Genomic DNA, 115,343 nt, shown 5'->3' with positions numbered 1-115,343 from the left:
GATCAAGCCGGCAACGTTTGCTGATCTTGCTTGCCGACTCGACTCGGTGATTCGCGCTCACTTTGCGCGTTCGCTTTCGTCCGTGCTGCCGCCACGCGCGCCGTCGTCGGCGATTGGCATGTGCATGCGCACTTCCGTGCCCCAGCCCGGCCGCGACACGATGTCCACCGTACCACCGCGCCGCCGCACGCGGCCGATGATCGACTCGCGGATGCCGAGCCGGCCTTCAGGGATCGCGTCGACGTCGAATCCGTCGCCGTGGTCGCGCACGAACACGTCGACCGTGCCGCCGCCGGCCTCGCAGTAGACGGATACCGGCTCGCCGCCGTGCGTGACCGCGTTGACGAGCGCCTGCTGCGCGGCGTCGAGCAGCGCGTCGGTCTGCGCGCTGGGCCGTGCGTCGCCGACGGTCACGACCTCGATCGGCTTGCCGTGCGTGTCCTCGACCTGCGCGGCCACGGCCTTGATGCCGGCGCTGACGGACCGGTCAGACGTGGTGCGCTCCTGATACAGCCATTCGCGCAGTTCGCGCTCCTGCTGGCGGGCCAGCGTGAATACGGTCGCAGGCTCGTTGCTGTGCAGTTGGATGAGCGCGAGCGTTTGCAACACGCCGTCGTGCAGATGCGCGGTCATGTCGGCGCGCTCCTCCTCGCGCTCCTTGAGCGCGCGTTCGGTGCCGAGTTCGCGGATCAGCGAGCTGATCCACGGCACGATAGACACGCACACGCCCGCTAGCAGTATGAATCCGGCCATAATGATGCGCCGCGGCGACGCGCCCCAGCCGGGAATCGCCGATTCGAACACGAACACCGCGTACGCGACGAACAGCAGCGTCACGCCGCCGAGCATCGACCACAACTGGCCGTCCTTCGCCCCGTAGCGCAGCCACGCCATGCCGACGCCGGTCACGGCCAGCAGGATCGGCAGAATCAGCTCGCCGGCCACGCCGCCGTACAGCATGACGACGGTGATCGCCAGCAACGCAAGGCCCGCGAGCGCGACCAGTGCGGGCTTCGGCGCGCGTTTGAGCGCGTCCAGTAGCGTTTCCGACTGGCCGGCGACGGCGAGGGCGGGGTCTGCAGGACTGTCCGATGTTGCGCCGTCGCCGTTCGCCGCGCCGGTGCGTTCGCCGTCGGTCCATCCGCCCATCCGACGATTGCCGCGGGACAGCGGCGAGGATGCGGCCGGACGTGCCGCGGCGCGTGCCTGCGCGGCGGCGACGGGATCGCCGACCGGCATGAACAGCCACAGGAATACGTATGCAACGATGCCCGCCCCGAACATGCACGTCGCGGCCACGAACAGCAGGCGCACCCAGCCGACGCCAACGCCCGTATGCATCGCGACGCCGCGGCACACGCCGCACAGCATGCGTCCGCGCTTCGGGCGCATGAGCGGCAGCCGTTCGGGCGGCGCGTACGGGACGACGGACGGGGTCGGCGAAGCCGATGAGGCCGAAGCTGCTCCATACGTTCCGTATGCGGACCCCGACGCGCCGCCGGGTCGCGCGCCGATCCACGCGCCCGACTCCGGATCGGACTGCGAGGACGGCGCATAGGGATGCTGCTGGAAAATCATGATTCCATTGTGCCGCCGTGCCGGGCCAATCGGAGACCGACCGAGGGGACGTTCGGGGAAACGACATGCGCGGTTCAGGGAACAATCAGGGTGTTCCCGGACAGCTCCGGCGCGCGGGGGCTGCTGTAATGGAACCATGAGCAATGCGAATGACTTTTCAGGATCCTCCTTCCGCGGCGACGCCTCCGGCAGTGCCGGCGGCGATCCGTCCGCCAACCCCGTCGGAGATCCGGCGGGCGGTCAGACGGGCCGTGCGTTCGGCGGGCCGCAATACGGCGATCCGCAGTATGGAAGCCAGCAATCCGGCGGTCCTGCAGGCGGTCCCGCGGGCAACCCGTACGTCGGTCCCGCGGGCAACCCGGCGGGCAATCCATCGGGCAACCCGTACGCCGGTTCCTTCGGCAATCCCGCGTTCGGGCCGAATCCATACGCCAATCCCGCGCCGCCGGTGAGCGGAGACGGCACCGGCTGGGGGAGCGGCGGTGCGGCCGGTGCGTCCGGCGTGATGCAGCGCTTCTTCCGCTGGGTGCGCAGCAGCGGCATCGGACGGTCCGACGACCGCTGGGTGGGCGGCGTGTGCGGTGGGCTCGCGCGATATTTTCGCATCAGTCCGGTGCTGATGCGCGCGATCATGCTCGCCGCGGTGCTGGTGTGCGGATTCGGCGCGGCGTTCTACGCGCTCGCATGGTTCGTGCTGCCCGACGATCGCGACGGGACCATTCTCAGTGAACGGCTGGTCGCCGGCGACTGGGATTGGGCGTGTCTCGGCGTGTTCCTGTGCTTTGCGATCGGCGTGATGTTCCCCGGCGCGGGATTCGTGCTGACGCTGATTGCGGCGTTCGTGCTGTGGCTGCTGCTGGAACGCGAGATGCGTCGCCAGCGCGGCTACGGCGGCCGGTCAAGCTCCGCACGCGGCGCCAATCCCGGCACTCCGGGCAACCCCGGCGCTCCCGGCACGCCCGGCAACGGCGGCTGGAACGGCGGCTGGAACGGCGGCCCGGCGAACGGCCCGGCGAACGGCCCAGCGAACGGCCCGGTGGGAGGCCCAGCGAACGGTCCGACCGGCAACTCTGCCACCGGCCCGACCGGCTCTTACGAGTATTACGGCGGTTGGAACGGCAATCAGGCCAGCGGTCCTGGCTCGTACGCCGCGGGCGGTCCGACCGGTAACGGCGTCATGGGCGGTCCTGCGGGACGCAACGGTTCCTCCGCACCCCAGTCCGCCACATTCGGCGATCCCACGCATTCCGCCGGCGGCGCAACACAACCGGCAACGTTCGCATCGGTGCCTCCGGCTGCGGCATCGCCGGTATCATCGGGCAACGCACCATACTCCGCAACGGGAACGGCCGGCGCCGCGGGCGCACCGTTCTCAGCCGCTTCCCCCGCGACCGCTTCCGCAGCAACCGCATCATCTGCAGCATCGGCCATGCCGCAAATGACCTCGCCGTATCGTGCGCCGCAGCCCAAACCCAAGCCGAAATACGCGCGGCGCAAGCCGGCCGGACCGTTCGTCGTGGCCGTCGCGCTCGGCATGATCCTCCTGTCGATGGCCGTCGCGTTCGTGCTGAGCGGCACCGATCTCGGCGGCGCGATCCGCGTGTGGACGTTCTGGTCAGCCGGCGTGTGCATCGCGCTCGGCCTGCTCATCGTCATCCTCGGCCTGACCGGCCGACGCTCCGGCGGACTCGTGCCGATCGCGTGGATCGCCGCGATCGTCGCCGTGTGCATGATCGGCGTGAACCTGACGTACTCGTACCTGCTGCAGCAGTATCCGAACTACACGGACCGGCAAGGATACGAACGGATCAGCGTCGACGGCGAAGACACGGTCCAATACTCAGCGGTTCAGCCGCTGCCGCTGGACGACGACGGCGAGCAGGGACTCGCGATAACGGGCTCCGACTACAACCGGGACAGCGTCACGCTCGACCTGACCAGATACGCGTCCTCTGATCCGCACCACGTCCGCCTCGGCGACGGCAGCATGGTCTACTCGCACTGTCCGAACGGCCAGCTCAACCTTGCCGTGAACGACGCGCGCGTCACCATCACGCTGCCGGAAGGGTGCACCTACTGGTTCGTCGGGCAAGGCAGCGAGTTGAGCTATTCTTCCACGATCGGCGGGCAGTGGTCGATGGTGCTGGGCGGAGATCTCATCGGATTCAACGACGGCGGCAACTTCGCGTACAGCAACGGCACCTACTATTCCTGCCCCTCCGGGCAGGTCTCCGAAAACGGCTGCGCATGGGTGACCGATTGGGACAAGCAGCCGGCGGACGGGCCGGAGCTGGTCATCAACCCGATCGCGATGCTCAGCGGCCGGGTGACCGTGCAATACGAGCGCGGCGTCGACGGATACGAGCAATGACCCGTGCGGCAGCGAACGCGGCCCAAACGAGATACGTACAGGAGAACGACCATGAACAATGACGACCAGGACGACAAGACCACGGCGATCGAGACGGCGCCGACCGTTGCGCTCGACACGGACAGCGCAGCGACGACGGCCATGCCGGCGCAGCCGCGCGATATTGCGGACGATATTGCGGACGATGGTACGGACGATGTCGCGGAAACGCGCGCGATCGCCGCACACGACGTGGTTGCCGACGCGGTTGCCGCGCATGACGAAACCGACACGACCGTGATTCCGGCCACGCTGGACACGTCCAACGACACGCCGACCGAAACCATGCCGCCGATTGCGGCCGCAACAGGCGGCACCGGCGCGACGGACGATCAGATCGGCGGCACTTCGATCCTGCCGACGCGCGATCCCGCGCAGACCATTCCGACGGTCACGTATCCGGCGGGACACGATGCCGCACGCACCACGGCCATGCCGCTCACCACGCCGCTGGCCACGCTGGTACACAATACGGAGCAGATCGCCGCAGTGGGCGAGAAACATGCGGCGGACGGCAGCTCGACGGTGCCGCTTTCGACGGTGCCGCTGTACGCGGCGAAAACCGCGGCGTCTGGCGACACGCATGCCGATGCTCCCGCCGATAATCCCTTCGCTGCGCACGCCGACGAATCCTCTGATAAATCCTCTGATAAATCCTCCGATAAATCCTCCGACAGGCGGGGCGTGATCGACGCGAGCCTAGACGATTTCGCCCAAACCGTGCCGATGACGGTGGCGGTGCCGACCGACGAACCGACGGCGGCGATTCCGCAGTCGGATGCGGCGCGGCACGATCCCGACAAGACGGCGGGCGCATCTTCTGGAGACCTTGCCGGCGGTACGGGCACAACCGTCCCGGACACTGCGGCATCGGAGTACGCCGTGCCCGATGCCGGCCTCGGCGATCGTGCGGAGGATCGTGAACATGGCGCGGGTGCGGCTCAGCCGGCAAACGCGGCGGCCTTCGGGGCATCCCGCCAGCCGAATCCCGAACAGGCGCCGGCATGGACGCAGCCGGCCCGCAACACGCAGCCGGTCGTGCAGGTCGAACGCGACATGCCGCCGGAACCGCAGGTGATCCGCAAAACCGGTCCGAACGCGGCGGCCATCGTCTTCGGCGTCATGGGCATCCTGCTCGGCGCGGTCACGCTCCTGCTCGGACTGGACTATCCAACCAACCTGTTCTTCTGGCTGGAAGCGACCCGCGCGTGGTCGCCGCCATCGCCTGCGCCGTCGTCGGCGGGGCGCTCGTGCTCATCGCCATCGTCTGGTCGCTCGCCAAAATGATCGGCTCGCGGCACGACTCTCAGGGCAGTTCACGGCACGACTCGCAGCGCGCACAACGCAACGGCAAGGCGGCGGCATAAGCTGGAATCGGAGAGCCGGGGCATCTGGGCATCGACGAATCCGGGCATGACATTGGCAAACCCGCCCGATCCGCGCCTCCGAACCTCCGCGTCTCCGCACCGACGCTCGGCGGCGATCCGACGATCAGACGGCCAGTCGTCGGCGTCTATTGCGCGGCCTCGGCCTCGTCGAGATCGGCGAACCCGCCCAACCGCACGGTGGCGAGGATCGTCTCCTCGGTCAGATTGCGGCCGTCGGCGGTCTTGTCAGCCACCATCCGCTCATACAGGCCGAGCGTCCGGTCGGAATACGTGCCGAGTTCGCCGCGCAGATACGTTTCGAACGACGTGGCTGCAGGCGTGTCCTCCGCGGTGGTGAGCACGCGCATCGCCTGGCCGAGCTTCGGGTATCGGGCGCGGAACGCCGCCGCCCACGCGACCTGCGTGGCGATGATCCGCTCCTGCCGTGCAATGCGCTCGCCGGACAGCCGCGGAATGTACGGCTCGATGTTCGTCTCGTATTCGGCCGGCGCGGTGGATGCCATCATGCGGCCATATTTCTCGGTGACGAGATTGCGGCCGATGCGGTCCGCTTCGGCCAGGTCGTCCAGATAGCTCTCCAGCAGCGGCGCGGGCCACGTGAGGAACTGGCTGGTGCGCATCTGGTTGAACACCGGCCAGTTGCCCTGACAGGCGGCTCGCCCGCCCTCGTTGTTGGTGCGCTGGAACTGGTCCCATTCGCGGCGGACGATGCGTGCGATCAGTGCATTGTTGTCTGTGGCGTTGTTTTCGCCATTATTTGCGGCATGGTCATTGGTCATGATGGTCTCCGGTGTGGTGAGAGGCATGGATGGGTGAATGCGGACGACATTCCGCAGTTGTAGGTTTCCGATCGGGATTCGAACCATGGGCGTAAGCATTGTGCTGCTGGAATTCCAATGGTTTTGCGAGATTTTCTTGGCGCTCGCTGTCTCAGGTTTCATATGCCTGAACCTACAACTGTGAAATGTCCTCTGAATGGAGCGGCTATGCGAAGGGTTTACGGTCAGATCGACCTCAAACATGCCGCGTCGCCGCGAATGTGTTCTTCGACGTACGGGCGCTGCCATTCGAGGAACGTGTCGTCGCTGCGCGTCAGACCCTCGCGCTTCAGCTCGGCCACGACCTCGCCGCAGATCCGTTCGATGGTTTCGTTGACCTGAGCCACCGCCGGGGCCGCGCCGCGCCCGCCCTCGCCGAATCCGGCCCCGCCGTAGCAGGCCGCCGAGCTCAGGCGCAGCAGCGACTCCAGCTGATCGCACACATTCGCCAGCCGCGTCGCCACGCGGGTGCTCAATCGGCGCAGCGCGGCGAAACGCCACTTGTAGTACGGCAGATAGCCGATCGTCACCGGCTCGTTCATCAGATACACGAGCGACGCGGCCGCATCCGCGAACTCGCCGATCGACAGCCATGCGGCCGCGCCGTCGCCGCGCTCCAACATGCGCGGCACGTTGTACTGTCCCGCCTGCGCCATCATGCCAAGCCGGCGCGAAATCAGCGACAACCGCACGTCGTCGGGCATGAACTTGAACGCCTGACGCGCGGCCGAAAACGCGCCCAACGGGTCAGCGAACACCTCGCCGTTCGTCGCGGCCGCCAGTGTCGGCTCGTCCAGCATCAGCCATTCGTGCGGGCGGTCGGCGGCCGGGGCCTTGCGGTAGCCGGTGATCGACTCGAAGAAATCGCCGATCGTGAACACGCCGTCGCGACGGCCCGCGCCCTGCGCGCGCGGCGTCACCGTGCCGTCGTCGGCTCGCGCATATCCCATGAACTCGTGCGGCAGTGCCTCGTAATCGGCCTGCAAACGCTCGCCGATCGCCGCGTAATCCTCGTCGGTCAGCCACAGGCAGAAGCGCGGGCCGAAGTCGTGGTCCTGCGAGATCGCGTCGTCGAAGCCGTAGCATTCCGACCCGTGGCCGACGAGTCCGGCGGCGATGCGCCCCTGATATTCCGGGTATTTCGCCGCGATCATCGGCTTACCGATCTCGTTCCAGTATGCGCGCGCCAGTTTCAGCCCGGTTATGCGCGGGCGGGAGGAGACGCTCTGACTGGAGTGTGGTGCTGTTTCACGGTCATTTCGATCGGAGTGTGGTGCTATTTCACTGTCATTTCGACCGGAGCGCAGCGGAGCGGAGAAATCTTCCCCCGCTGATGCCCCTGCTGTGCCGGAATCATGTGTCTCCCGGGACGATAGATTGCTCGACTCGCTGTGCTCGCTCGAAATGACAGCGGAAGAGGCTGCGCCGCCGACTTCAACCCCCGCCTGCCGCGCCGCGTCCTCGGCCTGCTTGAGGTTCGCCTCGGTGATGCGGTAGTAGTCGGTGTCCGTGCCGTAGCATTCCTCGATTACCGCGAGAGACTGCCGATATAGATCGACCGCGTGCGCGAAATCGCCGGCCACATAGCGCACCTGCGCGTATCCGGCCAGCGCGGACGCGTAGTGCGCGCTGTGCTCGAGATGCCCGTTGCGGTAGATGTCCAATGCCCGGGCTGCATGCGCGTCGGCCTCGTCGAGCTTATGCTCGCCGAGCAGCGTGAGCGCAAGATTGGTGTTCGTGGACGCGACGTCAATGTTCGCGTTCGCGTCCGGACTGGACGATTCGAGGATGCCGAGTGCCTCGCGCAGCTCCGCTTCGGCCTGTGGCAGGCGGTCCGTTTCGCTGTACAGCATGGACAGGTTGTTGTGCAGCGCGGCGAGACGGCGGTCGGTGGGGGAGAGGGTTTGTTTGGCCGAATCGAGCGCCATGTGGTAGAGCTCTTCGGCCTGATCGTAATTATGGGCCGCGCGCTGGCCGGTGGCCGCGTTGATGAGCGTGGTCGTCCACGCCTCCGTGCCTTCGAGGCCCATTTTTGCGGCGAGTTCGAGCGCCCGCTGGATGATCCACTGGTTTTCCTTGTGCAGGCCTTGCGATCGGTAGAAGCCCATCGTCTCGTTGAGCACGGTGAGCAGTCCCGCGTTGTCGCCCGCGTTCTCCGCATCCACGGCTGCCTGTTCGAGATATGGACCGGCCTTGGTGGCGGCCTCGTGCGCGTCGAAGATCGCGTCGAGGCCGGCGAGGAACTCGTTTACGTCGAAATGCGCCGGCTGGTCGGCGTCATCATCGACGCCATCATCCTGCACGTTTCCGTTGTCCGCAACGTCCGCATCGTTCCCGTCATCCGCGTCGCCGAATCCGCCGAACGCCTCCAAACGGCGTAACAGTTCGTCGTCGTTCATGCGCAAAGCCTCCTTGCCGCTCGTGTGATCGGTCTCCAGTGTACGTGCCTGGGGGATGAACGCGATCCACGTTCGGCTGTGAGGTTGATAACAGGGCGTTAGGGGAGCGGAAATGCTGTCATTGGCGCATGTCGAAGAGGTTTTTGCGATCTGTGAGGCGGATATTGCCGTCTGCACAAGTCAATGTGCGATCTGTGAGGCAGCCTACGGTCAAAAACACGCGATCATCACCTGACAATCCGCATCAGCGGGAACAGACGGCCGCAATAGACTGCCTCACAGATCGCACATTGACCCATGCACGCCGTTGAATCTGCCTCACGGATCGCAACAAGCAGCGTAAACAACGTAAACAGCGGAAGCATGCGTGGCGTGGATGAACGAAATCGGTGAAGCCGCCAACCACGCGGAAGAACGGCTCAGACCTCGACCGGGCGCATGCGCTCGAGCGCGTCGGTGTGCGTTTCCCACCGCAGCGAGTAGAACGTGAGCAGCGCGACAGCGAGAATGCCGAGCGGCAGACCGCCGAGGCCCGTGAACCGGTAGTTCATCGAGAACGTGGTCAGCATCGCGCCGCCGACGACCGAACCGACCGCGTTGCCGAAATTGAACGCGACCTGCACGGCCGCGCCCGCGATGAGCTCGCCGCCACCCTGGCCGGCCTCGGTCATGAGCAGCTGCTGCGGCGCGGAGATGAAGAACAGGCCGAACGCGATCCAGAACGTGAGCAGCGCGCTGGTGAACTGGTTGCCGGGCAGGGTGAGCACCATGAGCAGACCGAGGCAGGAGATCGCCTGGCCGAGCGCGGCTGTGCCGGCGTGACGCCAACGATCGGTGATCTGGCCGCCGATCAGGCCGCCGACGACCATGCCGAAGCCGGCAAGCATCATCATCATGGGCACGAGCGCGCTCGGCCAGCCGCCGGTCTTCTGCAGCCACGGGGAGACGTAGCTCCACCAGCAGAACACGCCCGCGTTGCCGGTGAACACGGCCGCGAGGATGATCCACGGGCCCGGCTTGGTGAGAAAACGGAACTGGCCGCGGATGCCCGCGTCCTTGATCGGCGCGACGAACGGGATCCACGCGATCGTGAGCACGATCGTCATCGCGGCCCACGCGGCGAGGATGCCGAACGCGAGACGCCATGAAAGGAATTCGGCCATGAGCGTGCCGGCGGGCACGCCGAGCATGTTGGCGACGGTCTGGCCGGTCACCATCATGGAGACGGCCTGTGCTTCCTTGCCTTTGTCTGCGAGCGTTTTGGCGATGAGCGTCGCCGTGCCGAAGAACGCGCCGTGCGGCAGGCCCGAGATGAAGCGGGCGACGATGAGCATGGTCGCGTTGACGGATAGTGCGGACATCGTGTTGCCGACGAGCGCGATCGCCATGAACAGGATGATGAGGTTCTTCGGCGGCACCTTGCGGCCGAAGACGAGGGTAAGCGTGCCGATGCACACGCCGATCGCGTATGCGGAGATGTAGTGTCCAGCGGTGGGGATGTCGACGTTGGTGGCGGCCGCGGCCTGCGGCAGGATGCCCATCATCACGAATTCGGCGGCGCCGAGGATGAACGCGCCGGCGGCCAGCGCGAGCAGACTCTTCTTCATGTTGCCCTGATTCCCTCTGGTTCCTTCTTGCGTGCATGCGTGTGCGTGCGTACGGATCACGTACTTGCGCACAGATGAAAAAAGGGAACCACCGAATACTCAGTGATTCCCTTATTGCAGTCGGGCTGGCGGGATTTGAACCCGCGGCCTCTTCGTCCCGAACGAAGCGCGCTACCAAGCTGCGCTACAGCCCGTTTGGCAACGTCCGCTATATTACATGCTCCAGGTCGAGAGTCAAACTTCGGCGTGTCGCGCTGTGAATCGTTGATTTTCCGCCGAAAAGCGACATTTGCCGTTCGGTTGCCTGCGGGAGGTTTTTCCAGACGATTTTCGGCTGATTCTTGACTGATTCGCCGACCGACCGCGTTGCAGGCCCGTGCGGAGCCGCGCGGGAGAGCCGAGTATCGGCTCGGGACGGCGTGGAAGGATAGCGAGGACGAAGACCGGCGTGTATCGCCCGCTCGCTACACTGAGGGTTTATGTGCGAAACCCAAGAATCCCAAGCAAATGAGGAAGAAAACGCCGCGCCCGCGATGACCACGGTCGAGCGCGCGGAGATGCTGCTCAAGCAGGACGAGACGATCCGCGAGAAGATCAGGTCCGGTGCCACGCTGGACGAGGCGGTTGATCCGTCCAACAAGGAGTTCGGCCCGCTGGCGCACCCGGAGCAGGTGCAGATGCGCGTCGCCAAGCGTGCGATGATGCTCGAGGCGGGCATTGCCCCGTACCCGGTGCATCTCGACGTGGATCATACGATCGAAGAGGTGCGCGCCAAGTACGACGGCAAGCTCGAGCCCGGCCAGGAGACCGAGGACATGGTCGGCATCGCCGGCCGCGTGCTGTTCCTGCGCAACGCGGGTGGCCTGTGCTTCGTGCAGCTGTCCGCCGGCGACGGCACCAAGATCCAGGGCATGATCTCCAAGAAGGAGATCGGCGCCGATTCCATCAAGCAGTTCAAGCAGCTCGTCGACCTCGGCGACCACCTGTACCTGCGCGGCCGCGTGATCGCCTCCAAGACCGGAGAGCTGTCCGTGTTCGCGACCGAATGGGCGATCGCCTCCAAGGCCCTGCAGCCGCTGCCAGCCCTGCACAAGGACCTCAACGAGGACACCCGCACCCGCAAGCCGTACATCGGCATGATCGCGGACGAGAAGATCCGCAACATGGTGCGCAACCGTTCCAAGGCCGTCGCCTCGCTGCGCCGCACCTTCGACGACCACGATTTCATCGAGGTTGAGACCCCGATGCTGCAGACCGTGCACGGCGGCGCCGCGGCCCGTCCGTTCACCACGCACATGAACGCGTTTGACTTGGACCTCTACCTGCGCATTGCGCCGGAACTGTTCCTCAAGCGCTGCCTGGTCGGTGGCATCGACCGCGTGTTCGAGATCAACCGCGACTTCCGCAACGAGGGTGTCGACGCGACGCACGCGCCGGAGTTCACGATGGTCGAGGCGTATCAGGCGTACGGCACGTATGACACGATCGGCGCGCTCGTCAAGGAGCTCGTGCAGAAGACCGCGATGGACGTGTACGGCTCGCACAAGGTCACGCTGCTCGACGGCACGGAGTACGACTTCGGCGGCGAGTGGAAGCAGATCAGCATGTACGATTCGCTGTCCGAGGCGCTCGGCGAGGAGATCGTGCCGAATGGCGGTCCGGAGCATCCGGGCACATCTGTGGAGCATCTGGGCGAGATCGCCGACAAGCTCGGCGTGGAGCGCGACGACGTGGAGAACCACGGCAAGCTCGTCGAGCACCTGTGGGAGCACTTCTACGAGGACAAGCTGTACGAGCCGACGTTCGTGCGCGACTTCCCGGTCGAGACCAGCCCGCTCGTCAAGGGCCACCGTTCCAAGCCGGGCGTGGTCGAGAAGTGGGATCTGTACGTGCGCGGCTTCGAGCTGGCCACCGGCTACTCCGAGCTCAACGATCCGGTCGTGCAGCGCGAGCGCTTCGTCGCGCAGGCGAAGGACGCGATGGCGGGTGACGAGGAGGCCTGCGACATCGACGAGGACTTCCTTGAGGCGCTGGGCGTCGGCATGCCGCCGGCGGGTGGCATGGGCATGGGCATTGACCGACTGCTCATCGCCCTGACTGGCGCGACGATCCGCGAGACGATCACGTTCCCGCTCGTCAAGCCGATCGCGCTGAACTGATTTGTTCTGTTCGCGGCCGTGCTGATTGCGCTGCACGTCGCTGCGAATGATGAGGCCGCAGGTGCGGCGGGCCATGTCCCGTTGCGCCCGCGGCCTTTTCGTTTCTTGTGATGATCGACGATCGATGATCGATGATCGCAGGATGATCGCGGGACGATAGTCAGATTGCAGCAGACTGTTGCGTTTGATGATCGTGATCGGCGGTTATATGCGGCGTACGTCGGTGGTGACACGGGCGTGTCGTGGCCGGGGTTGGCATTAACATCGTTAATCAATTAAGGGCGTTACTCACGCGTTGCTCGTCGCCGATCGCGCGACTCACTGCGGAGGCGTTACCGGGCGGAACGACGGATCGTTCCGCACCACGGCAATACGAGCAAAGCAGAGAAAGAACAAACGCCATGACCTCCAAGTCTCCCGCGCCCCAGAACGCGGCGGCCCAGAACGCCCAGCCTGACAAGCTCGGCAGCGCGCCCTTCGCCGTCCTCGTGCCCGTCATGATGTCCTTCTTCGTGATGGGCTTCGTCGACCTCGTCGGCACCGCCTCCAACTACGTGCAGTCCGACTTCGGCCTGTCCGACTCGGTGAGCAACATCTTCACCACCATGACCTTCTTCTGGTTCCTGGTGCTCTCCGTGCCGGCCGGCATGCTCATGAACCGCATCGGCCGCCGCATGACCGTGCTCGTCGCCATTGCGATCACCGCGGTCGGCTGCCTGCTGCCGATCATCGGCTACCTCATCCCGGCCGCCACCGCCCAGCTCGTGTTCGTCGTCGCCTCCTTCTGCCTGCTCGGCATCGGCAACACGTTCATGCAGGTCTCGCTCAACCCGCTTGTCGGCAATCTCGCGCACGACGAAAAGCTTGCCGGCATGCTCACCTTCGGCCAGTTCGTCAAGGCCATCGCCTCGTTCATCGCGCCGCTCATCGCCGGCTGGGCCGCTACCACGTTCGGCAAGTGGTGGCTGCTCTACCCGATCTACCTGGTATGTGCGATCCTCGCGTTCGTGATGCTCTCCCTCGACGACATCAAGGAAAACGCGCCCGACTCCGGCAGGACCAGCGTGCTCGGCTGCTTCGCGCTGCTCAAGAACCCGGTGATTCTGCTGTGCTTCCTCGGCATCGTGTGCCACGTGGGCGTGGACGTCGGCATCAACGCCACCGCGCCGAAGATTCTCATGGAGCATTCGAACATGGGCATCGAGGTCGCTGGCGGCGCCACCAGCGTCTACTTCGCGTTCCGCACCCTGAGCTGCCTGTCCGGCTCCGTGCTGCTCCAGAAGTTCACCCGCAAGCAGATCCTGCGCGGTTGCGGCGCGCTCATGGCGCTCTCCTCCGTGTGCTTCATCCTGTTCGCCGCCGTTGACGGCATGCCCGTGTGGCTCGCCTACGCCGGTCTCGCCTTCGTGGGCATGGGCAACGCGAACGTGTTCTCGATCATGCTCACCACCGGCCTGCTGCACCTGCCGGAACGCCAGAACGAGGTTTCCGGTCTGATGATGATCGGTCTGATCGGTGGCGCGATCTTCCCGCCACTCATGGGCCTCGCCTCCGACGCGATGGGCATGCAGCTCGGCGCGATCCTCGTGATGACCGTCGGCGTCGCCTACGTGGCGCTGCTCAGCATCTTCTTCAAGTCCTACGGCTCCACCCGCTGACTCCGGCGTCTCTCCGCGTTCCGCGAACAAACCATAGACGATACGGGGTTCTCCCGCCTGTTGTTCGGCGGGAGAACCCCATATCCATATTCGTGTGGGGAATCTATGCTGGCAGGCATGACAGAACGCGCGAACACACGGCAAACCATGACGGCGGATTGGAAACTGTGGGTAGCCGGGACCAGACCTCGCACGCTGCCCGCCAGCATCGCGCCGGTGATGGTCGGCGCGGCATGCGCATGGATCCATATCCGCGCGCTCGGCGTGTGCACCGAGCAATATCCCGAGCCTGCGGTCTGCACTGCGAACAGAGCCGCTCAAGCCGCGCTGATCGGCCGGTTCTGGCCGGTCGCCGTCCTGTGCGCGATCGTCGCGCTCGCCCTGCAAATCGCCGTCAACTTCGCCAACGACTACTCCGACGGCATCCGCGGCACCGACGACGGCCGCGACGTCCCCGATTCGGACGACGAACCGTTCGATGCATCGCCCGACGAGTCGCGCCCGCGCAAGCCGCAACGACTGGTCGCCTCCGGTGTGCCGGCGCGGCAGGTCCTGCGCGCGGCCGGCATCGCGGCCGGCGTCGCCTGCATCGCCGGACTGACGGCGATCGTCGTCTCGCACGCATGGTGGCTGTTCGCGGTCGGCGCGCTCAGCCTGATTGCCGGCTGGACATACACCGGCGGCAGACACCCATACGGCTACGCTGGATTCGGCGAACTCGGCGTGTTCCTGTTCTTCGGGCTCGCCGCCGTGCTCGGCACGCAGTACGCGCTCGCCGGCACGATCGACCTGACTGGGATCCTCGCGGCCGTCTGCTGCGGACTGAACGCAATGATGCTGCTCATGGTCAACAACCTACGTGATATCGACGAGGACCAGCGGCATGGCAAGCGCACGCTGGCCGTGCGGCTGGGGGAGGGGAACGCCCGCACCGCGCTCGCCGCCTGCGTCGGCGCGGAACTGCTGGTCTCGATCGTGATCGTCAGCGCGCTGTGGCCCGGCTTGGGCGTGCTGCTAATGATCTCCGGCATCGCCGTGCCGTTGCGGATGATGCGTTCCGCCGCACGGCACGAGTTCCGCGGCGCGCTGATGGACGCCGGCTACCAGACGCTGTTCTTCGCGGCGCTGATCGTGCTGTGCGTGATCGTCGGCGGCCTGTGACGGATGACCGGCTGAATCCGATCAGCCAACGCCAACGGGTTGATGGGCGTTGGTCAATGGAGAGAAGCGGTGCGATGGATTGGGGAACAAAAGTAAGACAAACGCTCGTGTCTGGGTCGACAGGGCGGTAGACTGGGCCATATGACTTACAAACTAGTACTGCTCCGTCATGGACAGAGCGCATGGAACAAAACCAATCAGTTCACCGGCTGGGTCGACGTCCCGCTGACCGAGCAGGGTGAGGCCGAAGCCAAGCGCGGCGGCGAGCTGCTCAAGGAGAAGAACGTCCTTCCGGACATCGTCTTCACCTCGCTGCTGCGTCGTGCCATCAACACCGCCAACCTCGCGTTGGATGCCGCGGATCGTCTGTGGATCCCGGTCGAGCGCAGCTGGCGTCTCAACGAGCGCCACTACGGCGCCCTGCAGGGCAAGAACAAGACCGAGATCCGCGAGGAGTACGGCGACGAGAAGTTCATGCTGTGGCGTCGCTCCTACGCGACCCCGCCGCCCGAGATCGATCCGAACGACCAGTACGCGCAGAACCACGACCCGCGCTACACCGGCGATCCGGTTCCGGAAGCCGAGTGCCTGGCGGACGTCGTCAAGCGCGTCGAGCCGTACTTCAAGTCCGACATCGAGCCGCAGCTCAAGGCCGGCAAGACCGTCCTGATCGCCGCCCACGGCAACTCGCTGCGCGCCATCGTCAAGATGCTCGACAACCTGACCGAGGAAGAGATCGCCAAGGTCAACATCCCGACCGCCATCCCGCTGCTGTACGAGCTTGATGAGAACTTCAAGCCGATCAAGCCGCGCGGCGAGTACCTCGACCCGGAGGCCGCGGCCGCCGGTGCCGCTGCCGTCGCCGCCCAGGGTCAGAAGTGAGCCTGAGCCGTCGCTGACATATAACGGTTACAACGGTGGGGAATCGCATTCGTGCGGTTCCCCACCGTTTTGTTATGCGCATGCCGTGTGAGGAACTCGGAACTCCCGGGAACGACTATCTGCCTCACAGATCGCAAAAAGCACGTTTCGCCAGAACTTCGCCGGGCTTGTTGAACCCATCACAAGATCATTCAAGATCACCACGACGCCGCACAAACGAAAAAACCTCCCTCAAAAGGGAGGTTTTTCATCGGATTCCTCAGGGCCGTCCAAGCAGGACGGCCGCGGGAAGATCAATCAGTCGAGCGAGCCTTCCTCGTCGCGAGTCGGCTCCTTGCTCGGGTCGAAGCCGGAGGTGATGAACACCACGCGGCGGGCGGCGGACACGGCGTGGTCGCCGAGACGCTCCATGAAGCGGCCGAGCAGCACCACGTCGATGAGCTGCTGGTTGTTGCCGTTCCAGTTCTCGCCGAGCGCCAGCTCGAAGGTGCGGTGATGCAGGGCGTCGAGCTTGTCGTCGTTGCGGATCACGCGATCGGCGATCTTCGCGTCGCGGTCGGCCAGCATGGCCACCACGTTGTCGGCGGTTTCGTCGAGGAACTCCTGCATCTGGGCAAACAGGTCCTTGGCGTTGTCCGGCAGCGGGGACTCCGGGTAGGAGCGGCGGGCGGTCTCCGCGATGTGACGGGCCAGATCGCCCATGCGCTCGAACGTAGAGGCTAGGCGCAGCGTGGAGACGACCACGCGCAGATCGGTGGCGACCGGGGTCTGCTTGGCCAGCAGCTTGACGCACTGGTCGATGATGCTGGATTCGAGGGCGTCGATTTCGACGTCGCCGTCAATCACGGCCTGGGCCGCTTCGACATCCTGCTTGAGCAGGGCGTCTCCGGCCTGATTGATCGCCTTGCGCACGTCCTGCGCCATGTGGTCGAGATCGTCGGCGACCGCCTTCATCTCCTCGTTAAAGATAACGCGCATTTCTCTGTACCTTCCTTTTCAAGGCTTTCTGCAACCTCTACAAGTGTATTATTCGACGGCGGCGTTTCTCAACAACGTAGCCAAAAGCCACCGGTCGTTCAGGCAAAGTTCACGGTTCCGTTCACCGGCCATTCACCTGCGATTTCTCAACCTTCCCACCGCCCGTCGCGTTCGCGTCAGACAACGTTGCCGGGCGTCCGGCGGGTCGCGCGCGTCGCGGCAAACCATTGCAAACCCGTGGTCGGCTCCCGCGGTGTGAGAAAATGGAGCCTATGCCCGAACAGCTCAAGACGATTATCGTGATCATTCCGTTCCTCATCATGGGACTCGCGCTGGCGACGGCGGTGCTGTTCTGGCTGTACGATCTCGTTCGCCCGTTCATCGACAATTATGAGGCGTGGCGCGCCTCGCGTACCGGCGACGGTGTCGGGAACGGCGGCGCCCGCACGCGCGGCAACAGCCATGCCGACGACGATGACGACGACGCCCCTCGCGACCGTTCGATCGCCGGCCTCGCGCGATCCGTGCGTGCATGGTTCCGCACCCGTTTCGCCGCGCGCGACGATGACGCCGACGAGCATGAGGATTTGGACGACGCGACGACCGCGCTGTTGGCGATGCTGCCGAACGCGACCGTGGTCGTCAACAAGAACGACGAAGTGGTGCGCGCGAATCCGGCAGCGTACATGCTCGGCGTGGTTTCCGACGAGGCGATCGCCGACGACGGCGTGCGCGAGGCTGTGCGCCTGGTGCGCGAATCCGGCGGTCGCCGGCAGTTCGACCTGACCACGCATACCGCGTATTCCGCCGATCAGGCCGCCGCCGAAGAGGCGAACGGCGACGGACGCCGGCCGGGCGACCCGGTGCAGGTGCAGGGCGTGACACGGCCGAACTGGCTGAAGATCACGGTCGGCAAGGTCGGTGATTTCGTCGTTGTGCTCATCGACGACGTGAGCGACGCGATCCGCTTCTCCCAGGTGCGCGATTCGTTCATCACGAACGTATCCGAACAGCTGCTCAAACCGTCACGCGCGCTCGAACAGCTCGCCGATTCGCTGGAAGACGACACGCTGGAACCCGAACAGGTCGTGTGGAACGCGCATCGCGTGCGCACGTCGTGCAACCATCTCAACCGCATGGTCGACGATCTGCTGCTGCTCATCAAATCGCAGGAACCGGTCGTGCCGTCGTCGGCGAACCGGCTCAACGTCAAGGACATGCTGCGTTCGGCGCGCGACCGGCTGCGCGGGCTGGCCGAACGCAGCGACGTGGCCGTGCAGATCGAATGCGACAATCTGCTCACGGTCAACGGCGACGAGGAGCAGGTCACGGCGGCGATCACCAAACTGCTGGAAAACGCGATCGTCTATTCGCCGGCCGGCTCATCGGTGAGCGTGTCGGCCGGGCAGGCCGAGGACGGCCATCATGCGCTGATCCGCGTGATCGACCAGGGCGTCGGCATCGCGAAGGACGAGCAGGCGCGCATCTTTGAACGCTTCTACCGTGGCCGCAACCAGACCGACCGTTCGCGCGACGGCATCGGACTGGGCTTGGCGATCGTCAAGCACGTCGCGCTCGCGCATCACGGTGGCGTGACGGTGTGGAGCCAGCCGGGCAACGGCAGCACGTTCACGCTGTCGTTGCCCGTGGCGCAGTGAGACGAAGCGACGAACCCGAAAGGCGGGTCGTCGTCTGCAGGGCGCGTCAGTCCGCGCCGAGCCGGCGGTAGTCCCACCGGTCGAAATGCTCCCAGATCAGCATCATCACGCCGATGACCGTGCCGGCCGCGCACACGATGAGCACGCGCAGCGCCGGCACGCCCGCGAACAGCAGGATCGCGCTGACCACCAGCGCCACAGCCCACATCGCCGTGCCGAACAGGAACACTTTGCGCAGGTCGACGCGCACCGGCTTGGGAGCCGGGCGGCAGGCATCTGGATTGATGATCGGGGCGAACTTTAGCTTCATCATCACCCCGCGCTCAGTCGGCCAGACGCTCGACGACATAGTCGACGCACGCGGTCAGCGCGGCCACGTCGGCCGGCTCGACCGACGGGAACACGCCGATGCGCAGCTGGTTGCGGCCAAGCTTGCGATAGCCGAACGTGTCCACGATGCCGTTGTCGCGCAGCGCCGCGACGACCTGATTCGCGCTGATCGCGTCATCCAGATCAATGGTGACGACCGAATGTGAACGCGCGTCCGGGTCCGTGACGAACGGATGCGCATAGTCGGAACGCTCCGCCCACGAGTACAGCAGCGACGCCGACTTCGCGCAGCGGGCCGTCGCCCAGTCCATGCCGCCGTTGTCGTTGAGCCAGCGGATCTGGTTCTCCAGCATGATGATCGTCGCCACGGCCGGCGTGTTCACCGTCTGGTCCTTGCGCGAGTTCTCCAGCGCGCTCGTCAGCGACAGGAACGGCGGGACCCAGCGGCGGGCGCCGTCCAGCGTGGCGCTGTGCTCGACGCTTGCGGCGCGTTCGATTGCCTCCGGTGACAGCAGTGCGATCCACAGGCCACCGTCCGAGCCGAACGCCTTCTGCGGGGAGAAGTAATAGGCGTCGGTCTGCGCAACGTCCACGGGCAGCGCGCCCGACGCGCTCGTGCCGTCCACCAGCACCAGCGCATCCTGTTCGCGGCTGCCGGCGATGCGGCGCACCGGCGCGGCCACGCCCGTGGACGTCTCGTTGTGCGCCCAGCAGTACGTGTCGACGCCGTCGGTGAGCTCGGGCAGGCGATACGTGCCCATCTCGCCCTGATAGATCACCGGATCCTCAAGGAACGGGGCGGACGCGGCCGACTTGGCGAACTTCGCGCTGAACGAGCCGTACGTGCCGAATGCGGCACGGCGGGCGATCAACGATGCGCACGCCATGTCCCAGAACGCGCTCGCGCCGCCGTTGCCGAGCGCCACCTCGTAGCCGTCGGGCAGGTGGAAGAACGACGACAGTCCCTCGCGAATCGACGCGACCAACTGTCGGACCGGAGCCTGCCGGTGCGACGTGCCCAGCGGGGAACGCGCGGCTTCGGCCAGCGCATGCACTTGTTCGGGTCGGATTTTGCTTGGGCCGGAACCGAACCGACCGTCTTCGGGCAGCATAGATTGCGGAATGGAAATCGTGTTCGACATGGCTCCCAGACTAACGGCAAGTGGGGATTGACGGAACGTTTCGTCCGAAACCGTGTGACGATCGCGTCCGCCGGCTGTGGAGGTGCGGATCGCGCAGCGGACTGTGCGGCGGACCGTGCGGGGAACGGCAACGAACCGTGGCGGGCAGCATGATGACATATGCGATGACATACGCTCGTTGTACACTCGCTAAGTTAGTGACGGTATTGTGACGTGACGCAGCGGCGTCGTGTCGGTGTCGCGTCAATTACATTCACCAAGGAGCGTACCAGTATGAGGCATGGAGCCCACAAGGCAGCCAAGGAAAACCCGTGCATGCAGGTGGCCCGGCTGCTGTTTTCGCCAACCAAGGGCTCCCACAGCACCCGCGTGGTGCGTGCCGTGCAGTTCGCCGCCAACGACGGCGCAATCCTCGGCATCGACCAGGCGCTCGCCGACAAGCTGAACGAGATCGCCCCGCAGACGCGTCGTGCTATGCGCGAGGCGGCCCGTGCGGCCGAACGCCGTTCCAACATCATCGTTTCCACGTCGCTGGCCGCGCTGGTCGGCACGGCGGCGACGTCGCTCGCGCTCGCTCATCCCGAATCGCCGGTTTCGCTTGCGGCTGATCCGGCGACCACGACGACGCAGCTCAAGCGCGTCACGACGACGTCCACGGTGTCGCGTTCCAACGATCGCACGCCGCTGAGCGAAGTGGCCGACAATGCGACCGCGGCATCGTCTTCGTCTTCAGCTGAATCTTCGGCCGAGTCCGGCACGACCACGTCGGCCGACGGCGAATCGCAGCAGACCAGCAATGACGGCGACTGGCAGCTTGCGGACGACGGCAGCTCGCTCGACGTGAGCAGCATGTCGCGATCTACCGCATCTAACCCGCAGGTCGCCTCGCGCATGGATTCCGACTACGACCTGCTGCCGTCCGGCTTTAACCCGAACCACGCGACCGGCGAGAACGGCGGTAACGCGTACCCGTGGGGCCAGTGCACGTGGTATGCGTTCGAGCGCCGCGTCGAACTCGGCCTGCCGGTCGGCTCGTACTTCGGCAACGGCGCGGACTGGGCCGATTCGGCGTCCACGTTCGGCTATTGGGTGGATTCCACGGCCCGCCATCAGGGCGACGTGGTCGTCTTCCAGCCCGGTCAGATGGGCGCCGACGCGTACTACGGTCACGTTGCGATTGTGGAGAAGATCCACAAGGACGGTTCGATCGAAGTGTCCGAATCGAACGTCAAGGGACTCGGCGTGATTTCGCATCGCACGATTTCCGCGAGCGACGCGGCGCAGCTGCAGTACATTCACTACTGATTACTGATATTCGCCTGATATTTCGTCTGATATTTGCCGCTGGCCGTGCGATCTCGTTCCTAGTTGCTCCGGTTGCGCCGGTCGCGCGCGTTTGGCTTAGGCCGGCGGAGCGTGCCGGCAGGATGTGTGCATAATGTGCGCATGATGCGTGCGCTAGGCGTGTGACCGATATCACCCTGCGCATGATTTGTGTTGAAGTTCCGGGGTTTGCGTTGCCGTCACGGTGCGCGTGCGGCCCGATTCCGCACGTATCGGCCTCATCCTCTGGGATGATGACGTGATAGGCTGTCGTCTCGATGAATATTATGCGCAAAGTTTCGATTATCGCCGTCACGGCCGTCGCCAGCTGCATGCTTGCGGTCGCGGTCGTGCCGAGTGCGGAGGCCGCCGATTCCGGTACGGTCACGTCCTCTCGCTCATTCCCGAAGGTGCAGGTCGTTCGCAAGGACCTGCTTTCCGAATCCGCATCCACGTCCGTCGACAACGACACCAACTGGGGCGGCGTTGAAAGCCTCAACGTTCCGGTGACCAAGTCCAAGGCTGAAAAGGAAGCCGAAGCCGCCAAGAAGAAGGCCGAAGAGGAAGCCAAGGCGCAGGCCGAGGCCGCTGCCAAAGCTGAAGCCGAGGCCCAGTCGCAGGCCGCCAGCCGTTCCGAACAGCGCGATTCGCTGTACGACGCCGTTCCTGACACCAACACGGCCACCACGGACACCACCGGCACGACCGACACTGGCACCTCCGACGGCACGTCCACCGGTACCACCGGCACCGCGACCGTCCCGTCCAGCGCAAGCGGCTCCGCCCTCGCCTCCTACGCCACGCAATTCGTCGGCTCCCCGTACGTGGCCGGCGGCAACACGCCCAGCGGCTGGGACTGCTCCGGCTTCGTCCAGTACGTGTACGCCCAGTTCGGCATCAGTCTGCCGCACTATTCCGGCGCGCAGGCCGCGGTCGGCACCGCGGTCGCATCCATCGCCGACGCGCAGCCGGGCGACATCCTCGCCAACGAAACGCACGCGGCCATCTATATCGGCAACGGACTCGTCGTCAACGCGCTGAACCCGTACCAGGGCACGCAGATCACCGGTCTGAGCGTGTTCACCAGCGGCTACTCCATCCGCCGCGTCCTGTAAACCGTACTTCGCCGGCCGTAACGATCGATCGCAACGGCCGGCATCACGCCAACGGCGAGCGTCTCGCCACTTTGCGCTTCGCACAACAGCGTCCCACATCGGGGCGCTGTTTTCGTATGCGAGCGTACGTGCAGAAGCGCCCGTGCGTTGCCGATTCGGCGTTGATGTTCCGGCGATTTTCCGCGTGGGGTAACACGCGATTCACGCGGTCGGCGAGTATTCTAGGGGTTGTGGGCGGCGCACGGTTGCGCCGAACGACGTAAGGAGGTCGTCATGATCAACGACAAGGCAATTCTCGTGGGAGTCGACGGTTCGCACGCCAGCTACAAGGCCACGTGGTGGGCCGCGAACTACGCCAAGCATGCAGGACTCACGCTGCAGATCGTGTGCGCGTATTCGCTGCCGAGCTACGCAGCGGTGTCCTTCGACGCCACCTATACCGCCATGGGCGACGACAACGCCGCGCACTCCGACGCGCAGGAGATCCTGTCCAAGGCCAAGGCCATCGCCGACGAGCAGGGCGTCGAAGCCGCCACGCTCATCGTCACCGGCGATCCGGCGTCCGTATTCGTCGAACTGTCCCGCAACTACAATCTCATCGTCATCGGCAACCGCGGCAAGGGCGGACTGGCCGAACGCCTGCTCGGCACCACGTCGTCGTCGCTGCCGGCGTACGCGTACTGCCCGATCGTCGTCGTGCCGTACACCGACGACGACGGCAACCTGATGCACCTCAACAACACGATCACCAAGGTCGCGGTCGGCTCCGACGAATCCAAGTGGGGCCTGAAGGCGCTCGAAATCGCCGCCGCGTTCGCCGACAGCTGGGGCGCCGAGCTCGACGTGATCTCCGCAGTGCCGAAGATCCAGGGCATCGACGGCGAGGAAGCTGTGATGGAGTCCTATCTGGACGATCTGAACGTGCGCATCAAGCCGCTGGCCGAAGCGCATCCGAATCTGAAGATCAACAAGCAGGTCGTGCCCGGTTCCGCGGTGAACGCGCTGACCAAGGCCAGCTGGGACCACGACGTCGTGGTCGTCGGCTCGCGCGGCCGCGGCGGATTCACCGGCCTGCTGCTCGGCTCGACCAGCCAGGGACTGCTGCAGCACGCCGTGACGCCCGTGTACGTGGTGCCGCGCAAGTACGTGGAGGCCGCGGAAAGCCGCCTCGACACCGTGCCAAGCTCGCCGGCCGAGGTCACGCCGAAGCCGATCGAGGCGATCAGCGGCGTCGAAGAGGTCGCGGTGCCGACCGCCGAGCCGGAGGTCGCCGCCAAGATCGAGGCGAAGATCGATCCGGATCGGCAGTAAGAGGAATCGGTCTGCGACCGATGCTGATTGTTGCGGCGCGTTCGCGCCGTGAGGCTCCCTCGGTCGCGCTTCGCGTGCTGGGTTCCCCAGCCGAGAGCTGCCGCCAGCATATGAACAAGCTCCCTCGCACGGGTTGTGCGGGGGAGCTTGTTGCGTTTCCGGCGAGACGGCGATCGGTCGGCCGGTCAGTGCCGGTTAGTGGCGATCGGTGACGGCTGGCTAGTGACGAATGGTGACGTCCATGCGCACCGGCGTCTCCTGCACGTAGGTGTGCTTGACCGTGCAGCCCTTGTCGATGTGGCGCGTGATGCGCTCCTTGAGCTTCTCCGCGTCCTCGTCGCTGAGACCCGCGTCCATCGCGTCGACGACGACCTGCTCGTTGAAGTTGATGTACGCGTCGTTATCTGCGTCGTACGTGCCGTCCACGACGATCTTCGCGCCCTTGCCCTCGCCGAGCGTGTGCTCGATCGCGAACTGGCTGGACAGGGCCGCGCAGCCGGCCAGCGCGATCTTCATCAGGTCGCCCGGCGTGAACACGCCCTTGCCGTGGCCGAACTTGAGATGCGCGCCGTCCTCGCTGTACGCATCCCACGAGCCATCCTTGTTACGCTCGACCCACAGTCGCTTGCCCATAGTGTCCTCCTCGTCTTGTTGCGGCGCGACCGTCGCGCCGACGTCAACAACCCCAATGTATCCCACAATCGCGCCGCGACGGTCCGCTCCGCGCATAATGTGAATCGACGTGCCGTTCGCGCGGCTCACGCTATGCTGAAAGGCATGGCATTGACACCGGAACAGCTTGCAGACGTCCGCGCGCGCATCCCGGCGCGCCCCGACACCAACATCCCCACCCCATACGAGGATCTCGTGCGCACGATCCTGACCGAGGGCACGCTTAAGTCCGACCGTACGGGCACCGGCACGATCTCCCTGTTCGGCAGGCAGATCCGCTTCGACCTGTCCGACGGCAGCTTCCCGCTGCTCACCACCAAAACCGTGTTCTTCAAGGGTCTCGCGTACGAGCTGCTGTGGTTCCTCAAGGGTTCGAGCAACGTGCGCTGGCTGCAGGAGCACAACGTGCACATCTGGGACGAGTGGGCCGACGAGAACGGCGACCTCGGCCCGGTGTACGGCGTGCAGTGGCGCAGCTGGCCCGCGCCCACGCCCGAGGATCCGAACCGCACCATCGACCAGATTGCGAACGTGCTCGATTTGATCAAGCATCATCCCGACTCGCGTCGTATGGTCGTGACTGCGTGGAATCCGGCCGAAGTCGACCAGATGGCGCTGCCGCCGTGCCACGCGTTGTTCCAGTTCTACGTGGCTGACGGGCGGCTCTCTTGCCAGCTGTACCAGCGTTCGTGCGACATGTTCCTCGGCGTGCCGTTCAACATCGCCTCGTATTCGCTGCTCACGCTGATGATGGCCCAGCAGGCCGGGCTTGAACCGGGCGAGTTCGTGTGGACCGGCGGCGACTGCCACGTGTACGACAACCACATCGAGCAGGTGCTCGAACAGCTCGGCCGCGAACCGTATCCGTATCCGCATATTCGCATCCGCAAGGCCGATTCGCTGTTCGACTACGACTACAGCGACTTCGAGATCGTCGGTTACCAGCATCATCCGACGATCAAGGCGCCGGTCGCGGTCTGACGACAACGGGCGCGCCCGTATCGCGACCTGCGTCCGGCTGTGCGACAGGCGCGGCCGTCGCGGTCTGACTATAAGATTCTGACCCAGTTCAACCCAAGGAGTGATTGAAATGGAGCATGACAGTAGTCGCAGTGGCTACCACGAACCCGAGCCCGGATCTGCCGGGCTTGACGACACCGAGGACTGGGGCGACGATTTCCCCAAAACGTTCTCGGTGAACCTCATATGGGCGGAGGCTCGCGACAAGGAAGGTCGCGAAGGCGCCATCGGTTTCAACGGCGGCATGCCTTGGCACCTGTCCGAGGATCTGAAGCATTTCAAGGAGCTGACCGTCTCGCATCCGGTGATCATGGGCCGCAGGACCTGGGAGTCGCTGGATCCGAAGTACCGTCCGCTGCCGAACCGCGACAACATCGTCGTCTCGCACGATCCGCAGTATCGTGCGCTCGGCGCGACCGTGGCGGAAAGCCTCGACGACGCGATGGACTATGCGCGTCAGGAGGCGATTCCGGACGACGGCATGGATCGCAGCGAAATCTGGGTGATCGGCGGCGCGCAGCTGTTCCGCGAGGCCCTGCCGCTCGCGTCCAAGGCGTACGTGACGATCCTCGACGCGAAGGTCGACGCCGACGTGTACGCGCCGGACATCCGCGACCTCGTGGACGCGGACCTGTGGCACATCGCCGACGAAGGCCATTGGCTCAAGCCGGAGCGTGCCGAGGCGAAGGCCAGCGGCATCGCGAAGTACCGTTTCGTCACGTTCGAGAAGACCCGCTGACGCAAAGACCCGCTGGGTCCGCCGGGCGCGGCTTGCGCCGGACGCGGCTGGGCCGCACGCACGCCCGCCGGTCGCATAATCGCATCAAACAACGAACCGAAAGCAGTGAAATGACCGCAGATCACCTGTACACCGTCATGACCGTATGCACCGGCAACATCTGCCGTTCGCCGATGGCCGAGATCATCCTGCGCGCCGAATTCGAGTCGCGCGGGCTCGCCGATCGCGTGCGCGTCATGTCCAGCGGCGTGTCGGACGAGGAGTACGGCAATCCGATCGACCGTCGCGCCGTGCGCGTGCTGCGCGCCGACGGCTACGAGATTCCCGCGCATCATTTCGCGCACCGCATCACGCGCGAGGAGATCAACGAAAGCGACCTGTTCCTGCCGATGACCGCGTCGCATATGCGCGCCCTGTTGCGTCAGCTGCCGGCCGAGAAGCGCTCGGAAGTGCACATGTACCGCAGCTTCGACCCGAACCTGCCGGCCGTTGCGCCCGGACGCGAGGACGAGATCGACTTGGTTGATCCGTGGTACGGCGGCCCGCACGAGTTCCAGGTCGCGATCGACCAGATCAAGGAAGTCGCGCCGTATATCGTCGACTGGGTTGAGGCCAAGCTCGGATGAGGATTGATGCCTTGCCGGGCATCGCGTACCGGGGTTGCCGTTGCGTCCTATTTTTCTTGGCTCCCCTTGTCAGGGGAGCTGTCACGCAGTGACTGAGGGGTAGTCGGTGGTTCGTTGCATCAAATCCGATAACAGCGCTTAGCGGCATAGCGGCATTGTGCGACGTTGGGCACCGCAGCGTTCCGCGCGTGCCGGTATCGTATGACGTATGTCTGAAGTCGTGAATCACACTGATATTGCCTCTGACGGGGCTGTTTCGCCGTCTGAGCCGGTCGTGTTCGAGCCGGTTGAGTCCGAACCGGTTGCGTCCGATTCTGTGGCCGCCGATCGTCCGCCGCTGTACGGACGCAAGGTGCTCTCGTTCGTGCGCCGGTCCGCGCGTCTCGACGATCGCCTGCAGCGCGCGTGGGACGCGTATGCCGACCGCTATCTGCTGGACATCGCCGCCGGCGAGGGGTCGCTGAACGTGCGCGACGGGCTGCGGTTCGACGCGGAGTTCGTGCGATCGACGTGGGACAACGATCGGCCGCTGATCGTCGAGATTGGCACGGGTCAGGGCGAGAACGTGGTCGCGGCCGCTGCGGCGCATCCCGAGCTGAATTTCCTTGCGTTGGAAGTGTACGATCCGGGCGTGGCGCATACGCTGCTGCTGGCCGGCAAGCAGGATCTTGCCAACATTCGCATCGCGCAGGTGAACGCGCCGGAGCTGTTCAAGGCGTGCGATGCGGGCGTGCTGGCCGAGGTGTGGACGTTCTTTCCGGATCCGTGGCCGAAGATGAAGCATCATAAGCGGCGCATCGTGCAGCCGGAATTGGCGGGCGACGTGCGTCGCGCGCTGGTCGACGGGGGAGTGTGGCGCATCGCCACCGACATCGAGGACTACGCGCTGCATGTGCACGAAGTGATGGACGATGCGGCCGGGTTTGAGAACGTTGGCTCGCTGACGGTGAGCCTGCCGACCGAGCACGTCGGCAAGGGCAACGCCGATACCGCCGCCGACCTGCCGCACGCCGATTTCCGCGAGTCCGTGCGGTTCGAGGGACGTGTGCTCACCAACTTCGAAAAGAAAGGCCTGGCTGCCGGACGAGTGATCCACGATTTCACGTACCGCGCGGTGTGAGGTCTTTTCTTTTGGAGACGTCTAAAAGCTTGGAATAAAGCCGATCGGCGTGTGCGCGAGCAATGCGGGACGCTCGCGACACGCCGATGTTGCGCGTATGGGTCGACTCGCGTATTATCAATCGAGTTGTTCGCCCCCATCGTCTAACGGTTAGGACACCAGACTTTCAATCTGACAACGAGAGTTCGACTCTCTCTGGGGGTACTCACCGGCTCCGGGTTCCACGAGGTATCGTGGCCCGGAGCCTTTTGTTTCCAACGGTTTCAGGCCGCCAGCTTGGCCTTCAGTTGCTCGCACAGGAAACCCGGCGGTGGCCACTGCCACCAAAGATGCACCTCCATCACTGTTCATTCCGCGCATCATCTGCTCGTACATCGACGCATCCAGCAGGGAGAGCGGGGGGACGTTGAAGAATTCCGCCACTGCGGCGATGTCCTGGATGGTCCAGGAAGTCTTGCCGGTCATCTTCGCGGACACGGCGCCCCTCTTCAGCCCCAGTGCCGCGCAAAGTGACTGCTGGGTCATCCCGCGGCCGGTCAGCTGCATGTTGACGTTCCAGATGAATACCCTCTGCAGGTAGTCGCCGAGTCCATTGGATTCGGTCGACGGTTCGATTTTTGCCATATCAAGTCCTTTCAGATTGGAGTTGTCCAATATCGATGGACATAATCCTACAACAATGATTTGCCGCTGTGCAAGTTTCTTGCTATATTGTCTATTGTGAATGGACTGACGGCAAAAATAATGGATTCTCCGATGCGTCGCTATATGACGGCGGCGGGTCTGAGCTGCCGAGACCTCGCGAGGGAGATGGGTACGTCCAAATCCTCGGTCGCGGGAAAGGTCAACGGCTCGATACCGTGGCAGCAGTCCGACCTGATCTGGCTGGCCATTCACCGAAACCTGTCCCCTGGGTATGTGCTCGGCATCGACGCCTATCTCACGGATGGCGGGTGGAAACCCGAAACGAGAATCCCCGGACCGGCTGGAACCCGGCGCGGGGATTGAACGGCAACAACCATGGAGCCGCGGGCGCGCATATCCGCCAAGATCAGACGCCCGTCGTTCCGATTCCCCGAAGGAGGGTCATCGCCATGACCGATTCTACCAATACCGCCGGCATTCGCCCGGCATCCGTCTTCGAGCCTAATCGCCAGCGCGACGCCGCGCGGCGGACGACGCGGGCCGGCGGCAAAGTCGATCGGCGCATCGCGAAGGCGCACGTGCTGTCCATGCTCGCCCACCCGTCCCGGGGCTCGCGCCGCTGAGGCGCGCGTCCGCGGACCGTTTCCCCGATACCGGCCGAACCATGTGGTGGCTGGTCGTTGCCGCCGTGTGCGTGTCCGGCGGCGTTCTCTCGTATGCGTTGTGCCGCGCCGCCCGTCTGGGCGACGACATCGGCGCGAGGCTGCGCGAACGCCGCGAAGCGGCCCCGGAGCATGACGGCGGGAAGGTCGAACGATGAGCAGCAGAGCCGAGAACTGGGCATGGGAGCGCGACGACGTCAAGGGCATCACCAAGTTCGTGCTGGTGTACCTGGCCCGCCGCGCCTACTACGACGATGGCGCCGCCGCGTGGCCGAGCGTGGAGACCATCGCGTTCAACTGCGGGTGCTGTGAGCGCACCGTGATCCGTTCGTTGCAGGAATTGGAGCGTAAGGGCTACATCAGGCCCGGCGACCAGGAGATGTCGGCGCGCAACCCGCGCACGCGCAAGCCGATCGCCAAGGGACACCGCTCGCGCGTGTGGGACGTCGTCATGGACGGCGACCACGCCGCCGAGAACATCGAGGAGAAGCCCAGGAATCTGGACGCACTGGCGGAAGGCGACGGCAAATCGAATCCAGACAAGGACAATTTGTCACCCGACGGATTGTCACCCGAACCGAAGGGCGTGAAGCCGAGGACAAATTGTCCCGGAATCTTGGACAGAAAGTCACCCAATAGACAAGTGATAAACAATTCTCCCCTCATCCCCTTCGGGGATGCTCCCCTCAACGCCGAACAAGCCGCTACGAAACCGGTCGCCGACCCGAAGCCCGAACCCGTTCCGGCGACCGATTGGGGCAAGGCCCTGCCGCCAAGGGGCTGCAGGAACCCGCTATGGGTGCCCGAACCCGGCAAGCTGCCCGAGCCGGTCACGGAACGCGCAGGCCAGGAGGTGCGCGTGCTCGACGGCATCCGCCGGCGCATGCTCGCCGTGGACCAGAGGTTCGATGTTCCGGCGACCATGGCCGACCGCAAGGCCGTCCACTCGTTGCTGATCGATCGCCCGTACGGCGAGATCGTCGCGACGATGGACTGGGCGTACCGCAACCGCTACTGGCTTCCCCGGCTCACCAGCGGCGCCAGGTTCGCCGCGAACTACGTGCAGCTGCGGCTGGAAATGCTCACCCATCCCGATCCGACGGGCAAGCGGGCGCCGGACGCTCCGCTGCCGGTCGTCAAGGATCCCAACCGGGCGATACCGGTCAGCTCGTCGTCCGCGAGCCGTGTGCCGATCTACGGGGCGGCGCTGCTGCGCACCTCGCTGTGCCAGGAACACATCGAAGGCGTCATCTCTCAGGAGGCGTGCCCAGTGTGCGCGTACGACAAACGCAACCACGCCACCCACGACGTCGCCGGACGACGCAAGGCGAAGACCGACGCGTCGGCGGAGGCGGTGGTGCGACCATGAGCGGGGATGGGCAGCGTCTTGAGGCGTGGAAGAAGGCCGGCGAATGCCGCGACTTCCCGCAACCATGGTCCGACTACCTGTGGTCGCTGGAGTTCGAGCACCGTCCCGGCGACGCGAAGGCGTTCCACTCGGTCGCCAAGGCCGTGTGCGAACGATGCCCGGTACGCGCCGAATGCCTGGCCTACGCGGCCAGCGGCGGACTCGAATGGGGCGTGTACGGCGGCAAGGTGTGCACCGACCGGCGCAGGATCGCGCGCATGGCCGAAGCCGACGGCGTCCCCTGCCGGGACCGCGGCCTGCCGTGGCCGCAACGCTGGCGGCTGCTCACGGACTGGATACGCGCCCACCGGAACGTGTTCGACGAAGCCACCGACGAGGCCAGCGCCGAACGCCAGCAACGACGCCTGCGCGCACGGGTCAGGACGGCCGATCGCCCCGCCCCGCATGAGCCGTCAGACAATCAAACAATCAAGCAAGCAGGAATCCAAGCAATCCAGCAAGCAAACAATCAAGCAATCGACTGACCGGGTTCGCATGATCGCCGACAGTCGCAAAGGAGAAGAACGAATGCGCATCGCCATAGCCAACGCCAAGGGCGGGGTCGCGAAGACCACGTCCAGCATCTACATCGCCTCGGTCATCGTTTCCAGAGGCGGCAGGGCCGTCGTGTACGACGCCGATCCACAGTCCAGCGCGAGCCTGTGGGCCGCTGCCGCGGAACAGACCGCGGACCCGCTGACGTTCGACGTGCTGCCCGCCAACCAGGCCACGCTCCGCCAGCTCGCCGCGGGAGCAGACCCGGACGAATGGGCGATCATCGACGCGCCGCCGCAGGGACCGACCCTGGACATGGCCATCAAGGCGGCCGACTTCGTGATCGTGCCGGCGTCGGACTCGCCCATGGACCTCCAGCAGGCATGGAGCACCCTCGACATGGCCAGGATGAGCACGCCCGCCGCGCTGCTGCTGGTCAAGGCCGAACGCAACACGAAGGCGTTCCGCGACACCATGGACGCCCTCAACGCCATGGACACTCCCCGGTTCGACACGATCGTGCCGAAGGCCCAGTCCTACAAGCGTTCGCTCGGCACCAACCCGCACCAGCTGGGCGAATACCGCGACCTCGTCACCGAACTCCAGCAGATCGCCGGAAAGCAGGAGTGAGACCATGCAGGGCAACTACCAGCCACTGGCACGACCGGTGCCGTTCGACGACGTGCTGCGCCAGCAGAACAAGACATCCAAGGCCACGGGCGAACCGTTGGTCATGCTCTCATTGCGCATACCCGTGTCGCTTAAGACCCGGCTCAAGACCACGGCCGCCGCGCACGACCTGCCCATGCAGCAGCTCCTGCGCGACGCCATCGAACGCGAGCTCGACCGGCTCGACGGCGACGACGAGCCGTGACCCGTCAGACAATCAAACAATCAGACAATCCAGCAAGCAAACAAGCCAACAATCAAACATTCAGGCAGTCAAACATGCAGACGCGATCCGGCAAGCCGGCATGTCTGCGGAAAGGAGACACTATGGACTATTCGATGGAGGTCTCCGTACTCGGCGACCGGATCAGCATCGGCGAGGAGGCGCACGTCATCACCCTCGGCGTGAACACGGGATTTCCCGCAGGCTCCACGGCGGGACTGGCGTACACGCTTTCGCCATTGCAGGCCCGCGTGTTCGGCGCGCAGATGCGTGCGGCCGCGGACGCCGCGGAGGGGCATCCGGGCATGCCGTCCGACGAGGAGGTGAACGCGGCGGCGAAGGTGTTCTGCGGCGGCGTGTGGAACGGGTTCGACCCCGCCAGCATGATGCCGACCGAACAGTTCGACCGGTTCTGGGGCGACGGCGAGGGCCACCAGCTCTATCTGAAGATCGCGCGCCACGCGCTCATCGCCGCCCGCATGTCCATCCTCGCCGGGCAAAACGAAAGCTGACAAGCAAACAAGCCCGCATGCAGACAATCAAACAATCAAACTTGACTGCATGCAGGCAAGCTGACATGCAAGCAATCAAGCAAGCCAACAATCAGGAAAGCAAACAATCCAACAATCAGGAAAGCAAACAATCCAACAATCAGGAACGGAGCAGAACCATGAACGACAACCACAACGAAAACGAGGAGCCCTTCGACGGCACGAGCGAGGATTCCACGCTCGAAGACCAGATGAGCGCGCACATCGCGGCCATCGCCGCCAGCGGCGTCGCCGCCGAAGCCGAGGCCCTGGCCAACCGGCAGGCCGACATGGCGGCCAAGGAACGCCGTGAAACCAGACTGGCGCTCCTTGCCGCCGTCACCGTCATCGCAGGTCTTATGGCCTATGTAATTACTCGCATCGTCAAATAAAGACGATGTTTCTGTCGCTTATCATTTCAGGGACGGGTAATTCCTTGGATCCACGTCCCTGAAAGGCGCGCGTTTCCCCATTTATGCAATTAGGATGCCCCGTCAATGAGCTGAGCCATTGACTCGCCACAGCGGCGACACCCGCCATCCGTCAGGGAATCCCATATCAGACTTCGGAATCTGAGGGTACCTATCCATAAGGGAGATGAATTTCTCCGTCCACGCGGGTCCGTCGATCTGGGATGTCAGGTAGTTCTCCATGGTGAGGAATGCAGCAGGGCCGGAGGACTTACGGAAGATATCCCAATCGTTACCCCACCAACCCTTTGCATGGGATCCGCTGCGATGCTTCGGCAGTTTCGGCGCTATGCGGGTGCTGGTTTCGTTCCAGAAGCGATCATGATGCGCGGTCATGTTCCGGGCCTGCCGGATAGTCTCAAGCCAATTGGAGAGGATTTTGGCGTCGCCGCGTACGGCGGGATTCGGGTTGGGGTTGAAGATATGCAGCTTGGTGGCCAGCTTTCTCTTGATATGGTCTGGCGCACCTTGGTAGAAGTTCTCCTTGAGTGTTCCGTAGCTCAGGCATCCGACGATCATCCAGTACGGAGGCAGCGGATCACTGTAGGTACTCCGGAAATGCCTGAGGTACGGAAGATTTGATTTGGTGAATGTCGAACGCAACGAGGAAAGGCAAGCCAGATGGTCGTCATAGCTCAACCCCGGGAGTCCTTCCCGTGTCATGTAGCCGAATTCGCCGCCGAATACCGATAGCTCATGGGCGAGGAAGCTCTTGAGATAAATCTCGATGGTGACGATGCCGTCGAATACCAGCATCCGCAGTTCCTGATCGAACAGATACCTATCCCAGATATCCTTGAATTGCACATCTTGACGGAAGGGCAATGAGCGCTTCGCCGACTGCTCCGATACCGGGGTGAGGAACGGATACCAGTATCCTTTCAGCCGAAAGTATCCCACTTGCTCGATTCGACGCTCAAGGAGCTCGCGACTTATTCCGGACAAACCGTTGTCAATGAGCTTGGCCGATAAATCATCCAATGATTTCGGCGGATGCTGCGGATAGGGGCGGAGCTGTGGAGTATCATTCTCGTCCATCGTTCCTCCGATAAGAAAAATGCCACCCTAGTGTGCTTCAGTGAGAGGCAATGGTGGCTTTTAACATCGCTAATTGTAGCGAATATATCGCCTTTCGTAAAGATACAGAACACTCCGTACATCTAGTATCCAAAGCAAAGCAATGCACTAAATGTAGTATCCGCGTCATGTTTCATCCATGAACGGGTTGCCAATCTTCGTCACATGTCCGCCGCAGCATCGCTCGATGCGGGGTGATGCTGATGGTGCGTTCGGGGTCCGGCGGCCGGCCGTCGGGCTTGCGGGCGTGCTTTTCTTCCAGGGACCCGGGAGGAGGCGGGTTCTGAAGTCCCTGTCTCCCCCTTTCCCGGAGAGGGGCGCTTCTGTCGTATGTGGGAAAGGATTTCGTATGAGGTTCGGGAAGAAGGGCACCGGTGCGGTGGCGTCGATCACCGCCGCCGCGGCGTTGCTGGCCTGCTTGGTTCCGGTCGCGTTGGCCGATAACGGTGGCGGCGGTTCCGGTGAGGACGGTGGCGGTTCGGGCGGTGGTCCGACGCAGACGGCCGATGTGCATTGGATCTACAAGGATTCGTGGCCGGCCACTCTGGATGGCATGAAGACGGCGTTGAGTGACGCGAAGGTGCGTCTGTCGTCCGATCTGGCGAACGGGCAGAACCAGTTCGTGAACATGAACAAGACTTTGAGCGACGCGATCGATGAGTGCCAACGCTCCTATACGGGTGACGGGAATGCGGACTGCCGTCTGGTGGCGGTGGGCTACGTGCGATTGGCGGATGGTTCGTTCAACGGCAGCTATGTGAGCTCGAACGCGAAGAACCGTTGGGAGGCGCAGTGGAAGGCCGAGGCGAAGGGCGACTACACGTATCAGGGCCAGAAGTACTCGACTTCGACCACGTGGAAGGACAAGCTCGGCACGCGCAGCGTTGACTCTCTGGCGCAGGAGTCGATCAACTCCAACCCGAACGCCTCGTTCCGTGTGATCGTGCTGGCGCAGAACCAGCCGCCGGTCGATTACAAGCTGAACGTGGCCACCAGCCACAAGCAGAAGACCGACATGCAGGTCGGCTCCACCGACCCGATCGGCGACGTCATCCATGCAGACAACGGCGGTTCCGCGATCAAGGAGACATTGAACGGCACCGCGATCATCCATTACGAGAACGGCCCCTATCTGCCCGCGAAGAGCGTGAGCAAGCCGATCAGCTTCTCCAGCAATGGGGATACCCAGCTCGACAATCTCGCCTCGCCGAAGGATTTCGGCATGGAACACTGGGCCGAGGGATCGTACTGGATCGATATCCGGGTGCCCAAGCAGGGCCGCATGCAGGCGGCCGTGGACACCGCGGACCGTGACCCGGCCGAATCCTGGAAGGTGAGCTCGGTGCCGCCCGAACCCCCGGTCAAGAAGATCGAGGACGGCGTGAGTGCCGACCGGATGACGAACCGCACCACCATCACGTACGGCACCGGCCGCGGCGGCTACGAGATGCGTTTCCGCGACGTGATCGAACCCAACGGCGTCGAATACTCCGTGGACAACTACAGGCTCATCGACAGGACCGACGGCAACCGCGACGTTTCCGGCGAGTTCGAGATCACTTGGGACAAGGCGTCGAACACGGTGTCGGCCGCGCGTTCGGCGGACAAGGGTGAGATGCCCATGGACCATGTCTACGAGTTCAGCTTCGACGTGACCGTGTCGAAGCCCTCCGACTTCCAGCAGGTCAAGGACCATGCGTGGGGCCAGTGGAACCACGAGCCCGAGGCCGATGCCGGAACGAAACAGTTCGATACGTGGCGGCCGAATCCCGACAAGAGCTGGATCCGTCTGAACGCGAAGGGCCAGTGGGAGGCGGTCATCGACCCGAAGGAGACCAACCGGACCGGCGCCGACGATATGACGCTTCTGGACGGGGACCGGGTCGCCTCGGTGGTCAACGGCACCATCGCCAAGAACCTCATCCAGGCCCCGGAGACCCTGACGCTCACGGACGACTGGTCGGCCGCCGACTACCTGTTCGACGCCGACGACAAGTCGAAGATCAGGGTGTACGAGGCCGATGCCGGCACCGATCGCGAGTCCAGCGTCACCGACATCGCCAACCACGGCAGGGACGTCACCGACCAGTGGACGATCACGATGGAAGGCACCACGGTGACCGCCACCGCCGGCCGGGCCTATCGCGAGGGATTGAAGGGATTGAAGACCGCGAAGCAGGTCACGCTGCTCATTTCTGGCAAGGCGGCCTACGCCAACGGCAAGGGCGCGGGCCAGGTGCGCGACGACTTCGGCAAGCAGGCGAGCGACGAACTGTCGTTCTGCACCGCGCCGGACGGCAAGGCGCTGACGAACAAGGGCTCCCAGACCGTCAACACGCACACCATCCCCACGAACGAGCCGAAGATCTGCGGCTACATACCGCCCGTCGTCAAGGACGTGGTCGGTGAATCCTCGCAGGGAGGCGACCAGGCGTCCGTGGACGGCAGGGTCGTCTACCCGGGCCAACGCTTGGAATACCGTCTGGAGACCCAGCCCCACCTGCCCGGCAATCTCGCGTACTCGGTCAGCGAGGTGGCGGTCACCGACACCTATGACGAGCATCTTGAAGTGGACAAGCAGACCCTGGAGGTCACCGACCTGTCCACCGGCAGGTTCATCCCGAAAACCGAGTACGAGACCCAGTGGAACGACGCGCAGCACGCGGTGCGCCTCGTGTTCTCCGACGGGTACGTGAAGACCAACTGGCGCAACGGCGCGAACCCGCGCATCATCGTCCGCTTCGAGGGCACGGTCGCCAAGGACGCGCCCACGGACACCAAAATCGGCAACCAGTGGGCCCTGACGCTGAACAACATGATCACCCCGAGCAACAAGGTATGGAACGAGCCGCCCGACTTCACGCCGGTGAAGAAGGACACCCAGGCCGACCCGTCCATCAGCATCGACGGCAAGACCGCGCTGCTGGGCGACCGGATCTACTACCGCGTGACCATCGACGCCAAGCAGACCAACCAGGCCTACAAGGTCTGGAGGCTCGGCATGACCGACGACTGGGACGACGAATACCTCTCCCTCGACGCCAAGCGCATCGAGGTCACCGACACCGCGACCGGCAAGGACGTGACCGCGAAGTTCAACATCGCGGCGATCGACGGCGTCGCCTACGTGTACGCCAAGACCGCGGACACGAAGGTGCCGGCCACCGGCGAGACCATCAAGGGCGACCCCCAGCCCAAGAACCTCAGGGAATACGCCGAAAAGAAGGACCACGACCCGTTGAAGGAGCCGGCCATCGACCAGTCGATGCTGGGCACGAGCTACGAGGTGAGCCTGCCGATGACCGTCATCAAGGTCACCGACGGACATATCGTGAAGAACAAGGCCACGCAGGTCGTCAACGACACCCGCAAGGACACCAACGAGGTCGCCAACCCCCTCAAACCCGTCAACCCCTCCAAGGACGTGGTCGTGAAGGTGGACGGCGAATCCATCGACAAGCGGAGCGTGTACCTCAACAGCCTGTTCCTCTATCGCCTCGACAGCTCCGTGCTGCCCGCGCACCGCGCCTACCAGAAGGTCACCGACTGGAGCATCACCGACCCGCTCGACACCGAGCATGACCAGTACACCGGCCAATGGGCCGTATACGCCATGCGCGACCTGACCGAGCAGGGCAAGGTGATCGCCCGCAAGGGCGTGAAGATCGCCGGCAGCGGCTTCGACGCCAGTGTGTACGGCGACGAACTGTTCACCCTCGCGCAGGACGACAAGGGCGCGGTCACCGTTACCGCGACCCAGCGCATGCTCGATCTCGTCAGCAGCAACGACGAAAGCGAGCAGGCATGGACCGCGTTCATCCAGTGCAAGCGCGTCAAGACCGGCGAACACATCGCCAACCGGTTCGACGAAACCATCAACGGCACCAAACGTCCTTCCAACCAGGTCGAGACGCACACGCCCGACATGACCCCGAGCCTGAAGATCGAGAAATGGGACGAGGCCTCCGGCTGGCCGGCCGGCGACCGCGACCAGGTCAAGGACGCGCTGGCCATGCAGGGCGACACGCGCATCGTGTTCACCATCACCAACACCAGCACCACCGACCCCGACACCAAGCAGGGCGCATGGTACCGAACCAAGGACCTGAACCTCAAGGACCAGCTGGTCGCCGGCGACGGCCGGGTGACCGATCTCGAATACCCCGCCGATTGGGACAGCCGCATCCTCAAGCCCGGCGAGAGCGTCGAGGTCAAGGGCGTCCTCAAGGGCGTGACCGGCCATCACACCGACCGCGCCACGGTCACCGGCACGCCGTTGGTTGAATGCGTCGTCTCCGACCCGGATCCGTTCGACGGCAAGGACGAGACGTCCGCGCCTGATGATGCGGTCACGATCGACGGCAGGCTCGTCTGCCCCGACACCGAAGTGGTCAGCAACACCGACGACTGGAACGGCTACCGGACCGGGCTCGCCCATACCGGCGCCGCCGTCCAGGGCGTGATCGCGGCGGCGATCACCCTGCTCGCCGTCGGCGCGGGACTGGTCGCCGCCCGCAGGTTCAGGCGCGGGAACAACGCCGCCGGCCGCCACTCCGGCACGATGCAACCCGTCGATGCCGAGGATGCCGACGCGGATGCCGTCGAAACCGTGGATTCGGTTCCCGGCGGGCAATCCGTGGTCTGACCGAAGCGGCGGGGACCGTTCTCCGCCGCGATGATTCTTCCGGTCGGACGGCAATCCGGCCGGAACCCCGCCGGTTCTCTTCCTTCTTCTCTCCCCGGCGGGCATGGCAACGGCCCGACGCCAACGGTTCAAACCGTTCGCGTCGGGCCGTTCCCTTGCTACTTTTGGCTGCTTACTGTTCGTCGGTGTTCTCGGAGGCGAGTCGTTCTTCGAGTTGTTCGACGATGTGGTCGTGCATGTTCTCGTCGATCTTGACGGTCAGGAGGAAGACGACGAGGCTGGCGACGATGCCGGCGAGCGGCAGGTAGTAGGCGCAGGTCTTGAACGTGCGGATGTTCGCGGCGGTCATGTCGGCGGCGGTGGCGTTGCCGACCATGCCGGCGGCGACGGCCACGAAGCCCACGATGCCGTTGGACAGGGCACCAGCGATCTTGTCGAGCATCGGGCGCACGGAGAGGGTGACGGCCTCGTTGCGCTTGCCGGTCTTGAGCTGGCCGTATTCGATGGAGTCGGTCATGCTCAGGATGGCGGTCATCTGGATGGTCTGCGCGGGCAGGTAGAAGAGGACGAGCGCGACGATGACGACGGGCAGGTTCATGGGCGCGATGATGAACAGCGTATAGCCGGCGATCATGAACGCCATGCCGGCGGTGTACAGCCAGCGGCGCGGGATGCGCCGGTTGAGCACCGGGTAGAGGGGCGTGGTGACCAGTCCGGTGATGACCGGGATGACGCCGGCGATGGAGAAGCTGTCCGGGGCGCCGAGCACGTATTTGAACTGGTAGAAGAGCACGCCGGTGGTGGCGACGTTGGCCACGGAGTACAGCAGGTAGCTCAAGGCGACCCACAGGAGCTGGTCGTTCTGGGCGATTGCCTTGAACGCCTCGATGGGGTTGCCGTTGGCCTCGGCCTTGGCGCGCAGCTCGCCCTGGTTCTCGCGGGTGCCGAACGCGACGCTCCACGCGGTGAGCAAACCGAGCACGGCGATGATGATGGCGAACGCGGCCCAGCCGGTGCGGCCCTGCTCCCATTGGCCGGTGAACTTCCAGGTGAACCAGCTGACGACGGGCACGACGATGACGGTGACGCCGTTGTATCCGATGGATCCGGTGAACGCGCCGAGAGCGGTGTACGTGCTGCGCTCGTGCGAGTCGGAGGAGATCGCGGGGATCATGCCCCAGTAGGAGATGTCGCGCAGCGAGTAGATCACGTCCAGCAGGATGAACACGATGACGAACAGGACCATGAACACGCCGGTGTTCACGTCCACGAGCCCGAACAGGCCGGTGAACACCATGATCAGCAGGATGCCGGGCACGAGGCCTCCGATGAACTGCCAGGGACGGAACCGGCCCCAGCGGGTGTTCGTGTTGTCCACGAGGTTGCCGAGCAGCGGGTCGAGGAAGATCTCCGCGATACGGATGACCACCACGAGTCCGGTGATCACCGCGATGAGGCGCGCGGCCAGCGTCTTGTCCACGTCGATGAACAGCGCGGTGGTCACGAACGTGATGAAGAACGTGCTCATCGTGTTGTAGAACGCGGCCTGGCCCAGGTTGCCGAACGCGTATGCGATCTTCTGCCCCATGTTCCTGGTGGGCATGGGCTGCGGCTGTCCGGGCGTCGCCGTGCGCTGTGTGGTGGATCCGCTCATGGTGTGGTGGCCTCCTTGCGACCTGTAAAGAATCCGTGCGCGGGAACAGCTCCGATCCCGCAAGACGCGAGTATAGGACTTTCTTGAAAAAGTAAAAAACTTTACCGCGTGTCGCAAGCAATGCCAACGATTCATGTTCGCCAATCCAACACACCGCGCGGGCGCTGGTGATGGTCGGAGACCGGATTATCGTTGATGAGTAAAGGCTTTCCGCTGTTCCTGCGGTCGCAGTCGGGACAAGCGCAAGAAGTTGCGTAAATTAGTAAATATCTTTATCATCGTTGTGCAAGGAGTCACATTCGAAGGCTCCCGAACTGCGGCGGCAACGACGCGACGCAATCCGATGCGAAAGCGAGGACATCATGAACACAACCGACGATCAGCGGAAGAACGGCGATCCGATCGTCTCCCCGTCCATGCCGACGACGGCATGGCTCGCCGACCCGCGCGTGTACGCGGTCCACCGGCTCGACGCCCATTCCGACCATGCATGCTGGTCGCACGCCCCCTCCGTCGGCGAGGGCACCAATCTCACGCAGAGCCTCGACGGCGAATGGCGGGTCCGAGTCGAGACGGCGCCGGCGAACAGCTTCCCCGACGGGACGAGCGACGGGCCGGATTGGATCAGCGACGTGTCGCCTCTGTTCGCCGCACCGGGCTTCGACGACTCGTCGTTCTCCCGGGTGCAGGTGCCCTCGCATCTGGAGACCGCGGGGCTGCTCGACCCGCAGTACGTGAACGTGCAGTACCCGTGGGACGGCCACGAGGACCCGAAGGCCCCGGCCATCCCCGAGCATGGCCATGTGGCGGTCTACCGACGCGAGTTCGCCGCGGAGGGCGCGGTTGCCCAGGCCATCCGCGAGGGCCGCACGGTGACGCTCACCTTCCAGGGCGCTGCCACCGCCATCTACGTGTGGCTCAACGGCGCGTTCGTCGGATACGCCGAGGACTCCTTCACGCCCAGCGAGTTCGACGTGACGGACGTCGTCAGGAAGGACGGCAACGTGCTGGCGGTCGCCTGCTACGAGTATTCGAGCGCGAGCTGGCTGGAGGACCAGGACTTCTGGCGTCTGCACGGCCTGTTCCGCTCCGTCGAGCTCAATGCGAGGCCCGCCGCCCATGTCTCCGACATCCACGCCGGGGCCGATTGGGAGCCCGCCACGTCGATCGGATCGCTTTCGCTGGACGTACTGATCGACGGCGCCGCGAACGCCGCGACGGCCGACCTCGCACTGCGGGACAAGAACGGCGCCGTCGTCTGGCGCACCGCCACGGAAGCGGCCGGAACGCTGCACGCCGAGGCCGAGATCGACGACGCGGCCCCCTGGAGCGCCGAACGCCCCGACCTGTACGAGCTGTCCGTCACCCTGCTCGACGCGGACGGCAAGGTCCTGGAGACCGCGCGCACCCGCATCGGCTTCCGGCATGTGGCCATCGAGGACGGCATCCTCAAGCTCAACGGCAAACGTCTCGTGTTCCGCGGCGTCAACCGCCACGAGTTCGACTGCCGGCGCGGCCGTGCCGTCACCGAAGAGGACATGCTGTGGGACATCCGCTTCATGAAGCGCCACAACATCAACGCGGTGCGCACCTCGCACTACCCGAACCAGTCCCGCTGGTACGAGCTGTGCGACGAATACGGCATCTACCTGATCGACGAGACCAACCTGGAGACCCACGGCAGCTGGAACAGCCCCGGCGACATCCCCGTGGGCACCTCCGTCCCCGGCGACGACGAGGCCTGGCTGGGCGCGTGCATCGACCGGCTGGACAGCATGATCCTGCGCGACCGCAACCATCCCAGCGTGCTCGTCTGGTCGCTGGGCAACGAATCCTACGCGGGCGAAGTCCTCAAGGCCATGAGCGCGCACGCGCACCGGCTCGACCCGTCCCGCCCCGTCCACTACGAAGGCGTCAACTGGAACCACGCCTACGACGGGATCAGCGACTTCGAAAGCCGCATGTACGCCAAGCCCGACGAAATCCGCAACTGGCTCGAACACGGCGACGAACGGGGCGAGGCGAACAAGCCGTTCGTCAGCTGCGAGTACATGCACGCCATGGGCAACTCGTGCGGCGGTCTGAGCGAGTTCATCGACCTCGAACAGTACGAGCGCTACTCCGGCGGGTTCATCTGGGACTACATCGACCAGGGACTCGTCCAGCGCCTGCCCGACGGGCGCGAACGCCTCAGCGTCGGCGGCGACTGGGCCGACCGGCCGACCGACTACGAATTCGTGGGCAACGGCATCGTGTTCGCCGACCGCACGCCCAGCCCCAAGGCGCAAGAGGTCAAGCAGCTGTACTCACCGGTCAAGCTCACCCCCGACGGACACGGCGTGACCATCGAGAACCGCAACCTGTTCGCCGGCACCGACGGCTACGTGTTCGCCGCACGGCTCCTCGAAGACGGACATGAGATCTGGCACGCCGACTACCGGTTCGACGTGGACGCCGGAGACACCCAGCGCCACGACATCGCCTTCCCCGACATCGACACGGACGGGAATACGCGCGAGGTCACCTACGAGGTCGATCTCCTGACTGCGGAAGCCACCGCATGGGCGCCGGCCGGCTACGAGCTCGCGTTCGGCCAACTCACCGGCACACTCAACCCCGAACGGGACATCACCGAGACCGATCATGACGACGACGGCCGCGCGACGGTCACGCTCGGCCGATGGAACGCGGGCATTCGCCGCGACGACGAGGAAATCCTCCTGTCGCGCACCCAGGGAGGCATCGTCTCCTGGAAGCGGGACGGCCGGGAAATGGTCATCCGACGCCCCGAACTCGTCACCTTCCGCCCGCTGACCGACAACGACCGGGGCAACCGTTCCGGATTCGACCGCGCCGCATGGTTCGCGGCCGGTCGCTACGCCGTCGTGACCGATACGAGCATCGCGCAATCCGACGACGGAGGGCTCACCGCCAAATACCGGTACGAGCTCGCCGACCCGGACCACACGCCCGTGACGGTCTCCTACCGCATCACCGCCGACATGCGCATGCGACTGACCGTCGAATACCCCGGCGGAGCCACCGGTGCGGCCAGCCTGCCCGCGTTCGGCGTCGAATGGGAACTGCCCGGCGAATACGAGCGTCTGCGCTACTACGGCCCCGGCCCCGAGGAGACCTACCGCGACCGCAAGCAGGGCGGCAAGCTCGGCATCTGGAACGCCACCGCGAAGACGAGCATGGCACCGTATCTCATGGTGCAGGAAACCGGCAGCCACGAGGACGTCCGCTGGCTCGAAGCCACCGACATCCAAGGCCACGGATTGCGCGTCACCCAACGCGGCGACCGTCACTTCACGGCCAGCCTGCTGCCCTGGAGTACCTACATGATCGAAGCCGCGCGCCGCCATGAGGACCTGCCCGAGCCGCGCCACAACTACCTGCGCCTGCTCGCAGCCCAGATGGGAGTCGGCGGAGACGACTCCTGGGGAGCCCCCGTCCACACGGCCTACCAGCTGTCCGCCGGCAGGCCGCTCACCCTCGACGTGGACCTCGAACTCATCTGACCGGCAACGGGCGGCGGCATGCACCACCATGCCGCCGCCCGTACACGTATATATACATTTCCCAAACACACTCCACAGGAAAAGAGGCAATCAATCATGGCTGAAGTGATTATCGTCAGGAACGAGGAGGAGGCCGGCGAGATCTACGGCCGCTGCGTGGCGGACCTCATCAAGGCCAAGCCGGACGCGGTGCTGGGACTCGCGACCGGTTCGAGCCCGCTGGCCGCCTACCGGGCCCTCGCCAAGATCGTGCACGAGGAGCACATCGACGTCTCCCAGGTGCGTGGCTTCGCGCTGGACGAGTACTTGGGCCTGCCGCTCGACCATCCGGAGTCCTACCACTCCACCATCCACCGCACGGTCGTCGAGCCCCTCGGCCTCGACCCGGAGAAGGTCCATGTGCCCGGCGACGTGCTGAACGGCACTCCGCTGGAGGACGGCGACAAGATCGCCGCCGCCGGACCGGCCTACGACGCGGCCATCGAGGCCGCGGGCGGCATCGACGTGCAGATCCTCGGCATCGGCACCGACGGCCACATCGGCTTCAACGAGCCCGGCTCCTCCCTCGCGTCCGGCACGCGCGTCAAGACCCTGGCCGAGCAGACCCGCATCGACAACGCGCGCTTCTTCGACAACGACATCAACCAAGTGCCGACCCACTGCATCACGCAGGGCATCGGCACGGTCCTGAAAGCCCGTCACCTCGTGCTGCTCGCGTTCGGCGCGGGCAAGGCCGAGGCCATCGAGGAGACCGTCGAAGGCGGCGTCTCCGCGTTCTGCCCGGCCTCCGCGCTGCAGCTGCACCCGCACGCCACGATCATCATCGACGAGGAGGCCGCGTCGCGTCTGCGTCACAAGGACTACTACCGCTACGCCTTCGCCCACAAGCCCGCCTGGCAGGGCATCTGATCGGCAGACGAACGATTCGGGCTCCTTCTTGCTTCGCCAAGAGGGAGCCCGAACCCATATGCAGGAAGGAAATCATGACGCAGGACAGAGATGAGATCGTCGCCCGCGTGACGGCGGCGTTGGAAGGCGAGGCCAAGCCGGTCGCGATCCGCGGGGCACGCAAGGTAGACGCCTGCGGCGAACAATCGGGCTATTGGGTGGTCTCGGACGCACGTGGCGTGATTGTGGCCACAGGCTCCGCCGCCGCGGACGGTACCGGCGAGGAGGCGTTCGAGCACGCCTGCCGCACGGTCGGCATCGACCCGGCCGTTCCAGCTGACTCCAACGACGCGGTCATCGACGCGGCCGGCCGCATCCTGACCCCCGGCTACGTGGACATCCACGCCCACGGCGCCTGGGAGAAGAGCTTCGACGACGGCCCCGACGGCATCGACGTGGCCCGAGCCGGCCACGCGGTCCACGGCACCACCCGCCAGGTGCTCTCGCTCATCACCAACCCGATGGACGTGATCTGCCGCAACATCCGCACCGTGCACGAGAAGATGGCCACCCGCCCCGACATCCTCGGCTGCCACCTCGAAGGCCCGTTCCTCGCCCTCAAGCGCAAGGGCGCGCACGACCCGAACTGCCTCAAGGACCCGGTGCCCGAACTCGTGGACCGCATGCTTGACGCCTCGGGCGCCGACCCCGCCGCCGGGCGTCTCGGCTGCATCCGCCAAATCACCATCGCCCCCGAGCTCGAGCACGGCATCGGCGCCATCCGCCAGTTCGCGGCCGCCGGCGTGGTGCCCGCGGTCGGTCACTGCGACGCCGACTACGAGACCGCCCAGGCCGGCTTCAACGCGGGCGCCGGCATCATGACCCACATGTTCAACGCGATGAACGGCCTGCACCATCGCGAACCCGGCCCCATCCCGGCCGCCGTGGAGGACCCGCGCGTCACCATCGAGCTGATTAATGACGGCTTCCACGTCCAGAACCCGATGGTCAAACTCGGCTTCGGACTGGCGCCCCACCGCATCGCGTTCGTCACCGACGCGATGGCCGCCACCGACTGCCCCGACGGCGCGTACAAGCTCGGCGAACTCGACGTGAACGTCATCGACGGCCACGCTCGCCTCGTGTCCAACGGCGCCATCGCCGGCTCCACGCTCACCCTGGAGGTCGCGGTCCAGCGCGCGGTCAACGAACTCGGCTTCAGCCCCGTCGCCGCCGTCGAGGCCGCCACCCTCACCCCGGCACGCGCCTTCGGATTCGACAGGCCCAACCCCGTCACCGGCACGCCGCTCGGCCTCATCGCCCCCGGATACGCCGCCGACCTCAACCTCCTCGACCCCACCGACTGGACCGCCCAACACGTCTGGTGCGCCGGCCGCCAGCTGAAGTAAACTCCTTCCAGCAAAATCGACACCGGTGCCGCCCGTCTTCGAGACGACGTCTTACGCCCGAGGAACGAAGCTTGCGCGCGGCACCAGCTCGGTCGTCAGCAGGATGTGACGCCGCACCCGCCGCTCATGCTTCAACCCATCAATCAAGGTGAAGAACGCCATACGGGCCAACTCCCTTTGATCGATCGCATACGAACTCAGCGACGGAGACGTGTACCGGGCGATCGACTGGTTGTTCACACTCACCACAGCCAACTCGTCGGGAACCGCCACACGCAGCGCATTCAACGCCTGCAACGCCCCCACCGCGAGCACGTCGGCGGCCACGATCAGGCCATCGGGCATGCTGCCGGCCTCACGATGGTCAGCCACCAATTGCTCCGCGAGACGGTAGCCGTTCTCCACGGTGAACGTGCCGGACGAATACACCAATCCGTCCGTTTCCAATCCCAGATGCGCGGCCCACTGGCGGAACGACAGTTCACGGATGTCCTCGGGATAGTCATGCATGCCCATGATGCTGCCCACGCCGCCGAGAAACGCAATACGCCTGCGGCCCGCCGCGATCATCTCGTCCAGGGCATCCAGCATCGTCTGCGACAGATCGGGACGTACGGAGTCGAACAGGTGCGGCGCCGGATTCGTGTCGATGCACACGCCATGCGGAAGCACCGCATGCAGGGCGCGCAGGTCCGCTTCGGGAAACACCGTGGCTCCCACGGTGATGAACCCATCGAACTCCGTTGCACGTTCCGTCAACTCGTGTATGGATCGGATGAACGTGGGCTGGTCCAATTCCATCGACTCCGCACACTCCGCAAGAACCTTCCGCAGATCGGCGAAGTACGCATCCTGCAATTCCTCCCCGGACGGAGGCGCATCCAACACCGCGATCGCGGGACGGAACACGTTGCGGTATCCCATCTCCTCGCACACGCGCAGCACGCGCCGACGCGTCTCCTCCTTGATGGAGAACGACGGGTCATTCAGCAAGCGCGACACCGTGCTCTGCGACACCCCGGCCCGTTCCGCGACTTCCTTGAGCGTGGCCATGACATCCTCCCCGCAAACTTTAGTAAAGGGTTTTACTACAGCATAACCCGAGATTTGAAAAGCCTCAGCATCTCCAGTGCACGAAGTTGCATACAGATGGTAGGCTGCGTATGTCCCGGCTAAAGGGGCAGTGCATAGGACGGCGGGTATATCTCAGCTGACATACCCGCCATTCTGAAGATTCTTCCGATGCGGATTCCCTTTCCGATTTTGCAGATCTACAAATATGTAATGGCAAGTACATATGTAAGCGCTTCAGTGCCGCTGCATATATGCCGACTCGGCCAACTACGCACTCAGGTCTTATTCCGCTGAGTGTGACGTTATGAATCGAAGAGGCAATTTTTTCGCTTATCTCCTTCCCCTTCTTCCACCACCCAAGCTGGGAAACAGGCTTTCTATACCTATATATAGGGGCAATGAGGTTTCTCTGTCCGCCGCTATCCTGCCGGTTTTCCCTGACGATGGGTGTCAACGGAGGCCGTTGCCTGTCGGGCTCCTTGATCGTCGTCAGAGGAGGCCGTCGTGGATTTGTTGAATCAGGTGCTTCAGTTGTTCGTCAGGTTCGCCACCATCGGCGGCGGCTTGTGGCTGGTGTGGGGCGCCGTCACCTTCGGCGGCGGCCTGAAGGATCATAATGGGCCGCAGACGCAGTCTGGACTGTGGCAGATCGTGGGCGGAGGCATGATCATCGCGGCCGCGCAGATTTTCAACGCGGTGGCTCTAGGCTGAGCTGATTCGGGGCCTGCCGTGGAGGACTTCATCGTAGCCATGCTCAACATGATCGGCGGCGGAGGTGCCGGTTCGATCACGGCCGGGCTGTTGTCCCAGACGCCGGAGACATGGAATCCCGCTCTTTACCAGTTGGCGGTGAACGTGCATGGAGTCGCCGTCAAGCCTCTGACGTCGGTGGTGCTCGCGGTCATGTTCACGTTGGAGCTGGCGCGCAACTCGACGCGCATCGAAGCGGACCGCGATCTGGGCGTGAAGATCGTGGCCGGCACCATGTTCAAGATCGCGCTGGTGTTCATCGCCGTGCAGAACGCCGGTTTGTTCATTCGGATGTTCAATCAGGTCACGCAGTTCCTCATGCAGGGCGTGTCCTCGCAGATGTCGTATGAGGCGACGGGCGACGGCGGTCAGTTGGGTGATCTGATGCGTGACCAGATTCGCGATGCCGGGGTGATGGGGCAGGCGGCGTTGTTCTTTCTGCTGGTGATTCCGTGGCTGTTGTCCCAGTTGGCGTCGGTGGTGTTCACGGTGGTGCTGTATGTGCGGTTCATCGAGTTGTATGCGTTGACGGCGTTTCAGTCGTTGCCGTTCGCGTTTCTGGTGCATGAGGACACCAAGCCGATCGGCGTGGGTTTCTTCAAGTCGTATGCTCGCACGTCGGTGAATGCGGTGTGCGTGTTCATATGTCTGGTGTTCTATCAGCGGATCGTGGTCGATGCCGTGAAGATCCCGGATTCCGCGGACGAGGGCATGGTGGCGTGGGTGACGGGCAACTTCGGCAATCTCATGATGGCGGGCATCCTGCTGTTTTTTGTGATCGCGGTGAGTCAGCGTGTCAGTCGGGCCATAGCCGGCGGCGAGTAGCCGCCTACCACAACCGGGGCCAATCAGGGAAAGGATTCATTCATGTTGCAGATGCGCGTATATAAGGAGATCGCCAATGTTGAGGCGAAGGTGATGTGGGGGCTGAGCTGGCGCCAACTGGCGGCCGCCGCGTGCATGCTCGTTCTGGGCGGATGTGAGGCGGCGTTGTTCTGGTCGTTGGGACTGTCCGATCTGGGGTCGTATCTGCTGTTTGCGGTTTGCCTGCCGTTCGCGCTGTGGGGTTGGTGGCGTCCGAAGGGGCTGAAGCCGGAACGGTATCTGGGATACATGCTGCGCCAGCGTTTCGGGCCGAAGGTCTATTTGCTTGAATCCTATGTTCCCGCGAGGTTTCCCGGCAAACCGTCGTTGAGGGAGAAGACCCGTAGACGAATCAAGGGAAGGAAGGCACGTCGTCATGTCTGACATCAGTGGCAGCAAGGCGGTCAAAGGCAACGGTAAGCGACATGGAAAGGCCGGGAACAGGCGGTCCGGGAATCGTCGCATGCCTCGTTCGTCGAAGGAGCTGCTTGGCTATGATTCGATGCTGTCCAATGGCATCGTGTTCCTCGGCGGCGACCGGTGGAGCGTGTCGCTGCGGATCAGCGACATCAATTATCAGGTCGCGACCCAGGATCAGCAGCTGGATGTCGTGGACCGGTGGGGGCGTTTCCTGAATTCGATCGGTGAGAACATGGGAGTCCAGATCACGGTCGCCACGCGCATGCTGGATCCCGAGGAGGTGACGCGCAGTATCGCCATGCCGCTTCGGAGCGATGCGTTGGATGGACTGCGCGGGGACTTCAACCGCAATGTGCGTCGGCGTCTCGCCGGCCGTTCGCAGGGCGCGGTGACGGACAAGTATCTGACGTTGACGTTGCGTGAGCGGGACGGGGAGCGTGCGGTCACGCTGCTGAACCGTGCCGCGTTGCGTGCCACGGCGCAGCTGCGGTCGGTGGGCGGCTGCGTCGGTGTCCGCTTGGATCGGCAGTCGCGTCTGGCGGTGCTGCACGGGATGCTGCGGCACGGTGTCCGGTTCTCGTTCACCGAGGATGGTTTCCTGAAATCGCATGGCATGTCCACGAAGGATTATGTGGCCCCGTTCGCCGTGGACGTGTCGGATCGCCGTCGGCTCCGGTTGAGCTCGGGCACCACGGAAGTATGGCATCAGTGTCTTTTGGTGCGTGATTTCCCGGATTATCTGAGCGATCAGCTGGTGTCGTCCATCACGGACATCAAGGCGGACATCACGGTCGGCATCCATCTGTCCCCGCGGGGTAAGGCCGAGGGGTTGAAGCTCGTGAACCGGACGATCGCCGAAATGGATATGCAGGCCATCGACGAGCGGCGCAAGAACCGCAAACAGCATCTACCCGAGGACATGCTGCCTCATGAGCTGCAGGAATCCATGACTCAGGCGGGTGAGCTGCGTGATGATCTGGAGCATAACGGCGACCGTCTGGTGGATTCCCTGATGATTGTGGACGTGTCTGCGGACAGCCGCGAGCAACTGGATCAGACGGTTCGTGACGTGACAGCTGCGATCGATGGGCAGTCCTGTGTGGCCGAGACCTTGGCCTACATGCAGGTGGAAGGACTGAACGCCGTGCTGCCGTTGGGTAATTCTTTGCCGCCGATGCGTCGCACGTTGACCACATCGAGCGCGGCGATTCTGGTGCCGTTCACGTCGCAGGAACTGTTCGAGCCGGGCGGGGTGTTCCATGGGGCGAACGCCCGCACCGGCAATCCCGTGGTCATCGACCGTACGAAAGGCATGAACGGCAACGGATTCGTTTTGGGTACGACCGGTTCGGGCAAGAGCCAGGCGGCGAAGAACGAGATAACCCAGATCTATCTGACCCGTCCGGACGATGATCTGATCGTCATCGACCCGGAACGTGAGTTCACGCCGTTGTGCACCGGTCTTGGCGGCGAGCGAGTCGAGATCGGGGAATCGTCTCGCGCGCATATCAACGCTTTGGATATCGAGTATGAGGATGATTCCGAGGGTGATCCGATCCGGTCGAAATGTGCGAGCGTGCTGAACATGCTCGGCGTGCTGATCGGCGGACAGGACGGCATCGACCGCATGCAGCGCAGTCTGATCGACCGTACGGTCATCGGCATGTATCGCGAGGTGCGGGAGCATCCAGAACTGGGCATGCCCACGCTCGTCACCCTGCATGACCGTCTCGCGGCTTTGAATGAGCCAGGTCCCGTGATGCGGCACGAGCATTGGAGATCTACGCGACCGGCAGTCTGAACGCCTTCGCCCATGCCACCGATGTGAATACGTCCAGCCGGTTCCTGGTCTATGACGTTTCCGGTCTGGGAGCGGAGTTGCGCACATTCGGTATGCTCGTCGTTCTGGATCAGATTTGGAACCGGGTCGTCAGGAATCGCCGTCTCGGCCGGCGCACCTGGCTGTGGGTGGACGAGTTCCATCTGCTGTTCTCGAACCGGTATGCGGCCGAATACTTCCTGCGCCTGTACAAGCGCGCCCGTAAATGGGGTTTGTGCCCCACCGGCATTACGCAGAACATCGAGGAGCTGCTGGCCAACCAGGATGCGCGTCTGATGCTCGCGAACAGCGACTTCCTGTTGCTGCTGAACCAGACCGCCACGGATGCCGACGCCTTGTGCGAGCTGCTGAAGCTGTCCGATGAGCAGCGGGCGTTCTTCACCGGGGTGCAGCCCGGTCAGGGCATGGCCAAGAGCGGCACTGCGTTCATACCGTTCGATGGGCGTATCGATGCCGATAGTCTGCTTTACCGGTTGTATACCACGAAATTCGAGGATCGGAAGCCCGAATGAGACCCGTCACCTCCGACTCATTCCACGCCACGCGCAATCTCGTTCGGCCGAACGGCATGATTCATGGTTTGAAAGTCCGTCATGTTAATGGACTCTTCCATGGCCCAGTGTTGGCCGGGCTGAAACAGCCACGAACCACCATCAGGAACAATCAATCCGAAGTATCGCGCCCGACCGGCATAACAACCGTCAGCGTTTTGGAACGTGGTGTGAAGGCGACACGGTCCGTGCTTGAATCGCAATCGGCACAGACGGATACCAGAGAGGACGACGACTTGTTGTCACCAATGGTTCCCGCAAGTCGGATACGCGACGGCGTGACCGGCATTATTCGCACAAGACATGCCGCAAGAGGTTCAACGGCACGTGCCGTGGCAGGAAGAACGGCTTCGGCTCGCGCCAAACGTGCGAGACATTCCGGCAAGACCGTACGATCGGGTGTCCAGGGGGCCAAATCCGCTGCCAGAGCTTCGACGCAGGTTGCACGACAGGTCACACAGGCGGTTTCTCGGACTATGACGGCGGTGAAGGCCGGTGTCGCGGCATCGGCATCAGCTGCGGTCAGCATTCCATTTCTATTGGGCACGGCGGCGGTGCTGATGGTCTTCAGCCTGCTGCTGTGGTTCATACCCACCGTTGCCGTCGGAGATGACGGAGGTTGCGAGGCCAGTGTGATCGAGGTCCCGGACGAGGCGAAGCCATGGGTAAGCGAGGCGGCCCGATCGAGCGGATTGAGCGCGGATTTCATCGCGGCGATCATGAAGCAGGAATCCGGTTTCCGACCGGATGCGTATGCCGACGACAGCAACGGCGGAACATGGGGATTGCTGCAGATGAACAGGAGCGTATGGCGCGGCGTGCATCCCGAAGGTGCCGATCAGACACCACCTGAAGGCATCACCGAGCCCATGGTCCACGCCCATTACGGCGGCATGTATCTGAAAAACCGCTTGGAAGGCGTCAAACAGCTCAAGGCCAAGCACCCGGGCATGCCGTTCGCCGAACTTGACGACCTGACGGCTTTGGTCATCGCCCATAACGCGGGCGAAGGCAACCTCATGAGGTACCCGGATATTCCCAACATCACCAAACGGTATCTCGACAACGTGAAGCCGGCGATTGATGCGGGAGGCGGCTGTTCGGCCACGGCAGGACGAACCATCGGCAAGCTCACGCCACCGTTGGTCATGCAGTCTGGCACGCTGAACGTGGATGTGGCGGCGACCGGCACGCCCGTGGGCAAGATCACCACCTATGAGACCGGCCAATGCACATGGTGGGCGGCCGCTCGCCGATTGCAGATCGGCAAACCGGTGGACGGATACATGGGCGACGGCTGGATGTGGGCGTCAAGCGCCAGAAAATTCGGATATCCAACGGGCGGCGGCATACAGCTCGGTGACGTGGCAAGCTTCGCCAAAGGCTATCTCGGCGCAAGCGCCGATTATGGACACGTCGCCATCGTCGAGGAAATCAAGGACGACGGAAGCATTGTTGTCAGCGAATCCGGCGGCGGCCTCCCATACGCATGGCTCAGGACCCTTACCAAAGAGCAGGCCAACAATCCCAGCATCACTTACATCCACTAATCCTGAGGGAAAGAAGGAATCATGCGTCGCATCAATTCCAAACTTGATTCGTACGAGCTTGCCGATTTGATGAGTGATTCTGACAACTGGGATCTTCTTGCGCAAATCCACGATCATCCCAGTACATGGCCGGAACTCGGCCAGTGGGCTGCGCATGCCATCGCACACCCCGAAACCGCTGGGGCCCCACCGGAACCGCTGCCAGACAGAAAACCCAAACATCGGCTGCTGCCCATCACACCCATCATCGACGATGAGCTGCCTCGCGATATACGGAACAACAGCACTCCCGTATCCAAGCCTGACAAACGGACGGGAACGACGATAGACACACCAATTAGGGTCGGGGAACATGTCGAGGATGATGTGTCCTTGGCGGAATTATCGGCTGACGACGCGGATGAGGTAGCCGTTCATCGGCATATCCCCTTTACCCGCATCGCCGGCATTATGCTCGCTCTGGTCACCGTAACGGGATTAGCCACAGGCCTTGTCATGGCGAAGAGGAACTACGACCATCGGGAAGCGCTCACGTCATGCAATCACGCAATCGAGCAATCTGACATAGTGAGGATTGAATGGGACAAGGCATTGAAACAGGCGGAACCATATGCGAAGCTCCAGGATAAAGACGTGCAGGATCCCAAATCTTTGGAACTGCTCGGCAAAATCATGCAATATCAGCCATCGGTCTCAACGGAGAATTGCGATCCGAGTCTGACGGCCGACCGTCTCGATCGCACTCGTGCGGAAACAGAGAAAGCTAACAGCCAGCTCAGAATCCAGACCAGGAACCTGCATGACACAGTTGACACGGTCAAGGCATCACAGGAACAACAACGGATTGACAACGCACAGAACGTACTGAGCCAAACCATTGAAAACGCCGATAGGCTCTACAAAGAATCCGAGAACAAGGTCAGAGACGACAACACCCGTGCACGGCTCAGTGAGCAGATTACCCGTGCACGACTCATGATGCGCGACCATCAGGATCTTGATGTCTATAACAGAACCATCCAGGACCTCAACGAAGTCATGCAAATCGTCCGGGATTCCATGACGGCTGTAAAGAACGAGGAAATATCTGATGCGGGCCGTTCGGATGAATCCACACAACCGGGATCGGATTCCCAGTCATCGAACCGACAGCCCGCACCATCATCGGAAGATTTATCCCCGTCAGTCACGCACGGCAATTCCACCTGGGATGTGCCTGGACAATCAGTAACCCCCTCATTCCCCGATCGATTAGGCTAGCGCCGCCTTTGAAAAAGGGCAGGAGATAGTGTGGCGGTATATGCCGAGTTCTCGGGCTAGTCAGTTTGGATGACGCGTCTCCAAAGATGAGGAGGACACCCAGCCGGCATGAGAACCAGAGAGGATGAAACGACTGTCGTTCATACCTTTGAGAACAAAGTAGCCGCTGCCCAGATTGATAGCGGTAGAATCAGATACACCCTTGGTGATATCGATTAATTCCACACTGGCAATATCAACCTTCCTGTCGCAACACTTGTAATTCTTGATGAGCCAATCGTGCTGGTTGACACAATAGCTGAAAGTTCAATGTTTGAGGCAATGCCTCAATTGAATCAGAATATGACCACGGTAATCATCGCTCACAGGTTTACAACCATTCATATGCAGATAAAATCACTGTTATTAAAGATGATACTGTTCATACGATTGTCAGGTGCGCGGAGTTACCCAAACAATCAGAGTTTTATCGAAAGATGTTTCATGCACAGGTTTAATATAGCGATTTCCGAACAGATTATTTTGTTTAAATAAATGCGGCGAAGAATAGCGACAGACAAGTAGCGTTTCTCGCTTAGTATAGATGATTCGGATATTGAGCCCACACAACCAGACGCGAACAACAAAGACAGCAGAGACCATTTCTAAAAGAATTCTTTATCACAGCATAAACCATGCAGGAATACGGATCAGAAGCAAACTTCAATCCTTCTAAATATGCTTTAATGCGATTCATCGGTTCAATGGTCTGGGTTGTTTATTTATTACTGGAATCCGCATTCCGCCAATAGCAATAACATTAGGTGGTAAAAATTAAATGTGATCATGGATGACGATAGACATCTATCGCTGTTAAGGTAAATTGGTTATTTATCATATATATACCAACGACAGACTTTAATATACTCGCATCACCTAATATCCCTATAATTCAACGTTGCACACGCTATTCCAATTGCAATCAATAAGTAAACTAGAGCAATCACACCGCTAAACAAAGGGCTGATAATTGGTTCAGGCTCCAATATGGCAGTGCCTGCAATAGATGGTATCCATGTACTCAATGTTTGAGATGCAGGTAAATTAGCAACCACAATGGGAAGGAGATAATACAAGGCAATGTAAGACGCCGCACCTTTCCCCACTGAATCAACGGCTACGCATAGTGAGGCGGCAATAAGCATACGCCCGGTAAGTATCAGGGCCACGGGAAGACATAAGAGCAGCGATGTGGACAACGGAGAGGGCCATGCTTGCGATGGTACGACGGGGCCGAGGATGAGCCGAGAGGTACCAGTTGCGGTAAGTCCTCCGGTTGCGGCCATAATAAAACCAACAATAGCGATATCGACACATAAGATTAGAAACAGTCGCGTTCGCTTCGGTTCAATCAGGAACAGCGGAATGGCTGTGGACGTATTGAGCAGGACACGGACGGATAGCAGTGCCGCGATGATTGCCAAGGGCTCGGCCATGGGCATAACCGCACCGGCGATGCTCGGCCCCAATCCTTCGAGCGTGGCGAAGCCATCGAGTTTGGAGCTGGAGGAGAGCATGAGCCGGACGGAGGCGCTAGTCAACGCGGCGAACGCGGCGAACGCCAGCGGCAGCCCAACCCATGCCGCGAGGGTTGCCGGCCGGCATACCACATAACGTATGAGCAGCATCATGCGTTGCAAATCCCGTGTACCCCCGTTCATGACGTGTGGCTCTTTACTGAAGACCGGTTGATTATGCTAGTCATTACTTCGCGAAGCGTCGGTTCGGCGCGATTGAGCTGAACCAATGGAGCCTCACATCTGGCTGCGGTTGCGAATACAGTATCTTCATCCGTCCGTCGTGCCAAATACAAGTCATTCTTTAGGGCGCGAAGATCGGCCCCCATTCCCATCAGATCATTCAGGGCCGCGGCCTTTCTGCTCACATCTACGCCGTTTGCAAAGCGGAATATGATTCCAGCCCCGTCGCTGTTGTCGTTAATGACTTGCTCGATTGGCCCGCAACCCATTTGCCGACCATGCATGACAATCAGGACATGGGTGGCTATGCGTTGCAGTTCTTCAATCTCATGAGCTGCCAAAATAACGGTTCTGCCGGACTCGGCCCATTGTTTCAATGAATCATGCAGCCAAAGTCTTCCTTCGATATCCAATCCATTGAATGGCTCGTCCAATACAAGTATCGGTGCGTCGGAGAGCATCGCGCAAGCAACGCCCAGTCGTTGTCTCATACCTGTGGAATACCCCCTAATCCGGACTTTCGGCCAATGATCCAGACTACAGGCACGCAGCACGCGGCGAACGCGACGACGCACGTTATGCAATCCCTGCATGCCGGCCATAAACGTCAGATACTCACGGCTGGTCATCGACTCATCCCCCAATCGCCCACCTAGGAATACACCCACTTGCAAGCCCGGATGCTCCAACTGCCGATACGGTCGGCCCATAACCAGTGCACGACCTTGGCTGGGAGAGGCTAGGCCGAGCAGCATGCGTAGCGTGGTGGACTTACCTGCACCATTCGACCCCGCCACGGCCAATACTTGCCCCGGCCAAACCTCAAAATCAATCGGACCTACCACCGGCCCGGATACATATCGTTTAGTCAATCCATGAACTTCAACCACGGCGTCCACGAAGACCTCCTATACGGCGAATCATGCTGTCGGACGTGGTTGTTTCTTCAACGGGATTGATGTCGCACCTGTCCAAATGATCATTAGCCGTATCATCTGGGGAGGGGCTCTCTGGCTTCTCCTCCAACCGAACAATCCCTTTGCGCTGGTCTGCTAGCTCATGTACAAGATAAATTACGAATGGCACATACAACAAGCTGCATACCATCGATATAATCATCCATGCGAACTGGCGTCGCGCCCACTGCCGATATGCCAACACCAGCCAAACCGCCGAGCATGACCATTGGAACACCGTTACCGGTACGACAGCCGGTGGCGTAGACGGTACCCCTGCCAACAGGTTCGTGAATACCTCACGCGCATATTCACCATACGCGGGCAACGCCACAGCTTCCGCCACGCCGAGCCATATGATTAATACTGCGGCCAATACTAAATACCACCAATTCAAAGTGATGCAGCGCCAGGCGGCAATGCGCCACTTCAAGGACTCAAACCAGACTGACAGGCGAATCATGATGCTCCTTAAATATGAGATATATATGTCTCTATGATTGCAGCCCAAAAAAGCGAGAACCATGAAATAAAAACCACAAACAAGGACAATAAAGTGGCATTATCTATGCTAATATCCCGCTTTCGATTGTTCTGCAAGAAACAAAATTCATAGTGCGTAATAGTCAAAGCAATGCCAGATATGGTGATCAGCGCAAAGCATTCAAAGAAAAGATGAGGGACTACTGCGGTCAATAATTTACCTCCTTGGTCTTGAAATAAATACTGAGCCGCACTCCATCCAAAAGAACTATAATTAATAACTAATACAATAGTTGTAGGAATGGAGAATAGAAATCCTCCAAATAATAGTATTAGCCATACCTTAGTATTGTTCCATAGTAGTTCATGAAGATATATCTTCGGAATTATGGCCCTGCTCAAAGGATACGGACGTAACTTGGCTAAAAATACGCCAACCAGAAATGCTGCTAAGGAAATCCCAAGGACGCAACGCGTCTTAGTGAGAAATAGCTTCAAGAATCCCGTCATACCTCCTCCTCCGCAGGGCCATAATATCCAATCAATGAATCACCATGCCGCAGCGCCCGAAGTCCCCAAGGTGCCAATCATGGACTGGATGGTGGAAGTGAGCGGCGCAGCTGCAGGGAAAATCATTCCCACCGCAGCCGATCCAAGCCAAGCTACAGCGACAATGGCGGTAGCTGCCGCACTCCCAATTCCCAATACCGCCATCAGAGAAGCAACCAGCGGAATAACAAAAGGAGTGACGAACACTGCCGCAAAAGCGACTGCCACACTTGCCATCTGCCGATTTCCCTTATTGCAAGACGTACCGCGAGCATTATTTTCATACCTAGACATCATTGTCTCCCTTGAATAGTATGGGCAAATATTATTTTTTGGGCAAATTATATACATTTCCGTGAAGTATATACGAGCATTATTCTATGCCGCTATAAGCAACAACTAACGGCGGCAATCGTACCGTTTTTACAAACTTTTTCATCATAAAATCCTTATATGATCTCACTATTGCATGGTTGCCATTTTCTTGCTACAAGACATCGGCAAGAGTCTCAGAAATTGCATTTACAATTTCCTCGTTCCAGTTGTATTGTCAGCTTCTCAAATTGAAAATGGATCCACAAGGATCAAATTACTAACTGTCATTCCGAGATGACAACACTCAAGTATTTTCGGAATCGCCTATTGCCAATTATCTTTTTCCGTCTGAGGAACGGTGGTACGCCTCTGAGCAGGTAGATGTACTGGCCGGTGGGGAGAGACTGTTTCGGAAAGTGTGTAGCCGGCTTTGATCGCCGGCTGCGTGGCTGGCGGGAAAGGGTCTGTAATGAGCATGTCGACTGAGACAATGGAAGCCATGGCAATGTGAAGACGGCCCTCAGCAAGGAAGACACGGAGAAACCAGCGAAACCCAGTGATCCAAAGGCATCCCCGATCTAGCGCGAGCTCGCGCTAGAGATAATCCGGCAGACCAAGGAGCAGGGGCTTGACTTGACCGGCCGCGACGGTCTGCTGAGGCAATTCACCAAGACCGTGCTGGAGACCGCCCTCGACGAGCAGATGACCGAGCACCTCGGACACGAAAAGCACGAGAAAAGCGCCGATGGCAGGGCCGCGAACACGCGCAACGGGACAACCGCCAAGACCGTGACGACGGAGGCGGCCGGACCAGTCACCATCAAGGTGCCTCACGACCGGGACGGCTCGTTCGACCCCGTCATCGTCAAAAAACGGTATCGCCGGCTCAACGACGTGGACTCGGTCGCACCTATGCTAGGTGCCTGACCGCCGGAAAGATCAGCGCGCACTTCCAGGAGAGCTACGGCACCTCGGTCTCCAGAGAGACCGTCAGCCGCCTTCACCTGCTGCGCAATACGTTCCACTATGTGTCCAGAAAGGACTGGGACATACTCAAACGCGACCCGAAACCCATCTACACCGTCGTCAACGAAGCAGCCGCGGAACAGGCTCGCGACGAGATGCTCGACAAGTGGGCGTCCAAATACCCGGCTATGGGCGGCCTGCGGCTTAACACGTGGGATCGGTTCGTTCCGTTTCTCAACTACGATGTGGAAATCCATCAGACGATCTGTTCGACGAACGCGATCGAGAGTCTCAACGCGCGGTTCCGTCGAGCGGTCAGGGCGCGAGGTCACTTCTCCGACGAACGTGCCGCGTTGAGGTGCCTGTACCTGACCGTCAAGTCGCTGGCCCCGACCGGCAAGGCGGGTACGATGGACGACACGTGGAAGCCCGCGTTGAACACGTTCACCGTCACCTTCGCCGACCGCTGGTCCGCCAGCGAGAACATATAACCAAACCACTAGTTACACACTTAACGGGACCGTCCCTCACGACCTTGGCAGCGCCGCACAATGCGATAGCATTATCGTATTTGTCATCTATAGATGACATAACTTCTCACTGAGGAACGGTGGTATGCCTCTGAGCAGGTAGACGCACCGGCTGGTGGGGATGCGTCCGAGTTCGTCCGGAGTGAGGAGTTTACGAGCGTTTTTGCGGGTGCTGCGTGTCCAGCTGCCGTTGAGACCTTTGGTTTCGCTGGTTTCAATGACATCGATGGTCTGGTCTCCGAGCCGGTCGCTGATGTATTTGGTGGTGCTGGGTTCGTTGCCGCCGAGGAAGAGCTGGCTGTCGCAGTTGCCGGCGATGGTCTCCCAGTCATCCCGATAGAGGCTCTTGCCTTGGCTGACGGTCTGGAGGATGATGCTGCAGCTGATGCGTCGGCTTCGTATGGTGGCGATGAGCCTTACGAAGTTGGGGATTTTGCCGATGTTGGCGAATTCGTCGAGCATGCAATGCACGTCGCGGTCGAGCACGCCGTCAGGTTTGGCGTCGGCTTTGCGTACAAGCGTTTCGAAGAGGCATTGGTAGAAGACGCTGGCGATGAAGGAGAACGTGGCGTTGGTGTCGGGTAGTTCGAGATAGATGATGCGTTTGCCTTGGTCGAGGGTTTCGAGCCGGATGTCGTCGCCGTCGAGGATTCGGCGTACCTCGCGCACTTGGAGTGGTGCGAGGTGGACGCCGGTGGTGATGATGATGCTTTTCTTGGTTTCGCCAGAGACGAAAAGTCAAGGACTTTTTCATCAAATTCACAAAGAAGTCACATTTTGCGGACTTCCTCACGGAGCAGACGCTTGATTTTGTCCTCCATTGTCTCTTTTGCGGTCTGGCTGAAATGCACACGGACGATATAGGTTGTCTTGCCAATCTGCTTTCTGACAGTAGGGCAAGTGGCGGTGTTGGTTGCGGTATTGTTCATTCAAAATCCTCCTGTAAATGAAAAATGCCCGGTGACTGTTCATCATCGGGCGGTGTCGGTATGAGGGAACAAGGCAAGGCGGCAACATTAAGGTATCTATAAAAACCTTGCCGTCTTTGCCACGCTTGCCGTGTTCCTGTTGTCAATCTCGGAGATAGCAGACCCATGCTGTGCCGTCTTTCTCGGTCACAAGTCTGTCCCCGATACGGCTCTTTGCCGTTCTCATGGTGCGTGAGGAAATCCCACGCTCATTGACTGCCTTTTCCAGCTCTGCGCTCGGCATACGCTTTCCATCTGCAAGCAGTTCCAGAATGAGCATTTGCGCCTGTGCGGTCTTGCTTTCGGTCTTGGCGGTGTCTGTCCCGGCAAGAAGCTCGTCAGCGGTAATGTCATAAGCTCCTATCCATTCAAAGCCTTTCTCGTCTCCCAGAGAAAAGGCAAGGGACTGTCCGGGCGGCGCAAGGGAGCTTTTCTCATGGATAAGCACCCTTGTTGTGGGACTGTCTTTCAGCTTGCCAATAAACAGCAGACTGCGGACTGCCGCCGTAATGTCGATAGACCCCAATCCCCGGTAGGTGCTTTGCGTTCCTGCGGCTTTGTTGAGGTGTCCAATCAGCACGATAGCGCACCCGGTAGCCTGTGCAATGTCTCCCAGACTGCGGAATATTGGGCGCACCTCGTTTGCCCGGTTCATGTCCACATCTGCGCCCAGAAACGCCTGTACCGGGTCAATGATAACCAGCCTTGCGTTGTTCTCACGGATTGCCCTTGCTATGCGCTCATCGGCAAGAGTCAGCGGCGTGTCTCTATCGTCAATGACAAGCACTCGTTCAAGGTCTGCGTCCGCTTCCATCAGCCGGGGCTTAACGGTATCGCCCAAACCGTCCTCTGCGGTCTGATAGATGATATTGAAAGGCTCAAGTTTCTCCATACCGGGTAAAGGCTTTCGGTTGGTGCAAGCCGCCGCAAGACGCATGGCAAAGTAGGTCTTGCCCTCACCGGGGTTGCCCTGTATGATCGTCAGCTTTCCAAAGGGGATATACGGAAACCATAGCCAATCCACGCTCGTCAGCTCCACATCTGCCATGCGGAGCATTGGGACAGGCTGGGCGGTGGGCAGCTCTCGCAGCGTGATTGTCTCGGCTATGAATTTGCGGCTGGGAATGTCCCCTTGCTGACGGAGAACATCGTTCCAGTCTTTCCTTGCCGGGACAAGGCGAATGACGGCGATCTCGCCGGGAATGGACTGTGCCAGTCGGGAGCAGGCTTCACTTCCTGCGGTGTCGCTGTCAAGGCAGAGGAATACTTTTCGGGTGTCCTTGCGTTCAGAAAGAAAACGGTCAAGGGCTTTGCCCGAAACGCCGCCCAGGGCAAGATAGCTCCTTGTCTGCCAGTCCTGCGGATAAAGGCAGATGAACGATAACAGGTCAATCGGCGCTTCAAAGACAAAGAGCTGGTTGCCGTTGCCCTCGTATCGGAACGGATAGGACTTGTCAGACCCGGCAATGTCCTGTCTGAATGGGTCTGCCGTTCCTCGCACATGGGCGTATCTCGGCGTACCACTTCGGTCTCTGCCAACAAACACAACATTTTGCCGCTTTGCGTCTTCGTAAATATCCCCGGAAAGAAGAAAAGCCTCAACAAGCATTTTGTTGAGACCTCGGCTTTCGCAAAGATATTGAATTGCTCTGTCGGCTGTTCTGTTGTGCAAGGGCAAGTGAAACGCTGTGGGCGGTGCTGTGCTGGCTTCGCTCTGTCCCTCGCCGCTTTCGCCGATCAGGAGCTGGACGGCTTCGGGAAAGGACTTTCCGTAAAACTCCATGACAAAATCAATGGGATAGCCGCCCTTACTCTGGCTGTGGCGAAACCATTTGTTTCCTCGGACGGTCAGACTGTCATGCTCTTTCCAGCGGTATTCCCGTCCGCTTTTGATAAGCGTTTCTCCCTGTGTGCGGAGAAAATCTTCCATGTCTAGTTTCAGCGGATAGTTGACGTATGTCTCGGGGCATGGTTGACGTCATGTCTTGGGGCATGCCTGACGGGTGTCTTGGGGCATGGTTGACAGGTCGCAGGTTGTTGACCATGTATGGATACACAGTCACAGCAGCAGTCAACACGGTCCAGCAATGATAGTGACGGGACTCGCAGTGAGTTCCTGCGTAACAAGGCCATTGTCAACACGATCCTCTCGGGCGTGCCGGTTACGGAGGCGGCCCGCCGCTATGGAGTGACGCGCCAGTGGGCGTACGAGTTGAAACGTCGGTACGAACGGGAAGGCGAGGCCGGGCTCCTGCCGCGTTCCAAGCGCGCGCATCGCATCGCGAACAGGACCGACGAGCGTCTGATCGAACGGATCGTCGCGATCCGGCGGGAACTGATTGCCAAGGGTTTGGACGCTGGCGCGGAGTCCATCGCCGCCCGCCTGGAGCGTGAAGGCGTCGCGCCTCCCGCAAACTCCACGATCCACCGGATCCTGACGAATGCCGGTTTGGTCAAGCCCGAGCCGCGCAAGCGGCCGAAGTCATCGTACGCGAGGTTCGAGGCCGCATTGCCGAACGAGACATGGCAGTCGGACTTCACCCACTGGCCGATCGGCGACGGCACGGACATGCTGATCGTCTCCTGGCTCGACGACCATTCGCGTTTCCTCCTGTATTCGCGCGCGTTCTCGACGGTCACGATGGAGACGATCGAATCATCGTTCCGCGAGGCGTGCTCCCGGTACGGGATTCCCTCGTCCACGCTCACCGACAACGGGACCGTGTACACGACCCGGCTTTTGTCGGCCGAACCGGGATCGTTCGAGCGCCTGCTCGCCCTGATGGGCGTGCGGCAGAAGAACGGCAAACCGTATCATCCCCAGACGCAGGGCAAGATCGAACGCTGGCACCGCACGTTGAAGCAATGGCTCATGGCCCGGCCCCTCGCACGCGATCTCGACGCGCTCAACAGGCAGCTCGACGAGTTCCGCCGCGAATACAACGAGGAACGCCCGCACCGAGCGTTGAACCGTCGCACGCCCAAGGAAGCGTACGAGGCGAAGGGCAAGGCCGGCCCCGACCCCGAGATCGCCGCCCGCGAACAGGCCAGACGCGACGAGGACGCACGAACCGCGGGCGAACGGGATGCCATCGAAAAGAAGAACGGGCGGCGCAGGCCAGTCCCCGTCGCCGAGCGAACGGAACCCACGCGGGTCGATGTCACTGTCCCCGCCAAACTCCACAAGGTCAGCAAGGACGGCTGCATCATGCAGAAAGGCATCGCGGGCGGACGACGTACCGTCAACGTCGGCAAAGAGAACGCCGGCAAGACCGTGGAACTGGAAATCAGCCACGGCATCATCACCGTCATCGACCCGGCCACCGGCGAGATCCTCGCCGAACAAACCCTCGACACCACCCGCGACTACCAGTACCGCAAACCCATACCCGGTGTCAACCATGCCCCAACACACATGTAAACCATGCCCCAAGAGACCCCGTCAACCATGCCCCAAGACACCTGTCAATTATGCCCCGAGACAATACAGGAGAAAATCTTCCAGACTGACGGCGTTTGCCCGGTCAATCTGTGCTTGGGTGTACTGCATGAGCGTCCTCCTTACTTCTTGAAAACAGCGCATCGTCTGCAAACGCCATGCTCACGCTCGTCCAGCGTATAGGGGCAGTTTGCACATTCCTCACCGTACTGTCTTGTGGTAACGGGCAGATAGCCCAAATCCTGCAACATATCAATCTGACGGTCGGTGAGGGTGGCTTCAAAGGCAAGGCATTTCCGGGTGTGTTCGTCCAGCTCAATTAGATTGGAAAGCGGTCTGCCATCGGTCAAAGGCTCTCCGCTCAAAAGGCGTTTTGCCGTTCTGCGGATGGGGTTGTATTCGTTCTTCCAGTCGTATTTTTTCATCGGGATATATCCTCCTTTTTGTGTCGTGTTTGGGGTCGATTTTGGAGCTTTTGTTCCTCTGTACGCTCGTTAAATCGGGCGGCAGTATCTACGCATGACTTGACCTTCCAAAGGCGGTGTAAATCGTCTCTGACGGTCTTAAACTCGCCGTAGGTGGTTTCATGCGCCTGTTCCAGAGCGTCATACTCTGCGGACAGCTTTTTCATATCCACCTTACCGTCCGGGAACTCTCCGGTCAGCTTTCGTCTGGCGGCGTAGAACTGTTTCAGTTCCGCTTCATGCTCTGCCTTGTACTTGGCTCTGGGCTTCTCAAACTTGATTTTCTGCAAGCCGTCATAGATAGGCTTCAAGCTCTGGAAAGCAGCGGAGCTGTCATAGAGCTGCTTAATTGCTTTCATTCGGGCGGTCTGTTCGTCCAGCGTTTTCTTCAAGCTCTCTGTGGCAGCACTGTGTTCGCTGACACGGTGTTCCAAATCTTCAAGGGAGTAAATGTCGTTTGCCCGGAGATAATTGAAAGTCTCGTTCATCTCCTTTAGATTGCTGACCTTGCCTTTCTGCGAATACGCCCCGGCTCTGCGCTGGGTGTAATAGGCGTTCAGCAGAGAAACAAGGTCGGGTGCCTGCGGCTTGGCAAGCTCCGCTTTTGCTTCGGCAATCCAATCAAACAGGAGAGCGATTTTCTTCTTGATGTCCCGGATAACGGCGTTGGTGGCTCTGATCCAGCGGTTGAACTCGCCTTTCTCGGTGCGTATGCCTTTCTTCTCCATTGCCCGGACGGTTGCGCCATCATGGACGGTGGGAAGAAGCTCCACGCCCTGACGCTCATAGCTTCGGTGGTCGATACGAACGTCAAGCCCCTTTTCCGCAAACTTGGCGTTGCATAGCTCCGCCCATGTCTGCCGCCAGTATTCCAGCGTTTCGGGACTGCCCCAGTCGGTAGTGGGAACGGCGTTGAACACAAACTTTCCGTCTGCGTCCCGGATACGGTTGCCGTCCTCGTCCAGCTCGTACACCCGGCGTTGCTTTAGCCCCCATTTGCCGTTCTGCTCGATGGGGCGGATGGGGCAAAGCACATGAAAATGCGGATTTGGTATGCCGCCGTCCTCCCGGTCTGGCTGGTGTACGGCGAAGTCAACCACCATGCCCCGGCTCACAAAGTTCTCCAACAAAAATTGCCTTGCAAGAGCGATGTTTTCCTCAAGGGAAAATTCATTCTGCAAGGCAATGTCAAAGCTGTATGCAAGCTGGGCGTTCTTTCCACGCTCGGCTTTTTCCACGGCGTTCCATAGCGTCTGGCGGTCTGCGTATTCGGGCGGTGCATGGGACGGCAGGAGAATATCGGAGCAGATCACGCCGCCCTTGCGGGTGTAGTCGCTGTATTCGCCGTAATACTCGCTATACAATCGCTCCCCGGCTCGGTAGGCGGCAGAAGCAATAGCGGACTGTCCTGCGCTTCGCTTAGTCTGCGTGACGCTCAGATGAAATAGTGCCATCGGCTTTCAACTCCTTTTCTCTGTTTGCTTGGCTGATATGGGTAATCACCATGTGACGGACGGCTCGCTGGACTTCGGACAGGGAAAAGATGTGTTCCATCAGCTCTGTCATTTCGGTGCGTGTGAGATCTTTGACCTCCGGGGCAAGGCTCTCAATCGTGCCGCCCAGATTGCAAAGGCGGTGGGTGCGCTTGGTGCGTTCACCTTTCTCCAGATACTTCTTTCTATTCTCCAGACGCTCCAGCTTGTGCTGTTCCTGTGCAAGCTGCGTCTCGGCTCGTTCCTTTTCGGCTCGAAGCTGGTCAAGGGTTTTCGGTTTTGTCATTGTGATTGACCTCCTATTTTTGATTTTGGGGATAAAAAAAGACCGTCAACTTTTCGCATAGTGCGACCAGTCAACGGTCTGATTTTCGGTATTTGTTTTTCCAAACTTGCTGGCGGCGAACAGCATTTCATGCTGTTTGCGGACGGCAAGTCCACAAGGGATAGACGCACAAGCGTCGCAAGGGAGTGTAGCTCCCTTGACGGAACGAAGTGACGAAACATTCTCGGTCATGCAGTTTCTTTCTGCTGACAGAGAATGAAGCTCCGCAGGACGCACAATACTCTCGACAAGAGAGTATAGAAGTGCGCCCTTTAGTTCCTAAAGGGATTTTATCAGTTCGACAAACTGGAAGTTATCTATTTCTCCTCTTCGTTAAGACCTAGTTCATTACATATTACTTGCTATCCCTGATACCGGATTCTTTCGACCAGCGTTTCCTTTTTCAGATTACTGCTTAAAACACAGGAAAGCACAATTTGTAGAATACCAACCAGAAGAATCATAACAAGAATCGGGATAAGAGGAACGTGATAAACGTTCATTCCAAAAATCCCATTATGCTTCGCATAGGAAAACAGTGCATAGCCAAGGGGCAGACCGGCAGCAAGTGCGACGCAGATGGTGCCAACCGTAAAAATCAAGCCCTGTATTTGTAAGCTCAGATTCAACTGCTTATTGGTCATGCCTACCGCTTGCAGCACACCGTATTCCTGCTTCTTCGTGGTGATATTGATGATCATGGTGTTTGCCAGATTCATAAACCCAATGAGACCGACAATTGCCATGAACAGATAGCAGCCAAGCTTCATCATACGGCTTGCGTATTCTGCGGTTTGCAATTCTGCGTGATAGGTGTTCAGCTTGATATGAGAAGTATCGGAGAGCAGGTCATTCAGGCTTTGCTCTACAGATGCCACATCTTTTTTAGCACAATCCACCCACAGGTATCCGTAAGATGTCCCTTTCGGATTTACAGAGCGGTATACTTCTTCCGGAATGACCAGATAAGTGTCCGCGCTTACAAAGGAGCCTGCGATTTTTCCATGATAGGTATAGGTTCCGCTTCCGTTATCAAAGTTGAATGTAATCGGTGCACCCGCAGAATACCCGTCAGCTTCCATCCACATGGACCAGCCAAAGAAAACATCCCCGTTTTTGACAGCCTGTGCATAGTCCATGGAACCGATATCGCCATCCCCGCGCATCATTTCAAAATCTTCTTGATTTACGATTGCAACCGGAAATTTTGTTCCGTTCAAATCTGCAGAGACGATTTCTCTCGTCAGTACATCCGTTACACCGGGGATGGATTTGATTTCTTTAATCAAAGAATCATTCAGTGGGTTGTTCTGTAGGATTGTGTCCAGATTATTCTCCGAATAGGCTTCATCATAATTCTGGGAATAATCCAGCTGCAACTCAAATTGTCCATGGTTGATTGCAATCCGCGCCTCGTGCTCCGTGTCAATATTCCCAACATAATTAGAGATAATTACAAACAATACACAGGAAAGCCCCATGGTAAGAATCGTAGCAATGGTTCTTTTCGGATTGCCTGTCACATTTGCCATTGCCATGGAGAAAACGGTGACATCTTTTCTGCCTTTTCGTCTGCCCTGTTTTTGCGTTTTGGAGCCGCCAAGATACCGTGTCGCTTCGATGGGTGAAATCCGGGAAACAATTTTCATGGGTTTGCGCAGAGCCAAAACGACCGTAAGAAACGATACAAAAATGCAGATGAGCATAATTGTCAGTGAAAACAGAGGCACCTGATGGTTCTTGATTCCGGACGATACCAGATTTCCCTGCTCCACCAGCCAGTTGAAGCTGACTTTTGCAATCAGGAAACCAAACAGCAGCCCCAGCGGTATCGAAGGAACCGCCAGAAGAATGCCCTCACGAAAGATCAACTGCTTCATCTGCTTTCTGGTTGCACCCAGCGCCTTGATTTTTCCGTACTCCTGAACCTTCTGGGCGATCCCGACCTGGAAGATATTATAAATGACCACAACGGAAAACAGCACGATTCCGAGGATCAGGGTTCCACAAACCACAATCATTTCATAGCTCGGCTGCAATACCCACTGCAGGTAGAGGTCATTGATGATCACGTTTTTCTGGTCAATGCCGCAGGAATCCGCGATTTCTTTTATAACAGGCGCAACATTATTCATAGATACATTTGCAGAATCGCTCAAGGTAAAATAGATATTATATTGCCTGTCCCCCTCCGCAACACGCTCATTATAAAAATCCTGCGAACCGAATACAACATAGGAAGCCTCGATGGTATATTCATCCCGGTCATATAAAATCCCGCTGACAGTAAATTCCACCGGTGCGTATTCCGACTGCATGCCGGAACGGTACTCCAATGTTACGGTGTCTCCGACCTTTACATCATGGTATCCCTCTGCATCAAAGAAAGCGCGTCCTGCGGCAATTTCCTGTGCCTTTTCCGGATAGGTACCTTCCTTCAACACATATTCCTGATTATAGGGAAGCATTTTCCTGACCGTTTCATCCGCACTGACAAAGCCGCCATTTTCATTTCCTTTCAGGATGCCCTCCGTACACATGATGCCGATATCAGATATCTCAGCTCTGCGTTCCACTTCTTTTAATTGCGTACCATCTGCGGCGATAAACAGGCCGTAGTTGCTTCCGTATGAGCTTGCAGCCTGATCCTTCTGTAAGAGGATCAGTCCATTTCCAATTGTACTGATAATGACCAGAAGCATGGTAGTCAGGCAAATCGCCGTCATAATGAGGACACTTCTTGTCCGATTTCTTTTGTCGTTGCTGAATGCAATTTTGCTGATCGTCCTCAATTGAAATCCACCACCTGTCCATCCTCGATGACTAAAATACGGTCAGCAACCTGCGCGATCTCATCATCATGGGTAATCATTACAATCGTCTGTCCATATTTTTTTGCGCTCATTTTCAGCAGCGCGATCACCTCGTCACTTGTCTTGGAATCAAGATTTCCGGTTGGCTCGTCCGCAAACAAAATCTCCGGTCTGTTTACCAAGGCTCTTGCAATCGCAACGCGCTGCTGCTGTCCTCCGGAGAGGGTATTCGGAAGATTATGAATCCGGTGTTCAAGACCCAGTGTGGTGATAATATCATTGACATAAGCTTTATCCACTTTTTTTCCGTCAAGCCCCAACGGAAGAACGATATTTTCCCACACATTGATGGAGGATACCAGATTGAATGCCTGAAATACAAATCCGATCTTTCTTCTCCGGAAAACGGCAAGCTGATCCTCCTTCATGGAATACAGGTCCTTGTCAGACAAGATCACGCTGCCGCTGGTTGGTGTATCCAGCCCGCCCAGCATATGCAGCAGGGTACTTTTTCCGGAGCCGGATTTTCCGACAATGGCGACAAATTCTCCCTGCTCAATCTGGATATTCACATGATTGACGGCTTTGACCTGATTTTCCCCCGTCCCATAAAATTTGCAAAGCTGATTCGTTTCTAATATCACGCCCACTTCAATGGCCTCCTTTTCTTATTTACCAGCATTGTATCAAAGGAACCTTTCATTTCACTTTCAAAAAGAGAGCAGAAGTCTTACAGATTTGAAAGACTTCTGCTCATCATCTCTACGAAAGTCCATTCTCCGGCAGCTGAATCAAAAAGGTACTTCCTTTTCTGACTTTGCCGGAGGCTACCGTGATTGTCCCACCATGCTGCTCAATAATCTGTCTGGACAGATACAGACCGATGCCAGTTCCGCTCTTTTCGCGGACTTCCGGCGCAGTCCCTCTGTAAAACCGCTGGAATATTTTATGGTATTCACTCTGCGGGATTCCGATTCCCTGATCCTCGATCTCAATTCTCACAAAGCCGGTTCTTTTTTGTAGACGGATCGTGATTTTTGAATGTTCTGGGCTGTATTTGATGGCATTGTCCAAAACGTTAATGATTGCTTCTCCAAGCCAACGTTTATCCTGCATGAGTGCACAATGCTCCAGTGATTCGTTGCAGTCGAAAACAAGTTCTATCCCTTTCTCCGCTGCCTTTGGATACGTTCGGTTTACTGCGGAGATGATCGTATCCATAATGGGAAGTGTTTTCTGATCAAGCTGAATCAAACCTGTCTCCAGTTTGGATATTTCCAGCAGAGACTGCAACAATGTTTCCAATCCGTCCAATGCACTCCGGCAGCGGATGCGAAATTCCTGTTGCTCCGTCTCACTCAGATTGTTCCGCAGCAATATGCTAAAGCAGGTATCCAAGGCTGCAACCGGGGTTTTCAGCTGATGGGAAATGTCGGATACCATTTCCTTTGTGCTTTCCTTCTCCGCTCTGGCTTCCTCTTGCAGCAGCTGGATATGATGCCCGATTGCTTCAAGCTGAAATTTCAGTCTTTCCTGCCCAACATGATCTTCTGTGTCCGGCACTACCTCAAAGTGATTTTCCCGAAATGCAATCAGGATTTGCTCTAGCTGCTCCAATCGTTTCCGACTTTCTTTCGCCTCAGCTTTCTTCCGGTAAAACAGGAACGTTAGCAAAGACAGACATAGCACTGCACTTGTACAGCCGGTTATCATGATATTCTGCCGGAAGCGCACATAAAACGAAGTCCCTTTGTTTTCCCAGTACCCGTATTGCTCTAATAATTGCTTACCTTGTTCATTGGCTTGATGGTCGTTTCCTTTCAGCCATCCTGCGGCAACATCCATGCCGGTGGTCTCTGCGCCCGCCGCAACTTCTGTCAGGATATCCATTTTACATTGATAATCCTGATAATATAAATAGGTGGTAAAGCAGTTCAATACTGCAAAAAAGAGTAGAACCGGCAGCACCAGTGACAAGGCATCAACCCACTTTTTACGATGTCGTTTCGTCACTGACTTACCTCCTGATTCCATATATACCCAAGCCCGCGGATGTTTTTAATATAGACCGGAGCCGCCGGATCCTCTTCGATTTTCTTCCGAAGCCTTCTGATGTTCACAGCTACCGTGTTTTCATCCATAAAATCACCATCCAGATCAAACACGTTTTCTAACAGCTGTGTTTTTGAAAGAATCTGTTTCGGGTTTTGAAGAAAAAAGGACAGCATTTTCAGTTCATTCTTCGTAAGGCTTATTTCTCTTTCCTTTACGAACGCCCTCATCTCTCCGGGGATAAACACGATATCCTTTGAATGAATTTTTGGAGTTCCGGGTTCATTCTTTCTGCGGCGGAAATGAGCCTCGATTTTCAGAAGAAGTACGGAAAGGCTGAACGGTTTCGTCATATAATCGTCCGCACCGGCTTCATATCCCATGACCTGATCTGTCTCCTGATCCAACGCGGTAAGACAGATAATATATACATTTTGACAATTCCGCATCCATCTGACAAGCTCTAATCCGTTTCCATCCGGAAGATTCACATCACAAATGGCAACATCCACATTATTATCACTTGCAATTCTTTTCGCTTTTTTCACTGATTCTGCTGAAAAAACCTCATATCCGGATTTTTTCAGTGAAAATGTAATTCCACGATTTAAATTTTCATCATCTTCAACCACAAGTATACCTGGCATAGCATATGCACCTCTCTTTATTAACTATTTTTCCTCTTCGTTACATATTTGTTCTGCCTCAATATCCTCGGTAGTGACTTTCCCTGTAATATCCCTATAGGCTTCTTTTATTCCATTTTTGACCGCCCACTTAATTATAAAATATAATGCAAGTAAGACGATTATAGTGCTGTGCCAAAACTAATTCCTAATTCTTCAAACATTTCATTACCTCTGTCAATTCCGATTTGTTGCTTAATTTTCGTATTCAAATTATACCATAAAACTCGTGAACAATTCTACCGCGACGTGCCTCACGTTTTTTGAGCGCGTAGGGTGTGGTGGTGCCTCATCGGGAATGAGCGCGAACGGTATCGGTCCTGTTTGGCTTGTCTTATGGAAGACAGGATCAGCATGGCGACGAAGCGGCAGGTCACCCTGAGATTCAGGGATGAATACATGAAGGCGTCGAAGAAGGACAAGGGACGCATCCTCGATGAGATGTGCTCCGTGCTGGGAATCGGCAGGAGCACCGCGAGACGCAGACTCACGGAAGCCGGGCGCGGCAGGCCGTCGATGTCGCCCGCGGAGCGGCCGAAGCGGTATTCGGAGCAGTCGCGCGAGCTGCTGGTCCAGGTGTGGCTGATGATGGATGCGCCGTGCGCGAAGTACCTCAAGGCGATGCTGCCCCTGTGGATGCCCATGCTGCGCGCGCACGGCGAGCTCGCCGACTGGGACGGTTTCGCGTTCCGCGAGCTGGAGCGGATGAGCGCGGCCACGATGGACCGGTACCTCAAAAAGACGCGCGACGCGGCACGGCCCAGAGGCATCTCCACTACCCGGCCCGCCGGGGAGCTGCTGCGCAACTCGATCACGATCAGGAAGGCCGGCGACGAGCTGGACGGCCTGCCCGGCAACGTCGAGGCCGACACCGTGGCCCACTGCGGGCCGAGCGTCAGGGGCGAGTTCTGCCGCACCCTGACCGTGGTCGACGTCGCCACCGGATGGACCGAGAACGCGTCGTGCCGCAACAACGCGTTCGCGAACCTCTCCAAGGCCGAGGCGCTGGTCGAGGCCCGTCTGCCGTTCCGCATCCGCTCCTACGACACGGACAACGGCAGCGAGTTCATCAACCGCGACCTGATCGCCTGGCTGCAGGAGCGCGACATCGAGCAGACCCGCTCCCGCCCCTACAGGAAGAACGACCAGGCCACCGTCGAGTCCCGCAACAACCACGTCGTGCGCCGCCACGCGTTCTACTACCGGTACACCGTCGATGAGCTCGGCCTGCTCAACGAGCTATGGGAGCTGGTGCGCGTCAAGGCCAACCTGTTCACCCCGTCCAAGAAGCCGGTCGCGCGCGAAAGCACCCGGGACGGCCGTCCCCGCCGCGTCTACGACGCACCACGCACCCCGTGGGAGCGGCTCAAGGAGTTCGACGAGGCGGACAGGGCCGCCGGCGGCCCCGGCTTCATACCCGACGACAAGCGAGAGGAGATCGAACACACGCTCGCGACCGTGAACCCGGCCGAGCTCGTCCGCCGCATCCACGACATCCAGGACCGGCTCGAAGCACTGGCGGCACCGCGCACCGCGCGGCTGGCCAGACGCATGGGCCCGGACATGGCATACTTGAACAAGACGCTCGCCCGGATCGCGGGCGTCGAACCGGAAGACGACGAAACCCCACAAGCCGACGCGGACTAGGATTTCACGCTCACCACAGGTGAGGCACCACTCCGGATTACGCGCTCATTTTCAAATGAGGCACCTCGGCTAAAAATTCAAAGGCATATTCTGTCTACCTGCTGTTCCGATTTGTCTGTTCCCTGGCGGTTTCTATGTCCACAGTGCTTTCCATCGTGTACCACCTGGAGGTGGTGCAGCTGGATGCTTTCCAGCTTGTCCTGGTAGGGACGGTTCTGGAGACCTCCTGCTTTCTGTTCGAGATGCCCACCGGTGTGGTGGCGGATTTGTATAGCCGTCGGCGCTCGGTGCTGATTGGAATGTTCCTCTACGGCCTGGGCTTTCTGATGGAGGGTGCGCTACCGTGGTTCGCGCCGGTTCTGCTGGCCCAGGTTGTCTGGGGTTGCGGTGATACCTTCATCACCGGCGCTCTGGAGGCGTGGATTGCCTCGGAGGAAGAGGACAAACCCATAGACAAGGTGTTCCTGCGGGGCAGTCAAATGGGGCAAATCGGCGGCGTTCTGGGCGTGGTGCTGGGCACACTGCTGGGAAACATAAACCTGCAAATGCCTATCATCTTGGGGGGCAGTTTGTGCTTGTTGTTGGGGCTGGTGATGGTTCGCATCATGCCAGAAACCAACTTCTCCCCTGCTATTGAGGAACGGCAGGGCTTGCTTAAAGACTTTGTCTGCCTGTTCAAGCTCAACCTGGGCTTTGTGAAAGGCGCACCTGTGTTGCTGGCGCTCTTAGCAATCACACTATGCGGGGGACTTGCCAGTGAAGGCTTTGACCGGCTCTCCACCGCTCATTTTCTGGATGACACGGTAATACCCGTTATCGGGCCGCTGAACAGCGTCACTTGGTTCGGTGTTATCAGTCTTATCGGCAGCGGCTTAGGTATTCTGGCTTCTCAGTTGCTCATCGCCCGCATGGAGAAAAAAGGGACTGTCAGCCGAACCAGTGTGGCCATGTCCACCAGCGCCGGGTATATCCTGTGCCTGGTTCTCTTCGCGGTGGGGCGGAGCTTTTGGTTCATGTTGTTGGTGTTCCTGCTGGCGGGGCTTATGCGCACCATCAAGGAGCCTGTGCTGGCCGCCTGGATGAACGACCAAGTGGATGAGAAAATGCGCGCCACAGTCTTTTCCACCAGCGGACAGCTGGACTCTTTCGGGCAGATCATCGGCGGGCCTATTGTGGGGCTGGTAGCCCAGCAGGTGTCCATACCCTGGGGGCTGGTCTGTACCGCTTTCCTGCTGTTGCCCGCGCTGTTCTTAGTGCCGGTGGCGGGAAAGAAGCGGGATTGATATGGCATAGTTAAGTTTACTGACGAGCGGGAGATTACTTCCGCTCGTCTTCATTTAGTAGCGCAAAATTTGAGGACTCTTTATTTCCTTATTCGGTATAGCGGAGGCGGCTGTCAATTCGACATAATTTTCTTGTGATACTTTACCGTACATGAGCATTGACTCACGGCATATTGGGTGCTCTTCCAACTGTGTTTTGTTGGGTTTGGCAAACACTGTACCTATATCGATGTCTTATTCATTGTGCTGTTTTGATGAAGTCTTCGGCGAGTTGGTTGACGATCTGGTTGCGATGCTGGGCGACGATGCGCTGGTAGTGCTTTATGGCGACCTTCTCGCTGACGTGGCCGAGTTCATCCATGACCTCCCTCAGGGTGCCGCCCTTGAGCATGAGCAGGGTCGCATGGCTCGCTCTCAAGGATTGGAAGGTCAGATCGGGTCGGCCGGCTTTCTCCCTGGCTTTGCGGAACTGGGCTTCCAAAGTGGTCTGGCTCATCACCGAGGCTCGTCTGGGGCGGAAGACCATGGCTTCCTGGTCCGTCCATTCGCAGTGTCTGAGCAGATGGTCGTGAATCAGGGGAACGAGCCCGTCGGGGATGGGTACGGTGCGTCGGCTGGAGTCGGTCTTGGTCCTGGCGATGCGTGTCGAACCGCAATCCGTATAGCCCCTGTTGACGGAATGGCGCACGGTCAGGCGTTTGGCCTTCAGGTCGATGTCCTTGACCTGCAGGCCGCACAGCTCGCCGCAACGGAGGCCTCCGACGAGCGTGGCGAGTATCACCGCCAGTCTCGTGTAGTCGGGCATGTTCTCCGCGATCAGTTTGAGTTCCAGCGGCGTGACCGGCGGAACGTCCTCCCTGGCGGATCGCGGTGCGGGTGGTATGGGCAGAATGAACGGGTTATCACGGATCAGCGGCGGGGAGCCGTCCATACTCATCTTCGTGGCGCTGGCGAACGCCGCCTTCAGGCGCATGCATGAGCGGCGGAACGCCCATTGCCCCTCGGGGTGCGGCGCATCGTACCAACGTTTGATGTCCTTCGGCGTGATCTCGGTCAGGAGCTTGCCCTTGAAGCCCGGCATGAAGTGCGCGATGTCGAGATACAGGTTCCGGCGCGTGCCGCCGGCTATCCTCTCGCCGTTCGGCAGCCGGTATCCTTCCGCCCACCGGGTCACGTACTCCTCGAACGAGATAAGGTTCGCGCGCTTCCTGCGGCGGCGTTCGGACGGATGGACCCATTCCTGGATGTTCTTGCGGTCCAGTTCCACCAGATGCCGTTCCTCTTCGAGCCACTGGTGCGCCTCGTGCTCCATGTCCGGCTTGAACTGGCGCTGGACCTTCTTGCCCGGTCGTTTCGGGTCCGGGTACCGAACCTGCCAGGCGACGAGATTGCCTGCGGTATCGTAGCGCGGCGTCACGGTGCCGAACCTGCTCCGCCGCACCGGCGACGGCCCTGTACTGTCCTTCTTCGTCCTTGCGGACATGATGATGCTCCTTGCTGAATCCAGGATCGATGGCACGCATAACGGCTTCGGAAAAATGCCACCAAAAATGCCACCAAGTGGCCGAATGGGCCCTCGGCGAGCCATTGCACCTAAAAATGCACCTACGGCACCTTAGGCATTGCAATCATTGGGGTTTAGGATGATTCGATCACTCGTCACAGGTCGTTTCGACCATCAGCCGCATGAAGATGACGCTAAGGAGCAACATCGCTTGCGCGTCTACTGGAAGGAAGCGGGAACCGTTGCTATGATTGACTTTGTAAGAAATGAAAATGAACCTATTTGCCCCCGGAGTGGTGGAGATGGACCTGTATGGCGCTGGACCATATCCCCCTCTCTGGGGGTACCAACAAGAAGCGCCGGACCTGCGGGTTCCGGCGCTTCTTCGTTTTCTGGCTGAGTTTGGTTTGGACGGATTTTGGCCACACAGCTCAACCACGCCACTGTGCAAAGAGCCCAGAGCCCATAATGGGGCTCTTCGCGTTTTGGTGTGTAAATGTGCCGTTCCCACCCACACCACGTCCGGCAGGCACGACGGATCGGTCCCGTCGAATACCGGGTGTGGGTATAAACGGGTCATTTTCCATATCAGAAAACCGGATCGAAGATCGGATCCGTGCCGAGTGTGGGTGGAATCGGATCATTTGGTCTGATGATCGTGGTGATGATCGTGGGCATATCCGGTTCATATACGGGAGCGTGGGCATAAACGGGTCATTAAACACGCTCATAAGCCGCGTACATATACCGTCCATGCCCACACTCTCAGCTACACGCCATCGGTCAACAGTCCTTACACGCCAAAATACGAAGAGCTCGATTGGGGAGCAAAGGTTGAATGGATAACATCAACGATTTTCTGTCTGTATTGGCTAAGCTAAGTTGGCTAAGGTGGCTAGGATGACCCCCGAATCTTTTGGGCCGGTGGTTTTGCTATTATGGCTCATTACATGAACGAGGGATGACTCGACCGGCTTTGTGTAGCGTGAAGCGGTCTCCCAGAAAGCGGATGGATCCGCGGGTCCATCCGCCTTTTTTCTTTTTCTGATGATAGGCTGACGATGTTCGATAGGCATGACCTATCGGCTTGTTTTCACCGGCCCGCTTCCTGCAGAGGGGAGTGGGCCGAGTGCTTCTGCGATTGCCGTTGGAGGCAGCAATACAAATGCCGCCCTAGTGTGCTTCGGTGAGAGGCATTGGCGGCTTTTAACAGTGCTTAGTGTAGCAGGATGCGTGCTCTTGCATTATGTACGCGGCTTCGTGCTCATGTCCATATTGGCTATGATGCGTAGGGACAAGCTTAATGAGGTCTTCTTGGTCGGTTTGTTTCCGACTGGATTGGCGGAGTTGGCTTGTTAGGTCACTGCCGGATACCTTCACGGGCGCAAGCTTTGAACCGTTAGGAAGGTGTAGTCCACTGGCCGGGCGAAACCGCTGGAATGCGGAAGGCCGTGTCGCCATCACGTGAAGACGGGATGGATTGCCTTGCAGATGGCGTGAGACCTTGGGAGGGGATGGAATCTATCTTCCATCCCCTCCTCTTTGTGGATTATCGGGATCATGTCTGATGCTCCTTGCTGTGGTGGTCATCGATCAGCTGTTGGAGGGTTTTCAGGCCGGCGCGGCGTTCTCTCGGATCGTTGGATTCGGCCAGGTCGGCCGCGCATACGCCGAGAGGCATCGCCCCCTCACCGAAGGGGAGATTATCGGTGATGTGGAGCCGCACCCGAACCGGTGTCGTCCCCTGCTTCAACCGGCATTGCTGAATGACGTCATCTAGAGCATCGGCGGTGACGTAGCCTTCCACCACGTCCGTGGCGGTCAACTGGAATGAGTCCGCCAATGTGCCGGTGGCGGCGGAGGGATGAATGAGGGTTTCGACCTTGGCGAGGTTGGAATCCCTGCACCAGTATTCGACCGTCGTCGCACGCCTGCGCGCGAGACGAGTCAGATTCTCAGCATCCATCTGTCTCAGGTAGCCTTTGAGCCGGTACCGTTGCTGTCGGCTCAGCCATGGCGCGTCGAGTCCGCTGAGCATGTATAGCGCTCCGAACGCTATGTCCGGTGAATAAGGGCGTCCATCCGCCCCTTGCCATTGTGCTTGGCGGCGTACGGAATCCTCCGTAATCAGCGAGGTACCACCCACGGAAAGAGATTCAAGCTGACCTGCGGCGCAAAGCGCGCTGACCCTTCGCTCGCTCACTCCGAGTCGGCGGGCGGCTTCCCGTCGTGTGAGCAGCGTCCGATTCGTTCTGATAGCCATATTTCATTGTATACAGAACTATTCCAGATTGAGAATAGTTCTGTATACATTGGACGGCAGGGCGTCTCAATCCGTATTCGTCCATATGCGGTCACTGCGCTGCTTTGATGAAGTCTTCGATGTGGTTCTCGCCCGTGTTTTCAGCGTGTGAGGCGCTTGCTGCGCGTACACTGAATGTTGCGACGAGCGTAAGCCGGCGGGCTTATGATCGCTGTTGGGCTAGGGGCTGCTTCGGCGGCCTCTATGCATTTGTGTTCGATTGTCTGGTGATGAGCCGAATGCCTGATAGTAGTGTCGGCATGATTCGTGCCCATGGTGCGTTTGATGGTGCGCTCGATGTTGTGTCCGATGTTGTGTCCGATGCTGCATGGTCGCGAGATTGCGCGCATGTGCGAGTTCGGTGCGACGCGCGTTGCGATGACGTGATGTTGATTTCCGAATGATGGACGCGACACGCCGGTTTTGAAACCTGGGGAATCCCTGATTTTCCGGCATTGGTATCGTTATCTTTTTGCTTGCATGAATGATGCCCGGTTGCAATGAATATGTTTGCAAAGTACTATGCGAAACAAGAGATGAGGTTAGTAAACGTAAGCCTTTCCACTGCAATAACGATTGCAAGGGAAATGAGCCATAAGCTCAGCAAACGTAAGCAAACCGCATCTCGGCCATAACGAACAGCACTCGGAAACCGCAGGTGGTTTCCGGTCCAGAGAGCGCAATCGCCTGCCCGTGCCCAAGGCTCGCCGCCCGAGACACGTGCCGGTGGAAGGGTCAATGATGAGCGGGATTCTTGAGCACCCCGAAGCGGGGGGGGGTATACGCTAAGCGACTAGCGGCGTCCGCCCTCGCCGTCTCCATGATGTTCGGCACCGCTCTCGCCGGCATCATTACCGCTCCCATTGCTGCGTATGCTGCGAATGATGGTCAGCTTGCGGATGGTGCATTGTGCACACCGACTGAGCAGTCGATGGGTACTGAGGCAAATCCTTCTTCTGACCGTGATACCGGTGCCGCCACATGGGTTGGTGGCGATATGTTCGTCGGCAAGCGCCCGGCAAACTCCACCGAAAACAACAGCACCACCAACAACCTGATGAATGCAACCGGCCCGTACGGTTCCTACGCCGTTGAAGCCGAAGGCTTGACTGTGGTTAACGGCAAATTGCTGTTGAATCCACTCAAGAACTCGTGGTCCGATAAGGTCTCCGGTGGTGCTTTTCGTTTTGGCATTGCTGGTTTTGGTTCGCAGTTCCGTCCGGCAAATGGTAGTACCGCACTGGTGGTCGGTGGCAACAGTAATACGATGATCGATGCTGGTGCGAGCACCACGGCGAAAGTGAAGGCGTGGAGTAGGCCAGGTTTCATCATGGGCTACAACCACCAGGGTTCGATCGCAGGAACGGATACAGGCGTGTGGGGTGGCGCATCGACCGGCGCGCTCAAGACGGTAGGTGAGGCATCCCTGCAGTGGAATGACGGCGATCTGAGCAAGGTTTCCGTCAAGACCGAAGACAATGGCACTGCAACTGAGAAGGACCTTTCCGAGGATACTTTCTATCAGGACTACGTCGTCGAAGATATCTCCGCCCCGCTTGCAACCCAGACCGCTACTGGTGAGACTACGATCAGTGAAGCTGATACGACGACAGTGACTCGTCACCATTACATTTCCAACACCAGCAAGATCAGCTACGACTTCAAGTACAGCGACGAAACTAAGTACGGTACTGGTAAGGGAATTGCTACTAACGAGTCGTACAAAAACCGTGAAAAGCTCATCACGTTCACTGGTACGAACAATCCTTCGATGGAAGTGTTCACTGTTAACGCTAGTGATCTGAGCGATACGTGGAAGGGCACTCGTTACCGTGGCGTCGCATTCGCGTTCAATAACATTGCTGATACGGCATCCGTTGTGGTGAATGTGAAGGATGATCAGAATGATGTTACGTTCCATACTGGTTGGAAGTTCTACTGGAATGGTACGGAGATCTCCGATGGCTATTCCGATGCTGCTACTAATGAGGTAAAAGCTGCGTATGCGAAGGCTGCGCAGAAGATTCTGTGGAACTTCCACGACACTGACAATCTCACTATTTACGGTGGCGTCGCGAACGAGGATACGAATGGCAAGGTGACTGAGGACGATCCGTCTGCCGCCATGCTGGGCAGCATCATCGTGATCGGTAATGCCAGCTCTGGAAATAATGGCGCGGATCCGTTGAATACGACCGGCAACTTCGAGTCCCATGTTTCCACCAACGGCCGTGTGTACACGGAGGGTGACTTCTCCATGTACAACCCGTACAAGGCATGGAACTGGAATCAGCCTGGCGCGAAAGAGGGTGATTCCGCTTCCGTTATCGACATGGACCAGGAGCGTCACAACTTCCCGTGGAACGGTTCCTACACTGAATCCTGCTCCGCGATCGCGTGGAACAAGTCGGATGAGAACGGCACCGCTCTCGCCGGCACCACGTGGGCGGTGTACGGCAAGTACGACGACGCCGTGAACGGCCAGAACGCCCTGTATACCGCGGTGAAGGATAATGACTTCGCCGATAAGGATCAGGCTGCCGGCGCGTTCAAGATCGAGGGCCTGAAGCCGAATGCGCGTTACTTCATCAAGGAAGTCGCGACTGGTGACAGTGACTACCAGTTGAACACGAACATTTACTACGCTGCCACCGGCGATGCTTCGGATACGGCTGTCAAGGTGACGCAGTCGGTGACGAAGGATGCGAGTGGCAATCTGGTGTTCGGTGACGCTGACATCTACACCGATCAGACTGACAACACGAAGAAGTCGATTATTAACAAGTCTGCCGGTCACGAGGTCGCGTGGAAGAAGACCGCGGAAGGCGACAGCACGTACAAGCCGCTTGCTGGCTCAGCGTGGCAGATCGCCGCGAAGGACAGCTCTGATAAGACGAAGGTCTGGAACGTTGAAGACAACGTGAACGCGGCTACCGGCGTGACCGTCACGTCGACTTCGACCGAACTGAACGCAACTAACAGCTACAAGGCCACGCTGACCGCCAAGGTCGATCCCACCGAGGCTATGCAGCACGTTACCTGGACGTTCACTGAAGCCTCCGGCAACCCGAAGACCGACGAAACCGCTGCCGTGCTGAGCCAGACCGACAACCTGCGTGCCGACGTCATCGGCACAAGCGACAAGGACGCAACCGTCTACGTCAAGGCCTGCTCCGTCTCTAACCCGGACGTGTGCAGCAGCGTCGTGACAATCACGGTCAAGGCTGCGAATGTGACCAGCTTCACGGTCAAGGATTCCGGCAACAACGACGTGCAGAACAACGCGTCGTTCACCGTCGCACAGAACGGTTCGCTCGACTTCACCGCGGCCGTGACCCCGTCCGTCCCGATCGCGTGGTCTACCAGCAACGAGTCCGTCGCCACGGTCTCCACACAATCCAACGGCGCGAAGGCCACCGTGACCATGCACGGTCTCGGTTCGGCCGTGATCACCGCGAAGGCCGGCAACAAGACCGTCTCGTTCACGGTTTCGACGCCGAGCACCACCGTGTACTTCAAGAAGACGCTGGTGAACTGGTCGAACTATTACCTGTACTACGACAACGGCACCGAGTGGACGTTTGCGAAGATGAATCGCACGTGCGGCGACTATGTGGCCGTGACGATCCCGCAGGCGACCAGTGGTAAGGGTTTCGTGTTCCATGACAGCACGGATAAGAATTCGGGCAACTGGTACAAGCCGGACACGACCGCCACGTCGAACTTCAAGTTCACCGGCAATGCGGTGCAGGTGGTGGAACTGTACAACAATTCGACCGGTTCCACAGTCCCGACCGCGTGCGTCGCATCGACCACGGCTGATACCGCTGCTGCGTATGACGGGACCGTGTCGGCGCAGTCCGACGAGTCGGCTGACGGGTCGTCTGTTGAATCGGCTGATGCGGATGCTGGTGACGTGTCGGCTCAGACTGATGTCTCTGGTGCGGATGGTCTTGCGGCTGATGAGTCGGTTGCTGATGATGCTGTTGAGTCGGACGCCGTTGCGGATGCTGTTGCGAATGACGTGTCGGCGGATGGTCGGTCGGATGTGTTGACTGTTGCCGATGAGTCGAAGGCTGCGTCGTGCACTGCGAAGGACGGCACGGTTGGTGCTGATAACAAGGTGACGCCGGGCATGAAGTGTGATATCGATACGGTGGCCGGCCAGTTCAAGGTCGATGGTCTTAACGCGGGCACGTACCTGCTGCACGAGATCACTGCTCCGGACGGTTACACGCTCAACAAGACCGTCTACCAGTTCACGATCGGTGATGACGGTAATGTGACATGGGATGGCGGCTGGCCAAGCGAAGCTGATGTGTCGGACCAGAGCAAATTCAAGACTGATCTGAAGCCGGGTACTGGCAACGCGATTGGTGATACGCCGACTGAGATCACGTGGTACAAGGTGAGTTCGGAGGATAAGAACCCGACCGCTGATACGTACCTGAAGGGCGCGCAGTGGAAGCTGACGTTCACGCCGGCTCCCGGTTCGACGGACAGTGCTGCTACGTACTGCGTGGTTGACGGCAACGGTGATATCGCGACCAAGTCCGACAACACACCTACGTGCGATGGTAAGAAGCTGACCGACGTGAGCAACACCGATCAGCAGTCCGGCGACGTGAAGAACGAAGCCGACGGCATTATCAAGCTGACCGGTTTGAAGTTCGGCTCGTACGAGTTGGTGGAGACGGTGGCGCCGGATGGGTATGACCTGTCGACCACGAAGTACACGTTCACGATCGATCAGGATCCGACGGACGGCACAGTGCAGATTTACCGTCCTGCGACTTCGACTGCTGCGGTGCAGTCCGACGCTGATGGGCCTGGAGATGTGTCAGTGTCTGATTCCGGCATCGTGCCGATGAGTGGCGAGCCGACGGAAAAGGTCCAGGACAACAAGATCCCGAACAAGCCGGGTGTGGAGCTTCCCGCGACCGGTGGTGAGGGTACGTCCGTCTTCCTTCGTTCCGGCGTGATCGCCGTCCTCGTGGCGACGTTCGGCCTGGCCTTCATGGCAAGGAGGCGTCGCTCATGAATCGTCTCTCCCCGAAGGGAGGTCCTCCATAACCTTCCCTGTCATTCGTTGAAGGAGCCCCGCTGTCGCGGCGCGGCCTCGCCTACGGCGAGACAGTGTTGCTAGCTCGCCTACGGCGAGCCGCCTCCGCTCCTTAATAACTCAGGAATCCTCTGATGCTGGCGGTAGCCTCGGCCCCCTCGGCTGAGGGGCTCCCGGCGGAGCCGGGTGGGGGAGCGTTCACCACTCCACGAACCCAGAAATCCTCCAAAAGCAACAGAACTAGGCAGGGAAACCTACGGGTGTTAAGGAACGCCCAATCTCCCGCCTCCTCTACAAGTTTTCATAACTTAACCCAATCCAAATCAAGGAAGATCACTCAAAGGAGTAATCATGAAGAAGTTAGGCAAGGCCCTGTTGGGTCTTCTCGCGGCCGTGGCGATGCTGTTCACGGGCTTGGTGGCCCCTGTTACTGCCATGGCAGCTGACACGTATACATTGACTATCGAACAGGCTGACCAGAATCATACGTATGAAGCGTATCAGGTGTTCTCGGGCAAACTGAGCACTGATAACAAGACGTTGACGAACATCCAGTGGGGTTCCGGCGTGAATGGCGGTGCTATCCTTACCGCCTTGCAGGGTGACACGACATTTGGTGAAGGCGACAGTAATGTCTTTAAGGGTGTTACTACAGCTGCCGGTGTTGCGGAGAAACTGGCCAAGTATAAGGATGATTCCACGGAGGCCAAGGCATTCGCCAAAGTCGTTGCGAATAATCTGACTTCGACGAAGTCAGGAGAATTCAAGGCTGGTACCCCGGATAAAGATGGTAAGGTGACATACACGAATACTGGTCTTGCCGCGGGTTATTACCTGATTAAGGATAAGGACAATTCCCTGACCGGCGCTACCGCGTATACGGACTATATCCTGAAGATCACCAATGATGTCAATGCCAAGCCGAAGGGTGAGGCTCCGACCGTTCAAAAGAAGGTTAAGGATACTAACGATTCCACTGGTGATACCTCTGATTGGCAGGATTCCGCCGATCATGACATCAACGACAAGGTTGATTACCAGCTGACTGGTACTCTTCCGTCCAACTACGATTCCTATACGACTTACACCTACAAGTTCACTGATATTCTTTCCGCCGGTTTGACCTATGATGCGAACAGCGCGAAGGTGTACGTCGTGAACGGTGAGCAGCGTGTGGAGGTGACCAACCAGTTTACGGTGACCGGTCCGACCGAGTACACTCCGACCGATGAAACCAAGGAAGCCGCCTATATGCCCATTACGAAGGGCCAGGAAACCAAGAAGAGCCATTCTCTGACCTTTGCTCCGACGAGCGACGACCTGAAGAAGATCACGGGTGCGACGATCGACAAGGACAGCAAGATTGTGATTGAGTACACCGCGACCTTGAACGATTTCGCCAAGGTCGGTTCCGCTGGTAACCCGAACAAGGTTGACCTGACTTACTCGAACAACCCGAACGGCACTGGTGAGGGCACTCTTCCTCCTGATGAGGTCATCGTGTTCACGTTCAAGCTGACCGTCAACAAGACGGACGGCACGAATCCTCTGACGGGTGCTGCCTTCTCCCTGTACAAGTATGATCACAAGACGTCTTCCTACGGTACTACCCCGGTTAAGCAGTACACTCAGCAGGATGCTCTGAGTTCGTTCGACTTCTCCGGTCTGGATGACGGCCAGTACAAGCTCGTCGAGGACGAGGCCCCTGACACGACCTACAACAAGATCGACCCGATCGAGTTCAAGATCGTCGCCACCCACACCCAGGATGACGGCAATCCGGCCCGCACCTTGACCGCGCTGAACATTCAGGACCTCAATGGCAACAATCTGAACGACTTCACGATCGATGTGTCGTCCAAGGATGTGTCCACCGACGTCGTGAACAAGAAGGGTTCCGAGCTCCCGAAGACTGGTGGCATGGGTACCGTGATCCTCTACGCGCTTGGTGGTGCGTTTGTGGTGGCTGCTGGCCTGTGGTTTGGCCTGCGTCGTCGCTTCTCCCGCCGCTAAGCATTGATTTGACAGTCTCTATTTGTTGAGAATAAAGTCATTTATCTTTTTGAGCCGCTCCGTTCGTCGTATGGAACGGCTCAAAAATAATATGTTTTCTATCTTTGAAAGAAATTAAGATGAGTGTTAAAGATTTCTTTAAAAATGATACAAAAGGTTTTGTAATAGGGGTACTTGCTCTTATTTCGTCTGCTGTTTTCTGCGTCTCTTCTTTCCTGGGTTATGAACATAATTCTGATTCTTTAAGTGTTGTTACTCGCGTATCTTTTGCGGTGTCTCTTATTTTTGTGATAGCTTTAGCGTTTGTTGAGAAAAATGCTGGCGGTACCAAATTTTATTTTCGGCGGTTTTTCTTTCCTATTTTTTGTGGCTAGTATTGTCTTTTACTGCTATTCTAACGGTGATATAAAATATGAAGCCGCTGTTTTATTTTCTCTAATTGAAGGTATTCTTTATCTAATCTCTGTTTTTATAATAAAAGAATCTGTTATTGGCAAAGTTGACTTTAGGAAAGTGTTATTTTATCCGATACTTTTTGTTTGTGTTATTATTCTTTCTTCTATATCTGGCGGAAATGAATTGATATCTTATATTTCTGGATCTATTATTAGTGTTTCTATTGTGAATTACTCGAAAGATCTATGGGATATTTTTTTGATTTTAAAAAATAAGTCTAAAAAATAATACTTGATGAGTCACTGTGGGGAGACGTATGTTGGCTAACGCAAACGGTGACCACGATGTTGTTCGTGGTTGTGGCGTGAGAGCGCTGGGGGCGCGCTGGGTGACGGGTGTCCTTGCAGCGGTCTGCTCACTAGCCTTATTTTTAACGGGTTTTGCTGTGTTGCTTCCTATGCCTACCGCGTACGCGGCGGACGGGCAGGGGAGTATCACGGTGAACTACCAAGATGATGATGCTCCGATTTCTGGGGCTCAGGCTCATCTTTTTCATGTGGCTGATTGGAATGCGTCGAATGACGGGTTCGCGCCTACGAGCCAGTTCAGGGAGTATTCCGTGGACTGGAATGTATACGGTGCGGATTCGGAGACGTTTCGTCAGTTGGCTGAAACTCTTGCCGGGTACATTTCCCGCGACAGCTTGAAGTCGCAGGCTGATCACATTACAGACTCTACTGGTCTTGCGGTGTTTGAGGGTTTGTCGCGGGGATTGTATCTGGTGACGGTTGACGCGTATGACGGTGACTCGCTCACTTGCAAGTCGTCGGCTACTTTAGTGGTTCTTCCTTCGGACTCCGGCTCTATGGATGTGACGTTGCAGTCGAAGACGGAGTGTTCTCCGCGGGAGACTCCGCCGCCTACTCCTCCTACTGAGGAGAAGGTGAAGAAGAAGGTTACCAAGGTGTGGAAGAACGATGCTGAGTCGAATCGTCCTTCCAAGGTGATCGTCCAATTGCTGCAAGACGGCAAGGTCTATAAAGAGGCCGAGCTGAATGCGGATAACGATTGGACTTACGAGTGGTCCGGTCTTCCGGCTGATCATGAGTATCGGATCGTAGAGAAGACAGTCGCTGAGCATTACACGGTTCTCGTGGATCGTGAGTCTGATGAAACTATCATCACGAATACGTACAATCCGCCGCCGAATCCTCCTAAAAAGAAGACTCCGCCGCCGAGTACGCCTCCGTCGAGGACTCCTCCTGCTGAGACTGGTTCGAATGTGACGACTGCCGTGGCTTGTGCGATTGGCTTGTCGGGTGCCGGCTTGGCTGTGCTTCGAGTCCGTCGTAGGCATAAGGCGAATAACTGAAGAGTGTGCTGATTCGGGTAGCAGAGCGGTGGTTTTGCGCTTCGCGCATGGTATCGCACTGCGTGCGATGCTGTTTGTTGGCGGCACTTCGTGCCGCGACGCTCCCTCAGTCCGCCTGCGGCGGCCAGCTCCCTCAGCCGAGGGAGCCGGGGCTCCGCCAGCTTCAGGAGGATTTCTGGGTTGGAGGTTGAGCTTCAATAACCGGAGTGGTTGTGGTGGCCTGGCAGGCTCCCTCGGCTGAGGGGGCTGTCGACCGAAGGTCGACTGGGGGAGCGTCGCAGCACGATAGTGCTACCAACAACACGGCATCACGCGGCAGCGTGATTCCGGTACACGGAGCGCAAGCGGAGTGTTTGCAACGTGACGGCGTTGCCGATGACCATGCATCACGCGACAGCGTGATTCAATACCGCGAGCGATGCGAGCGTTTGCGGCCATAGGGCGCTGGGTACGCTGTATCGCGCGTGAGCGCGATGCTGTTGCGCGGAGCGGTTGCGGCCGACAGGCCGTTGACAACACAGGATCGCACGTAGTGCGATTCCAACGCGAAGCTCGAAGCCGCTGCTCTTATTACCTGAAATCAGCTCAATGTAATGCTTCCCGCGGTGAAGGTTGGAGTTAGTGCCCGGAATCGTGCGCCGGAAACTGATCTTCGACCAAACCGCGGGACTACCTCCACCGTGGTGGAAGTTCCCGTTCTAGACGTGAGTCTGGAACAAATAACCAAAGACTTGATGGCATGAATGGGCATGAGGACTCACATTCCTCACCTCTCTTCACCTCGTGAATCCTTGTGATCTCTCATCCATCCCATCGCCCGTATAACACAAAACAGACCTTTCCCGATCGTTCGTTACTCCTATTCCGACGGTCGGGGAAGGTCTTCTCTCGTATCTCAACTCGATCTCTCGTGGAAAGGAACCGGTGATGGCTGTACAACGTAGGAAGCGTAGGCCGATTGACATAATTTCCACGATCATTTCCGTGTTCTTCGCAGTGGTCCTCGTGGTTGGTATTGGTCTTCTCGCGTATCCGTCGGTGGCGGATTGGTGGAATAGGATGCATCAGTCTCGCGCGGTGGCGACCTACATCGAGCAGACGGAAGACCTGAGCAAGGCAAAGAAGCAGGAGATGCTCAAAGCCGCCCGCGAATACAACGCGAAGCTGCCGTCTATTGCGGATCGTTGGCGTTTGACTGATGAGCAGAAGAAGGAGTACGAGTCGATATTGGACGTGTCGGGTACCGGCATCATGGGGTATGTCACGATCCCGAAGTTGAAGGTGCGTTTCCCTGTCTATCACGGTACGGATGAGGGTGTGCTCCAGATCGCGATCGGTCATTTGGAGGGCAGTTCCCTCCCTGTCGGTGGTGCGACCACGCATGCTGTTGTGTCGGGTCATACTGGTTTGCCGAGTGCGAAGCTGCTGACGGGCCTCGATACGTTGGTCAAGGGTGATACGTTTGCATTCCACGTCCTCGATGAAACCTATACGTATCAGGTCGACAAGATCAGCGTCGTTCTCCCGAATGAACTCGACAATCTGAACATCGAGGACGGCAAGGACTATGCGACCGTGGTCACCTGTACTCCGTACGGGGTGAACACGCACAGGCTCCTCGTGCGCGGTCATCGCATCCCGAATCCGAAGACGCCGGATACGACCGACTATGACACTCCGGTGCGCACGTACACGACCGCTATCGTCTCGGTTGCGGCAACCGTATTCATCCTTGGCATCATCCTTGTCCGTTGGCTGGTTGTACGCCGCCGTCGCCCACGCGGTGGACACTCCACCGGCGTCACCGGCAAACCAGCCAAATCCAACGCAGCCAACGCCACGACCGGCAACATCAACACTAGCGCCAACGCCAGCGCCGACATCATGCAATACGACAATCCCAACATCGCCGCAGACAGCACCAACCCCAACATCACGCAACGCAACACGACCAACGCCAACATCGAAGACGACTGGACGTCGTTCTTCGACGAATCGCGGTAAACGGCAGGGGAACGCAATGCTGTACATGCACGACCCCGACGGCACCATCGGCCAATTCCGCGGCATACGCAAAGCCGTCGCATGGCTCGCCGAACACGGGCACCCCGACGCCACCTTCGCAAACCTGCAACAGGCGCTGCGCGACGGCACCGCATACTGCGGCCGCACATGGACCACGCTCAAAAACCCCGACGACACAGGCGGCGCGGGTATTATCGTCGAACAAATCGACCCCAAAACGCTCAAGGTCGAAGCCGTATACGACGGGTATCCGGCCGCTGCGCGAGCCGTCGGCGTACTGCCCGAATCGATCGGCACCGCATGTTCTCGGCAAATCCCGGCAGGCGGCTGGCTATGGCGGCGGCGCGGCGACGAACGGCCGCTCCGCAAATGGACTAAACGCATCGGACACGAGCGCGGCATCTGCCGGCTCGACCGCGACGGCACCGTGCTCCAACGCTACGAATCCGTCAAAGACGCCGCGCAGGCCGTCGGAATCGCGTATCCGAACTCCATCATCCAGGCGATCGACGCGGGCCGGCCGGTCGGCGGCTACTGGTGGAAATACGCCGACAAGCGCACGCCCGTACTGCGCGACAAGCGGTTGAAGCTCATGCGGCTCGAACAGTGCGACGCGCACACCGGGGAAGTGGTGGGCGAACACCGGTCCGCGCAGGCCGCGGCGCGCAGCCTCGACGTCGGACTGTCCGTAGTGACCGTGGCGGCGAGGATTCGCGCCGCGGCACGGGCCGGGAATCCTGCCTTCGGCTATCGCTGGCGCATCCTTCACGAGTCGGGGGATGGGCTTCGGGCGTCCGACTGACGCGCTTTTGGGTGGGGGATAGTGGTCATGCGGTCTGCCGGGGTCTGTCGAGATGTGTGCTGGGATGTTCGCCGGGAGATCCGCCGGGAGATCTGCCGGGTCGGAATGGTGGCGGTGGCGTTTAAGCTGAAACCATGAGTGAGAACAATGCATCGCCGCAAACGCCATACGGCAACGGAACCGACGACTCCGGCAACAACGACCATTCGAACGGCTATTTCCAGACGCCAGCGTCGGCCCAGCTGTCGTATCAGTCGCCGTCACAGTCGTCTCAGTCGCAGTCCGGCGGGCAGCAGTCGTCATACGGACAGGCGGCATACGGACAGGCGTCGGGACAGCAGGCGTACGGTCAGTCGTCGCAATACGGCCAAGCATACGGGCAGCAGTCCGCGGCATCAGCGTACGAACAGCAGCCTTATGGTCAGCCGCAGAACGACCAATCGCAATACGGGCAGCGGGCGTACGGGCAGGCGTATGGTCAGTCTTATAGTCAGTCGCCGCAATACGGACAACAATATGGACAGTCATACGGGCAGTCGGCATACGGGCAACAGCCGTACGGACGGTCGCCATACGGCCAGCCGGCGTACGGACAGTCGGCGCCGGGCTGGTATCCGGCGTATGACGAGCCGTCGTACCAGCGTTGGAACATCCTGAGCATCGTCGGGTTCGTGCTGGCGTTTCCGATCCCACCCGTCGGACTCGTGCTGTCGATCATCGCGCTCGTGCAGATCAACAAAAGCCGCGAAAAAAGCAAGGGACTCGCAATCGCCGGCATCGTCGTGGGCGCGATCTCCACGGCGCTGCTGACGGCGGTCATCATGATCGCGGTCTTCGCGTTCGGACAGGCCATGGACTACGCCGTCTACGATCGCGACGGTTACGGCTACTCCGATGACAACGGTGGCTACGGCGACTATGGAGACGTGACGACCGACTGCGCGGCCGAGCTGGATGGGCAGTGCTACGAGTGGGATGATCTGGACGACTACATGGAAGACTACCTGCGCAAGTACGGCACGCGCCCGAGCATCGACGGCTATGGGAACGTTGGCGATTACAGCACGGCGGCGATGATTGGGTGAAACGGACGATTTTCCCGGTTGTCGCCCGACCGCTTGATGGCCCTCAAAACGTTGGAAAATAGCGCGACACGCCGTAACTTGCGCAAGGCCTGAGATCATGTAATATATCTACTCGTTGCCTCACGCAAGCGAGAACAACACGGCCCCGTAGCTCAGTTGGTTAGAGCGCCGCCCTGTCACGGCGGAGGTCACCGGTTCAAGTCCGGCCGGGGTCGCTGGAATGGTGAAGTTGCCCGGTTTTCCGGGCTTTTTCAACTGTTCTCTGGCTCTGTAGCTCAGTTGGTAGAGCGAACGACTGAAAATCGTTAGGTCAGCGGATCGATGCCGCTCGGAGCCACCACGGATAACCCCGCAAGCCAATGTTTCCAAGGCATGCGGGGTTTCTTGCATTCCGAGCCGACTCACCATAAACCACCTGACTCACCATAAACTCACCACATTTACTTACAAATACTTTTCGATCTACCGCCGGCGTGAGTGTTTACCATGTATGAGTTATGCGTTCCGGGTGCAGTCCGAAGTATTGGAATCGCGCTGTCGCGCGATGCTGTGCTTGTTGGCGGCGTGTGGCGCCGCGACGCTCCCCCAGTCAGCCTGCGGCTGACAGCGTCCTGCAATTATGGACTCGCTTCGCGAGCGTTATTGCTGGCTCGCTATCGCTCGCTCCTCGCCTAAAAACAGTCCACTGGACTGTTTTCTTCACAGCTCGGCCTATCCGAGGGGGCCGAGGCTCCGCCAGCATCATAGTGCGTTGAACACATGCGGGCGCGGCAGCGCGATGCCGGGATTGCACCACCGCGCAATCCCATGACAACACTGCATCACGCGACAGCGTGATTCCGACACCACCAGAGGACGCCTACACGCAGCCACAATACGAAAACCCCGTAATGTACCATTTTCACCCACACTACGTCCGACGGGCACGGTGAATCAGCGTCATCCAAGACCGAGTGTGGGCATAGACGGATCATTATCCACAACAGGAAACCGGTTCAAAGACCGAACCCGTACCGAGTGTGGGTGAAAGCGGATCATTTAATCTGATAATCGTGGGCATATCCGGTTCATTACGAGGAGCGTGGGCATAGACGGTTCATTAAGCACGGTCATAAACCGCGCACATATACCGTCCATGCACACACCCTCAGCCACACACCATCAACCAACAGCCCTCTACACACCAAAACGCGAAGAGCTATTTACTCTGCACATTTAATAGCAAAGAGTCGGCGGGATGAGGGGTTTGGCTTGGTGAAAACGAATATGCCGACTCGCCGTGAACCGCCGCATGCAGGCCCGTCCGCGGATCAATGGCACAATGGTGGATTGACAATGTCGCCTAAACTGACTGAACCGAAGCAAAGGAGCGCTTCCATGACCACCGTCGCCATCGTCGGCTGCACGCACGCCGGCACGTTCGCCGCCACATCCATCCTCCAGCATCACCCCGATTGGACCGTCCACGTCTTCGAACGCAACGATTCATTGTCGTTCCTCTCGTGCGGCATCGCGCTGTGGGTCGGCGACCACGTCTCCGATCCCAAGCGCATGTTCTACTCGTCGCCCGCCGCGCTCGCCGAAGCCGGTGCCACCATGCACATGCGCCACGATGTGCTGGGCGTCGACGTCACCGGCAAGACGCTCACCGCCAAGGATCTCGAAACCGGCGAAACCACCGACTATGCGTTCGACAAGCTGGTCGTCACCACCGGCTCCGCGCCCGTGATCCCGCCGATCGACGGTCTCGACGCGGCGCTCGAAAACGGCGCGGTCATGCTGTGCAAGAACTGGGGGCACGCGCTCGCGATCAAGGAGCGCGCCAAGAGCGCGAAGACCGCGGTCGTGATCGGCGCCGGCTACATCGGCGCGGAACTGGCTGAACAGTTCAGCGACATCGGCGTCAAGACCACGCTGGTCGACGCTCTGCCGCGCGTGCTCGCGAACAATTTCGACGCGGCGATCAGCGATCAGGTCGAGCAGGCGTTCTCCGATCACGGCGTGACGCTTGCGCTCGGACAGAAGGTCGTCGCGTTCCGCCCGGCCTCCGGTTCGGACGGCGCGGACGGTTCCGGCGTGACCGTCGTCACCGAGCGGGGCGAATACACGGCCGACGTAGCGATTCTCGGCGCGGGATTCCGCCCGAACACCGCGCTGTTCGCCGACCAGCTCGCCACGATCGGCAACGGCGCGATCATCGTCGACGACTACATGCGCGCCTCGCTGACGGACGGCACGGTGCTCAACGACGTGTTCGCGGCCGGCGACAGCGCGACCGTGCACTACAATCCGACCGGCAAGGACGACTACATTCCGCTCGCCACGAACGCCGTGCGTCAGGGCCTGCTCGTCGGCGAGAACATCGTCGCGCCGACCAAGCGTTACCTCGGCACGCAGGCGACCAGCGCGGTGCAGCTGTATGATCTGGCCATGTCCGCGACCGGACTCACTCTGGGCGGTGTGGAACGCCGCGGCCTGACCGCACGCTCCACCACGCTCGTGCAGGACTATCGCCCGGACTTCATGCTCACCACCACGCCGGTGACGGCCACGCTCGTGTGGGATCCGGACACGCGGCGCATCCTTGGCGCGCAGTTCCTGTCCAAGCACGACATCTCGCAGGCCGCGAACGTCGTGTCCGTGGCGATTCAGGCCGGGTTCACGATCGACGATCTGGCCGGCGCGGACCTGTTCTTCCAGCCGAACTTCAGTCAGCCGGTCAACTTCGTCGGCGCGGTCGCGATTCAGGCGGTGGCCGAAAGCTGACCGACCGGCGGGTTCGTCTGAACTCACTCGAACGGGTAACGCAGACCCCAACGGTCGCGCAGCGTGTCCATGAGCTCCATGATGCGCAGCGTGTCCGCGTGGGGCATTTCCGCGCATTCGCCGCGGCCGTCCAGAATCGCGTTCGCGGCCGCGGCGACCTCGTACTCGTAGCCGGTCAGCTGCGCCGGCACGTCGATGTGTTCGGCGAGCGCATGGTCCGCGCCGTACACGTCGATCGCCTCGACGTTGTTGATGTTGCGGCACACGATGTAGCCGTCCGTGCCCCAGATCACGCCGTTGCGGTCCGACGCGCACAGCATGGACGAGACGGCCGTGGCCATGACGCCGGGCGTGCCGGTCGTGTCGGTTGCGCCGGTCGTGCCGGAAGCATCGTCGCCGACGTTTGCACCGCCATCGTTCGTACCGCCGGCATAGTACAGCGTCGTCGAATTCTGCGCGTCCACGCCGGTCGCGTACGGCATCATCGACGTGTCGATGCGCGCGATCGGCGTCTCGCCGTGGCCGCCCATCACCATGTCGATAAAGTTGAGCGGATACACGCCGACGTCAAGCAGCGCGCCGCCGGCCAGCGCCGGATCGGTCATGCGCGCCTTGCCGCTGACCGGATAGCACAGGTTCGCGTTGATCGCGCGCACTTCGCCGATGCGGCCGGACGCGACGATTTCGTCGATCATCGCGCGCGACGGCATGTAGCGCGTCCAGATCGCCTCCGTGCACAGCAGGCCGGTGCGATCGGCCGCGGCGAGCAGGTCGCGCGCCTGCGCGGCGTTCGCCGTGAACGACTTTTCGACCAGAATGTTCTTGCCCGCCTCAAGGCACGCGATGCCCTGCTCGGCGTGCAGGCTGTGCGGCGTGGCGATGTACACCAGGTCCACGTTCGGATCGGCCAGCAGCTCCTCGTACGAACCGTACGAGACGGGGAACCCGTGCTGCGCGGCGAACGCGGCCGCACGGTCGGCGTCGCGCGCGGCGACCGCGTACGGGGCGATCAGGCCGGAGTAGCGTTCGTCCGCCGCCATTTTCGTGAGCGTTTCGGCCATGTGGATGGCGATCCGGCCCGCGCCGAGAATCGCCACGTTCACCTTCAGTCCCTGCTCCTGCGCTTCGGCGCGCCTGCCGTTGAGCCTGCCTGCGTTCCCCATAGTTCCTCCTTGAATCGTCGATCGAATCAACAGTCGAATCAACGGTCGAAAACGGATATGACAACTCTCTCATTCTAAATTTCGTGCTGGAGTTCGGTGCGAAATGTGCTAGGTGCGGGTTGAGTGTTGATCGAACATTGGTGGAACAGCGGGGGAGTGGGAAGGACTGCCGGCGGTAGAATCGGGAGCGGACAAGGACACTGCGAACGTCCGCACTGACAGCGGTACCGGTACGGCCACCGACGGTACCGCTGTGCGTTGCGTTCGCGACGGCAAGGAAGATGATGAGCATGACTGATATGACGACGGCCAACACGACGGCCGCGCGCATGACGGCGAGAATGTCGCTGCGCGCCCGCGACGCGCAGCCGTTCCGCGCGATGGTGTTCGGCGAGAAGGCCGACAATATGATCGCGAGCGGCATCGACGTGGTCAAGCTGAGCTTGGGCGAGCCCGATTTCGGCGCGCCGCCGGCCGTACGCGAGGCGATGCGCGAACAGTACGACGGTCGCCCGCTGCCGTACACCGCCGCGTTCGGCCTGCCCGAACTGCGCCGTGCGATCGCCGACTTCTATCGCACCAAGCACGGCGTCGACGTCGACCCGAAACGCATCGTGATCACGTCGGGCGGTTCGGCCGCGCTGCTGCTCGCGACCGCGCTCACCGTCGACCCGGGCGACGAGGTGATCATCGCCGATCCGTCGTATCCGTGCAACCGCGAACTGGTGCGCTCGTTCGGCGGCACGGTCGTGGACGTGCCGACCAGCGCGGCGACCCGCTTCCACCTGACGCCCGAACTGGTCGACGGCGCGTGGAGCGAGCATACCAAGGCCGTGATGATCACGTCGCCGTCGAACCCGACCGGTACGACGATCGAATTCGATACGCTCAAGGCTGTGTGCGACTTGGCTCGCGAACGCGGCGCGTGGCGCATCGTCGACGAAACGTACCTCGATCTGGCCGACCGCGAGGCGGACGGCAGCGAAGTGCGCTCAGTGCTGCTCGCCGACCCGGACGCGATCGTATGCAACAGTTTTTCCAAGTTCTTCGGCATGACCGGCTGGCGACTCGGCTGGGCGGTGATCCCCGAATACACGATCGAGGCGGTGGACGATCTGGCCACCAACTTCTACCTGTGCGCGCACACGCCCACCCAGCACGCGGCCGTCGCGTGCTTCACGCCCGAAAGCCTCGCCGTGTGCGAGGAGCGGCGGCAGGAACTGCTCGCCCGCCGGCGCATCGTGGTCGACGGTTTGCGTGCGATCGGCCTGCCGCTCGAAGTGGAGCCGAACGGCGCGTTCTACGCGTACTTCAACGTCTCTTCGACCGGACTGGACGCGTGGACGTTCTGCGAACGTGCGCTGAATGAGGCGCACGTGGCGTTGACGCCGGGACGCGACTTCGGCCCGGCCACTGCCGACACGCACGTGCGCCTCTCGTATGCGGCGTCGCGCGAGGCGCTCGCCGAGGGCCTGCGCCGACTGGGCGAGTTCGTCAAGACGCTGTAGCGCTCGCGACGTGTAGTCCGTATATGCGAAAGGCCGTAACCGAGTCCTCTGGAAACATGGACTTGGTTACGGCCTTTCGCGAACCGTAGATCAGCCGATCACTTGGCCGCGGCCTTGGCCTTCTTGTCGGCATCGAACGCGTGCTCGCTGGACGCGTCCGCGTTCTTGGCGGAACCCTTCTCGCCGTTGTCGGAATCCCAGTGGATCTCGTGGCGGTCATCGTGGTTGCGCCACCAGCTGGAAAGGATCGAGCCGGAGATGTTGTGCCACACGGAGAAGAACGTGGACGGCACGGCCGCGATCGGGTTGGACGCGAAGGAGGTCAGCGCCAGGGTCGCGCCCAGAGCGGAGTCCTGCATGCCCACCTCGAAGGTGATGGCCTTCTGCTGCGCGTAGCGGAAGCCCTTCGGATACACCTTGTACATGAGCTTGGAGAAGCCGAAGCCCAGCGCGTAGCCGGACAGGTTGTGCAGGATGACGACCGGGATGGCCATGAGCGAAGAGGCCACGAACAGCTTCGGGCCGTTGGCCGCGACGACCACGCCGATGATGAGCAGGATGGCGACCTGGGAGACGATCGGCAACGCGACCGTCACCTTTTCTATCTTCTTGCCGAAGATCATGTGGCAGATCACGCCGAGCGCGATCGGGAAGAGCACGACCTTGACGGCGTTCAGGAACAGCGAGGCGACCGGCACGGCCACGTACTGCGAGGCGAGCCACTGCATGAGCAGCGGGATCATGAACGGCGCGCACAGGGTCGACAGGATGCCGATCGACACGTCGAGCGCCACGTCGCCGCGCGACAGGTAGCTCATCACGTTCGACGACGTGCCGGACGGGCAGCAGCCGACGAGGATCACACCCACGGCCAGCGGGCCGTCGAGACGGAAGATCCAGCACAGCAGCACGGCGATGAGCGGCATGATAATAAAGTGCGCGACCGTGCCGACAACGACCATGAGCGGCTGAGTGAGAATGCGCTTGAAGTCGTCAAGCGTCAGCGTCAGGCCCATGCCGAACAGCACGATGCCCAGCAGGTAGCCGGTGTATGCCTTGCCCCAGATCGAGGTCTGCGGCACGAAATAGTTGAAGATAGCCCACACGATCACGATCAGCGTGAACCACTTGGTCAGCCAATCGGCGAATTTCTTCACGTTTTCCACGGAAGTCTTCTCTCTTGCTTGCGTTGTCTTGTATTGTCCGTTCCGATGCGGGCTTGGCCCGGACCAGAATCTTGCGTTCCGTTTTGCGGATTACCCGACATGCTAGGGAGCGTTGTCTGGATACGCGCGGCGTTGTCTCACGTTGTGACCGTTAACGTTGTCTGCGACGATCGGAAACGTGGACGTTGATCGCCGGGTTGATCGCGTGCCGATTGTCGCGTTGACTGTCACGTTGATTGTCGCGTTGATCGCTTGTCGATTCCGGTATCGGATATGGCCCGTGGCGTAGGGGAGGGAGAGGTTATAGACTGAGGGACGGATATGTATGCCATTATTCGGAAGGAATGTTATGTCCGCTGAAGCAAACGTCGGAGTCGTCGGCCTTGCCGCCATGGGCGCCAGCCTGTCGCGCAACCTCGCCCGTCACGGCAACAAGGTCGCCGTGTTCAACCGCCACTATTCGCGTACCGAGAAGCTCATCGCCGAGCACGGTGACGAGGGCCAGTTCTTCCCGGCTAAGACGCTCCAGGAGTTCGTTGACTCGCTGAGCAAGCCGCGCACCGCGATCATCATGGTCAAGGCCGGTGCACCGACCGACGAGATGATCAACGATCTCGCCGATCTCATGGAGCCGGGCGACATCATCGTCGACGCCGGCAACTCCTACTTCAAGGACACGATCAAGCGCGAGAAGGCGATCCGCGCCCGCGGCCTGCACTTCGTCGGCTGCGGCGTCTCCGGCGGCGAGGAAGGCGCGCTGCTCGGACCGTCCATGATGCCCGGCGGCACCGAGGAGTCCTGGAAGACCCTCAAGCCGATTCTCGAATCCATTTCCGCGAAGGCGGAGGGCGAGCCGTGCGTGACGCACATCGGCTCGGACGGCGCCGGCCACTTCGTCAAGATGGTGCACAACGGCATCGAATACTCCGACATGCAGCTGATCGCCGAAAGCTACGATCTGATGCGCCGCGGCCTGGGCATGGAGCCGGGCGAGATCGGCGACGTGTTCGAGGAGTGGAACAAGACCGAGCTTGACTCCTACCTGATCGAGATCACCTCCGAGGTGCTGCACGAGGTCGACAAGAAGACCGGCAAGCCGCTCGTGGACGTGATCGTGGATCACGCGGGCATGAAGGGCACCGGCACGTGGACCGTGCAGACGGCGCTCGAGCTGGCCGTGCCGGTCACTGGCATCGGCGAGGCGGTGTTCTCCCGTGGCCTGTCCTCTCAGGGCGAGCTGCGCGAGGAGGCCCAGCGTCAGAACTTCGAGGGTCCGAACGGTTCGGTCGAAATGCCGCTCGAGGAGCGTCAGGCGTTCATCAACGACATTCGCGAGGCGCTGTACGCGTCCAAGATCGTCGCCTACGCGCAGGGCTTCAACGAGATCACCGCCGCCGCGAAGGAATACGACTGGAACATCGATCTGGCGGCCGTGGCCCGCATTTGGCGCGGCGGCTGCATCATCCGCGCGAAGTTCCTCAACCGTATCTCCGACGCGTTCGAGTCCGGCGAGGCTGATGTCTCCCTGCTGTTCGCCCCGTACTTCAAGGATGCGATCGAGACGGCCGAGCGTTCGTGGCGTCGCGTCGTGGCCCGCGCGGTCACCTTCGGCATCCCGGTGCCGGTGTTCTCCTCCTCGCTGTCCTACTTCGACGGCCTGCGTTCCAAGCGCCTGCCCGCCGCCCTCATCCAGGGCCAGCGCGACTTCTTCGGAGCCCACACCTACCAGCGCGTCGACGAGCCCGGTACGTTCCATACGTTGTGGGCCGAGCCGGGCCGTAAGGAAATCACTCTGTGATTTCCTTACGATAAGCACAGCCCAGTGGGCTGTGCTTAGGCTCGGCCTGAGCGAGCCGATAGGTGAGCGAAGGCAGTATTGAGTCCGAGCGGAGCGAGGTCCTTGATTGCAGGGCTGAAGACGGTCGTCCTGAAATCACTCTGTGATTTCAGGACGAGGCCACAGCCCGGTGGGCTGTGGCCAGTATTCGGCCGAGCGGCGACAGCCGCGAGGCAACATTGAGTCTCGCGCGTAGCGCGAGTCCGTAATTGCAGGGCCGGAGGCGAGCCGGGTCGTCCTGAAATTACTTTGTGATTTCAGGACGAGGGGACAGTCCGGTGGACTGTTTTCTCTGGGGAATCAGAAGGGAGCCTAACCCAGATGAGGAAGGATCCCAGATGGGTTCCGGAAGGATCCCAGATGAGTCCCCATCGTGGGCATAAACGACGATCGTGGGCATAGACGGTACATGAACAGGCGGAAATAGGCCTGTTCATGTACCGTCTATGCCCACAGTCATGTAAATGTACGGTTTGCACCCACGAATAATGTCCGGAAATGTACGGTCCGTGCCCACGATCAACGGTGATCGGGCCATGGAACGGTAATCCAATAACAATTCCAACAATAAATATCCCGTCTGTACCCACAGTCCATCGGCAGCCAATCAACGGAAGACTGCCGATGCCGCCAATGTGGGCATAACCGGCAAATTGTCATGCGCAAGCCGTCGCCCTCAAGCCGCCACGCAAGTCGTCTCCCTCAAGCCGCCACACATTCCCGCCCTATCGGCTCCCGTCGACGCTGACCTGATCGAAGGTGATGTCGCGCAGCGTGCGGTTCTCGTCGTCGAATCCGTTGATTTCGATCGGCGGGCACGGCTCCCAGTGATCCCACACGTAATGCCGTCCGAGCAGCCTGATGCGCCGGAAATGGATGTTTTCGTAGTAGGGGAGAGTCGGGGCCGCTTCGCCGTCGTTGTTGTGGTATTCGTACGAGTGCACGAGGATGCGCGAGGCGATGCAGTCGCTGAGCGTCACATCGCGCACGAATCCGCCGCGCTTGGCGGACGCCTTGATTTCCAGCCCCTGATTGGACTTGCCCATGTCGCAGTCCCAGATGCGCACGTGTTCCACGCCGCCCGACATCTCACTGCCGATCGCGATGCCGTGGCCGCCGTCCGCGCGCAGGTCGAACACGTGGATGTCGCGCGTGGGCCGGTTGATCACGTTGCCTTCCGGGTTCTTGCCGGATTTGATCGCGACCATGTCGTCTTCGGTGACGAAATCGCAGTCGAAGATCGTGCAGTGTTCGGACGAGTCCGGATCCCAGCCGTCGCCGTTCCACACGCCCATCGACTTTATGCGGCAATGGTGCGTGACCACGTGCTCGGAGTAGATGAAGTGGATGTTCCATGCGGCTGCGTAGCCGAGCGTGAGGTCTTCGATGAGCACGTTCGCGCCGTTGCTGATGTTGACGAGCCGGCCGCGCGTGCGCGACGCCCGCTGCGTGAGCGAACGGAAGACGGCGTCGTCGATGGCGTCGGCGTTCGTGATGCCTGATTCGGTGATGAGCCGGTCTCGTATGCTGCGCGTCTGCGCTTTGGCGAGCGTCACGCCGCCGCCGAGGATCGCGCCGCCGCCGCGCAGGGTTATGTTGCGGCAGGTGGGACCGGCAGTGTGGTCGAGCGTGCCGATGTTGATCAGGCTTGCGTGGCACTGCTGTTCGATGCCCTCGAATCGGCTGGAGATCATCGGCAGATAGTCCGCCGGGTCCGCGCTGCCCTGCAGCGTCGCGCCCGGGGCGACGCGCAGTTCCATGTCGTCGTGCAGGAACAGTGCTCCCGTCAGAAACGTGCCGGAGGGCAGCAGCACGGCCTGATTCGGCCCGCAGTCGTCGATGGCCCGCTGGATCGCGTGCGTGTCCATCGTCGTGCCGTCGCCGGCCGCGTTGTACGGCGGCCGCGTCACGTCGATGATCGTCCGCTGCGGCCAGGTACGCGTGTCCAGATCAAATCCGGCGATCACATGTCCGTTCGCGTCCGTCGCGTCAACGCGAACGTGATGCGCGCTGTCCGGTGTCAGATCGTCGAACATACAGTGCGTGTGTTCGACGACGGCGAGACGTTCCCCGTCGAGCGTCACCGCATACTCGGTCGGCGGATCGGCGTCCGTCGGCGGCTCCCAGAACACGGTGAGCGTGTCTTCGGTGACGGTGTGGCCGAACCACGGGATCGTTGCTGCTGCCATTGCTGCTCCTTCGCCTTTCGACCATGCTCCCGAGCCAACGATCCGCAGCGCATGCCTGTCCGCTGGGTCGCCGCATCGTCGCCGGAACCCGTTGCCGATAACGGTTCACAGTATAACGATCCGACTCATAACCGCTCGGCATACGTTGCCACGGTTTGCAGACGGAGCGTCCTCCGCCTCTCCTGACGCCTGCCGATATGACGAGTGGCGGTTTGCGTTTACTGAGCATGTTTCAGTGAGCGAAAACCGCCACTCGTCATGAACGGCCTGGATCATGTCATTTCGATCGGATGCCGGTGGGCGAACGGTCGGGAAAAGTTTTCTCTACTCGCTGCGCTCCTTCGAAATGACATGGTCGGAGGATAGGCGTTGAGAGTGCCCGATTGGAATGCCGGGCTTACTCGCGGCGCAGCTTGCTTGCCGCGCCCTCGTCGATCATCCACAGCAGCTCCTGCCCGTCGGCGAACGAACTCGGCGCCATCGGATTGCGCGGCTCGGCGAACGCCTTCGCCACGGCCTCGGCCTTGCGCGCCTCGGACGTGAACACCCACGTGTGACGCGAACGCGCGATCATCGGCACGGTGAGCGTCAGACGCAGCGGCGGCGGCTTCGGCGAATCGCGCACGCCGGCGACAAGCACGTGCGGATCGTCGATCAGCACCTGCGACAGTCCCGGAAACAGCGACGCGAAGTGCGCGTCCGGGCCGACGCCGAACATCGCGATGTCGAGCGCGGGATCGTCGCCGAGCTCCGATTCAAGCTCGCGCTGGTAGTCGGCTGCGGCGCGAGCCAGCACCGCGTCGGTTTCCTCGGGCGACGCTGCGGCGATCTCGTCGGGCGTGCGCGTGTCGGCCGGCATTTCGTGAATGTTCGACTCGGGCAGCAGGCCGTCGTCGATCATGCGCGCAAGGAATTCGCCGCGCGCCTGCTTGGCGTTGCGATCGTCGTCGTCGGCCGCGACGAAGCGTTCGTCGCCCCACCAGATGTGCACGCGCGACCAATCGGTCGCCTCGGACAGCGGGCTGGCGAGCAGCTCGTGGAACACGCGGTTGCCGTCGGTGCCGCCGGTCACGGCGATGTCGACACGCGTGCGGCCCGGCTCGGCGAGCAGATCGCCGATGGTCAGCAGCGTGCGCGCGGCGACGGCCTGCGCGAGCACGGTCGGATTCGGATAAATGATGGTCTTGCGGTCAGTCATGACGTTCCTTTGTTCGGAATCGGCCTGCGGCCGGTGCGATCGGTTGGCTCGCTGCGCTCGCGACGCTCCCTCAGTCCGTCTGCGGCGGCCAGCGACCTGCAATTACGGACAGCCTTACGGCTGGCTGTTTACTGGTTCGCTATCGCTCACTCCTCGCCTAAAAACAGTCCACTGGACTGTTTTCTTAACGGCTCGGCCTAGCCGAGGGAGCCGAGGTTCCGCTGGCATCATGCGTAGCGCGATTCTGATGTCGGTCGTTTCAGTCGTTTCAGCCGTTTCAGTTGTTTCAGTCGTTGGGATGGATGAGATCCCAGCCGCGGGTGATGACCTCGGCGTAGATCTCGTCGGGGTACATGCGGCGCAGCTCCTCGCTCAGGCACTCCTCGAGCGTGCGCGCGGGCACGCTGATGGTCTGCGGCGACTGGCCGGGCATACTGATGACGGCCACGCCCTCGTCCGCGTCCGGGCGTTCGAGACTGAGCACGCCGTCGGCGCGGGTCAGATACACGCCGGTCACGGCGGTCGCGCCCGGCACGTCCTCGATCACGACCGGCACGTTGAGCCGCAGACGCAGCCACGCGGCGAGCAGATCCATCGGCAGGAAGCCCTTCGGGCCGGTCACGCGCACGGTGCTGATCGGCAGATGCGGCGGCTGGTCGAGCATCGTCGCCAGCATCGCGCGCCACACCGTCAGGCGTGTCCACGACATGTCCACGTTCTTCGGCGACCAGTTGCGGCGCAGATCGCTGATCGTGCGGTACGGGTTCGACGAGCGCATCGCGTCGGTGATGCGGCTGCGGGCCATCGCGCCGAGCAGGTCCTTCGACGGGTTGGACGGCGCTTCGGTCGGCCACCAGGCCACGACCGGAGCGTCCGGCACGAGCAGTGGAATCACCAGCGTGTCCGGATGGTGAACGAGTCCGCCGCGCGGATGCAGCACGATGATCTCGCCCGCACCGGCGTCCGCGCCGAAACGCACCTGCGCGTCCAGATTCGACGTTTCGTCGTCGGCCGCGGCATCGTCTTCGGGCTCGGCGTGCGTTTGCGCGCCGGCCGCGCCACGCTTCGGGCTGATCGCGATCACGCGGCACGGATGCTCGCGGCTGGCCGCGTTCGCGAGCTCAAGCGCATGCTCCAGCTCGTCCTCGTTCGTCCAGATCAGCAGCGTGAGCACGCGGCCGGTCGCGGACTCGCCGCGCTCCTCGTGCAGTTCGTCGATCTTGCTCGAAATCTCGCGGGTACGGGTATTCGGCATATCAATGATCATGGCATCCTCCAATGGCGTCCGTCGCGGGCGAGCATCTCATCGGCCTCCTCCGGCCCCCACGTGCCGGAACGGTACGGTTGCGGCTGGCCGAGCGTCGACCAGAACTCCTCGATCGGGTCGAGAATTTCCCAGCTCAGCTCCACCTCGCGCGTGGTCGGGAACAGCGGCGGCTCGCCGAGCAGCACGTCCAGAATCAGACGCTCGTACGCTTCCGGCGAGCTTTCGGTGAACGAACGGCCGTAGCTGAAGTCCATCGACACGTCGCGCACTTCCATGGACGAGCCTCCCGGCACCTTCGAGCCGAACCGCATCGTCACGCCCTCGTCGGGCTGCACGCGGATCACGATCGCGTTCTTGCCGAGCTCACGCGTCGCCGTCGATTCGAACGGCAGATGCGGGGCGCGCTTGAACACGACCGCGATTTCGGTGACGCGCTTGCCCAGGCGCTTGCCGGTGCGCAGGTAGAACGGTACGCCGGCCCAGCGGCGCGTGTCCACGTCGAGCCGGATCGCCGCGTACGTTTCGGTCGTGGACTGCGGGTCGATGCCCTTTTCGTCCAGATAGCCGACGACCTCGTGCGAGCCCTGCCACCCGGCGGCGTACTGGCCGCGGGCCGTGTGCGCCGCCAGATCGCGCGGAATGCGCACGGCGGACAGCACCTTCGTCTTCTCGGCGATCAGGTCGGAGGCTGCGAACGAGACCGGCTCCTCCATGGCGGTCAGGGCGAGCAGCTGCAGCAGGTGGTTCTGGATCACGTCGCGCGCCGCGCCGATGCCGTCGTAGTAGCCGGCTCGTCCGGCCACGCCGATGTCCTCGGCCATGGTGATCTGCACGTGGTCGACGTAGTTCGCGTTCCAGATCGGCTCGTACATGGCGTTCGCGAAACGCAGCGCCATGATGTTCTGCACGGTCTCCTTGCCGAGATAATGGTCGATGCGGAACACGCTCGACGGGTCGAACACCTCGGAGACGACGCGGTTGAGATCGTTCGCGCTCGCCAGATCGTGGCCGAACGGCTTTTCGATGATCACGCGGCGCCACGCACCCTCGGTGGAACGCGACAGGCCGCAGTCGGCGAGCTGGCGGGCGACGATCGGGAAGTCGCGCGGCGGCACGGACATGTAGAACGCATGGTTACCGCGCGTGCCGCGGTCGCGGTCAAGCTCGGCAACCGTGTTCGACAGGCGCTCGAACGCCGACTTGTCCTCAAAGGTGCCCTGCACGAAGCGGATGCCGGCGGCAAGCTGCTTCCACGTGGACTCCTTGAACGGGGTGCGGCAGTGCGCCATCACGTTCTCGCGCACGAAATCCTTGAAATGGTCCTCGGTCCAGTCGCGGCGCGCGAAGCCGGTCAGGCCGAAGCTCGGCGGCAGCAGGCCGCGGTTGGCGAGGTCGTAGATGGCGGGCAGCAGCTTCTTGCGTGACAGATCGCCGGTCACGCCGAAGATCACGATGCTGCACGGGCCGGCGATGCGCGGCAGGCGCAGGTCGCGCGGGTCGCGCAGGGGATTGACCCAGGTTGTGGTTTCACTCATGGCTTCCATCCTAGACGCTGGGTTTCGCCTTGGGCTTGGGATTTTCGGTTCCCGGGATTGCGGTCGAAAATCCCGGGAACCAGAAAGCGCACATTTTTGAACATTACCCGAACGCGGATCCTTGGGTTTCCAACGGTGAACATGTGCGAACGAACGTGGTCCGGTTCCCGGGATTATCCGCGGACAATCCCGGGAACTGTGACGCAGCTGACAGTTGGCATCAATGCCTCAGTCGCTCCAGCATCCGCCCGTTGAGCCGGATCTGCGAGAACAGGATCGCCGAGAAGATCAGCGCGAAGCCCACGCCGGCCGCCGCCTGCACGCGCTCGCCGTAGAACAGCACGGAAAACAGCAGGCTGAACACCGTCTCCAGGCACATGATGATCGACGCCTGCGAGGGCGGCGTGACCTTGAGTCCGATGTTCTGCATGATCTGCGCGCACATCGTCGCGCCGAAGAACAGGTAGACGAGGCATGCAAGCACGTTCGGCTGCAGCCATGCCGCGCTCGGCGCCGGCTCGGTCAGAATCCCGCCGATCAGGCAGGCGACGCCGGCCACCACGAACTGCGCGAACGTGAGCGCGACCGGGTGGATCGTCTGGCCAAACTTGCCGAGCCAGACCAGATTGAACGAGAACACGAACGCGCACAGCAGCGTCAGCAGGTCGCCGATGCTGACCGAGAACCCGCCGAGCCCCGAGCTGAGCGACACGAAGCCGACACCGGTCAGGCACAGCGCCGCGGCGACGAGATTGCGCGCGGTCGGCCGCTGGTGCATGAGCAGCCACGACGTGAACGGCACGATCACGCAGTACGCGGCCGTCAGGAACGCGCTGCGGCCGGGCTCGATCATGGTCAGTCCGGTCATCTGGCTGACCATCGTGCCCCAGTACGTCGCGCCGACAAGCAGTCCGGGCACGATGATGCGGCGGTTGAGATACGGCACGATCTGCTTGCGGAACAGGACGAGCATGATCGCGGACGCGGCGAGCAGGCGGATCGCCATGAGATACTGCGGTGTGACGACGCTCATTGCGACCTTCGCGGTCGGATAGCTGCCTCCCCACAGCATCGCGCATGCCAGCAGCATGACCTTGCCAATGGTGGGCGACAGCGTGAACTTGCGCGGCATTGCCCCTGAGCTCCTTCTCATTCGACGTTCCGACGTTCCGGCTCCGTGGCCCGAAACGAAAACCGACAACAGCTTAGCCGCTCGCCCCGCGCCCCGCGCCCCGGCGTGGCGGCAGGTCGAGCGTGTGCGCGCCGACGTGCCATTATAGTGACATAGGAAAACCGTTGGACTAAGTCCGTAGACGACGGAGAGGGGAGCGAGGATGCCCGCAGCGAAACGGATTGGACAGGACGATCTGCGCACGCACAACATGTCGGTGGTGCTGTCGACCATCGCCCGTTCGCGCGTGCCGATGAGCCGCGCGGCGCTCGCCAAGAGCATCGGGCTGACGAAGGCGACCATGTCGCTGCTGACGGACATTCTGCTCAGGAACGGCGTGCTGCGCGAGCTCGCGCCGACCACCGAATCTACGTACGGTCGTCCGGCCACGCCGCTGGCGTTCGCGCCGGGACATTGGGTCGGCGTCGGCATGCAGATCAACACGGACGGCATCGGCTACGTCGTGCTCGACGTCAGTGGAGACATCGTATGCAGCGACTGGCACGAACGCACGATGGTCAACGTCGATCCGGACGCGGCGTTCGCCGAACTCGACGGCATGATGCGCCCGGTCGAACGTGACCTGGCCGAACGCGGCTATCGCATCGCCGGCTCTCGGCTCGCGCTGCCGGGCTTGGTGACCAACGGCGACCGTCTGCTCGTCGCGCGCAACTTCGGCTGGCGCGACATCGACCTGAACCGGTACGCGGTTTTCTCGCGGCTTGACGCAAGCGCCGACAACGAGGCGACGCTGGCCGCGATCGCGCAGATTCCCGGCTACGCGTCGCAGCGCGCCGACCGCGACTGGCCGATCGGCCCGCTCGACTCGTTCGTGTACGTGTCCACCGACATCGGCATCGGTGGCGCGTACGTGCGTGAAGGGCAGATCGTGCGCGGCGATCACGGCTTCGCGGGGGAGATCGGGCACATCTGCGTCGACCTGCACGGTTCGTTGTGCCGCTGCGGCCGGCACGGTTGTTTGGAAACGATTGCAGGACGCCGTGCGCTGACCGTCGCGGCCGGGCTGGCGGAGGACGACGATTCGGCGGCTGCGAGCACCGAGCTGCTGCCCGACCTGTATGCGGCGTGGCGCGGCGGCGATACGAAGGCGGCGCTTGCCGTGGAGCGCGCGCTGTCCGCGTTGGCCGCGGCGCTCGCGTCGACGGTGAACATGATCGACATGGAAAACATCGTGCTCGGCGGCCTGTGGAGCGGGTTCGGCGACGGCCTGCTCGCCGATCTGGAACGTCGCGTCCAGTCGCAGATTCTTGCGCGTGACGCGACGCGCGTGCGGCTCATGTTTCCGCCGGTCACCGAGCATCCGGCGATGCGCGGCGCGGCGGTGATGGGCCTGCGCCGGCTGTTCGACGATCCGATGCGGTTCATGACGGCCGATTAGGCGGTGCGCGTGCGCGGCGGCGGGGGAGCCGTAGCCGGCGTGCGATGAGGCTTCTCCGCCGCCGTGCCCGCATGTGTTTAACGCATCGCGATGCTGGCGGTAGTCTCGGCCCCCTCGGCTGAGGGGGCTGTCGACCGCAAGTCGACTGGGGGAGCGTCATGGCACGCCAGTGTCGCTAACAACACGGCATCGCGCGACGGCGAGATTCCGATACCTCGGGCCGCACAGCTCATATACGTCAAAATGTGAAGAGATGAATCGTTTTGCGATCACTGTGCATTGCATGATGATATGGAGCTGAAAATCGTTGGAATGATTGATGACGCGCCGTATTGCGCGCGATTAAGTTTAGTGATTTGACAAAGATAGTTAAATGGTTTTATTATCGTGGATGTCAGCCGGCGGAACGCGATGGGCGCAGGGCGCAACAGAACGCGAAGCCGGAACAACGATGTGCATATTAACCGTCCGCGCGAGCGGACATCAGCAAAGGAGACCACGATGGGTCTGTGGGACGTTGACAAGATCGAATACGTCGGCCGCACGAAGGGACCGCAGGAGGGCCTTGCCTTCCACTACTACGACGCCGACCGCGTCGTCGCCGGCAAGAAGATGAAGGACTGGCTGCGCTTCGCCGTCGCCTGGTGGCACACCTTCAATCAGGAGCTCGTCGACCCGTTCGGCACCGGCACCGCGCACCGCCCGTACTACAAGTACACCGATCCGATGGATCAGGCGCTCGCCAAGGTCGACTACGCGTTCGAGCTGTTCGACAAGCTCGGCGTCGAATACTTCTGCTTCCACGACCGCGACATCGCGCCGGAAGGCGACACCCTGCGCGAAACCAACGCCAACCTCGACAAGGTCGTCGATAAGATCGAGGAGAACATGAAGTCCACCGGCGTCAAGCTCCTGTGGAACACCTCCTCGCTGTTCACCAACCCGCGCTTCGTGTCCGGCGCCGCCACATCGCCGTTCGCCGACATCTACGCCTACGCCGCCGGCCAGCTCAAGAAGAGCCTCGAGATCGGCAAGCGCCTCGGCGCCGAGAACTACGTGTTCTGGGGCGGCCGCGAAGGCTACGAGAACCTGTGGAACACCGAGATGAAGCGCGAGCAGGACCACATCGCCAAGTTCTTCCACATGTGCGCCGACTACGCCAAGGAGATCGGCTTCGACGCCCAGTTCCTCATCGAGCCGAAGCCGAAGGAGCCGACGCTGCACCAGTACGACTTCGATGCGGCCACCGCCATCGAGTTCCTGCGCAGCCACGACCTGACCGACGTCTTCAAGCTCAACCTCGAAGGCAACCACGCCAACCTGGCCGGCCACACCTACCAGCACGAGATCCGGGTCGCCCGCGAGGCTGGCTTCCTCGGCTCGCTCGACGCCAACCAGGGCGACAAGCTCATCGGCTGGGACATGGACGAGTTCCCGACCGACCTGTACGAGACCGTCGCCGTCATGTGGGAGGTCCTGCAGGCCGGCTCCATCGGCCCCCACGGCGGACTGAACTTCGACGCCAAGCCGCGCCGCACCTCCTTCTACGCGGAGGATCTGTTCCGCTCGCACATCGCCGGCATGGACTCCTACGCCGCCGGCCTGCTGGTCGCCGACAAGATGAACCGCGACGGCTTCATCCAGAACCTCATGGCCGAACGCTACAGCTCCTACGATTCCGGCATCGGCGCGACCGTCGAGAACGGCACCGCCACGCTCGCCTCGCTCGCCGAGTACGCGATCGACAAGCCGCAGTCCGAGCTCATCGCCGCGACCAAGTCCGATCACCTCGAGTCCGTCAAGGCGACGATCAACAACTACATCGTCGACGCGCTGTCCGAGGCGTGATTGCACGGCGTCTGACCGGCGTCTGACCGGCGTCTGACCGAAACGCTCCGAATCGTTCGCAGCGTTCCGGTCAGACGCCTTTTCCGTATTTCCGTTATTTCGGTTCCGGACAACGTCGTCTAGATCACCATCCCGACTCTTGACGCCGCGGGCGCGCATACCGTAACATGCGACAAGCCTGCGGGCCCATCGCCCGCAACATCGCCCGCCTACAATCCGTAACCGTCGGGTTGTCCACCACTTCACACGAAAGGACCGATCGACATGACCATCGCAGCCCTTACCGCCTTCGTACTTTCCCTCTCCGGCGTCGCCCTGCGCGGCCACCTGCGCCGCAACGGCTGGATGTAGCCGGTCACGCCGGCTCAAGGAAGCGCAGGTAGGCGATCAGATCGATGGCGGTCTGCGACAGCACGCCGTCGCTGTCGGCATAGCTGACCGGCGCGGCCGGATCGGCTTCGGCGAGACCGAGCACGTAGGCCGCGCGGTTCGTGGCGGCCGCGCCGGCGTGATCGCGCGCGGCGGTCCAGCGTGCGGACGTGTCGAGACGCAGACCGTACACCTTCGTCTGACGAATCATGATCGGGCCGCGCTGCGTCCACGAACCGTTCGTCGTACCGCCGTCTGTCTCGTTTGAGCCGTTGTCCGTGCCGCTGTCCGAGTCCGCCGTGCCGTCGCCGGCATGGTCGTCGGACCGTGGCACGACGACGATCGACGCCGGCTCGTACGTGCGTATGCTCAGCTGACGTCCGGCGTCCGTGCCGTCATCCACCGCGCGGCACGTCACCTGCGCGACGTTCGATTCGGACGCGGCGGAACGTGTGCAGTCCCAAGTGCCGTCCGCAGTGCCGGGTGCCTGGCCGGCCGCGCCGTCGATCGGCAGCTCGTACCACGTGCCGCGCATCGCGGACGGTTGCGAGGCGGCCGTATTCGACGGATATCCATACTGATCGTCGTACCATGTCGTCGCGTCGTCGGTCGTCATCGCGGTCGAACCCTGCGCATACTGCAATTCAGCCAGTGACGAGAACGGCGTGACATAGCCGTCCTCGGCCAGCCGGTCGAGCGTGGCGGCCGGCGCAACGATCACGTCCTGCACATTGTCGGCGCGCATCGACGCCCATGCGCGGCGCAGCTGATCGCCGTCGGCGGACGACAGCGTGCGTATCTGGATGTCGCGTGCATGCATGCGTTGCTCGTAGGCGAAATCGCGCGTCACGTCGGAGACGACCGTCGCGTATTGGCCGGCGTCGACCAGTGTGATCCTGAGCTTCGGATCGGCGAAGACGACCATGCGCAGCAGGGACAGGACCATGAGCAGCGCCACAAGCGCAAACGCGACCCAGCCGAGGATGCGGCGGCGACGCGCGTTGCGACGCGGGGGACGGCCGCCGTGCGCTTCGTCGACGGCGTTGTCGTGATTGAAGAGAATGTCATAGGTCGCGGGAGCGGCGAGCACCTGATTCGGGTCGCTCGGCTGATACAGCGGGTCGTTCATCGGAACTCCAGAAAACGGGCGAACTGATCATTGAGTTCGGTGGCGGATCGGGCGCCTCCGGCGGAATCGTAGGGGTAGAAGGCGATCAGAGGATCGTCGGATGTGGAGGAATCGGCAGTGGTGCCGGCGCTCGTGGTACTGCCGGTTGCGTCTGCCGTGCCTGCCGCGCCGCCGGTCAGTCGCATCCACGTGCGCGAACGGTTCAGTAATAATCCCTGCTGCGTGGACGCATACCGTTGCAGCATGGCGGTCTGCTCCCACGCGCATTCGCCGGTAGCCTCGCACTGCTTGGCCGCGTCGGCGTCGAGCACCTTGACGCTCGCCGCCGGGCGGTATTCGGTGCTGCCGCGATCGGTGGCGCAGATCGTCGACCCGCGTTGGTCGTCGCGCTCGCATCGGCGCGTGAGATGATCGTCGGTGGTGCCGTCGAGCACCGTGCTGACATGGTCGCCGTCGCAGGTGAAGTAACGCCATGCGGCGTTGGGGACGGTTGCGGCGAACGCGTCGCTGAACGCCGGATCAGCGCCCACCGACGCATCCGGATACATGGTGATGGGACTGTCGCAGCTCGTGGCGTCCGTGGCGTCGTCGAACGATGCGGCGGAGGCGATCAGCGCCACGACGCCCTGTTGCTGCGCCTGCGCGATGCGCTCGGACAACTGTTCCGCCGTGATGCCGGCCTCGGGATGGACGACGCGCACCTGATCGTCGTCCAATTTGTTCGCGCTGGCGAAATCCGAGCCGAGTCGCTCAACCTGTTCGGCCAGTGCCGCGGAACCCCATGCCATGATGGTGATGCGCGTGCGGCGCTCGCGGTGGAACCCGTACGCGGCCGCGGCGATCAGCGCCACGGCCACGGCCGCGATCAGCGCGATGGTGACAGCGCGTGCAACTCCCGAGGTGCGACGGGCCGCGATGCCGGACGCATCGGGCGAGCCGGACGCGCCGGACCCATCGGATGCGCCAGGCGAACCAGGGGAATGGTCCTGCCCGGTTCGGCCTGCCACGTCGTTGATGTCGTGCCGCCTCATGATGGCCTCCTTCGGCTTGTCGGCGGTGCCGGAAGTCCTCGATGCCCCGGTGGTTCCAGTGTGCGCCGTTTCGCCTTCGCGCCCAACCCCGCGTCGCGCGCCGCACGACGCATGTGCGGCGGGAGCGTGACACGGAGCGGCATGTGATGGCGGCGATTCATGAAAAAGACTGATTTTTCAATGGTTGTGCGTGCATAGAGGGGAGACGCGGTTCGCTCCCTGTCACGCACCGTGTCACGAATTGGGGCCTGTCACGCACGGTAGGGAATGATCGCCTCGCACTGCCACGCATCGCCGTCGGCGGAGACGGTCAGCGAGCCGCCGAGGCGTCCGATGAGCGCGCGATGGCGAGCCAGTCCGGTGCCATCGTGTCCGGCGTAGTTGTGACGGCCGTCGTTGTTTGGGATCTGGGCGTTGCCATGATGATCGGCTGCGCCGTGCGCCGCGATCGGTTGCGTCGGTTCTCCGGAAGAGTCGGTGCGGACGGTGTCGGAGCAGGAGACGACGATGCGCGCGGCGGTCGCGTTGACCGCGACGATGTACGGGCTGTTCGGGTCGGCATGGCGGACGATGTTCGCATAGCATTCATCGATGAACGCCAGCGTTTCCGCCAATACGGGCCGCGCGACCGCCGGCGGCGCCGTCTCGGTCGTCGGCGACAGGCCGGCGCCGTCGAATCCCGATTCCGACAGCCGCGCGTCGTGCACGCGCAAACGATCGCCGATCAAGCCGATCCATCGATAGCCGGTCATGTTCTCTGTCGTCCGCAGTTCTTGCGCAGGGCGTGCCGGAGTTGTCGGCCGTCCGAGTTCGCGGATCATGCCGCGCGTCGTGTCGTACGCTTCCTGCGCGGCGTCCCGCATCAGCCGCAATTCGTCGCCGCCGATCGGCTCGCCGTTGTCCGTGTGACGGTCCATGACCATGAGCAGAAACGCGAGCCTGTTCGACACGTCGTCGTGCAGTCCGGTCGCCATCGTCTCGCGCATGCGGCTGCGTTCCAACAGCAAACGATTGCGCTCCAGCGCCGATTCCGTCGCCTGCCGCCGCATCTGCTCGCGCAGCGCGTATCCGGCGACGGCCGCCACCGCGAACCGGATGATCGTCGAGGTCAGTTCTCCGACCGCGTCGAAGCCGACGCCCGCGTACGGTTCGGCGAACATGCCCGCACGGGCGTTGACGACGAACGACCCGCAGGCATGGACGACGATGGCGGCCGCCGGGACCGGCAGACAGCGCAACCCGACGCGGAACACGGCCACGCCGACCGCGAACAGCGCCGCATACTCCAGATTCGGCGGCAACATGATCGCGGCGATCGGTCCGCTGCCTGCAACGATGCCGTTCGCGCCGATCATCGCCACGGTATTCCAGCCGATCGCATTGCCGGCCTGACCGTTCATGCCGTCCATCGTCCCGACCAACGGCGTCGCCGACCACGCCAGCGCCAGCACGCCCGCGCCGACCGTCGGCAGGGCGGGCAGCAGCAGACACGCCGCAACGCAGACCGCTGCGATCACGGCCGAACCCCACGTCATCGGCACGTACCGGGCCATATGGCCCACGATCGACCCCAGCAGCAGGTATGCGCCGAACAGCGCGGCGAACGCCGTCGTCCATCGGCGCTCGTCATACCGCGATGCCAGCTGGCGCAATACGCGCAGGAGCCGGCCTGCGACGGACGCGGCGTGCGGCGGCATGGCCTGGTGTGCGGCGTTGCGGCCGATGTCGTCGGTGTTGTGGTCGATGTCGTCGGTGTTGTGGTCGACGCCGTTGCCGCCGTGCTCGTTGGCGGACGG

87 protein-coding genes, 4 tRNA genes and 4 pseudogenes are annotated in these 115,343 nt (G+C 60.9%); 53 read left to right on the top strand and 42 right to left on the bottom strand.

Annotated features, from left to right (window positions below; all coding sequences use genetic code 11):
- Positions 1–57 precede the first annotated feature (57 nt).
- Positions 58–1,392, bottom strand: a complete 1,335-nt coding sequence (locus tag BBIA_RS05060; protein WP_051923802.1) for an ATP-binding protein — start codon at positions 1,390–1,392, stop codon at positions 58–60.
- A gap of 322 nt (positions 1,393–1,714) precedes the next feature.
- Between BBIA_RS05060 and BBIA_RS15045 the strand changes: the two genes are divergently transcribed.
- Together BBIA_RS15045 and BBIA_RS05045 are read left to right on the top strand one after the other, a co-directional pair.
- Positions 1,715–3,949 (top strand): PspC domain-containing protein, encoded by a 2,235-nt coding sequence (locus tag BBIA_RS15045; RefSeq protein ID WP_033495330.1) that lies wholly within the window; start codon positions 1,715–1,717, stop codon positions 3,947–3,949.
- A 51-nt stretch (positions 3,950–4,000) separates the two neighbouring features.
- Complete coding sequence (locus BBIA_RS05045) at positions 4,001–5,275, top strand: hypothetical protein (RefSeq protein ID WP_035138075.1); 1,275 nt, start codon at positions 4,001–4,003, stop codon at positions 5,273–5,275.
- Between the two features lie 226 nt (positions 5,276–5,501).
- On the opposite strand, the gene BBIA_RS05040 is transcribed toward BBIA_RS05045, so the two are convergent.
- From BBIA_RS05040 to BBIA_RS05025, 4 genes are all read right to left on the bottom strand, one after another.
- On the bottom strand, positions 5,502–6,155 hold the full coding sequence (locus BBIA_RS05040; RefSeq protein WP_051923796.1) for a DUF4125 family protein: 654 nt from the start codon (positions 6,153–6,155) through the stop codon (positions 5,502–5,504).
- A gap of 224 nt (positions 6,156–6,379) precedes the next feature.
- Positions 6,380–8,593: a DUF4037 domain-containing protein gene (locus BBIA_RS05035; RefSeq protein WP_033495333.1), complete on the bottom strand. Its 2,214-nt coding sequence runs from the start codon at positions 8,591–8,593 to the stop codon at positions 6,380–6,382.
- A gap of 419 nt (positions 8,594–9,012) precedes the next feature.
- Complete coding sequence (locus BBIA_RS05030) at positions 9,013–10,200, bottom strand: MFS transporter (RefSeq protein ID WP_033495334.1); 1,188 nt, start codon at positions 10,198–10,200, stop codon at positions 9,013–9,015.
- A gap of 120 nt (positions 10,201–10,320) precedes the next feature.
- A tRNA-Pro gene (locus BBIA_RS05025) sits at positions 10,321–10,394 on the bottom strand.
- Positions 10,395–10,679: 285 nt separating this feature from the next.
- On the opposite strand from BBIA_RS05025, the gene lysS reads away from it, so the two are divergent.
- From lysS to BBIA_RS05005, 4 genes are all read left to right on the top strand, one after another.
- On the top strand, positions 10,680–12,359 hold the full coding sequence (gene lysS, locus BBIA_RS05020) for a lysine--tRNA ligase (protein WP_033495335.1): 1,680 nt from the start codon (positions 10,680–10,682) through the stop codon (positions 12,357–12,359).
- Between the two features lie 401 nt (positions 12,360–12,760).
- Positions 12,761–14,017, top strand: a complete 1,257-nt coding sequence (locus tag BBIA_RS05015; protein WP_033495337.1) for an MFS transporter — start codon at positions 12,761–12,763, stop codon at positions 14,015–14,017.
- Positions 14,018–14,164: 147 nt separating this feature from the next.
- Positions 14,165–15,178, top strand: a complete 1,014-nt coding sequence (menA, locus tag BBIA_RS05010; RefSeq protein ID WP_033495422.1) for a 1,4-dihydroxy-2-naphthoate octaprenyltransferase — start codon at positions 14,165–14,167, stop codon at positions 15,176–15,178.
- 141 nt (positions 15,179–15,319) lie between these two features.
- Complete coding sequence (locus tag BBIA_RS05005; RefSeq protein WP_033495339.1) at positions 15,320–16,060, top strand: phosphoglyceromutase; 741 nt, start codon at positions 15,320–15,322, stop codon at positions 16,058–16,060.
- Positions 16,061–16,357: 297 nt separating this feature from the next.
- Here BBIA_RS05005 and phoU read toward each other — a convergent pair whose 3' ends face one another.
- Complete coding sequence (gene phoU / locus BBIA_RS05000; protein ID WP_033495341.1) at positions 16,358–17,038, bottom strand: phosphate signaling complex protein PhoU; 681 nt, start codon at positions 17,036–17,038, stop codon at positions 16,358–16,360.
- 272 nt (positions 17,039–17,310) lie between these two features.
- Between phoU and BBIA_RS04995 the strand changes: the two genes are divergently transcribed.
- Positions 17,311–18,696: a sensor histidine kinase gene (locus BBIA_RS04995; RefSeq protein WP_238548443.1), complete on the top strand. Its 1,386-nt coding sequence runs from the start codon at positions 17,311–17,313 to the stop codon at positions 18,694–18,696.
- A gap of 46 nt (positions 18,697–18,742) precedes the next feature.
- Here the strand turns inward: BBIA_RS04995 and BBIA_RS04990 are convergent, their stop codons facing one another.
- Positions 18,743–19,006, bottom strand: coding sequence for a DUF2530 domain-containing protein (locus BBIA_RS04990; RefSeq protein ID WP_033495426.1), 264 nt, complete (start codon positions 19,004–19,006; stop codon positions 18,743–18,745).
- 13 nt (positions 19,007–19,019) lie between these two features.
- Entirely contained in the window at positions 19,020–20,168 is a 1,149-nt protein-coding gene (serC, locus tag BBIA_RS04985) for a phosphoserine transaminase (RefSeq protein WP_033495343.1), read from the bottom strand.
- 273 nt (positions 20,169–20,441) lie between these two features.
- On the opposite strand from serC, the gene BBIA_RS04980 reads away from it, so the two are divergent.
- The 3 genes from BBIA_RS04980 (at position 20,442) to BBIA_RS04970 (ending at position 23,917) form a co-directional block, all read left to right on the top strand.
- A complete protein-coding gene (locus BBIA_RS04980; RefSeq protein WP_033495345.1) occupies positions 20,442–21,473 on the top strand; it encodes a CHAP domain-containing protein in 1,032 nt (343 codons plus the stop codon).
- 305 nt (positions 21,474–21,778) lie between these two features.
- Positions 21,779–22,606, top strand: a complete 828-nt coding sequence (locus BBIA_RS04975) for a C40 family peptidase (protein ID WP_051923795.1) — start codon at positions 21,779–21,781, stop codon at positions 22,604–22,606.
- Between the two features lie 273 nt (positions 22,607–22,879).
- Positions 22,880–23,917 (top strand): universal stress protein, encoded by a 1,038-nt coding sequence (locus BBIA_RS04970; protein WP_033495349.1) that lies wholly within the window; start codon positions 22,880–22,882, stop codon positions 23,915–23,917.
- A 219-nt stretch (positions 23,918–24,136) separates the two neighbouring features.
- Here BBIA_RS04970 and BBIA_RS04965 read toward each other — a convergent pair whose 3' ends face one another.
- Positions 24,137–24,550, bottom strand: coding sequence for an OsmC family protein (locus BBIA_RS04965; RefSeq protein WP_033495351.1), 414 nt, complete (start codon positions 24,548–24,550; stop codon positions 24,137–24,139).
- Between the two features lie 144 nt (positions 24,551–24,694).
- Between BBIA_RS04965 and BBIA_RS04960 the strand changes: the two genes are divergently transcribed.
- From BBIA_RS04960 to BBIA_RS04940, 5 genes are all read left to right on the top strand, one after another.
- Positions 24,695–25,570: a thymidylate synthase gene (locus BBIA_RS04960; protein WP_033495428.1), complete on the top strand. Its 876-nt coding sequence runs from the start codon at positions 24,695–24,697 to the stop codon at positions 25,568–25,570.
- Between the two features lie 109 nt (positions 25,571–25,679).
- A complete protein-coding gene (locus BBIA_RS04955) occupies positions 25,680–26,348 on the top strand; it encodes a dihydrofolate reductase (protein WP_033495353.1) in 669 nt (222 codons plus the stop codon).
- 110 nt (positions 26,349–26,458) lie between these two features.
- Positions 26,459–26,974, top strand: coding sequence for a low molecular weight protein-tyrosine-phosphatase (locus BBIA_RS04950; protein ID WP_033495355.1), 516 nt, complete (start codon positions 26,459–26,461; stop codon positions 26,972–26,974).
- Between the two features lie 208 nt (positions 26,975–27,182).
- Positions 27,183–28,094 (top strand): tRNA (guanosine(46)-N7)-methyltransferase TrmB, encoded by a 912-nt coding sequence (trmB, locus tag BBIA_RS04945; RefSeq protein WP_081892030.1) that lies wholly within the window; start codon positions 27,183–27,185, stop codon positions 28,092–28,094.
- A gap of 132 nt (positions 28,095–28,226) precedes the next feature.
- Positions 28,227–28,298: transfer RNA gene (locus BBIA_RS04940), tRNA-Glu, on the top strand.
- 159 nt (positions 28,299–28,457) lie between these two features.
- Here the strand turns inward: BBIA_RS04940 and BBIA_RS15190 are convergent.
- Positions 28,458–28,718: pseudogene (locus BBIA_RS15190) on the bottom strand (helix-turn-helix domain-containing protein); the annotation flags it as partial.
- A gap of 470 nt (positions 28,719–29,188) precedes the next feature.
- On the opposite strand from BBIA_RS15190, the gene BBIA_RS14520 reads away from it, so the two are divergent.
- The 8 genes from BBIA_RS14520 to BBIA_RS04900 all read left to right on the top strand — a co-directional run bounded on the left by BBIA_RS14520 (position 29,189) and on the right by BBIA_RS04900 (position 33,118).
- Positions 29,189–29,362 (top strand): hypothetical protein, encoded by a 174-nt coding sequence (locus tag BBIA_RS14520; RefSeq protein ID WP_162835004.1) that lies wholly within the window; start codon positions 29,189–29,191, stop codon positions 29,360–29,362.
- A gap of 41 nt (positions 29,363–29,403) precedes the next feature.
- Entirely contained in the window at positions 29,404–29,559 is a 156-nt protein-coding gene (locus tag BBIA_RS14515; RefSeq protein WP_162835005.1) for a hypothetical protein, read from the top strand.
- Positions 29,556–30,770 (top strand): helix-turn-helix domain-containing protein, encoded by a 1,215-nt coding sequence (locus tag BBIA_RS13755; protein WP_033495361.1) that lies wholly within the window; start codon positions 29,556–29,558, stop codon positions 30,768–30,770. The genes BBIA_RS14515 and BBIA_RS13755 overlap by 4 nt, the downstream gene beginning before the upstream one ends.
- Positions 30,767–31,294: a WhiB family transcriptional regulator gene (locus BBIA_RS04920; RefSeq protein WP_033495363.1), complete on the top strand. Its 528-nt coding sequence runs from the start codon at positions 30,767–30,769 to the stop codon at positions 31,292–31,294. Before BBIA_RS13755 ends, BBIA_RS04920 begins: the two co-directional genes overlap by 4 nt.
- Before the next feature lie 43 nt (positions 31,295–31,337).
- Positions 31,338–31,934 (top strand): ParA family protein, encoded by a 597-nt coding sequence (locus BBIA_RS04915; RefSeq protein WP_033495365.1) that lies wholly within the window; start codon positions 31,338–31,340, stop codon positions 31,932–31,934.
- A 4-nt stretch (positions 31,935–31,938) separates the two neighbouring features.
- A complete protein-coding gene (locus tag BBIA_RS14815; protein WP_033495367.1) occupies positions 31,939–32,178 on the top strand; it encodes a hypothetical protein in 240 nt (79 codons plus the stop codon).
- A 122-nt stretch (positions 32,179–32,300) separates the two neighbouring features.
- Complete coding sequence (locus tag BBIA_RS04905; protein ID WP_033495369.1) at positions 32,301–32,708, top strand: hypothetical protein; 408 nt, start codon at positions 32,301–32,303, stop codon at positions 32,706–32,708.
- A gap of 65 nt (positions 32,709–32,773) precedes the next feature.
- Positions 32,774–33,118: a hypothetical protein gene (locus BBIA_RS04900; RefSeq protein ID WP_033495432.1), complete on the top strand. Its 345-nt coding sequence runs from the start codon at positions 32,774–32,776 to the stop codon at positions 33,116–33,118.
- Positions 33,119–33,220: 102 nt separating this feature from the next.
- Here the strand turns inward: BBIA_RS04900 and BBIA_RS04895 are convergent, their stop codons facing one another.
- Positions 33,221–34,234 carry an Abi family protein gene (locus BBIA_RS04895; RefSeq protein ID WP_033495371.1) on the bottom strand — a complete coding sequence of 338 codons (1,014 nt, stop codon included), beginning with the start codon at positions 34,232–34,234 and terminating at the stop codon, positions 33,221–33,223.
- A gap of 388 nt (positions 34,235–34,622) precedes the next feature.
- Here BBIA_RS04895 and BBIA_RS04890 point away from each other — a divergent pair, with 388 nt between their 5' ends.
- Complete coding sequence (locus tag BBIA_RS04890; protein ID WP_033495373.1) at positions 34,623–38,918, top strand: LPXTG cell wall anchor domain-containing protein; 4,296 nt, start codon at positions 34,623–34,625, stop codon at positions 38,916–38,918.
- A gap of 172 nt (positions 38,919–39,090) precedes the next feature.
- Here the strand turns inward: BBIA_RS04890 and BBIA_RS04885 are convergent, their stop codons facing one another.
- Positions 39,091–40,572: a glycoside-pentoside-hexuronide (GPH):cation symporter gene (locus BBIA_RS04885; RefSeq protein ID WP_033495375.1), complete on the bottom strand. Its 1,482-nt coding sequence runs from the start codon at positions 40,570–40,572 to the stop codon at positions 39,091–39,093.
- Positions 40,573–40,934: 362 nt separating this feature from the next.
- Between BBIA_RS04885 and lacZ the strand changes: the two genes are divergently transcribed.
- The 3 genes from lacZ (at position 40,935) to nagA (ending at position 46,393) form a co-directional block, all read left to right on the top strand.
- Entirely contained in the window at positions 40,935–44,096 is a 3,162-nt protein-coding gene (gene lacZ / locus BBIA_RS04880) for a beta-galactosidase, LacZ type (RefSeq protein ID WP_033495377.1), read from the top strand.
- A gap of 96 nt (positions 44,097–44,192) precedes the next feature.
- The gene (gene nagB / locus BBIA_RS04875) at positions 44,193–45,005 is read left to right on the top strand and encodes a glucosamine-6-phosphate deaminase (RefSeq protein ID WP_033495379.1); all 813 of its coding nucleotides are present in this window, start codon (positions 44,193–44,195) and stop codon (positions 45,003–45,005) included.
- A 74-nt stretch (positions 45,006–45,079) separates the two neighbouring features.
- Entirely contained in the window at positions 45,080–46,393 is a 1,314-nt protein-coding gene (gene nagA, locus BBIA_RS04870) for an N-acetylglucosamine-6-phosphate deacetylase (protein ID WP_033495381.1), read from the top strand.
- Positions 46,394–46,444: 51 nt separating this feature from the next.
- On the opposite strand, the gene BBIA_RS04865 is transcribed toward nagA, so the two are convergent.
- Positions 46,445–47,446, bottom strand: a complete 1,002-nt coding sequence (locus BBIA_RS04865) for a LacI family DNA-binding transcriptional regulator (protein ID WP_033495383.1) — start codon at positions 47,444–47,446, stop codon at positions 46,445–46,447.
- Positions 47,447–47,971: 525 nt separating this feature from the next.
- Here BBIA_RS04865 and BBIA_RS04860 point away from each other — a divergent pair.
- The 7 genes from BBIA_RS04860 (at position 47,972) to BBIA_RS04830 (ending at position 54,702) form a co-directional block, all read left to right on the top strand.
- A complete protein-coding gene (locus tag BBIA_RS04860; RefSeq protein WP_025263185.1) occupies positions 47,972–48,178 on the top strand; it encodes a hypothetical protein in 207 nt (68 codons plus the stop codon).
- A gap of 18 nt (positions 48,179–48,196) precedes the next feature.
- Positions 48,197–49,042, top strand: a complete 846-nt coding sequence (locus BBIA_RS04855) for a VirB6/TrbL-like conjugal transfer protein, CD1112 family (protein ID WP_033495386.1) — start codon at positions 48,197–48,199, stop codon at positions 49,040–49,042.
- 42 nt (positions 49,043–49,084) lie between these two features.
- Entirely contained in the window at positions 49,085–49,465 is a 381-nt protein-coding gene (locus tag BBIA_RS04850) for a PrgI family protein (protein ID WP_033495388.1), read from the top strand.
- Positions 49,466–49,601: 136 nt separating this feature from the next.
- Entirely contained in the window at positions 49,602–51,302 is a 1,701-nt protein-coding gene (locus BBIA_RS04845; RefSeq protein WP_238548442.1) for a VirB4-like conjugal transfer ATPase, CD1110 family, read from the top strand.
- Positions 51,275–51,853, top strand: coding sequence for a TraC family protein (locus tag BBIA_RS14810; protein ID WP_238548441.1), 579 nt, complete (start codon positions 51,275–51,277; stop codon positions 51,851–51,853). The genes BBIA_RS04845 and BBIA_RS14810 overlap by 28 nt, the downstream gene beginning before the upstream one ends.
- On the top strand, positions 51,850–53,442 hold the full coding sequence (locus BBIA_RS04835; RefSeq protein ID WP_236036982.1) for a CHAP domain-containing protein: 1,593 nt from the start codon (positions 51,850–51,852) through the stop codon (positions 53,440–53,442). Before BBIA_RS14810 ends, BBIA_RS04835 begins: the two co-directional genes overlap by 4 nt.
- Positions 53,443–53,463: 21 nt before the next feature.
- Complete coding sequence (locus tag BBIA_RS04830; protein WP_236023788.1) at positions 53,464–54,702, top strand: hypothetical protein; 1,239 nt, start codon at positions 53,464–53,466, stop codon at positions 54,700–54,702.
- Between the two features lie 911 nt (positions 54,703–55,613).
- On the opposite strand, the gene BBIA_RS13750 is transcribed toward BBIA_RS04830, so the two are convergent.
- The 4 genes from BBIA_RS13750 to BBIA_RS13745 are packed head-to-tail and all read right to left on the bottom strand — an operon-like array spanning position 55,614 to position 58,390.
- Complete coding sequence (locus tag BBIA_RS13750; protein WP_236023789.1) at positions 55,614–56,372, bottom strand: hypothetical protein; 759 nt, start codon at positions 56,370–56,372, stop codon at positions 55,614–55,616.
- Between the two features lie 26 nt (positions 56,373–56,398).
- Entirely contained in the window at positions 56,399–57,340 is a 942-nt protein-coding gene (locus BBIA_RS04815) for an ABC transporter ATP-binding protein (RefSeq protein ID WP_033495394.1), read from the bottom strand.
- Positions 57,324–57,860, bottom strand: a complete 537-nt coding sequence (locus BBIA_RS04810) for a hypothetical protein (RefSeq protein WP_035138070.1) — start codon at positions 57,858–57,860, stop codon at positions 57,324–57,326. Before BBIA_RS04810 ends, BBIA_RS04815 begins: the two co-directional genes overlap by 17 nt.
- Positions 57,861–57,868: 8 nt before the next feature.
- Positions 57,869–58,390 (bottom strand): stage II sporulation protein M, encoded by a 522-nt coding sequence (locus tag BBIA_RS13745; protein WP_081892026.1) that lies wholly within the window; start codon positions 58,388–58,390, stop codon positions 57,869–57,871.
- A gap of 79 nt (positions 58,391–58,469) precedes the next feature.
- Between BBIA_RS13745 and BBIA_RS14155 the strand changes: the two genes are divergently transcribed.
- On the top strand, positions 58,470–58,742 hold the full coding sequence (locus BBIA_RS14155) for a hypothetical protein (protein ID WP_152600621.1): 273 nt from the start codon (positions 58,470–58,472) through the stop codon (positions 58,740–58,742).
- Positions 58,743–59,344: 602 nt separating this feature from the next.
- Positions 59,345–60,201 (top strand): annotated as a pseudogene (locus tag BBIA_RS13740) (transposase).
- 87 nt (positions 60,202–60,288) lie between these two features.
- Here the strand turns inward: BBIA_RS13740 and BBIA_RS04795 are convergent.
- The 3 genes and pseudogenes from BBIA_RS04795 to BBIA_RS04790 all read right to left on the bottom strand — a co-directional run.
- Positions 60,289–60,960 (bottom strand): annotated as a pseudogene (locus tag BBIA_RS04795) (VirD4-like conjugal transfer protein, CD1115 family); the annotation flags it as partial.
- 50 nt (positions 60,961–61,010) lie between these two features.
- Entirely contained in the window at positions 61,011–61,169 is a 159-nt protein-coding gene (locus tag BBIA_RS13735; protein WP_006428300.1) for a transposon-encoded TnpW family protein, read from the bottom strand.
- 142 nt (positions 61,170–61,311) lie between these two features.
- The gene (locus BBIA_RS04790) at positions 61,312–63,138 is read right to left on the bottom strand and encodes an AAA family ATPase (RefSeq protein ID WP_051923792.1); all 1,827 of its coding nucleotides are present in this window, start codon (positions 63,136–63,138) and stop codon (positions 61,312–61,314) included.
- A 117-nt stretch (positions 63,139–63,255) separates the two neighbouring features.
- Here BBIA_RS04790 and BBIA_RS04785 point away from each other — a divergent pair, with 117 nt between their 5' ends.
- Positions 63,256–64,629, top strand: coding sequence for an IS481 family transposase (locus BBIA_RS04785; protein WP_051923791.1), 1,374 nt, complete (start codon positions 63,256–63,258; stop codon positions 64,627–64,629).
- Positions 64,630–64,769: 140 nt separating this feature from the next.
- Here BBIA_RS04785 and BBIA_RS04780 read toward each other — a convergent pair whose 3' ends face one another.
- The 9 genes from BBIA_RS04780 to BBIA_RS15275 all read right to left on the bottom strand — a co-directional run bounded on the left by BBIA_RS04780 (position 64,770) and on the right by BBIA_RS15275 (position 72,603).
- Positions 64,770–65,072: a hypothetical protein gene (locus BBIA_RS04780; RefSeq protein ID WP_033495400.1), complete on the bottom strand. Its 303-nt coding sequence runs from the start codon at positions 65,070–65,072 to the stop codon at positions 64,770–64,772.
- Positions 65,069–66,565, bottom strand: a complete 1,497-nt coding sequence (gene mobQ / locus BBIA_RS04775) for a MobQ family relaxase (RefSeq protein WP_033495402.1) — start codon at positions 66,563–66,565, stop codon at positions 65,069–65,071. Before mobQ ends, BBIA_RS04780 begins: the two co-directional genes overlap by 4 nt.
- Positions 66,531–66,890, bottom strand: coding sequence for a DUF3847 domain-containing protein (locus tag BBIA_RS13730; RefSeq protein ID WP_081892024.1), 360 nt, complete (start codon positions 66,888–66,890; stop codon positions 66,531–66,533). Before BBIA_RS13730 ends, mobQ begins: the two co-directional genes overlap by 35 nt.
- Before the next feature lie 45 nt (positions 66,891–66,935).
- Entirely contained in the window at positions 66,936–67,121 is a 186-nt protein-coding gene (locus tag BBIA_RS13725; RefSeq protein WP_081892022.1) for a hypothetical protein, read from the bottom strand.
- A 170-nt stretch (positions 67,122–67,291) separates the two neighbouring features.
- Positions 67,292–69,655 (bottom strand): ABC transporter permease, encoded by a 2,364-nt coding sequence (locus tag BBIA_RS04765; RefSeq protein WP_202962032.1) that lies wholly within the window; start codon positions 69,653–69,655, stop codon positions 67,292–67,294.
- Between the two features lie 62 nt (positions 69,656–69,717).
- Positions 69,718–70,392: an ABC transporter ATP-binding protein gene (locus tag BBIA_RS04760; RefSeq protein ID WP_033495408.1), complete on the bottom strand. Its 675-nt coding sequence runs from the start codon at positions 70,390–70,392 to the stop codon at positions 69,718–69,720.
- Positions 70,393–70,504: 112 nt separating this feature from the next.
- Positions 70,505–71,755 carry a sensor histidine kinase gene (locus BBIA_RS04755; protein WP_202962031.1) on the bottom strand — a complete coding sequence of 417 codons (1,251 nt, stop codon included), beginning with the start codon at positions 71,753–71,755 and terminating at the stop codon, positions 70,505–70,507.
- Positions 71,752–72,441 (bottom strand): response regulator transcription factor, encoded by a 690-nt coding sequence (locus tag BBIA_RS04750; protein WP_033495412.1) that lies wholly within the window; start codon positions 72,439–72,441, stop codon positions 71,752–71,754. Before BBIA_RS04750 ends, BBIA_RS04755 begins: the two co-directional genes overlap by 4 nt.
- 24 nt (positions 72,442–72,465) lie before the next feature.
- Positions 72,466–72,603, bottom strand: coding sequence for a DUF6019 family protein (locus BBIA_RS15275; RefSeq protein WP_476512675.1), 138 nt, complete (start codon positions 72,601–72,603; stop codon positions 72,466–72,468).
- A gap of 231 nt (positions 72,604–72,834) precedes the next feature.
- Between BBIA_RS15275 and BBIA_RS04745 the strand changes: the two genes are divergently transcribed.
- Positions 72,835–74,127: an integrase catalytic domain-containing protein gene (locus tag BBIA_RS04745; protein ID WP_236037015.1), complete on the top strand. Its 1,293-nt coding sequence runs from the start codon at positions 72,835–72,837 to the stop codon at positions 74,125–74,127.
- A gap of 98 nt (positions 74,128–74,225) precedes the next feature.
- A complete protein-coding gene (gene tet(40), locus BBIA_RS04740) occupies positions 74,226–75,410 on the top strand; it encodes a tetracycline efflux MFS transporter Tet(40) (protein WP_033495414.1) in 1,185 nt (394 codons plus the stop codon).
- Between the two features lie 238 nt (positions 75,411–75,648).
- Here the strand turns inward: tet(40) and BBIA_RS04735 are convergent, their stop codons facing one another.
- Positions 75,649–76,893 (bottom strand): tyrosine-type recombinase/integrase, encoded by a 1,245-nt coding sequence (locus BBIA_RS04735; protein ID WP_051923789.1) that lies wholly within the window; start codon positions 76,891–76,893, stop codon positions 75,649–75,651.
- Positions 76,894–78,472: 1,579 nt separating this feature from the next.
- Positions 78,473–78,952 carry a hypothetical protein gene (locus BBIA_RS04730; RefSeq protein WP_152600623.1) on the bottom strand — a complete coding sequence of 160 codons (480 nt, stop codon included), beginning with the start codon at positions 78,950–78,952 and terminating at the stop codon, positions 78,473–78,475.
- A 1,195-nt stretch (positions 78,953–80,147) separates the two neighbouring features.
- On the opposite strand from BBIA_RS04730, the gene BBIA_RS04725 reads away from it, so the two are divergent.
- The 10 genes from BBIA_RS04725 to BBIA_RS04685 all read left to right on the top strand — a co-directional run bounded on the left by BBIA_RS04725 (position 80,148) and on the right by BBIA_RS04685 (position 94,737).
- On the top strand, positions 80,148–84,257 hold the full coding sequence (locus tag BBIA_RS04725; protein WP_152600624.1) for a SpaA isopeptide-forming pilin-related protein: 4,110 nt from the start codon (positions 80,148–80,150) through the stop codon (positions 84,255–84,257).
- Positions 84,258–84,629: 372 nt separating this feature from the next.
- Positions 84,630–86,291 (top strand): SpaH/EbpB family LPXTG-anchored major pilin, encoded by a 1,662-nt coding sequence (locus BBIA_RS04720; RefSeq protein ID WP_035138067.1) that lies wholly within the window; start codon positions 84,630–84,632, stop codon positions 86,289–86,291.
- A gap of 119 nt (positions 86,292–86,410) precedes the next feature.
- The gene (locus BBIA_RS14150; RefSeq protein WP_156103669.1) at positions 86,411–86,665 is read left to right on the top strand and encodes a hypothetical protein; all 255 of its coding nucleotides are present in this window, start codon (positions 86,411–86,413) and stop codon (positions 86,663–86,665) included.
- A 338-nt stretch (positions 86,666–87,003) separates the two neighbouring features.
- The gene (locus BBIA_RS13240; protein WP_081892020.1) at positions 87,004–88,059 is read left to right on the top strand and encodes a Cna B-type domain-containing protein; all 1,056 of its coding nucleotides are present in this window, start codon (positions 87,004–87,006) and stop codon (positions 88,057–88,059) included.
- Between the two features lie 927 nt (positions 88,060–88,986).
- Complete coding sequence (locus BBIA_RS04710) at positions 88,987–90,063, top strand: class C sortase (RefSeq protein ID WP_081892019.1); 1,077 nt, start codon at positions 88,987–88,989, stop codon at positions 90,061–90,063.
- 16 nt (positions 90,064–90,079) lie between these two features.
- Positions 90,080–90,886, top strand: coding sequence for an NUMOD1 domain-containing DNA-binding protein (locus BBIA_RS04705; RefSeq protein ID WP_033495286.1), 807 nt, complete (start codon positions 90,080–90,082; stop codon positions 90,884–90,886).
- 134 nt (positions 90,887–91,020) lie between these two features.
- Positions 91,021–91,971: a DUF4190 domain-containing protein gene (locus BBIA_RS15180; protein ID WP_051923786.1), complete on the top strand. Its 951-nt coding sequence runs from the start codon at positions 91,021–91,023 to the stop codon at positions 91,969–91,971.
- A 141-nt stretch (positions 91,972–92,112) separates the two neighbouring features.
- Positions 92,113–92,186: transfer RNA gene (locus BBIA_RS04695), tRNA-Asp, on the top strand.
- Positions 92,187–92,235: 49 nt separating this feature from the next.
- A tRNA-Phe gene (locus BBIA_RS04690) sits at positions 92,236–92,311 on the top strand.
- A gap of 1,037 nt (positions 92,312–93,348) precedes the next feature.
- Positions 93,349–94,737: an FAD-dependent oxidoreductase gene (locus BBIA_RS04685; RefSeq protein ID WP_033495284.1), complete on the top strand. Its 1,389-nt coding sequence runs from the start codon at positions 93,349–93,351 to the stop codon at positions 94,735–94,737.
- Between the two features lie 23 nt (positions 94,738–94,760).
- On the opposite strand, the gene BBIA_RS04680 is transcribed toward BBIA_RS04685, so the two are convergent.
- Entirely contained in the window at positions 94,761–95,900 is a 1,140-nt protein-coding gene (locus BBIA_RS04680; protein WP_051923785.1) for a Gfo/Idh/MocA family protein, read from the bottom strand.
- 341 nt (positions 95,901–96,241) lie between these two features.
- On the opposite strand from BBIA_RS04680, the gene BBIA_RS04675 reads away from it, so the two are divergent.
- Positions 96,242–97,408 carry a pyridoxal phosphate-dependent aminotransferase gene (locus BBIA_RS04675; protein WP_152600620.1) on the top strand — a complete coding sequence of 389 codons (1,167 nt, stop codon included), beginning with the start codon at positions 96,242–96,244 and terminating at the stop codon, positions 97,406–97,408.
- A 98-nt stretch (positions 97,409–97,506) separates the two neighbouring features.
- Here the strand turns inward: BBIA_RS04675 and BBIA_RS04670 are convergent, their stop codons facing one another.
- Positions 97,507–98,574, bottom strand: coding sequence for a bile acid:sodium symporter family protein (locus BBIA_RS04670; RefSeq protein ID WP_033495281.1), 1,068 nt, complete (start codon positions 98,572–98,574; stop codon positions 97,507–97,509).
- A 349-nt stretch (positions 98,575–98,923) separates the two neighbouring features.
- On the opposite strand from BBIA_RS04670, the gene gndA reads away from it, so the two are divergent.
- Positions 98,924–100,372, top strand: coding sequence for an NADP-dependent phosphogluconate dehydrogenase (gene gndA / locus BBIA_RS04665; protein ID WP_035138065.1), 1,449 nt, complete (start codon positions 98,924–98,926; stop codon positions 100,370–100,372).
- A gap of 764 nt (positions 100,373–101,136) precedes the next feature.
- Here gndA and BBIA_RS04660 read toward each other — a convergent pair.
- The 6 genes and pseudogenes from BBIA_RS04660 to BBIA_RS04640 all read right to left on the bottom strand — a co-directional run bounded on the left by BBIA_RS04660 (position 101,137) and on the right by BBIA_RS04640 (position 107,732).
- Positions 101,137–102,600, bottom strand: coding sequence for a glycosyl hydrolase family 28 protein (locus BBIA_RS04660; RefSeq protein WP_051923784.1), 1,464 nt, complete (start codon positions 102,598–102,600; stop codon positions 101,137–101,139).
- 397 nt (positions 102,601–102,997) lie between these two features.
- The gene (gene pgl, locus BBIA_RS04655; RefSeq protein ID WP_033495279.1) at positions 102,998–103,798 is read right to left on the bottom strand and encodes a 6-phosphogluconolactonase; all 801 of its coding nucleotides are present in this window, start codon (positions 103,796–103,798) and stop codon (positions 102,998–103,000) included.
- Positions 103,799–104,084: 286 nt separating this feature from the next.
- On the bottom strand, positions 104,085–104,882 hold the full coding sequence (locus tag BBIA_RS04650; RefSeq protein WP_420796682.1) for a glucose-6-phosphate dehydrogenase assembly protein OpcA: 798 nt from the start codon (positions 104,880–104,882) through the stop codon (positions 104,085–104,087).
- A pseudogene (locus BBIA_RS15175) lies at positions 104,871–105,065 on the bottom strand (glucose-6-phosphate dehydrogenase assembly protein OpcA); the annotation flags it as partial. The pseudogene BBIA_RS15175 and the gene BBIA_RS04650, both read right to left, overlap by 12 nt.
- A complete protein-coding gene (zwf, locus tag BBIA_RS04645) occupies positions 105,062–106,609 on the bottom strand; it encodes a glucose-6-phosphate dehydrogenase (protein WP_033495275.1) in 1,548 nt (515 codons plus the stop codon). The pseudogene BBIA_RS15175 and the gene zwf, both read right to left, overlap by 4 nt.
- Positions 106,610–106,820: 211 nt before the next feature.
- A complete protein-coding gene (locus tag BBIA_RS04640; RefSeq protein ID WP_033495273.1) occupies positions 106,821–107,732 on the bottom strand; it encodes a DMT family transporter in 912 nt (303 codons plus the stop codon).
- A gap of 202 nt (positions 107,733–107,934) precedes the next feature.
- Between BBIA_RS04640 and BBIA_RS04635 the strand changes: the two genes are divergently transcribed.
- A complete protein-coding gene (locus BBIA_RS04635; RefSeq protein ID WP_033495272.1) occupies positions 107,935–109,170 on the top strand; it encodes an ROK family protein in 1,236 nt (411 codons plus the stop codon).
- Positions 109,171–109,671: 501 nt separating this feature from the next.
- Positions 109,672–111,018 carry a xylose isomerase gene (gene xylA / locus BBIA_RS04630; protein WP_033495271.1) on the top strand — a complete coding sequence of 449 codons (1,347 nt, stop codon included), beginning with the start codon at positions 109,672–109,674 and terminating at the stop codon, positions 111,016–111,018.
- Positions 111,019–111,373: 355 nt separating this feature from the next.
- On the opposite strand, the gene BBIA_RS04625 is transcribed toward xylA, so the two are convergent.
- The 3 genes from BBIA_RS04625 to BBIA_RS14400 form a co-directional block, all read right to left on the bottom strand.
- Positions 111,374–112,516, bottom strand: a complete 1,143-nt coding sequence (locus BBIA_RS04625; protein ID WP_033495270.1) for a hypothetical protein — start codon at positions 112,514–112,516, stop codon at positions 111,374–111,376.
- Positions 112,513–113,547 (bottom strand): hypothetical protein, encoded by a 1,035-nt coding sequence (locus BBIA_RS04620; protein ID WP_033495269.1) that lies wholly within the window; start codon positions 113,545–113,547, stop codon positions 112,513–112,515. Before BBIA_RS04620 ends, BBIA_RS04625 begins: the two co-directional genes overlap by 4 nt.
- Positions 113,548–113,798: 251 nt before the next feature.
- Positions 113,799–115,343 (bottom strand): sensor histidine kinase (locus tag BBIA_RS14400; RefSeq protein WP_035138055.1); only part of this gene is annotated, 1,545 nt, incomplete at its 5' end.

It is taken from the genome of Bifidobacterium biavatii DSM 23969, from assembly GCF_000741165.1.
Lineage (GTDB): Bacteria > Actinomycetota > Actinomycetes > Actinomycetales > Bifidobacteriaceae > Bifidobacterium > Bifidobacterium biavatii.
This window is presented reverse-complemented; position numbering and strand designations above follow the sequence as displayed.

What these genes read in the sequence shown, in the direction of transcription:
- BBIA_RS05060 (WP_051923802.1), bottom strand. Translation starts at nt 1,392, where the DNA reads ATGCGCCCGAAGCGCGGACGCATGCTGTGCGGCGTGTGCCGCGGCGTC.
- BBIA_RS15045 (WP_033495330.1), top strand. Translation starts at nt 1,715, where the DNA reads ATGAGCAATGCGAATGACTTTTCAGGATCCTCCTTCCGCGGCGACGCC.
- BBIA_RS05045 (WP_035138075.1), top strand. Translation starts at nt 4,001, where the DNA reads ATGAACAATGACGACCAGGACGACAAGACCACGGCGATCGAGACGGCG.
- BBIA_RS05040 (WP_051923796.1), bottom strand. Translation starts at nt 6,155, where the DNA reads ATGACCAATGACCATGCCGCAAATAATGGCGAAAACAACGCCACAGAC.
- BBIA_RS05035 (WP_033495333.1), bottom strand. Translation starts at nt 8,593, where the DNA reads ATGAACGACGACGAACTGTTACGCCGTTTGGAGGCGTTCGGCGGATTC.
- BBIA_RS05030 (WP_033495334.1), bottom strand. Translation starts at nt 10,200, where the DNA reads ATGAAGAAGAGTCTGCTCGCGCTGGCCGCCGGCGCGTTCATCCTCGGC.
- lysS (WP_033495335.1), top strand. Translation starts at nt 10,680, where the DNA reads ATGTGCGAAACCCAAGAATCCCAAGCAAATGAGGAAGAAAACGCCGCG.
- BBIA_RS05015 (WP_033495337.1), top strand. Translation starts at nt 12,761, where the DNA reads ATGACCTCCAAGTCTCCCGCGCCCCAGAACGCGGCGGCCCAGAACGCC.
- menA (WP_033495422.1), top strand. Translation starts at nt 14,165, where the DNA reads ATGACGGCGGATTGGAAACTGTGGGTAGCCGGGACCAGACCTCGCACG.
- BBIA_RS05005 (WP_033495339.1), top strand. Translation starts at nt 15,320, where the DNA reads ATGACTTACAAACTAGTACTGCTCCGTCATGGACAGAGCGCATGGAAC.
- phoU (WP_033495341.1), bottom strand. Translation starts at nt 17,038, where the DNA reads ATGCGCGTTATCTTTAACGAGGAGATGAAGGCGGTCGCCGACGATCTC.
- BBIA_RS04995 (WP_238548443.1), top strand. Translation starts at nt 17,311, where the DNA reads ATGCCCGAACAGCTCAAGACGATTATCGTGATCATTCCGTTCCTCATC.
- BBIA_RS04990 (WP_033495426.1), bottom strand. Translation starts at nt 19,006, where the DNA reads ATGAAGCTAAAGTTCGCCCCGATCATCAATCCAGATGCCTGCCGCCCG.
- serC (WP_033495343.1), bottom strand. Translation starts at nt 20,168, where the DNA reads ATGTCGAACACGATTTCCATTCCGCAATCTATGCTGCCCGAAGACGGT.
- BBIA_RS04980 (WP_033495345.1), top strand. Translation starts at nt 20,442, where the DNA reads ATGAGGCATGGAGCCCACAAGGCAGCCAAGGAAAACCCGTGCATGCAG.
- BBIA_RS04975 (WP_051923795.1), top strand. Translation starts at nt 21,779, where the DNA reads ATGCGCAAAGTTTCGATTATCGCCGTCACGGCCGTCGCCAGCTGCATG.
- BBIA_RS04970 (WP_033495349.1), top strand. Translation starts at nt 22,880, where the DNA reads ATGATCAACGACAAGGCAATTCTCGTGGGAGTCGACGGTTCGCACGCC.
- BBIA_RS04965 (WP_033495351.1), bottom strand. Translation starts at nt 24,550, where the DNA reads ATGGGCAAGCGACTGTGGGTCGAGCGTAACAAGGATGGCTCGTGGGAT.
- BBIA_RS04960 (WP_033495428.1), top strand. Translation starts at nt 24,695, where the DNA reads ATGGCATTGACACCGGAACAGCTTGCAGACGTCCGCGCGCGCATCCCG.
- BBIA_RS04955 (WP_033495353.1), top strand. Translation starts at nt 25,680, where the DNA reads ATGGAGCATGACAGTAGTCGCAGTGGCTACCACGAACCCGAGCCCGGA.
- BBIA_RS04950 (WP_033495355.1), top strand. Translation starts at nt 26,459, where the DNA reads ATGACCGCAGATCACCTGTACACCGTCATGACCGTATGCACCGGCAAC.
- trmB (WP_081892030.1), top strand. Translation starts at nt 27,183, where the DNA reads ATGTCTGAAGTCGTGAATCACACTGATATTGCCTCTGACGGGGCTGTT.
- BBIA_RS14520 (WP_162835004.1), top strand. Translation starts at nt 29,189, where the DNA reads ATGACCGATTCTACCAATACCGCCGGCATTCGCCCGGCATCCGTCTTC.
- BBIA_RS14515 (WP_162835005.1), top strand. Translation starts at nt 29,404, where the DNA reads ATGTGGTGGCTGGTCGTTGCCGCCGTGTGCGTGTCCGGCGGCGTTCTC.
- BBIA_RS13755 (WP_033495361.1), top strand. Translation starts at nt 29,556, where the DNA reads ATGAGCAGCAGAGCCGAGAACTGGGCATGGGAGCGCGACGACGTCAAG.
- BBIA_RS04920 (WP_033495363.1), top strand. Translation starts at nt 30,767, where the DNA reads ATGAGCGGGGATGGGCAGCGTCTTGAGGCGTGGAAGAAGGCCGGCGAA.
- BBIA_RS04915 (WP_033495365.1), top strand. Translation starts at nt 31,338, where the DNA reads ATGCGCATCGCCATAGCCAACGCCAAGGGCGGGGTCGCGAAGACCACG.
- BBIA_RS14815 (WP_033495367.1), top strand. Translation starts at nt 31,939, where the DNA reads ATGCAGGGCAACTACCAGCCACTGGCACGACCGGTGCCGTTCGACGAC.
- BBIA_RS04905 (WP_033495369.1), top strand. Translation starts at nt 32,301, where the DNA reads ATGGACTATTCGATGGAGGTCTCCGTACTCGGCGACCGGATCAGCATC.
- BBIA_RS04900 (WP_033495432.1), top strand. Translation starts at nt 32,774, where the DNA reads ATGCAAGCAATCAAGCAAGCCAACAATCAGGAAAGCAAACAATCCAAC.
- BBIA_RS04895 (WP_033495371.1), bottom strand. Translation starts at nt 34,234, where the DNA reads ATGGACGAGAATGATACTCCACAGCTCCGCCCCTATCCGCAGCATCCG.
- BBIA_RS04890 (WP_033495373.1), top strand. Translation starts at nt 34,623, where the DNA reads ATGAGGTTCGGGAAGAAGGGCACCGGTGCGGTGGCGTCGATCACCGCC.
- BBIA_RS04885 (WP_033495375.1), bottom strand. Translation starts at nt 40,572, where the DNA reads ATGAGCGGATCCACCACACAGCGCACGGCGACGCCCGGACAGCCGCAG.
- lacZ (WP_033495377.1), top strand. Translation starts at nt 40,935, where the DNA reads ATGAACACAACCGACGATCAGCGGAAGAACGGCGATCCGATCGTCTCC.
- nagB (WP_033495379.1), top strand. Translation starts at nt 44,193, where the DNA reads ATGGCTGAAGTGATTATCGTCAGGAACGAGGAGGAGGCCGGCGAGATC.
- nagA (WP_033495381.1), top strand. Translation starts at nt 45,080, where the DNA reads ATGACGCAGGACAGAGATGAGATCGTCGCCCGCGTGACGGCGGCGTTG.
- BBIA_RS04865 (WP_033495383.1), bottom strand. Translation starts at nt 47,446, where the DNA reads ATGGCCACGCTCAAGGAAGTCGCGGAACGGGCCGGGGTGTCGCAGAGC.
- BBIA_RS04850 (WP_033495388.1), top strand. Translation starts at nt 49,085, where the DNA reads ATGTTGCAGATGCGCGTATATAAGGAGATCGCCAATGTTGAGGCGAAG.
- BBIA_RS04835 (WP_236036982.1), top strand. Translation starts at nt 51,850, where the DNA reads ATGAGACCCGTCACCTCCGACTCATTCCACGCCACGCGCAATCTCGTT.
- BBIA_RS04830 (WP_236023788.1), top strand. Translation starts at nt 53,464, where the DNA reads ATGCGTCGCATCAATTCCAAACTTGATTCGTACGAGCTTGCCGATTTG.
- BBIA_RS13750 (WP_236023789.1), bottom strand. Translation starts at nt 56,372, where the DNA reads ATGATGCTGCTCATACGTTATGTGGTATGCCGGCCGGCAACCCTCGCG.
- BBIA_RS04810 (WP_035138070.1), bottom strand. Translation starts at nt 57,860, where the DNA reads ATGATTCGCCTGTCAGTCTGGTTTGAGTCCTTGAAGTGGCGCATTGCC.
- BBIA_RS13745 (WP_081892026.1), bottom strand. Translation starts at nt 58,390, where the DNA reads ATGACGGGATTCTTGAAGCTATTTCTCACTAAGACGCGTTGCGTCCTT.
- BBIA_RS14155 (WP_152600621.1), top strand. Translation starts at nt 58,470, where the DNA reads ATGGACTGGATGGTGGAAGTGAGCGGCGCAGCTGCAGGGAAAATCATT.
- BBIA_RS13735 (WP_006428300.1), bottom strand. Translation starts at nt 61,169, where the DNA reads ATGAACAATACCGCAACCAACACCGCCACTTGCCCTACTGTCAGAAAG.
- BBIA_RS04790 (WP_051923792.1), bottom strand. Translation starts at nt 63,138, where the DNA reads ATGGAAGATTTTCTCCGCACACAGGGAGAAACGCTTATCAAAAGCGGA.
- BBIA_RS04785 (WP_051923791.1), top strand. Translation starts at nt 63,256, where the DNA reads ATGGATACACAGTCACAGCAGCAGTCAACACGGTCCAGCAATGATAGT.
- BBIA_RS04780 (WP_033495400.1), bottom strand. Translation starts at nt 65,072, where the DNA reads ATGAAAAAATACGACTGGAAGAACGAATACAACCCCATCCGCAGAACG.
- mobQ (WP_033495402.1), bottom strand. Translation starts at nt 66,565, where the DNA reads ATGGCACTATTTCATCTGAGCGTCACGCAGACTAAGCGAAGCGCAGGA.
- BBIA_RS13730 (WP_081892024.1), bottom strand. Translation starts at nt 66,890, where the DNA reads ATGACAAAACCGAAAACCCTTGACCAGCTTCGAGCCGAAAAGGAACGA.
- BBIA_RS13725 (WP_081892022.1), bottom strand. Translation starts at nt 67,121, where the DNA reads ATGACCGAGAATGTTTCGTCACTTCGTTCCGTCAAGGGAGCTACACTC.
- BBIA_RS04765 (WP_202962032.1), bottom strand. Translation starts at nt 69,655, where the DNA reads ATGACGGCGATTTGCCTGACTACCATGCTTCTGGTCATTATCAGTACA.
- BBIA_RS04750 (WP_033495412.1), bottom strand. Translation starts at nt 72,441, where the DNA reads ATGCCAGGTATACTTGTGGTTGAAGATGATGAAAATTTAAATCGTGGA.
- BBIA_RS04745 (WP_236037015.1), top strand. Translation starts at nt 72,835, where the DNA reads ATGGCGACGAAGCGGCAGGTCACCCTGAGATTCAGGGATGAATACATG.
- BBIA_RS04735 (WP_051923789.1), bottom strand. Translation starts at nt 76,893, where the DNA reads ATGTCCGCAAGGACGAAGAAGGACAGTACAGGGCCGTCGCCGGTGCGG.
- BBIA_RS04730 (WP_152600623.1), bottom strand. Translation starts at nt 78,952, where the DNA reads ATGCTCAGCGGACTCGACGCGCCATGGCTGAGCCGACAGCAACGGTAC.
- BBIA_RS04725 (WP_152600624.1), top strand. Translation starts at nt 80,148, where the DNA reads ATGGGTACTGAGGCAAATCCTTCTTCTGACCGTGATACCGGTGCCGCC.
- BBIA_RS04720 (WP_035138067.1), top strand. Translation starts at nt 84,630, where the DNA reads ATGAAGAAGTTAGGCAAGGCCCTGTTGGGTCTTCTCGCGGCCGTGGCG.
- BBIA_RS14150 (WP_156103669.1), top strand. Translation starts at nt 86,411, where the DNA reads ATGAGTGTTAAAGATTTCTTTAAAAATGATACAAAAGGTTTTGTAATA.
- BBIA_RS13240 (WP_081892020.1), top strand. Translation starts at nt 87,004, where the DNA reads ATGTTGGCTAACGCAAACGGTGACCACGATGTTGTTCGTGGTTGTGGC.
- BBIA_RS04710 (WP_081892019.1), top strand. Translation starts at nt 88,987, where the DNA reads ATGGCTGTACAACGTAGGAAGCGTAGGCCGATTGACATAATTTCCACG.
- BBIA_RS04705 (WP_033495286.1), top strand. Translation starts at nt 90,080, where the DNA reads ATGCTGTACATGCACGACCCCGACGGCACCATCGGCCAATTCCGCGGC.
- BBIA_RS15180 (WP_051923786.1), top strand. Translation starts at nt 91,021, where the DNA reads ATGAGTGAGAACAATGCATCGCCGCAAACGCCATACGGCAACGGAACC.
- BBIA_RS04685 (WP_033495284.1), top strand. Translation starts at nt 93,349, where the DNA reads ATGACCACCGTCGCCATCGTCGGCTGCACGCACGCCGGCACGTTCGCC.
- BBIA_RS04680 (WP_051923785.1), bottom strand. Translation starts at nt 95,900, where the DNA reads ATGGGGAACGCAGGCAGGCTCAACGGCAGGCGCGCCGAAGCGCAGGAG.
- BBIA_RS04675 (WP_152600620.1), top strand. Translation starts at nt 96,242, where the DNA reads ATGTCGCTGCGCGCCCGCGACGCGCAGCCGTTCCGCGCGATGGTGTTC.
- gndA (WP_035138065.1), top strand. Translation starts at nt 98,924, where the DNA reads ATGTCCGCTGAAGCAAACGTCGGAGTCGTCGGCCTTGCCGCCATGGGC.
- BBIA_RS04660 (WP_051923784.1), bottom strand. Translation starts at nt 102,600, where the DNA reads ATGGCAGCAGCAACGATCCCGTGGTTCGGCCACACCGTCACCGAAGAC.
- pgl (WP_033495279.1), bottom strand. Translation starts at nt 103,798, where the DNA reads ATGACTGACCGCAAGACCATCATTTATCCGAATCCGACCGTGCTCGCG.
- zwf (WP_033495275.1), bottom strand. Translation starts at nt 106,609, where the DNA reads ATGGAAGCCATGAGTGAAACCACAACCTGGGTCAATCCCCTGCGCGAC.
- BBIA_RS04640 (WP_033495273.1), bottom strand. Translation starts at nt 107,732, where the DNA reads ATGCCGCGCAAGTTCACGCTGTCGCCCACCATTGGCAAGGTCATGCTG.
- BBIA_RS04635 (WP_033495272.1), top strand. Translation starts at nt 107,935, where the DNA reads ATGCCCGCAGCGAAACGGATTGGACAGGACGATCTGCGCACGCACAAC.
- xylA (WP_033495271.1), top strand. Translation starts at nt 109,672, where the DNA reads ATGGGTCTGTGGGACGTTGACAAGATCGAATACGTCGGCCGCACGAAG.
- BBIA_RS04625 (WP_033495270.1), bottom strand. Translation starts at nt 112,516, where the DNA reads ATGAACGACCCGCTGTATCAGCCGAGCGACCCGAATCAGGTGCTCGCC.
- BBIA_RS04620 (WP_033495269.1), bottom strand. Translation starts at nt 113,547, where the DNA reads ATGAGGCGGCACGACATCAACGACGTGGCAGGCCGAACCGGGCAGGAC.